Annotated in this window: 81 protein-coding genes and 3 tRNA genes; 42 read left to right on the plus strand and 42 right to left on the minus strand. The window is 69.0% G+C overall.

Annotated features, from left to right (window positions below; all coding sequences use genetic code 11):
- Positions 1 to 524: 524 nt before the first annotated feature.
- The 7 genes from WFM69_RS17210 to galU all read right to left on the minus strand — a co-directional run bounded on the left by WFM69_RS17210 (position 525) and on the right by galU (position 8,571).
- Positions 525 to 1,880: a HupE/UreJ family protein gene (locus tag WFM69_RS17210; RefSeq protein ID WP_337006822.1), complete on the minus strand. Its 1,356-nt coding sequence runs from the start codon at positions 1,878 to 1,880 to the stop codon at positions 525 to 527.
- A 38-nt stretch (positions 1,881 to 1,918) separates the two neighbouring features.
- On the minus strand, positions 1,919 to 5,014 hold the full coding sequence (locus tag WFM69_RS17215) for a LamG-like jellyroll fold domain-containing protein (protein ID WP_337006823.1): 3,096 nt from the start codon (positions 5,012 to 5,014) through the stop codon (positions 1,919 to 1,921).
- 160 nt (positions 5,015 to 5,174) lie between these two features.
- The gene (locus WFM69_RS17220; protein WP_337006824.1) at positions 5,175 to 5,888 is read right to left on the minus strand and encodes a GntR family transcriptional regulator; all 714 of its coding nucleotides are present in this window, start codon (positions 5,886 to 5,888) and stop codon (positions 5,175 to 5,177) included.
- 78 nt (positions 5,889 to 5,966) lie between these two features.
- A tRNA-Ala gene (locus WFM69_RS17225) sits at positions 5,967 to 6,039 on the minus strand.
- A gap of 50 nt (positions 6,040 to 6,089) precedes the next feature.
- Positions 6,090 to 6,935: a hypothetical protein gene (locus WFM69_RS17230; RefSeq protein ID WP_337006825.1), complete on the minus strand. Its 846-nt coding sequence runs from the start codon at positions 6,933 to 6,935 to the stop codon at positions 6,090 to 6,092.
- 93 nt (positions 6,936 to 7,028) lie between these two features.
- Positions 7,029 to 7,640 carry a GNAT family N-acetyltransferase gene (locus tag WFM69_RS17235; RefSeq protein ID WP_337006826.1) on the minus strand — a complete coding sequence of 204 codons (612 nt, stop codon included), beginning with the start codon at positions 7,638 to 7,640 and terminating at the stop codon, positions 7,029 to 7,031.
- Between the two features lie 43 nt (positions 7,641 to 7,683).
- Complete coding sequence (galU, locus tag WFM69_RS17240) at positions 7,684 to 8,571, minus strand: UTP--glucose-1-phosphate uridylyltransferase GalU (protein WP_337006828.1); 888 nt, start codon at positions 8,569 to 8,571, stop codon at positions 7,684 to 7,686.
- A gap of 41 nt (positions 8,572 to 8,612) precedes the next feature.
- Between galU and WFM69_RS17245 the strand changes: the two genes are divergently transcribed.
- Genes WFM69_RS17245 through mscL form a run of 3 tightly spaced genes read left to right on the plus strand, consistent with a single transcriptional unit; the run spans position 8,613 to position 9,943 of the window.
- Entirely contained in the window at positions 8,613 to 9,209 is a 597-nt protein-coding gene (locus WFM69_RS17245; protein WP_337006830.1) for a 5-formyltetrahydrofolate cyclo-ligase, read from the plus strand.
- Positions 9,210 to 9,223: 14 nt separating this feature from the next.
- Positions 9,224 to 9,496 carry an FmdB family zinc ribbon protein gene (locus WFM69_RS17250; protein WP_337006832.1) on the plus strand — a complete coding sequence of 91 codons (273 nt, stop codon included), beginning with the start codon at positions 9,224 to 9,226 and terminating at the stop codon, positions 9,494 to 9,496.
- A gap of 24 nt (positions 9,497 to 9,520) precedes the next feature.
- Positions 9,521 to 9,943 carry a large conductance mechanosensitive channel protein MscL gene (gene mscL, locus WFM69_RS17255; RefSeq protein ID WP_337006834.1) on the plus strand — a complete coding sequence of 141 codons (423 nt, stop codon included), beginning with the start codon at positions 9,521 to 9,523 and terminating at the stop codon, positions 9,941 to 9,943.
- Between the two features lie 74 nt (positions 9,944 to 10,017).
- Here the strand turns inward: mscL and WFM69_RS17260 are convergent, their stop codons facing one another.
- On the minus strand, positions 10,018 to 10,224 hold the full coding sequence (locus WFM69_RS17260; protein ID WP_337006836.1) for a hypothetical protein: 207 nt from the start codon (positions 10,222 to 10,224) through the stop codon (positions 10,018 to 10,020).
- Positions 10,217 to 13,900 (minus strand): AAA family ATPase, encoded by a 3,684-nt coding sequence (locus WFM69_RS17265; protein ID WP_337006838.1) that lies wholly within the window; start codon positions 13,898 to 13,900, stop codon positions 10,217 to 10,219. Before WFM69_RS17265 ends, WFM69_RS17260 begins: the two co-directional genes overlap by 8 nt.
- A gap of 214 nt (positions 13,901 to 14,114) precedes the next feature.
- Between WFM69_RS17265 and WFM69_RS17270 the strand changes: the two genes are divergently transcribed.
- The 3 genes from WFM69_RS17270 to WFM69_RS17280 all read left to right on the plus strand — a co-directional run bounded on the left by WFM69_RS17270 (position 14,115) and on the right by WFM69_RS17280 (position 16,062).
- Positions 14,115 to 14,627, plus strand: coding sequence for a methylated-DNA--[protein]-cysteine S-methyltransferase (locus tag WFM69_RS17270; protein ID WP_337006840.1), 513 nt, complete (start codon positions 14,115 to 14,117; stop codon positions 14,625 to 14,627).
- 154 nt (positions 14,628 to 14,781) lie between these two features.
- A complete protein-coding gene (locus WFM69_RS17275) occupies positions 14,782 to 15,639 on the plus strand; it encodes a LuxR C-terminal-related transcriptional regulator (RefSeq protein ID WP_337006842.1) in 858 nt (285 codons plus the stop codon).
- Positions 15,640 to 15,681: 42 nt separating this feature from the next.
- Positions 15,682 to 16,062 (plus strand): histone-like nucleoid-structuring protein Lsr2, encoded by a 381-nt coding sequence (locus WFM69_RS17280; protein ID WP_337006844.1) that lies wholly within the window; start codon positions 15,682 to 15,684, stop codon positions 16,060 to 16,062.
- Positions 16,063 to 16,095: 33 nt separating this feature from the next.
- On the opposite strand, the gene WFM69_RS17285 is transcribed toward WFM69_RS17280, so the two are convergent.
- Positions 16,096 to 16,746 carry a MarR family winged helix-turn-helix transcriptional regulator gene (locus WFM69_RS17285; protein WP_337006846.1) on the minus strand — a complete coding sequence of 217 codons (651 nt, stop codon included), beginning with the start codon at positions 16,744 to 16,746 and terminating at the stop codon, positions 16,096 to 16,098.
- A gap of 75 nt (positions 16,747 to 16,821) precedes the next feature.
- Between WFM69_RS17285 and idi the strand changes: the two genes are divergently transcribed.
- From idi to WFM69_RS17325, 8 genes are read left to right on the plus strand one after another with little or no spacing between them, the layout of a single operon-like run.
- Positions 16,822 to 17,343 carry an isopentenyl-diphosphate Delta-isomerase gene (gene idi / locus WFM69_RS17290; RefSeq protein ID WP_337006848.1) on the plus strand — a complete coding sequence of 174 codons (522 nt, stop codon included), beginning with the start codon at positions 16,822 to 16,824 and terminating at the stop codon, positions 17,341 to 17,343.
- Between the two features lie 3 nt (positions 17,344 to 17,346).
- A complete protein-coding gene (locus WFM69_RS17295) occupies positions 17,347 to 18,429 on the plus strand; it encodes a polyprenyl synthetase family protein (RefSeq protein ID WP_337006850.1) in 1,083 nt (360 codons plus the stop codon).
- The gene (locus WFM69_RS17300) at positions 18,426 to 19,331 is read left to right on the plus strand and encodes a phytoene/squalene synthase family protein (protein WP_337006852.1); all 906 of its coding nucleotides are present in this window, start codon (positions 18,426 to 18,428) and stop codon (positions 19,329 to 19,331) included. Before WFM69_RS17295 ends, WFM69_RS17300 begins: the two co-directional genes overlap by 4 nt.
- Positions 19,328 to 20,926, plus strand: coding sequence for a phytoene desaturase family protein (gene crtI, locus WFM69_RS17305; RefSeq protein WP_337006854.1), 1,599 nt, complete (start codon positions 19,328 to 19,330; stop codon positions 20,924 to 20,926). The genes WFM69_RS17300 and crtI overlap by 4 nt, the downstream gene beginning before the upstream one ends.
- On the plus strand, positions 20,926 to 21,273 hold the full coding sequence (locus WFM69_RS17310) for a lycopene cyclase domain-containing protein (protein ID WP_337006856.1): 348 nt from the start codon (positions 20,926 to 20,928) through the stop codon (positions 21,271 to 21,273). Before crtI ends, WFM69_RS17310 begins: the two co-directional genes overlap by 1 nt.
- Positions 21,270 to 21,614 carry a lycopene cyclase domain-containing protein gene (locus WFM69_RS17315; RefSeq protein WP_337006858.1) on the plus strand — a complete coding sequence of 115 codons (345 nt, stop codon included), beginning with the start codon at positions 21,270 to 21,272 and terminating at the stop codon, positions 21,612 to 21,614. Before WFM69_RS17310 ends, WFM69_RS17315 begins: the two co-directional genes overlap by 4 nt.
- Positions 21,611 to 22,501 (plus strand): prenyltransferase, encoded by an 891-nt coding sequence (locus tag WFM69_RS17320; RefSeq protein WP_337006860.1) that lies wholly within the window; start codon positions 21,611 to 21,613, stop codon positions 22,499 to 22,501. The genes WFM69_RS17315 and WFM69_RS17320 overlap by 4 nt, the downstream gene beginning before the upstream one ends.
- Positions 22,502 to 22,536: 35 nt before the next feature.
- Entirely contained in the window at positions 22,537 to 24,723 is a 2,187-nt protein-coding gene (locus tag WFM69_RS17325; protein ID WP_337006862.1) for an MMPL family transporter, read from the plus strand.
- A 14-nt stretch (positions 24,724 to 24,737) separates the two neighbouring features.
- Here the strand turns inward: WFM69_RS17325 and WFM69_RS17330 are convergent.
- The 4 genes from WFM69_RS17330 to WFM69_RS17345 form a co-directional block, all read right to left on the minus strand.
- Positions 24,738 to 24,811: transfer RNA gene (locus tag WFM69_RS17330), tRNA-Arg, on the minus strand.
- A 48-nt stretch (positions 24,812 to 24,859) separates the two neighbouring features.
- Positions 24,860 to 25,357, minus strand: a complete 498-nt coding sequence (locus WFM69_RS17335; RefSeq protein ID WP_337006864.1) for an HNH endonuclease — start codon at positions 25,355 to 25,357, stop codon at positions 24,860 to 24,862.
- Positions 25,358 to 25,666: 309 nt separating this feature from the next.
- Positions 25,667 to 26,419 (minus strand): M23 family metallopeptidase, encoded by a 753-nt coding sequence (locus WFM69_RS17340; RefSeq protein ID WP_337006866.1) that lies wholly within the window; start codon positions 26,417 to 26,419, stop codon positions 25,667 to 25,669.
- 351 nt (positions 26,420 to 26,770) lie between these two features.
- Entirely contained in the window at positions 26,771 to 27,472 is a 702-nt protein-coding gene (locus WFM69_RS17345; protein ID WP_337006868.1) for a metal-dependent transcriptional regulator, read from the minus strand.
- A 101-nt stretch (positions 27,473 to 27,573) separates the two neighbouring features.
- Here WFM69_RS17345 and serC point away from each other — a divergent pair, with 101 nt between their 5' ends.
- Positions 27,574 to 28,686 (plus strand): phosphoserine transaminase, encoded by a 1,113-nt coding sequence (gene serC, locus WFM69_RS17350; protein WP_337006870.1) that lies wholly within the window; start codon positions 27,574 to 27,576, stop codon positions 28,684 to 28,686.
- A gap of 10 nt (positions 28,687 to 28,696) precedes the next feature.
- Here the strand turns inward: serC and WFM69_RS17355 are convergent, their stop codons facing one another.
- Positions 28,697 to 29,338, minus strand: coding sequence for a DUF3027 domain-containing protein (locus tag WFM69_RS17355; protein WP_337006872.1), 642 nt, complete (start codon positions 29,336 to 29,338; stop codon positions 28,697 to 28,699).
- Positions 29,322 to 29,702 (minus strand): cold-shock protein, encoded by a 381-nt coding sequence (locus WFM69_RS17360; RefSeq protein WP_050722660.1) that lies wholly within the window; start codon positions 29,700 to 29,702, stop codon positions 29,322 to 29,324. The genes WFM69_RS17355 and WFM69_RS17360 overlap by 17 nt, the downstream gene beginning before the upstream one ends.
- 118 nt (positions 29,703 to 29,820) lie before the next feature.
- Here WFM69_RS17360 and WFM69_RS17365 point away from each other — a divergent pair, with 118 nt between their 5' ends.
- From WFM69_RS17365 to WFM69_RS17375, 3 genes are read left to right on the plus strand one after another with little or no spacing between them, the layout of a single operon-like run.
- On the plus strand, positions 29,821 to 30,096 hold the full coding sequence (locus tag WFM69_RS17365) for a multidrug ABC transporter ATPase (RefSeq protein ID WP_337006874.1): 276 nt from the start codon (positions 29,821 to 29,823) through the stop codon (positions 30,094 to 30,096).
- A 10-nt stretch (positions 30,097 to 30,106) separates the two neighbouring features.
- On the plus strand, positions 30,107 to 31,816 hold the full coding sequence (locus tag WFM69_RS17370; RefSeq protein WP_337006876.1) for a helicase-associated domain-containing protein: 1,710 nt from the start codon (positions 30,107 to 30,109) through the stop codon (positions 31,814 to 31,816).
- Positions 31,817 to 31,852: 36 nt separating this feature from the next.
- Positions 31,853 to 33,493 (plus strand): DNA repair helicase XPB, encoded by a 1,641-nt coding sequence (locus WFM69_RS17375; RefSeq protein WP_337006878.1) that lies wholly within the window; start codon positions 31,853 to 31,855, stop codon positions 33,491 to 33,493.
- Between the two features lie 27 nt (positions 33,494 to 33,520).
- Here WFM69_RS17375 and WFM69_RS17380 read toward each other — a convergent pair whose 3' ends face one another.
- On the minus strand, positions 33,521 to 34,510 hold the full coding sequence (locus WFM69_RS17380; protein WP_337006880.1) for a CPBP family intramembrane glutamic endopeptidase: 990 nt from the start codon (positions 34,508 to 34,510) through the stop codon (positions 33,521 to 33,523).
- Positions 34,511 to 34,664: 154 nt separating this feature from the next.
- Here WFM69_RS17380 and WFM69_RS17385 point away from each other — a divergent pair, with 154 nt between their 5' ends.
- From WFM69_RS17385 to WFM69_RS17395, 3 genes are all read left to right on the plus strand, one after another.
- Positions 34,665 to 35,357, plus strand: coding sequence for a response regulator transcription factor (locus WFM69_RS17385; protein ID WP_337006882.1), 693 nt, complete (start codon positions 34,665 to 34,667; stop codon positions 35,355 to 35,357).
- Between the two features lie 57 nt (positions 35,358 to 35,414).
- Positions 35,415 to 37,106, plus strand: coding sequence for a sensor histidine kinase (locus WFM69_RS17390; protein ID WP_337006884.1), 1,692 nt, complete (start codon positions 35,415 to 35,417; stop codon positions 37,104 to 37,106).
- Positions 37,107 to 37,254: 148 nt separating this feature from the next.
- Positions 37,255 to 37,542 (plus strand): WXG100 family type VII secretion target, encoded by a 288-nt coding sequence (locus WFM69_RS17395; protein WP_337006886.1) that lies wholly within the window; start codon positions 37,255 to 37,257, stop codon positions 37,540 to 37,542.
- An 89-nt stretch (positions 37,543 to 37,631) separates the two neighbouring features.
- Here WFM69_RS17395 and groL read toward each other — a convergent pair whose 3' ends face one another.
- The 4 genes from groL to WFM69_RS17415 form a co-directional block, all read right to left on the minus strand.
- Entirely contained in the window at positions 37,632 to 39,251 is a 1,620-nt protein-coding gene (gene groL / locus WFM69_RS17400) for a chaperonin GroEL (RefSeq protein WP_337006888.1), read from the minus strand.
- A 124-nt stretch (positions 39,252 to 39,375) separates the two neighbouring features.
- The gene (locus tag WFM69_RS17405; protein WP_337006890.1) at positions 39,376 to 39,870 is read right to left on the minus strand and encodes a LytR C-terminal domain-containing protein; all 495 of its coding nucleotides are present in this window, start codon (positions 39,868 to 39,870) and stop codon (positions 39,376 to 39,378) included.
- 166 nt (positions 39,871 to 40,036) lie between these two features.
- Positions 40,037 to 40,294, minus strand: coding sequence for a DUF3263 domain-containing protein (locus WFM69_RS17410; protein ID WP_337006892.1), 258 nt, complete (start codon positions 40,292 to 40,294; stop codon positions 40,037 to 40,039).
- Positions 40,295 to 40,303: 9 nt separating this feature from the next.
- On the minus strand, positions 40,304 to 41,296 hold the full coding sequence (locus tag WFM69_RS17415; protein ID WP_337006894.1) for a DUF2332 domain-containing protein: 993 nt from the start codon (positions 41,294 to 41,296) through the stop codon (positions 40,304 to 40,306).
- 71 nt (positions 41,297 to 41,367) lie between these two features.
- Between WFM69_RS17415 and msrB the strand changes: the two genes are divergently transcribed.
- Positions 41,368 to 41,772, plus strand: coding sequence for a peptide-methionine (R)-S-oxide reductase MsrB (msrB, locus tag WFM69_RS17420; RefSeq protein WP_337006896.1), 405 nt, complete (start codon positions 41,368 to 41,370; stop codon positions 41,770 to 41,772).
- Positions 41,769 to 42,332: a nitroreductase family protein gene (locus WFM69_RS17425; protein WP_337006898.1), complete on the plus strand. Its 564-nt coding sequence runs from the start codon at positions 41,769 to 41,771 to the stop codon at positions 42,330 to 42,332. The genes msrB and WFM69_RS17425 overlap by 4 nt, the downstream gene beginning before the upstream one ends.
- A 3-nt stretch (positions 42,333 to 42,335) precedes the next feature.
- On the opposite strand, the gene WFM69_RS17430 is transcribed toward WFM69_RS17425, so the two are convergent.
- Positions 42,336 to 43,277: a DMT family transporter gene (locus WFM69_RS17430; protein ID WP_337006900.1), complete on the minus strand. Its 942-nt coding sequence runs from the start codon at positions 43,275 to 43,277 to the stop codon at positions 42,336 to 42,338.
- Positions 43,278 to 43,349: 72 nt separating this feature from the next.
- Between WFM69_RS17430 and WFM69_RS17435 the strand changes: the two genes are divergently transcribed.
- From WFM69_RS17435 to WFM69_RS17460, 6 genes are all read left to right on the plus strand, one after another.
- Positions 43,350 to 44,003 carry an SOS response-associated peptidase family protein gene (locus WFM69_RS17435; RefSeq protein ID WP_337006902.1) on the plus strand — a complete coding sequence of 218 codons (654 nt, stop codon included), beginning with the start codon at positions 43,350 to 43,352 and terminating at the stop codon, positions 44,001 to 44,003.
- 111 nt (positions 44,004 to 44,114) lie between these two features.
- Complete coding sequence (locus WFM69_RS17440; RefSeq protein WP_337006904.1) at positions 44,115 to 45,758, plus strand: fibronectin type III domain-containing protein; 1,644 nt, start codon at positions 44,115 to 44,117, stop codon at positions 45,756 to 45,758.
- Positions 45,759 to 45,868: 110 nt separating this feature from the next.
- The gene (locus WFM69_RS17445; protein WP_337006906.1) at positions 45,869 to 46,780 is read left to right on the plus strand and encodes an ABC transporter ATP-binding protein; all 912 of its coding nucleotides are present in this window, start codon (positions 45,869 to 45,871) and stop codon (positions 46,778 to 46,780) included.
- On the plus strand, positions 46,777 to 47,592 hold the full coding sequence (locus WFM69_RS17450; RefSeq protein ID WP_337006907.1) for an ABC transporter permease: 816 nt from the start codon (positions 46,777 to 46,779) through the stop codon (positions 47,590 to 47,592). Before WFM69_RS17445 ends, WFM69_RS17450 begins: the two co-directional genes overlap by 4 nt.
- A gap of 10 nt (positions 47,593 to 47,602) precedes the next feature.
- Entirely contained in the window at positions 47,603 to 48,880 is a 1,278-nt protein-coding gene (locus tag WFM69_RS17455; RefSeq protein WP_337006909.1) for a sensor histidine kinase, read from the plus strand.
- Positions 48,877 to 49,551: a response regulator transcription factor gene (locus tag WFM69_RS17460; RefSeq protein WP_337006911.1), complete on the plus strand. Its 675-nt coding sequence runs from the start codon at positions 48,877 to 48,879 to the stop codon at positions 49,549 to 49,551. The genes WFM69_RS17455 and WFM69_RS17460 overlap by 4 nt, the downstream gene beginning before the upstream one ends.
- A gap of 36 nt (positions 49,552 to 49,587) precedes the next feature.
- On the opposite strand, the gene WFM69_RS17465 is transcribed toward WFM69_RS17460, so the two are convergent.
- From WFM69_RS17465 to WFM69_RS17480, 4 genes are all read right to left on the minus strand, one after another.
- Positions 49,588 to 50,541, minus strand: a complete 954-nt coding sequence (locus tag WFM69_RS17465; protein WP_337006913.1) for an aldo/keto reductase — start codon at positions 50,539 to 50,541, stop codon at positions 49,588 to 49,590.
- Positions 50,542 to 50,612: 71 nt separating this feature from the next.
- The gene (ppk2, locus tag WFM69_RS17470) at positions 50,613 to 51,440 is read right to left on the minus strand and encodes a polyphosphate kinase 2 (RefSeq protein WP_442928396.1); all 828 of its coding nucleotides are present in this window, start codon (positions 51,438 to 51,440) and stop codon (positions 50,613 to 50,615) included.
- 268 nt (positions 51,441 to 51,708) lie between these two features.
- Positions 51,709 to 51,781, minus strand: a tRNA-Thr gene (locus WFM69_RS17475).
- Between the two features lie 41 nt (positions 51,782 to 51,822).
- Entirely contained in the window at positions 51,823 to 52,767 is a 945-nt protein-coding gene (locus tag WFM69_RS17480; RefSeq protein WP_337006915.1) for a DsbA family protein, read from the minus strand.
- Between the two features lie 231 nt (positions 52,768 to 52,998).
- Here WFM69_RS17480 and WFM69_RS17485 point away from each other — a divergent pair, with 231 nt between their 5' ends.
- A complete protein-coding gene (locus WFM69_RS17485) occupies positions 52,999 to 54,102 on the plus strand; it encodes an ABC transporter ATP-binding protein (RefSeq protein WP_337006916.1) in 1,104 nt (367 codons plus the stop codon).
- Between the two features lie 86 nt (positions 54,103 to 54,188).
- Positions 54,189 to 55,493 (plus strand): DUF4032 domain-containing protein, encoded by a 1,305-nt coding sequence (locus WFM69_RS17490; RefSeq protein ID WP_337006918.1) that lies wholly within the window; start codon positions 54,189 to 54,191, stop codon positions 55,491 to 55,493.
- Positions 55,494 to 55,505: 12 nt separating this feature from the next.
- On the opposite strand, the gene WFM69_RS17495 is transcribed toward WFM69_RS17490, so the two are convergent.
- From WFM69_RS17495 to WFM69_RS17515, 5 genes are all read right to left on the minus strand, one after another.
- Positions 55,506 to 56,147, minus strand: coding sequence for an NAD(P)-dependent oxidoreductase (locus tag WFM69_RS17495; RefSeq protein WP_337006920.1), 642 nt, complete (start codon positions 56,145 to 56,147; stop codon positions 55,506 to 55,508).
- 19 nt (positions 56,148 to 56,166) lie between these two features.
- A complete protein-coding gene (gene rlmB, locus WFM69_RS17500; RefSeq protein ID WP_337006922.1) occupies positions 56,167 to 57,174 on the minus strand; it encodes a 23S rRNA (guanosine(2251)-2'-O)-methyltransferase RlmB in 1,008 nt (335 codons plus the stop codon).
- Entirely contained in the window at positions 57,167 to 58,567 is a 1,401-nt protein-coding gene (cysS, locus tag WFM69_RS17505; protein WP_337006924.1) for a cysteine--tRNA ligase, read from the minus strand. The genes rlmB and cysS overlap by 8 nt, the downstream gene beginning before the upstream one ends.
- Positions 58,568 to 58,612: 45 nt before the next feature.
- The gene (ispD, locus tag WFM69_RS17510; RefSeq protein WP_337006926.1) at positions 58,613 to 59,809 is read right to left on the minus strand and encodes a 2-C-methyl-D-erythritol 4-phosphate cytidylyltransferase; all 1,197 of its coding nucleotides are present in this window, start codon (positions 59,807 to 59,809) and stop codon (positions 58,613 to 58,615) included.
- A gap of 67 nt (positions 59,810 to 59,876) precedes the next feature.
- Positions 59,877 to 60,359, minus strand: coding sequence for a CarD family transcriptional regulator (locus WFM69_RS17515; protein WP_136056290.1), 483 nt, complete (start codon positions 60,357 to 60,359; stop codon positions 59,877 to 59,879).
- A 136-nt stretch (positions 60,360 to 60,495) separates the two neighbouring features.
- On the opposite strand from WFM69_RS17515, the gene WFM69_RS17520 reads away from it, so the two are divergent.
- Positions 60,496 to 60,999, plus strand: coding sequence for a DNA modification methylase (locus WFM69_RS17520; RefSeq protein ID WP_337006929.1), 504 nt, complete (start codon positions 60,496 to 60,498; stop codon positions 60,997 to 60,999).
- 71 nt (positions 61,000 to 61,070) lie between these two features.
- Here the strand turns inward: WFM69_RS17520 and WFM69_RS17525 are convergent, their stop codons facing one another.
- Both WFM69_RS17525 and WFM69_RS17530 read right to left on the minus strand, forming a co-directional pair.
- Positions 61,071 to 61,754 carry a response regulator transcription factor gene (locus WFM69_RS17525; protein WP_337006931.1) on the minus strand — a complete coding sequence of 228 codons (684 nt, stop codon included), beginning with the start codon at positions 61,752 to 61,754 and terminating at the stop codon, positions 61,071 to 61,073.
- Entirely contained in the window at positions 61,751 to 62,974 is a 1,224-nt protein-coding gene (locus WFM69_RS17530; protein ID WP_337006933.1) for a sensor histidine kinase, read from the minus strand. Before WFM69_RS17530 ends, WFM69_RS17525 begins: the two co-directional genes overlap by 4 nt.
- Before the next feature lie 218 nt (positions 62,975 to 63,192).
- Here WFM69_RS17530 and phoU point away from each other — a divergent pair, with 218 nt between their 5' ends.
- Positions 63,193 to 63,903 carry a phosphate signaling complex protein PhoU gene (phoU, locus tag WFM69_RS17535; RefSeq protein ID WP_337006935.1) on the plus strand — a complete coding sequence of 237 codons (711 nt, stop codon included), beginning with the start codon at positions 63,193 to 63,195 and terminating at the stop codon, positions 63,901 to 63,903.
- 87 nt (positions 63,904 to 63,990) lie between these two features.
- On the opposite strand, the gene WFM69_RS17540 is transcribed toward phoU, so the two are convergent.
- Positions 63,991 to 64,740, minus strand: a complete 750-nt coding sequence (locus WFM69_RS17540; RefSeq protein WP_337006937.1) for a phosphoglyceromutase — start codon at positions 64,738 to 64,740, stop codon at positions 63,991 to 63,993.
- 58 nt (positions 64,741 to 64,798) lie between these two features.
- Here WFM69_RS17540 and WFM69_RS17545 point away from each other — a divergent pair, with 58 nt between their 5' ends.
- Positions 64,799 to 65,626: a class I SAM-dependent methyltransferase gene (locus WFM69_RS17545; RefSeq protein WP_337006939.1), complete on the plus strand. Its 828-nt coding sequence runs from the start codon at positions 64,799 to 64,801 to the stop codon at positions 65,624 to 65,626.
- Between the two features lie 3 nt (positions 65,627 to 65,629).
- Here WFM69_RS17545 and ygfZ read toward each other — a convergent pair whose 3' ends face one another.
- From ygfZ to WFM69_RS17560, 3 genes are all read right to left on the minus strand, one after another.
- The gene (ygfZ, locus tag WFM69_RS17550) at positions 65,630 to 66,787 is read right to left on the minus strand and encodes a CAF17-like 4Fe-4S cluster assembly/insertion protein YgfZ (protein ID WP_442928397.1); all 1,158 of its coding nucleotides are present in this window, start codon (positions 66,785 to 66,787) and stop codon (positions 65,630 to 65,632) included.
- Positions 66,759 to 67,361: an FABP family protein gene (locus WFM69_RS17555; protein ID WP_337006943.1), complete on the minus strand. Its 603-nt coding sequence runs from the start codon at positions 67,359 to 67,361 to the stop codon at positions 66,759 to 66,761. Before WFM69_RS17555 ends, ygfZ begins: the two co-directional genes overlap by 29 nt.
- A gap of 150 nt (positions 67,362 to 67,511) precedes the next feature.
- The gene (locus WFM69_RS17560; RefSeq protein WP_337006945.1) at positions 67,512 to 67,802 is read right to left on the minus strand and encodes a hypothetical protein; all 291 of its coding nucleotides are present in this window, start codon (positions 67,800 to 67,802) and stop codon (positions 67,512 to 67,514) included.
- Between the two features lie 74 nt (positions 67,803 to 67,876).
- Between WFM69_RS17560 and WFM69_RS17565 the strand changes: the two genes are divergently transcribed.
- The 7 genes from WFM69_RS17565 to pstB all read left to right on the plus strand — a co-directional run bounded on the left by WFM69_RS17565 (position 67,877) and on the right by pstB (position 75,977).
- Positions 67,877 to 68,560: a winged helix-turn-helix transcriptional regulator gene (locus tag WFM69_RS17565; protein WP_337006947.1), complete on the plus strand. Its 684-nt coding sequence runs from the start codon at positions 67,877 to 67,879 to the stop codon at positions 68,558 to 68,560.
- 52 nt (positions 68,561 to 68,612) lie between these two features.
- Entirely contained in the window at positions 68,613 to 70,778 is a 2,166-nt protein-coding gene (locus WFM69_RS17570; RefSeq protein ID WP_337006949.1) for an RNA degradosome polyphosphate kinase, read from the plus strand.
- Positions 70,775 to 71,764, plus strand: coding sequence for an NUDIX hydrolase (locus WFM69_RS17575; RefSeq protein WP_337006951.1), 990 nt, complete (start codon positions 70,775 to 70,777; stop codon positions 71,762 to 71,764). Before WFM69_RS17570 ends, WFM69_RS17575 begins: the two co-directional genes overlap by 4 nt.
- A 150-nt stretch (positions 71,765 to 71,914) precedes the next feature.
- Positions 71,915 to 73,021 (plus strand): phosphate ABC transporter substrate-binding protein PstS, encoded by a 1,107-nt coding sequence (gene pstS, locus WFM69_RS17580; protein ID WP_337006953.1) that lies wholly within the window; start codon positions 71,915 to 71,917, stop codon positions 73,019 to 73,021.
- Between the two features lie 92 nt (positions 73,022 to 73,113).
- Positions 73,114 to 74,064: a phosphate ABC transporter permease subunit PstC gene (pstC, locus tag WFM69_RS17585; RefSeq protein WP_337006955.1), complete on the plus strand. Its 951-nt coding sequence runs from the start codon at positions 73,114 to 73,116 to the stop codon at positions 74,062 to 74,064.
- 1 nt (position 74,065) lies between these two features.
- Positions 74,066 to 75,169 carry a phosphate ABC transporter permease PstA gene (gene pstA, locus WFM69_RS17590; protein WP_337006957.1) on the plus strand — a complete coding sequence of 368 codons (1,104 nt, stop codon included), beginning with the start codon at positions 74,066 to 74,068 and terminating at the stop codon, positions 75,167 to 75,169.
- Between the two features lie 28 nt (positions 75,170 to 75,197).
- Entirely contained in the window at positions 75,198 to 75,977 is a 780-nt protein-coding gene (gene pstB, locus WFM69_RS17595; RefSeq protein ID WP_337006959.1) for a phosphate ABC transporter ATP-binding protein PstB, read from the plus strand.
- Positions 75,978 to 76,061: 84 nt separating this feature from the next.
- Here the strand turns inward: pstB and WFM69_RS17600 are convergent, their stop codons facing one another.
- The 5 genes from WFM69_RS17600 to WFM69_RS17620 form a co-directional block, all read right to left on the minus strand.
- A complete protein-coding gene (locus WFM69_RS17600; RefSeq protein ID WP_337006962.1) occupies positions 76,062 to 76,946 on the minus strand; it encodes an aminodeoxychorismate lyase in 885 nt (294 codons plus the stop codon).
- A gap of 171 nt (positions 76,947 to 77,117) precedes the next feature.
- The gene (locus WFM69_RS17605) at positions 77,118 to 77,747 is read right to left on the minus strand and encodes a DNA-directed RNA polymerase subunit beta (protein WP_337006964.1); all 630 of its coding nucleotides are present in this window, start codon (positions 77,745 to 77,747) and stop codon (positions 77,118 to 77,120) included.
- Between the two features lie 29 nt (positions 77,748 to 77,776).
- Positions 77,777 to 78,547 carry an anti-sigma factor gene (locus WFM69_RS17610; RefSeq protein ID WP_337006966.1) on the minus strand — a complete coding sequence of 257 codons (771 nt, stop codon included), beginning with the start codon at positions 78,545 to 78,547 and terminating at the stop codon, positions 77,777 to 77,779.
- Positions 78,544 to 79,143 carry an ECF RNA polymerase sigma factor SigK gene (sigK, locus tag WFM69_RS17615; RefSeq protein ID WP_337006968.1) on the minus strand — a complete coding sequence of 200 codons (600 nt, stop codon included), beginning with the start codon at positions 79,141 to 79,143 and terminating at the stop codon, positions 78,544 to 78,546. The genes WFM69_RS17610 and sigK overlap by 4 nt, the downstream gene beginning before the upstream one ends.
- A 31-nt stretch (positions 79,144 to 79,174) precedes the next feature.
- Positions 79,175 to 80,887 carry a cytochrome c biogenesis protein DipZ gene (locus WFM69_RS17620; protein ID WP_337006969.1) on the minus strand — a complete coding sequence of 571 codons (1,713 nt, stop codon included), beginning with the start codon at positions 80,885 to 80,887 and terminating at the stop codon, positions 79,175 to 79,177.
- A gap of 164 nt (positions 80,888 to 81,051) precedes the next feature.
- On the opposite strand from WFM69_RS17620, the gene WFM69_RS17625 reads away from it, so the two are divergent.
- On the plus strand, positions 81,052 to 81,708 hold the full coding sequence (locus WFM69_RS17625; RefSeq protein ID WP_337006971.1) for a fasciclin domain-containing protein: 657 nt from the start codon (positions 81,052 to 81,054) through the stop codon (positions 81,706 to 81,708).
- The last annotated feature ends 272 nt before the right edge of the window (positions 81,709 to 81,980 follow it).

Genomic DNA, 81,980 nt, shown 5'->3' on the forward strand with positions numbered 1-81,980 from the left:
ACCAACACCGGGAAAACGGTGAAAGCAGCGAGTTTGATGCTGACCAAAGAGACAAATTCATTGCTGACTTCATCCATTGCCAACCCCACAAAGGAGGCTGGTCTTTGATCCAAAGGAATTCTCACCCCCACCGAAGTGGAGACGAGGATAATTTGGCATTTGACAAGTGCACGCTGTTGAGTTCTCAAGGATCGGATGCTCCCACGACCCAGTCATCACAACCAGGCCCGCAGGGCAACTTCTCTATTTTACCGATCTCATTTCCTTTGTCAAATCGCCTTCCGGCGACCTGTTCGAGGGAACGAGTCGATTCCTTCGTCCTGTTCACTCTGAGAGTGTTTCGGATTCGGGAGGTGTTCGATGCTTGACGGGAGCCGGTCCGAGGACCTCCGCTCAACCGTTTGGGGCGAACAAGTAATAAGTTACGCGGATCCCGGGGATCCAGCAAATCCAGCCCGACCGCCGGGCGTGTCGCACCGCGGCGGCATGCCCCGGCGTCGATCCGACCGCCGGGGCCCACGCTGTCAGCCGGCGCCGATCAGCCGTTCGACGAACCAGAACAGGCCGACCGCGGCGACCACGGCCGCCGTCCAGAACCCCGCGCTCACCACGCGGCGTCGCACCAGCACGAACACGGGGAACACCAGCGCGATCACGAGCAGCTGCGCGAGCTCGATGCCCACGTTGAACACCAGGAGGGCGCCCAGGAGATCCCACGAGAACGGCTCGTCGATGCCCAGCGCGCCGGCGAAGCCCACGCCATGCATGAGTCCGAACGCGAACACGACGGCGATGCGGACGAGGTCGGCGCGCGTGAAAGCACCCTCCTGCACGGTCATCGCCGCGCTCCCGGTACTGACGACCACCGCCCGCTCCTTGACCGCCGTGCCGCCGGTGCCACCCGACGCCGTGGTATCCCGGTGAAGCGGTCCATCGACATCCACGGTCGTGAGTGTCTCCGGCACACCGCGGCGCGCATGCCGGAACCGGCGCATCTCCCACAGGGCGACAACGGCGATCGAGAGCGCGATGGCGGGCTCGACGATCCAGGCGGGAATGCTCACCACTCCCAGCGCGGCGAGGATGAACGTCGCCGAGTGCGCCACCGTGAACGCCGTCGCCGCGAGCACGATGTCGCGCAGCCTGCGGGATCCGACGATGAGTGCGAGCAGGAAGAGCAGGTGATCGGGCCCGAGGAGCAGATGCTCCGCCCCCAGCACCAGGAACTCCCCCATCCGGGAACCCCAGTCGGTCGTGGTCACCACCGAGGGATTCGTGTCGGTGTCCAGGCTCGCCACACCCGAGCCCGACCGCACGTCGTAGTCGATGATGGTCGTGGTCATCCCACCGGGGGCCGTGCCGGGGAAGAGCTCCGTGGTGATCCGATAGGGGACCGGCATCGCCTCGACACGATCCGTGCAGTCCGCCTCGATCACCAGACGCGCGTGCGGGACGCCGTCGCGGATGACGATCTCGTACGGCGCCACCACGCGGTTCGCGCACGGCGCCGCATCCACAGCTCCCTCCTCCCCCGCGGGCGCGATGGAGAAGCGAGGCAGCACGTAGCCGTCGACCGTCTCGGCGTGCGCCTCCAGCACCTCGGTGGTCAGGAGCTCGGGATCACGCCCGGACGCCTGCACATCGGCATAGGCCTCCTGCTCGAAGGCCTGGTCGCCCATGGCACGGGCACCATCCGTCGCGAGCAGCACGTACTCGATGTCGAGCACCGTCCGCACCAGACCGCGTTCCGGCTCGGAGACGTCGGCGTAGACCGTCGCCGAATAGCTGTGCGCCGCGGCCGGGGCCGCCGCCAGCACGGTGCTGGCGGCGACTCCGGCGAGCGCGAGCGCGGTGGCGACGAGGGCGCGGACGCCCGGCATCCGTCGTCGGTGAATGTGCACTGCGGTCGCGCCCGGCATCATGCCCCGGTCTCGGACCGACGCTGCCGGCGCCACACCAGGAATCCACCCGCGATGAGCAGCACGAGCGCACCGAGCGCGGCCAGCGTCGGAACCGTCCCGCCCGTCGCGGCGAGCGGGTCACCGGCGCCGGGGTTCGCCGAACCGGGAGCTCCACCGGGAGTCGAGCCGCCGCCACCAGGGGTGGTCCCGCCGCCGGGGATCTCTCCCCCACCGGGCGCCGCGGCCACCGCGACCGTGAAGGTCACCTGGTTCTGACGTGCCGCGGCATCGGTCGCCGTGTACGTCAGCGTGTACACGCCTGGCGTGCTCGGTGTGAAGGCATACCCGCCATCGGCCGCGGCCTCGGCGAAGGCGCGCGCGCTCGCCCGGGTGACGTCCACCGGCGCACCGGCGGGGTCGGACACCTCGAGGGCTGCGGTGACGCGGCCGGAGTTGTCCACTGCCTCCGGGATCGGTGCGGTGTAGGGCTGCCCGACCACGCCGTCCGCCGCCGGCGCAGGATCGACGCGCACCATCGGCGGCATCGTGTCGAGCATCGTCAGCTCACGCGTCGCCACGCGGTACACATCCTTGTCCGACAGCGGAGCACTGTAGATCTCCACTCCCGCGATGCGACCGTTCAGCGTCGAATCGTCCAGGCTGCCCGACGGGTTGGCGTCGCCGCCGATCACCATGTAGCGCGCGGCCGCCGAACTCGGCTTGACCTGGAACGACACGTCCTCGGTCTCGGCCTTCTTCACACCGTCGACGTACAGTCGCGCGTCCTGTCCGTCGTACCACGCGCTCACGTGATACCACTGGCCGTACTTCAGCGCGACGGTCGGTCGCGGCGAGGCGTACCAGAACTGCAACTCGTACGTCGTGGCGCTCGTGCCCACGGCCTCGAGCCCGATGCCACCGCTCTGCATTCCTCCGAAGACGTCCACGTACCCGCCCTCGATCGAGTCGAGGCGGAACGTCGCATCGAGCGTGAAGCCGTCCTGCAGGGCGGCGTACTCCGCATCGGTCCAGGCAGGCGTGCGCACTCCGGTGGCGGCCCCCTCACGTCCGATCACGACCTCGGTGCCGACGGCGGCATCCGCGGCGATCTGGACGTCGGCTCCCGCCGTGAGCGGACGAGCGACCGGAGACGAGTCGGTCGCGACTCCGCCGGCGAACCCGACATCGAGGAGGTCGGCGGTCGGCACGGGATCGCGCAGATCCTCGAAGGTCAGCGAACCCGGATCGAACGGCAGCTCGCCGCCGCCCGCGTCACCGCTGGTGAACCGGGTCGTCAGAGCCGCGCCCTCCTTGCCCCAGGCGTTGATGGGCGTGATCCGCACCTCGTACTCGCGCGACGGCAGCAGGTTCCACACCTCGTGGCTGCGGTCGGCGGGCATGGGCAGGTTGTAGAAGCCCGACCACTGCAGGAACGAGTTCACCTCTTCGCCGGTGGCGACGTCGACCGTCGAGTAGCGGTACTTGTGCACGATGTCGCCCACCGTGTTCGGTGCCGGTACTGCCTGCGGGAACGACACCATCGCCTTGGTGCCCGCGATGTCGCCGACACTGACCTGCGATCCGCTCGGCCACACGGGTCCGGCCGACTCCGCGGAACGGAGGGTGTTGTTGAACGGGAACCGCTCGTCGTAGCTCTTCGTGACATCCACGGAGTCGGCGACGTCCCACGACCAGGTCTGGTCGATCCACTGGTCGGCGAGCAGGTCGTAGTTCTTGATCGTGACCTGCGTGCCGGTGATCTCCACGATCGCCGTCTGGCGGTTGTTACCCGCGTCATCCGGCGTGGTGTCGTTGCTGCGGCTCGTCGGGCTGGAGTTGATCACGCCGGACTCGAACTCGTAGTACGCCAGCGGTGGTGCGTTCACCGTCGTGAAGCCCTTCGTCGCCTTGTCGCCCGGGCGGTCCTCCTGGCCCTGCCAGATCGAGGTGGGGATGTTCTGCGGCGTGTGGATGTGGCCGCCCCAGACGACCGCCTGCGGGAAGTCGTCGAACACCGACTGGAATCCGTCGCCGCATCCGCTGGAGAGTCCGGTGCCGTACCACTCGTTCGACACGTAGTGGGTGCACTGGAGCGGGTGGTGCACGAGCACCATCACGGGCTTGGTCGGGTCGTCGGCGGTCGCCGCGGTGAGCCGCTGCTGGAGCCAGGTCTGCGCGTACGCGTAGTTGCCGCTGCTCGCGCCCGACGGCTTGCCGGTGACCGGGTCGATCGTGCCGCTTCCGGGAGACACCGTGATCACGCGGTAGCCGTTCACGGTGTACTCGGCGTTCGGCTTCTGTCCACCGGTGGCCTGGGTGAACAGGTCGTAGGACGCGATGCCGGAGACGTCGTGGTTGCCGAGGGAGGCGATCGTCTGGATGCCGAGATCGGCCTTGGAGTCGATGGTCTCCTTCAGCCCCTGGAACTCCGCCGGGGTGGCGCTGTTGGTGAGGTCGCCGACGAACAGTGCGGTCTGCACATCCTGTTCGGCCCAGAAGTCGTAGGCCTCCGCGAGCTCATCCCAGTTGTCGTGGATGTCGCCGATCGCGGCGAAACGGACGTCGGGATCGCCGGGTGCCGCCAACGGTGCGACGGCAGCCGCCGCAGTGGTGACGTCCGCGACGGGAGCGCCGGCCACGCTCACGGTGCGGGTCTCCTGACTCAGGCCGCCCGAGGCGTCGGTCACCGTGTAGTTCACGACGTAGTCACCGGGGACGCCGGGGAGGAAGCGGAAGACACCCGCGTCGTCGGCGGTGATCATCGTGATGACGCCGGTCGGGTCGGCCACGGTCACGACGACCTCGGCGGCTGTGCCGTCGGCGTCGACCGCGGCGGCGGCCGGGAGCACGACGGGCACGTCGACATCGCCCTGCGTCGGAACGTCGCCGTCGATCCGGATGACGATGCCGTCCGTGGTCGTGGAGGTGTCGTCGGAGACAGCGGCGACGACGGGAGCGGTCGCCGCGGAGGGTGCGGCCTCCGCGGCGCTGGCAGCCACGAGCGGAGTCGCAAGGCAGGCAGCGACCGCGACGACGGATGCCTGGAAGGCGAGGGCCTTGCGGGCGCGGCGGGGGTATCGGGAGAAGGGATTGGGGGGTTCGTGACGGGACACGGAGCATCCTCTGGGCGAGACGGGAAAAGCGGACAGGCCCAATCGACCGTCGGAAGATGACCGTGAGGTGAACGCGGTCCGACATCGGCATGTCATCCGCGCGCGTTCGCGCCATCCGGGTGGCCCGGTGCGCACAGTGGGCGGGACCGACGTGTTCCGGTCAGTCCTCGCCGGGGAGTGCGGCGGATCCGAATGCCTGCGCCTCGAACGAGATCGTGTGCGGGATGTAGCGATCCTCTGCGCACTCGACCGGTCGGCCGTTCGCGGCGAAGGTCTCGCGTCGCACCTGCAGCAGAGGGCTCGATCGACGCACGGACAGGAGTCGCGCATCCTCCGTCGCCGCTGCGACCGCCTCGATCCGGTGGTTGCCGGAGGACACGACGATGCCCTCATCCGCGAGGACCTTCGTGGTCGAGACCACATCGTCCGGCACGACGCTCATGTGGGGGACGACCCACGGCGCCCAGGTCGAGCGCTCCACCATCACGGCCCGCTGATCGAGCGTGCGGACGCGCGTGAAGACGAGCACTTCGGCGTCGGTGCCGATCGACAGCAGTCGCGCCTCCCTGGCCGTGGCACGACGCCGAGTGCGTGCGACGATCAGTCCCCCGGGTGTCCTCCCCCGGCTGCGCGCCCACTGGGTGAACGACCGCATCCGGTCGAACCCCTGAGGCTGACTCGGCTGCACGAACCAGCCCGAGCCCCGGTGCGACTCGACCAGCCCCTGCCGGGCGAGGGTCGCGAGCGCCGTGCGGACCACGCGCCGCGAGACGCCGTGGATCGCCGCGAGCTCGAGCTCACTCGGGAGCGCCGCTCCCCCGACGTACGCACCCCCGATGATCTGAGCCCGCAGCTCCGTGACGACCTCGCTCACACGCCCATTATCCAGCGCGCGGATGACCCGGAAGATGCCAGAAGCCCCCGGGCTTGCGCCAGGGGGCTTCTCTCACGGTGGACCTAAGGGGATTCGAACCCCTGACCTCCTCGATGCGAACGAGGCGCGCTACCAACTGCGCCATAGGCCCGTGAACAACGTCTACGCTATCACGGCCGCAGAGCTGTTCGTGTCGGTCCGTCAGCCGGCGGCACGACGCGAGAGCAGGTCGCGAACATGCGCCTCGATCTCGGCATCGTCCACGAAGCCCATAGTGGCGTACGGCGACGCGGACGCAGCCGGAAGGGCGACGGGAGCCTCGGGCGCCATCTGCTCGGCGCGTTCCCGCAGAGCCGCGACCCGGGCGGCCTTGCGCCTTTGCTCCTGCGCGTCGATCTGCGCCTGCGCGGCCTGCGCGCGCGATCCGTTGACCGACACCAGCGGCTCCGGTAGCGGACGCGGCGTCCAGGTCGCTCGGCCCTGGTCGTGCAGTTCGGGGGCGACACGCGGCTTCGCCGGCACGACCGCGTGGGTGGCTCGCGCGACTCGGCCTGCGACCGAGGCCATCCGCTGCAGCACCAGTCCAGCGACCACGGCCACAGCTCCGCCGATCCAGAGGAGCACGGAGCTCCCCGCGGCGAGGAGCTGCCATACGCCGAGACCGGCGGTGGCGAGTCCCAGCAGGATCATCGTGGTGGCCGTCGCCCGCACGCGCCGACGGGCGCGAGCGCGGCGGATGACCGGATCGGCCCTGGTCGCAGCGAGTTCTTCACGCAATGTCTCGAGCTCCGCAGCCTCGCGTTCGGATTGCACGCGCTTGGCGAGCTTCTGCTGCGCGAGTGCGGTGCGGGCGTTCAGTTCGACGCGCACCTCGCCCGGCGTCTCGCTCGTCTCGGCGAGCACGCGCAGCGCCTGGTTCAACCGCACGGCATTGCGTTCGGCGGCGTTGTACTGAAAACGGCCCCGCCACGACGGCAGGAGGTAGAGCATCCAGAGCAGCACGGCGACGAGCACGATCACTCCCCCGCTCAGCACCGGCCCGTCCATACCGACAACGCTAAGGGGTGCGGGGGGACAGCGCCGTAGAGAAAGGCGCGTGTCGCGGCGAGTCGGCCCGGATCGAGGTCTGCGAGGCTTCGCTCAGAACGAGATGCGGTCCGACGGCGGGACCGTCGCGGCATCCGGCGGGACCTGCCCGCTGAGCCAGCGCGCGAGCACCCCCTGGGGGACGTCCTCCCGCGTCAACGCGAACGCGTAGTGATCGCGCCAATCGCCGTCGATGTGGATGTAGCGCCGACGCAGTCCCTCGTAGCGGAAGCCGAGCTTCTGCACGACGCGCAGGCTCGCGGCGTTCTCCGGGCGGATGCAGATCTCCATGCGGTGGAGGCCGTACTCGGTGAAGCACGCATCGGTGGCCATCGCCACCGCGGTCGGAGTGATCCCCCTGCCCGCGAAGCGCTCGCTCACCCAGTAGCCGATCGTCGCCGAGCACAGGGACCCGCGGGCGACTCCCCACACGTTCAGCTGCCCAGCGACCTCACCGTCGTACTCCATGACGAACGGATAGCCCGAGCCGTCGCGGTACTGCTGAAGCAGCCGCCGGATGCTGAGCCGCATGTCGAACGACACCGACCCATACGGGACCGTCGCTTCCCAGCGCTGCAACCAGGAACGGTTCGCCAGCAGCTCGTGCTGCAGCGGACGGGCGTCCTTCGCTCGCACGAGGCGCAGTTCGATGGGTCCGTGTCGCATCCCCGCCGCCAGATCCATGCCGCACCGACGCCCGCAGAGTCGCCTAGAGGCGTTCCGCGAACTCCTTGAGCCAGGGACGCAGCTCGGGGCCGAGGTCGTCACGATCCGCGGCGAGCTGCACGATCGCCTTGATGTAGTCGACGCGATCGCCCGTGTCGTACCGGCGTCCTCCGAAGATGACGCCGACGACGCCGGGACCGTTCGGATCGGTCGCGAGCTCCTGCAGCGCATCCGTCAACTGGATCTCGCCGCCCTTGCCGGGTTCGGTGCGCTCGAGGATCTCGAACACCGAGGCCGGGAGCACATAACGGCCGATGATGGCCAGGTTGGAGGGCGCATCCTCCGGGGCGGGCTTCTCGACGAGCCCCGTCACCCGCACGTGTTCGGACCCCTCGATCGATTCGACCGCCGCGGCACCGTACATGTGGATGCTGCTCGGCTCGACTTCCATCAACGCGATCACCGCAGCGCCGGAACGCTCGTGCTCCGCGATCATCTCGGTCAGGAGCGGGTCGCGGTCGTCGATGAGGTCGTCGCCGAGGAGCACCGCGAACGAGCTGTCGCCCACGTGGGTGCGAGCGCGCAGCACCGCGTGCCCGAGCCCCTTCGGCTCGCCCTGGCGGACGAAGTGGATGTCGGCGAGATCGCTCGACTTCATGACACGTTCGAGGCGACCGGTGTCACCCTTCTCCATGAGCCGCACCTCGAGCTCGGGGACCGAGTCGAAGTGGTTGGAGATCGCGTTCTTGTTGCGACCGATGATGACGAGAATGTCATCGATGCCGGCGTTCGCGGCCTCCTCGACGACGTACTGGATCGCCGGCTTGTCGACGACGGGGAGCATCTCCTTCGGCATCGCCTTCGTGGCGGGAAGGAATCGCGTCCCCAGTCCTGCCGCGGGAATGACGGCTTTGATCTTGTGGTCAGCCATCTTGCCAGCCTAGTGGTGAGCGTCGCCTTAGACTCGGAGCCATGTCGAACGACGTCGAACATGCGAAACGCGCGCTCCGCGCCGAACTCCGCGAACGACGCCAGCTCCTCTCCGATCCGCAACGCGAAGCCGCGGCCACCGCGATCGGCGAGCGGCTCGATGCTCTGATCGACGAGCTCGGCGCACAGTCGATCTCCTGCTTCCTCTCCACCACGACCGAGCCGGGCACTCGGGAGTTCGTGACCAGGGCGGTGCGCCGCGGTATCCGCGTGCTCCTTCCCGTGACCCGTGCGGATGGGTTGCTGGACTGGGCCGTCGCGAACGACGACGACGAGGTCGCCGAAGGACTCTTCGGCCTTCCCGAGCCCACCGGCGAGGTGCTCGGCCCCATCGCCGTCAACGACGTCGACCTGATGATCATCCCCGCGGCCGCCGTCGACCGTACCGGCATGCGCATGGGCTGGGGCCGCGGCTACTTCGACAAGACGATCGGCTCCATGGAGAAATGCCCTCCTGTCTATGCCGTCATCTATGATTCCGAGGTACTCGACGAACTCCCGCGTGAGGTGCACGACCAGCCGGTGAACGGCGTCGTGACCCCGTCGCAGACCCTCACCCTGTCGCCGCGGCGACGCTGATCGCAAGGACCGCAATGCCCACCTACGCCTATGCCTGCACGTCGTGCGGACACACCTTCGACGCCGTGCAGACCTTCTCCGACGACGCGCTCACCGTGTGCCCGGAGTGCGGCGGTGCGCTGCGGAAGCAGTACGGCTCGATCGGCGTGACCTTCAACGGCTCCGGCTTCTATCGCACGGACTCGCGTGCCAAATCCGGGGGATCGAAGGATGCTTCGGCATCATCGAAGTCGGAATCGACGACGAGCGCCAAACCGGCGGCTGCGTCGACGCCGACCTCGAACTGAGGTCCTGATCGACTGGGGGTACCCATGCTCAAGGGGTTCAAAGACTTCATCCTGCGCGGCAACGTCATCGATCTCGCGGTGGCGGTCGTCATCGGGGCGGCTTTCACCGCGATCGTCAACGCCGTGGTGTCCAGCATCATCACCCCGCTCATCTCGCTGTTCTTCAAGGCGGACTCGATGGGCGGCTTCGGTCCGCAGGTGCCGAACCTGTACGGCGACATGGTCACGTTCCCGATCGGCGACCTGATCTCGGCGATCATCAGCTTCCTCGCCGTCGCCGTGGTCGTGTACTTCGTGTTCGTGCTGCCGATGAACACCTTCAAGGCGCACGTCGAAGCACGCAAGGGCACGCCTGCCGAGGAGCCCGAGGAGGAGCCGGCCGCCGCGACCGAGGCCGAGCTGCTCGTCGAGATCCGCGACCTGCTCAAGGCTCAGCGCGACGCCTGACCGCGACCCGCACGGCACGACGCACGGTCCCTCTTCGGAGGGGCCGTGCGTCTTTTCGTCGAGGTCCGCCGCGCTCAGTAGTGCGGCGGGACGTCCTGCATGAGCTGATCGTCGTTCGGTCCCTTGGCGCCCTTCGGCCGAGCGGGCCTCGGGGTCGGCTCGCCTGTCCCGGACTCCGGCTCGGGATCGCTGCCCGGCACCGGCGTCAGGCGCGCGCGGCGAGAACCGGAGACCCGCACCACGCGTTGGCGCGGTGCCGAGGCATCCGACTCGTCAGTCATTCTGGGTGTCGACGATGTCGATCGGCTGCGTGTCGTTCTCGGCCCGCGGGGCGGTGTCCGAGATCCCGAGCACCGCGGCGATCCTCGTCGCGGCCGTCACGGGGTCGCTGTACAGATCGAACGCGTGCACACGCACGTAGTGCCACCCGAGCCGGCGGAGCACGTGCGGTCGCAGTCGCAGCGTCTCGCGCAGCGACTCTCCCCGAGACTCCGGATCCGACTCGATGACGACCGCCTTGCCGCCATGCTGCGCGACCAGCGGGAGGAGCCCGCGGTAGTCGACGTCGACGGAGGCGCCGAGGCGACGCAGCTCCCGCGCGAGAGCCAGGGTCAGCGGGTCGGCGAGGTCCTCCAGACGCGCATCGCGGCTGCGCGCCGCGAGCCCGCCGAGGATCGACATGAGCGTGGCCGCACCGTGTTCGAGGCGTCCGTCATCGAACGACGACGGACGGATCGACGAGACCAGGACCATCGAGCGGCGCGCCCGCGTCATTCCGACCGTGAGCAGCCGCTCGCCGTCGGGGGTGGAGAGGTCGCCGAAGTCGCTGAGCACGCGGCCGTGCTTGGTGAGGCCGAAGCCGAGCGAGAAGATCACGCGGTCGCGGCTCTCGGCGACCGACTCCTCGAGCGTGAGCACCGCGAACGGCTCCGCGGTGTCGCGGCCGACGAAGTCCGCCACGTCGGAGCGTCCGGCGAAGGCGGAGGTCACCGCGGCGCGGACGCGCTCGGCGTGACGGGCGCTCGCGGTCACGACCATGAGCGATTCGGACGGACGGTGCACCGCGTGCTCGACGACGAGCGTGACGACCCTGGCCACCTCGGCGTCCGGGCTCTCCACCGCACCGGAGATCGGGTCGGGGGCTCCCGTGCCGCCCTCGACGTAGTCGACCAGGAGGCTGCCGCGACCGAGGTATGAGCCCGCCCACGGGAGAGAGACGATCTCGCCGCCGTAGAACGCATCGTTGATCAGCTCGGCCAGATCCTCGCCACCGGCGCGGTAGCTGCGCGTCAGGGTCATCACCGGCAGCAGCTCGGAGAGGCGCTCGAACGCGGAGACGTCGTCGAACGGCACCTCCGCCTCCCACGACTCATCCGGATCGACCGCGATGCGGAACGGCGTCGGCCGCTGCGTCACCGGATCGCCGAACGCCACGATCTGGCGGGCGCGACGGATCGACGGGGCGGCCTCGGCGAGGTTGATCGCAGCGGCATCAACCAGGAGCACGGTGTCGAACTCGACCGAGTCCGGAATCTCCGGCACCAGATACGGCGACGAGATCCAGACGGGGGCGAGCACGTCGACGAGCGTGGGCGCCGCGCTGACGACCTGCGCCGTCGTCGTCGCGGGCTGGGTCAGCGCGCGGCGGAGATGCTGCGACTGCTGCGGTTCATCGACGATCGCGATCCGCCACTGGTTCGCCAACTGCCAGGCCAGCAGCGGTCCCGCCATCGCGGCATGCGCCTCGTCCACCAGCCGGAAGTCGCGTTCCAGGCGGTCGACGACGGCCGTGTTCGCGCCGAGGAGGGCGCGGTTGTCCTGCAGCGCCCGCTCGAGCAGCGACTGCCACCAGGCGAACTCGAGCTCCTCGCCGACCTGCGATTCGGAGACATGGCGCACCGAGAGCTCGGTGAGAAGCGGCTCGAGGCCGAGGAGCGCGAGCCGGTCCCGCAACTGCGCGCGTTCGACGAGGTTCTCGAAGACATCGGACTTCGCGGCCAGCCCGGCGAGCGTGCGCACGAGTCGAGCCACGGGAAGAGAGGACAGCGGCTCGCGACGCCCCAGTGCCACATCGAGTTCGGCGAGCTCGGCCTCGACCCGCTGCCAGGCGACGTAGACGTCGGCGAGTCCCAGCGGGATCTCGGGCGCGACGCCGGCCTCGACGAAGCGCTGCCACTGCGTGCGCTGGGTCTGAATCCGCAGGAGCGCCTCGTGCATCTCGGTGATGTGCACGCCGGGGCGCACGTACTCCTTCGCGAGACGCCGCAGCCGCCGCCTGTTCGCTCCCGAGAGGCCGGGCGCGTCGCGACGCGAACCGTGAGCCTGGATGAGCTCGCCGAGCGGACGCTCGAAGACCGTCGGGCTGAACCGATCGAGCGAGTCGCGGATCCCCTGCAGCAGTCGGAGGTACTCGCCGAGTTCGTCGATCGTCGCGAACGGACGCATGTGCGTCTGCGCGATCAGTTCGTAGCCGCGCTCGAGCAGGGCCGGAACGCTCTGGGAGTGCAGCCGGCCTGCCAGCTCATGGGCGGCGCGCGCGGCTTCGGTGCTCGCGAAGGTCACTCCGTACCAGGGCGAGTCGTCGGGACCGAACCGGAACTCGCCGAGGCGGGCGGCCTGCGCGAGCGCTTCCGCAGCCTCCGAGCGGTCGGCGGCGAGACGACGCAGCGCATCCGTTCCCAGACGCGCCGTCGTGGAGGGCGGGATCGGCAGAGAAGCGAGCCTGGTGAGCTGGCGTGTGGCGTCGAGGACCGAGGCCTGCATGCCGGCGACCGGTGCGGACAGCGCCTGGCGGTAGTCGCGCAGCACGGTGCGCAGGCGCACGAGCGCGTCGTCGACCTCGCTGACCTTGGGCGCTGCCGCCTTCTCGTTCCGTCCGATGGCCCTGACCAGATCACGGCGCACGCTCGCCGGCGAGATCGCGAGGCTGTCCAGGCCGATCCCCGCGAGACGGTGGCGCACCCCGTCCAGGGTGGAACGGCGAGCGGACACCACGAGCACCCGCTTGCCTCCGCGCACCAGCTCGCCGAGGGCGTTGATCACGGTCTGCGTGCCGCCGGTGCCCGGCAGGGTCGCGACGGTGAGCGAATGACCGGCGGCGATGCGCGCGAGCACCGCCTCCTGCTCGGCATCCGCATCCAGGAGGAGGTTGTCGGACGCCGGTGCGCGATCGTCGGGTCCGATGTGGTGCGGGGCGGCGCGGGGCGCCGTGACGCGCTCTCGGTCTCCCACGTGGCCGCCGAGGGCGTTCAACACCTGGTGGTCGAGGCTGCCGCCGTCGCGGGACATCACGCCCGAGACATCGGCGAACGTCGACACCACCAGTCGCGGCTCGACCGAGAAGGTGTCGATCGAGCGCGTCATCGCACGCAGGTTGTCGATCACCGGCTGCGGCTTGAAGATGCCTCCGTCGTACGCGAGAGCGGCCAGGGCGGCGGCATCGATCGTGAGGCCGAAGTGGTCGCGCGCGATCCGGACGAGTTCGGGGTTGACCTCGAAGGAGCCCTGTAGCTTGAGCTCGAAGTCGGAGTGGTGACGGCGGATGGCCAGTGGACGCAGCAGCACGGGTGCGGCGAACCCCGCTCCCCCGATGCGCCACCCGGCGACACCGACCGCGAGATGCACGGCCTCGATGCCGCGGACCGTACGGAGCTCGGTGTTCTTCGCGGTGATCCGCTCCGCGGCGAGTCTCGCCGTGCGCAGCCCCACCTCGTCGCGGAACAGATTCGACAGGAGAGTCGACTTCCCGGTGATGAACTGCGGCAGGCTCCCCGGATGCGCCTTGGAGATGTCGATGCCCGATTCCGGGCTATCACGGAAACTCGTCAGCGGCGAGGGGCCGCCGAGATCGGCCGCCTCCGCACGCAACCGGGTGCGCTCGGCCTCGGCCGCGTGCGCGATGCCGATACCGGTCGTGGTCTCGTGCAGATCGCCGAGCGACACAGCAGCGTCCGCCACTGTGTCATCCGCAGACTTGTCCTCACGTCGCCACACACTGACACCCTAGGCGCGCGACCCGGTCGGAACGGGTATCCCGGGCGGGTTTCCGCCGAATTCCCGCCTTCGGAGGACGATCCGCACTCCTCCTGCCGCATGTGCGCTCCACTCGCGTTCTCCACCAGGCGTGGAGCAGCGTTGGCCGACCGTCGGTCCGGACGGCCAGGATGGTGCCATGACCTTCCGCTACGACTTCGCCCCGACGCCATTCGGCGATGCTCTCGCGGTGTTCTCCGATGAGGGCATCGTGCGATTCGACCTCTCCGAGTCGGAGGATCCTCACGTCCCCTGGCTGCTCGAGGGCGTCTCTCATCGACTGCACGCCGCTCCCGAACCCGACCCTGGCGCCGCCGACGAGCTCGCGCACCTCCTCGCCGACTACTTCGACGGTGCCCCGATCCGCTTCTCCGACTATGTCCGGCTCGACTGGCGGCTCGCGGAAGGATTCACACGCACCGCACTGCAGACCATCAGCACGATCGAGTGGGGCGAGACCATGAGCTACGGCGAAGTCGCCGTCCTCGCCGGGCACCCCGGCGCGGCACGCGCGGTCGGCACCGCATGCCGCGTCACCCCGTTCTCGATCATCGTGCCGGTGCACCGCGTCGTGCGTTCGGACGGAAGCGCCGGACACTACGGCGCCCATCCCGAGCGCAAGCGATTCCTGCTCGATCTCGAAGCGGGCTGAGCGTCCTGCGGGACGATGTGGACCCGGCGAGTAGGCCGCCGGGTCCACACCTGTCCGCGCAGAAGCGAGAGCGACCGATCCGCGGGAACCGTCGAGTGATAAAGTCGACGCGACATATCGGGGAACGCCGTCGTCGCCCCGGAAGCAGGTAGTCGTGAGCTCATCGGTCGCCCTCGAATCCGAGGCGGAACTCGTCGCCAATGCGGTGCGCGAACTCGCGAGACGAACGCGCTTCCCCGTGGCGTTCGGAGGCCTCATCGAAGAAGGCGTCGTGAGCGTCACCAGCATCGTCGGCGCACGCACCCGCTCGTTGGATGGCCTGCGCGTTCGTCCGGAGCGCGGACTGGGCGGCAGGGCCATGATGGAGCTCCGCCCCCGCATGACGAGCGACTACGGCTCATCCCAACAGATCACCCACGACTATGACGTCTTCGTGCTCGGCGAAGGACTGCGCACTCTCCTGGCGCTGCCCATCATCGTGCAGGGCCGCTCACGAGGAGTTCTGTACGCGGGAGCCTGGGATGAGGAGCAGGTGGGCGGCGTCACCACGGCTCCCGCGATGCAGGTCGCGCAATCCGTGGCAGACGAACTGCGCATCCGCGACGAGGTGAAGCGTCGGCTGCAGGCGATGCCTCACGAGGATGGCACCGTCGCCCCCGCCCACCGCGAGGAGTTGCGGGAGAGCTTCGCCGAGCTGCGCAGCATCGCCGCAGCGGTCGACGACGCGGAGGTCCGTGCACGGATCGCTCAGGTCGAGTCTCGTCTGGTCGCCCTGGCCGGCGGCACGGTTCCCGCGACCACGGGTTCCGTCCCCACCGTCCACCTCTCCCGTCGCGAGACGGATGTCCTCGCCTGCGCGGCACTCGGATCGACCAATGCCGAGATCGCCGCCCAGCTGAACCTGCGCGAAGGCACCGTGAAGGCGTACCTCGGCGCAGCCATGTCGAAACTCGACGCGTCCACTCGGCATTCCGCCGTCACGCGCGCGCGCCGAGCGGGCCTCCTCCCCTGAGCGCATTCGTCGCCGAATTGTCCGGCAACGCAATTGGCTTCCTTGTCGCAATTCGCCACGGGAGGTAAAGTCGCATTCATGGCGAGACGAATTGTGCATCAGCTAGTCGACGATATCGATGGCAGCGTCCTGGAGGTCGGCGAAGGAGAGACGGTTCACTTCTCTCTCAATGGCACCTCTTACGAGATCGACCTGAATGCGGCGCACGCAGAGGAATTGCGCAAGGCATTCGAGCCGTACATCTCCGCGGGCCGGAGAGCCGGATCCTCGGGAGCGGTGCGGTCGTCCGCACCACGCAAGAGGCCGGCACGCAATCCTGAGGTCGCGGCCATCCGCGCCTGGGCGAACGCCAACGGGCATTCGCTCTCTGAGCGCGGTCGTATTCCCGCCCCGATCCTCGAGGCATACAACGCGGCACACTGAACTGTGGCCGCCTTCACTGGCCGATGAGTTCGATCAGGCGTCCGATTTCGGAAGCCAGGGCTCATCCCGAAGTGTGATCTCTTCCGTCATATCGGTCAGGAATCGGATGACGATATCGCGCTCGGCGGGCGTCAATCGTGCGGCGGCATAGAAGCGCTTCGCCTGCTGCCGCCCGACGGTCTCCATGGCGGCATGCCTGGTCTCGGTCGTGATGGTGATCGCGAGCGCCCGCCGATCGGTCGGGTGCGGAGCTCTGCGGATATGCCCTCCGCGCTCCAGACGGTCGAGCAGCTTCGTCGTCGCGGCCGTCGACACCCCGAGGTGGTGCGCGATGCCGCTGGGGGTGGCGACCAGGTCACGGTTGGCGCACACGATCAGGTAGTGCAGCGCCCGCATGTCGGTCTCGTTGAGCTGCATGTATCGACGCGATGCCAGCGACAGGCGCTGCTCGGCTTCACGGAGACTCCCGAGCGCCCCCATCAGCACGGCGATCTGCCGGAGGTCCTCGGGCGGCACACCCGTTCTGTCGATCAGAGCGCTCCGCGGATCGCTGGCCTCGACGTCGTAGATCGCGGAATGGCTCAGCCCGTCGGGCTCCTCTTTCGAGACGAGATCGGCTCGCTCCCCGCCGGGGTGCGTCTCGTGCACGCCCGGGAGCGGGGTGGTGCCGCGCACGGTGTCCATGCGATCATGTTACACACGAACAGTTTCATGCTAAGTTAATTACTCACCAAGTTAGCTAAAGGTCGAGAGGATGCCATGGATCACGTGACACTCCTCGCCGAGGACGGGACAGCCGTCGGCATCCTGCCGAAGAGCGAGGTTCACACCACCGACACCCCGCTCCATCTCGCCTTCTCCTGCTACGTGCTCGACTCTCGGGGGCGACTGCTGGTCACCAGGCGAGCGCTGTCGAAGCGCACCTGGCCCGGTGTATGGACGAACAGCTTCTGCGGCCACCCGCGTCCGGGTGAGGACATGACCGACGCCGTACGGAGACGTGGGCTCGACGAACTCGGCATCCGACTCGACGGCATCCGTCTCGCACTCCCCGACTACCGCTACCGCGCGGTGGATGCCAGCGGCATCGTCGAGAACGAGATCTGCCCGGTCCATGTCGCGTTCGTCGACGGTGAGCCCGCCGCGGACCCGGATGAGGTGGCCGAATGGACGTGGACCGAGGTGTCTCCCCTCATCGAAGCCGTCTCCCGCGCACCCTTCGCGTTCAGCCCCTGGCTCGTCGAGCAGCTTCCCCAGCTGCGTCGCCTCGGAGAGATCTGACCGATGAGCGCGACGGCGACCCGGGAAGACCTCGCGACACGGATCGAGGAGGTGCTGCGCCTGCGTTTCGCCGAGCGCACCACGGCCGCTGCCCGCTACGGAACCGAGTTCGTCGCGCTCTGGCAGGCTGCCTCCGAACACGCCCTCGGCGGCAAGCTCATCCGTCCACGCCTGCTGCTCGACCTGCTGACGGCACTGTCCTCCTCCGCGCTCGACGACGACGAGATGCGGCGTGCGGTCGAGGTCGCCGTCGACGTGGAGATGCTCCACTTCGCGTTCCTGTTGCACGACGACGTGATCGACGGCGATCTGATCCGGCGCCGCCGACCGAACCTGATCGGCTCCCTCGCAGCTCGACACGGGGCCGAACCGAGCGAGCCCGTGCTGCACTGGGCCCGCTCGAGCGCGATCCTGCTCGGCGACCTGCTGCTGGCGTCGGCGACGATCGGCTTCGCGCGCACGGAGGCCGACGCGGAGACACGTGAGCGTCTGCTCGCTCTCCTCGAGCAGACGATCTTCGAGACTGTGGCGGGCGAGCATGCCGACATCGCCCTGAGCGACGGGATCGTCACCCCGGACCTGCGGACGATCCTGTCGACGAGTGCCTACAAGACCGCGACCTATTCCTTCGCGCTGCCGCTGCGCGCGGCGGCCGTCCTCGCGGGTGCGACGCCGGCCGTCGAGTCCCAGCTGGCAGCGCTCGGGCAGCATCTCGGCCTCGCCTATCAGCTGCAGGACGATCTGCTGTCGGTGTTCGGCGATCCCTCCGCGCATGGCAAGGATGCCTTCTCGGACCTGCGCGAGGGCAAGGAGACCGCGATCATCGCCTACGCCCGGATGACCGGCCACTGGCCGAGCATCGAGCTGCGGTTCGGCACGGCCGAGCTGAGCGTGGCGGACGCCGCCGACATGCGCGACCGGTTGCGCGAATGCGGTGCGGAGCAGTTCGTGCGCGGGCTCGTGCAGGAACAGCTCACGGCGGCAGCGACCCTCGTCGCCGAGGCCGAGGAGTCGGATGCGCTTCCGTCCACCGCGGCACGGACCATCCTCGCACTGGCCGACCGTATCGAGGGCCGACAAGGATGAGTGCCCACCCCTCCGATCGCTCCGACCGAGGCGCACTCACCCGCTTCAACCGCACCGCGGAGATCGCTACCACCGATGTCATCCGCACGTACTCCACATCGTTCGGACTCGCGACCCGCCTGCTCGGCGCCCGTCACCGCCAGCATGTGCACAACATCTATGCGATGGTGCGCATCGCCGACGAGATCGTCGACGGGGTGGCGGCGGAAGCCGGCCTCGACGTCGCCGCTCAGTCCGCCGCACTGGACTCCTACGTCGCCGAGACGCACCGTTCGATGCGCAGCGGCTACAGCAGCGATCTGATCCTGCACGCCTTCGCGCAGACGGCTCGCGAGTGCGGGATCGGTGAGGAGCTGACCGTTCCCTTCTTCGACTCGATGCGCGCCGACATCGCCGGCGACGCCTTCACGGCATACGACGCGGATGCGCACGCCGCCTATGTGTACGGCTCGGCCGAGGTGGTCGGCCTGATGTGCCTGCAAGTGTTCCTGAGGGGTGCGGAGCGCTCCCCCGGCGAGCTCGAGACCCTCCACCGCGGTGCCCGTCAGCTCGGCGCCGCCTTCCAGAACGTCAACTTCCTGCGCGACCTCGCCGACGACACGGATCGCCTGCAGCGCGGGTATCTCGGCGGGGATGCCCGCCTGACCGATGCTGATCGGGATGCGTGGGTCGACACCGTGTTCCGGCAGCTGGACGACGCGCGCGCCGCCATCCCGCTGCTTCCGAAGGACGCCAGGGCGGCGGTGCGCAGTGCGCTCTCCCTCTTCGCGGCCCTCACCCGACGCGTCGCGAAGACCCCCGCCGCGGTGCTGTATCAGCGACGCGTGCGCGTTCCGGATCCGATCAAGGCCGTGCTCGCCGCACGCGCCGTCGTCGTCACCGCGATGGAGCGCGACCGATGAGCCGGGTGGTGGTGATCGGTGCCGGCATCGCGGGGCTCGCGACCGCGGGCCTGCTCGCCCGGGACGGACACGATGTGGTCGTGCTCGAGAAGAACGACCGCGTGGGCGGACGCGCGGGCACGATCGAGCGCGATGGCTTCCGTTTCGACTCCGGTCCCTCCTGGTACCTCATGCCCGAGGTGTTCGACCACTTCTTCGAGATGATGGGGACCACCACGGCGGAGCAGCTCGAACTGATCCGCCTCGACCCCGGCTACCGCGTGTTCCGCACGCCGGGTGCGACGGATGACACCACTCCGGTCACGGTCCCCGCCGGTCGCGATGCCGTCACCGCGCTCTTCGAGGAGCTCGAACCCGGGTCCTCGCCGGCGCTGGACTCGTACCTCGACTCCGCGCGCGATGCGGGAGTCATGGCGCAGAAGTATTTCCTCTACAACCCGTTCACCCGTCTGCGCACTCTCACCGCCCCGGAAGTGGTGCGTGCCCTGCCGCGTCTGTTCACGCTGCTCGGCACCCGGCTGCAGTCGTTCGCCGCCCGGCGATTCCGGCATCCGGTCGTGCGGCAGATCCTCGGATACCCGGCGGTCTTCCTCGGGACCGATCCGCGAACCGCGCCGGCCATGTACCACCTGATGAGCGCGCTCGATCTCGACCAGGGCGTGAGCTACCCACAGGGTGGCTTCTGGCGTGTGGTCGAGAGGATCGAGGCGCTCGCGATCGGCGCGGGAGCACGCATCGTGACCGGGGCGGACGTCACGGGCATCCAGACGAGGGACACCCCCGAGGGAACGGTGGTGACCGGCGTCGGGTGGGTCGACGGCGCGGGAACAACGTTTCGCGAGACCGCCGACATCGTGGTCTCCGCCGCAGACCTGCACCATACCGAGACCGCGTTGCTGCCCGTATCGCTGCAGTCGTACCCCGAACCGTGGTGGGCGCGACGCACCAGCGGCCCGGGCGGGGTGCTCGTGATGCTCGGAGTGCGCGGCGCTCTCCCCGAACTCCCGCACCACTCCTTGTTCTTCACCGAAGACTGGGACGCGAACTTCGACGCGATCTTCGGACGCACGCCGGAGATCCCCTCCCCTGCGTCGACCTACGTGTGTCGACCGAGCGCGACCGACCCCGACGTCGCGCCCGCGGGCCACGAGAACCTGTTCGTGCTGGTCCCGGTGCCCGCCGACGTCGATCTCGGACACGGGGGCACGGACGGCGCGGGCTCAGCCGATGTCGAGCGAGCCGCCGACGCGGCGATCGATCAGATCTCGGACTGGGCGGGGATCCCGGACCTCCGCGAGCGCATCGTCGTGCGCGAGACGAAGGGTCCTGCGGACTTCCGCGACGACTACCGCTCGTGGCGGGGCGGGATGCTGGGCCCCGCGCACATCCTGTCGCAGAGCGCCATGTTCCGGGCGCAGAACGCCTCGCGGCGGGTGCAGAACCTGTTCTACGCCGGCGCCACGACCGCGCCCGGCGTCGGCGTGCCGATGTGCCTGATCAGTGCCGAGATCGTGCTCAAGCGCATCCGCGGCGACCACTCTCCCGGCCCCCTTCCCGTCCCCGATCACGCGCGGCTCTCCACGGAGCACTCCTGATGGGCGCCGTGTACCTCATCGCCCTGCTGGTCTCCTTGGGCTGCATGCTGCTGTTGGACTGGCGGTTCCGGCTGTTCTTCTGGCGCGATGCGCTCTCGGCGGGGGTCGTCACGGCGGTGGGGTTCGTCTTCTTCCTCGTGTGGGACGTGGCCGGCATCGCCAACGGCATCTTCCTGCGCGGTGAGGGAGCGATCGCCACCGGTCTGGTGCTCGCTCCGGAGCTGCCGATCGAGGAGCCGGTGTTCCTACTGTTCCTGGCGGTGTGCACGATGGTGATCTACACGGGTGCGGTGCGTATCCTCTCCCGCCTCCGCCGACGGCCCCGCGGCACGGGGGGACGACCGTGACCTACGTCCAGCTCTCCGCCTGCTTCCTGCTCGTCGCACTGTCGGGCGGCATCGCCCTGACGTTCGCATCGCGCCGCCGCGGCCCGGTCCCCGGTGCCGTGCTGCTGACCATCCTGGTCCTGTTCGTGCTCACCGCCGTGTTCGACACGGTGATGATCGCAGCCGGCCTCTTCCACTACGCAGAGGATCCGCTGCTCGGGGTGCACATCGGTCTCGCGCCAATCGAGGACTTCGCGTATCCGCTCGCGGGCGCACTGCTGCTTCCTGCGGTGTGGACAGCGATGCGGGCGCGACGACGTGTGCGTGTCCGCACCGCTGACGACAGCGAGGAGCGCGCATGAGCGGCCCGGCTCCGTCGTCGACCCTCGGGCGGGATCTCGCCCAGATCGTGCTGTCGTCGCGCCCGATCAGCTGGATCAACACGGCGTTCCCGTTCGCGGCCGCCTACCTGCTCACGACCCGCGAGCTCGATCTGACGTTCGTGATCGGCACCCTGTACTTCCTCATCCCGTACAACCTGGCGATGTACGGCATCAACGACGTGTTCGACTATGCGTCGGACCTGGCCAATCCGCGCAAGGGCGGGATCGAGGGAGCACTGCTGGCCCCACGCATCCATCGCGCGACGCTGTGGGCCGCAGCCCTGACGAACATCCCGTTCCTCGTCTACCTCGTGCTCGTCGGCAACCCCGCGTCGTGGTGCTGGCTCGCTGTGAGCGTTTTCGCCGTGATCGCGTACTCGGCGCCCGTGCTCCGTTTCAAGGAACGACCTTTCCTGGATTCGATCACCTCGAGCACGCATTTCGTCAGCCCGGCGATCGTCGGACTCGCGCTGGCCGAGGTACCGGTGACCGAGATCGCCGTCGTGACGCTCCTGGCCTTCTTCCTCTGGGGCATGGCGGCGCATGCCTTCGGTGCCGTGCAGGACATCGGTCCCGACCGGGAAGCCGGGATCGCGTCGATCGCGACGGTGATCGGGGCGCGGGCCACCGTGCGGCTGGCACTCGCCCTGTGGGTGGTCGCGGGGCTCGCGATGCTGCTCACCCCCTGGCCGGGGCCGCTGGCCGCGGTGCTCGCCGTGCCGTACGTCGTGAATGCGGCGCCGTGGTGGAACGTGACCGATGCGGCATCGGCATCCACCAACCGCGCCTGGCGCCGCTTCATCGCCCTCAACTACTTCGCCGGATTCCTCGCGACGATGATCCTCATCCTCGCGTGGGTGTCCTGATCCCCTCGAACGACCGTCCCCCCGGAAGGAACCCGATGTCCCGCCCCGACACCACGCCGACGCCACCCACCAGGGAGCGCTCACGCCGCCACTCCTGGGTGCGTGTCTTCCTCCCCGTGGCGCTGATCCTCGTGTGGCTGGTCGGTGCGTCGCTGGGCGGGCCGCTGTTCGGCAAGGTCGACGAGGTCTCCTCCAACGACCAGACGACCTATCTGCCCGCGTCGGCGGATGCGACGAAGGTGCAGCAGCTGCTGGGCGAGTTCAACGACAGCGACGCGATTCCGGCGATCGCGGTCTTCGTCTCCGACGACGAGCTCACCCAGACAGAGTTGGATGCCATCTCGAAGGCCGTCGCCGCGGCCCCGGATGTGGAGGGCGTCGGCTCCGATGTGTCTCCCGCGCTCCCCTCCGACGACGGTCGCGCCGTCCAGGCGTTCATCCCGATCGACGGGGACGCGGAACTCGCCGACGCCACGGCCGCGCTCGGGGATGAGCTGCGGGCGGCCGTTCCCGACGGGATCGAGGTGTACATCACCGGGCCCGCGGGTTTCAGCGCCGACCTGGTGGCCGGATTCGCCGGCATCGACGGCCTGCTGCTGGGTGTCGCCCTCCTCGCCGTGCTGGTGATCCTCGTGCTCGTCTATCGCTCGTTCCTGCTGCCGCTCGTGGTGCTGTCGACGAGCCTCTTCGCACTCTGCGTCGCCCTCCTCGTGGTGTGGTGGCTCGCGAAGTTCGGCGTGCTGCTGCTCAGCGGACAGACCCAGGGCATCCTGTTCATCCTCGTGATCGGTGCCGCGACCGACTACGCCCTGCTGTTCGTGTCGCGCTTCCGGGAAGAGCTGCGAGTGGCGCAGGACAAGGGCGCCGCGGTGATCGCCGCGTGGAAGGGCTCCGTCGAACCGATCGCCGCATCGGGGGGAACGGTGATCGCAGGACTCCTGTGCCTGCTGCTCAGCGACCTGAAGTCGAACAGCACGCTGGGCCCGGTCGCCGCGATCGGCATCGTGTTCGCGATGCTCTCCGCGTTGACGCTGCTCCCCTCGCTGCTGCTGCTGTTCGGCCGTGCGGTGTTCTGGCCGCGTCGTCCGCGTTTCGAGCCGGAGGTGGTCGCGGCGGAGCACGGCATGCGCACCACCGGGCTGTGGGCGCGTCTGGCCGGCCTCATCAAGAGACGCCCGCGCGTGATCTGGATCGTGACGACGCTCGTGCTGCTCGCGGGAGCGGCGGGGGTCACCCAGCTCGACGCGAACGGCGTGCCACAGTCGGACCTGGTGCTCGGGGCCTCGGAGGCTCGTGACGGTCAGACCGTGCTCGGCGAGCACTTCCCCGGCGGCTCCGGAAGCCCCGTGTACGTGGTCGTGAAGGAGGACCGACTCCAGGACGCCGCCGACATCCTGCTCGCGAACGACGGCATCGACAGCGTCTCGGTCACCGCGTCCGACTCGCCCAGCGGCTCCGCGCCCGTGACGGCGGACGGCATCACGGCGATCGGCGCACCGGGAACACCCGCGCCGGAGCCCACCACGGTGGATGGCGACGTGCTCCTCCAGGGCACGCTGACCGATGCCGCCGATTCGGAAGCGGCCGCCGCGACCGTGCGCGAACTCCGCTCCGACCTCGACGGAGTGGGTGCCCTCGTCGGCGGCGTCACCGCGACGTCGATCGACACGAACGATGCGTCGATCCACGACCGGAACCTCATCATCCCGGTCATCCTCGTCGTGATCATGTTCATCCTGATGCTGCTGCTGCGGTCGATCATCGCGCCGGTGCTGCTGATCCTCACGACGGTGCTGTCGTTCGGCACGGCGATGGGCGTCTCGGCACTCGTCTTCAACGGGATCTTCGCGTTCCCCGGTGCCGACCCCGCCGTCCCGCTCTTCGGCTTCGTGTTCCTCGTGGCGCTCGGCATCGACTACAACATCTTCCTGATGACGCGGGTGCGTGAGGAATCGAAGGCGCACGGCACGCGCGAGGGCATCCTGCGGGGGCTGTCGATCACGGGTGGCGTGATCACGTCGGCAGGGCTGGTCTTGGCGGCGACGTTCGCGGCGCTGTCGGTGATCCCGATCCTGTTCCTGGTGCAGCTCGCCTTCATCGTCGCGTTCGGCGTGCTGCTCGACACGTTCGTGGTGCGGTCGCTGCTGGTTCCGGCGCTCACCTACGACATCGGCAAGGCGATCTGGTGGCCGTCGAAGCTGTGGCGGCGCGGAGAGCCCTGATCACGTTCTCTGGGTGCCCTCGACAGGATTCGAACCTGCGACCTGCCCTTTAGGAGAGGGCTGCTCTATCCTGCTGAGCTACGAGGGCGTGCCCTCAAGTCTAAGGGAACGCACCGCGCTCCCTCGGCCCGGAGCTCTATGCCGCGAGGGCGAGGTACGGCTCCCACCGTGGATCGCTGCGTTCGGTTCCGCGCACCGTCCAGGCGGTTCCGTGCGGCGGGCGCGGTGTGAACCGCAGCTGCCAGCGCATCTCCTGCGGGGTGCGGTTGCTCTTGACGTTGTTGCAGCGCAGGCAGCAGGCGACGAGGTTCTCCCAGGAGTCCGCTCCCCCGCGCGACCGCGGAAGCACGTGATCGATCGTGGATGCCGCCTTGCCGCAGTATCCGCAGCGGTGGTTGTCACGGCGAAGGACACCGCGCCGCGTCACCGGCACCCGTCTGCTCGTCGGCACCCGGACGTACCGGGCGAGGATGATGACGGCCGGTCGTTCGTACACGCCGTGGGTGCCCCAGACGGGGTCGTCTTCCACGCGTTCGATCACGGTCGCCTTGTCGTTCATCACGAGCACCAGGGCTCGCTTGAACGACACGATCGCCAGCGGCTCGTATCCGGCATTCAGGACAAGTGTGCGCATTCGTCATCCTCTCGATCCGCCGGGACGGCTTCCCGGCACTCTCGACTCACACGAGGTCGCGCAGGTGGCAGAGCGATCGCAGGGACGAAAAAAGGCGCCGTCTACAGACAGCGCCTTTCGCGCACGGCAACGCCGTGACTTCCCCGCGGGCTATGCAGAAGGACGTGACGACCGAGGGCATCCATGGTTCGGATGCTCGATGTTCGCTCCATCTGCCTCTCCCGCCCGTACGACAACGGGTTCAGGCTAACCCATGCCGATGTGTGCGAGGCGAAACGGCAGGTGAATGGAGGAAGGCGTGTCCGGGAATCAGCCGGCGTTAACCGACAGCCACGACATGGGCTCGACGAGACCGCCGTTGATCCAGACCTCGAAGTGGAGGTGGTTGGCGGTGGATCGCCCGGTGCTGCCGACGTACCCGATCAACTGTCCGGCGGCGACGGTCTGACCCGCCTGCACCTGGCGCGAGCCGTAGATCATGTGACCGTAGGTGGTCTGCACGCGCTGTCCGCCGATGACGCTGTCGATCATGATGCAGACGCCGTAGCCGCCGATGCTCTCGGCGGAGGCTCGGACGACACCAGCCGCGGCGGCGTAGATCGGAGTGCCAGCAGGTGCGAGCATGTCGGCGCCGTTGTGTCCGCCGCCCACGGTGCGGCTCACGTTCCAGGAGCCCAGGGGCAGCGGATAGCGGACCTCACCGGATCCCGGTGCGGTGAGTGCGTATCCGGCGGTGTTGAATCGTCCGCTCGACCCGGTCGACGCGGTGGATGCGGCCGCCGCGGCGGCACGCGCGGCCGCGGCCTCTTCGGCCTTCTTCTTCGCGACCTCTTCCGGAGTGGTCGCGCTGAAGGATCCGCTGACGAGGGGTGCGGAAGTCGCCTGCGACGCGACCACGAGGGACTGTGCGTCGACGGCGGCAAGCTGCTGCACGGTCGTGGTGGCGGCTTCCGTGGGCTTCGACGAGGCGAAGGCGGGGAGCGCGACACCGGCGACGAGAGCACCGACGGCCCCGAAGATGGCGATCGACCGGAGAGGCTTGACGGCCTTCCGCGCGTTCACCCGTACGCCGGTGCGGCGGGCGGGTACTCGGTCTTCAACTGTTTTCTTCGCGGGCGGTTCGATGTCTGCGGCCAAAACGTGGTCCTCCTGGGCCTTCGCGCTGATTCGGGTAGCGCTGGCTCGTCGGCACTCTGCTCTCGTGGCACGAATGTAGCTCGGGTACTTTGTGCGTTCCTGCCGCGAAGACGACGAGCCTGAAAGGCGAATCTCCGCGGGTTCATCATCAGCGGGCTTCTTCGCTGACGACCTGACCGAGGTTACCGGAAGATAACGAACATGTCACCCTAGGAAACTGGCAATCGTCGGAGAACGCCGCGACGACGCGCTCGCACCCCCGGAATCCGCCCCGGATCAGGCCGGTTCGCCGACCAGGAAGATGTGCGATGCCAGCTCGACCGGAAGCTCGAGCCCCTCGTCCTTGCCATCCATCTGGATGAGGACGTAGCCCTCGCTGAAGCGGAAGTCACCACGCGCGCCGGGCACGACACCCGCATCGCGCAGCTGCTCCAGCAGTTCGGGATCGACCTGCGCAGGCTCGGCGAGGCGGCGGACCGTGCCCTCGACGGGTTCCCCTGCCGCGTTCAGTCGCTGGACGAGTCCGACGACGCCCTCATCGAAGGTGCGGGCGGGGACGTCGCCGAGCTGGTCGAGCCCGGGGATCGGGTTGCCGTACGGCGACTCCGTCGGGTGGCCGAGCAGTTCGACGAGACGGCGCTCGACCTGCTCGCTCATGACGTGCTCCCAGCGGCAGGCCTCTTCATGAACGAACGCCCAGTCGAGACCGATGACGTCGGAGAGCAGACGCTCGGCGAGACGGTGCTTGCGCATCACGTCGACCGCCTTGCGACGGCCGGCGTCGGTGAGCTCGAGCGTGCGGTCTTCCGAGACGATCACGAGACCGTCGCGCTCCATACGGCCGACGGTCTGCGAGACGGTGGGACCGGAGTGCCCGAGGCGCTCCGAGATGCGCGCGCGCAGCGGCACGATGTTCTCCTCCTCGAGTTCGAGGATGGTGCGGAGATACATCTCCGTGGTGTCGATCAGATCGGTCATGTGCGGGCCCTCCGAGGTTCTTAGGCAAGCCTACATTCCCGGACGGACATCGGATCCGACGCCCGTCCGGCGACGCGCCGAGCGCCCCCTAGAATCGACGCATGGCGATCGAGATTCCCCGTGACCTCCTGCCCGCTGACGGCCGCTTCGGCTGCGGTCCCTCGAAGGTGCGCCCGGCGCAGCTCGAGGCACTGGTCGCGTCGGGAGCGTCGATCCTGGGCACCTCGCACCGCCAGGCGCCCGTGAAGAACCTCGTCGGCAGCGTGCGCGAGCAGTTCGCCGCCCTGTTCCGTCTGCCGGAGGGATACGAGATCCTCCTCGGCAACGGCGGCTCCACGGCCTTCTGGGACTCGGCCGCGTTCGGACTGATCGAGCGCCGCAGCCAGAACCTCGTGTTCGGCGAGTTCGGCGGCAAGTTCGCCGCCGCAGCCGGGGCTCCCTGGCTCGAGGCGCCGGACGTGCGCAAGGCGGAGCCGGGATCCCTCACCTCCGCCGAGGTCGTACCGGGCGTCGACGTCTACGCCTGGCCGCACAACGAGACCTCGACGGGCGTCGCGGCGCCGGTCCGCCGCATCGAGGCCGACGGCGCACTGACCGTCATCGACGCGACGAGCGCAGCCGGTGGCATCGACTTCGACGCCGCTGAGGCCGACGTCTACTACTTCGCGCCGCAGAAGAACCTCGGCTCCGACGGCGGGCTGTGGTTCGCCGCGGTGTCCCCCGCCGCGATCGAGCGCATCGAGCGCATCGCAGCCTCCGGTCGTTACATCCCCGAGTTCCTGAGCCTGAAGAACGCCGTCGACAACTCCCGCCTGAACCAGACGCTCAACACCCCGGCGCTCACCACGCTGCACCTGCTCGACAGCCAGCTGCGCTGGATCCTCGACAACGGCGGTCTCTCCTGGGCTGCGGCACGCACGTCCGAGTCCTCCTCGGTGCTGTACGACTGGGCGGAGGCGTCCTCCGTCGCGACGCCGTTCGTGACCGACGCCGCGCACCGTTCACCGGTCGTCGCGACGATCGACTTCGACGACTCCATCGACGCCGCGGCGATCGCTAAGACCCTGCGCGCCAACGGCATCGTCGACACGGAGCCGTACCGCAAGCTCGGCCGCAACCAGTTGCGCGTCGCGACGTTCGTCTCGATCGAGCCCGACGACGTGCGCCAACTGACCCGCTCGCTCGACTACGTGCTGGAGAACCTGGGCGCCTGAGCCCCCGAGGTCACTCCTCTTCGTCGATGTCGCCGGCGTCCTCATCGAGGGCGTCGGCGTCTTCGTCGTCGGCGTCTTCTTCTTCGTCGGGGTCTTCAGCGGCCTCGTCGAGCTCGTCGATGTCGACCCCGTCGACGTCACCCGCATGCAGGATGTCCGACGGCAGCTCATCGTCATCGTCATCGTCTTCGTCGAGCTCGTCGATGTCGACGCCGTGCACATCGCCGGAGCGCATGATGCCCGCGTCGTGGTCGCCAAGATCGTCGTCGTCGAGATCGTCGTCCGAGGCGTCCGGGTCATCGTCCGCAGCCGCGGCGGCTTCCGCCAGCTCGGCCTGGTGCGCACGGTACTCCGCCAGTCGTTCGGCCCAGGGCACCCACTCAGGAGCGAGGAGGGCGCCTTCACCGGGAAGCAGCTCGACCTCGAGCACGGTCGGCTCGGCGTCGTCGACCCGTGCGACCGTCACCGTCCAGTACCACCCCGGATATCCGGCGAGCCGGTTCTCGAACCGCAGGGAGACGGAGCCGTCCTCCTCGGGAAGATACCCCGCGGCAGGACCGATCGTGGACGCCGGAGTGATCTCGCGCAGAGCAGCGAGCGCGAGATCGTGCGCGTCGATGAGACGCGCGTCGGCGTCAGGCTTCGAGGTCATCGGCGACCTTGCGTAGGACGGCCGCGATCTTGCGGCCGTGTCCGGAGGAGGGGTAGCGCCCGCGGCGGAGGTCTCCCCCGATGCCGTCGAGGAGCTTCACGAGGTCTTCGACGATGATGGCCATGTCGTCGGCCGGCTTGCGCTTGGCCTTGGACAGGCTGGGCGGAGCCTCGAGCACACGCACCGACAGCGCCTGCAGCCCGCGCTTGCCGTCGGCCACGCCGAACTCCACGCGTGCACCGGCCTTCACCGCGGTGCCCGCAGGCATCGCAGAGGCGTGCAGGAAGACATCCTGGCCGTCATCGCTGGCGATGAAGCCGAAACCCTTGTCTTCGTCGTAGAACCTGACCTTGCCGGTGGGCATGGGAGAACCTCGCTGGGATCGATGTGCGGAACCGTGGACGCGCGGATGCGCGTCCCCCCAGCCTACCGGTCGCGGGGCGCGCGGACCCGAAGGCCGCAGTACGAGTAGGCTGAGACGGATGAGCACGCAGAACTCCGGACCGGAGGTCCCCATCCGCCGGGTGGATCGTATCCTCGCCTTCACAGCGCTCGGGATCGCCGCCGCATCCGTCATCTGCTTCTTCGCCATCATCATCGGCACCTGGGTCGGCATGGATCAGGCCGCGTTCGGTCACGGCGCCTGGCCGATCATCGCCGCCATCCCCTACTGGGGTCTCCCCGTCGCATTCCTCATGATCATCGCGCTGCTCACGATGAGCTTCATCCGAAAGGGCCGCGCGTCTTCGCGTTCCTGAGGCAACGGCCATGAGCACTCACGCACGACCGCTGGCGGACTGGCTGGCGGCTGCGAGCGATGACGAGCTCCGCGATCTCCTCGCCGCACGCGGCGTGCGACCGGATGCTCCGTGGCAGGACTTCTTCGATGCCGCAGAAGCACTGCTCGACCCGGCCTCGATCGGCCGTGTCCTCCCCACCCTGACCGCCGCCGAGGCGACCGCGCTGCTCGCGGCCACAGCGGGGCAGGAGGCCGGGCCCGCGCAGCAGCGGCTCGCAGCCCTCGCCCTCCTCCGCCCGGACGGCTCCCCCTATCCGCCGGTGGCCGCGGCGATCGCCGGGCGCGACACCCCCGCTCCCGCACAGGTCGACACCGTGACCACGTCATCGCCGACCACGTCCGCGCACGTGGCCGAACGTGCTTTCACGACCGTGGCCGTCCTCGCAGACTTGCTGCTCATCGCCAGGGAGAGCCCGTTCGCGCTGCTCACCGGCGGCGGGATCAGCGCGGGTGAGAAGCGTCAGCTCGCCGAATCCGGCGTGCCGGTGGAGATCGTCGACACCCTCGCCGGAATCGCCCTGCAGGCCGGACTCGCCGTCGCGATCGACCGGCGGCTCCGGACGAGCCTCTCAGCGGAGGAATGGCTGCGCGCCTCCGCGGCGGAGCGCTGGACGACGTTGGCCACCGCGTTCCGGGACACGCTGCCCCGCGGCATCCGCTCGGAGGCCGGTGGGTGGATCCCCTCGGGTGATTGGTCCCGCGCGCATCCGTGGGATCCGGCGTGGCCCGAACGGTCGCGCACCCTGCAGGATGCCGCGCGGCTCCTCGGCCTGGTCGCGGAAGACGGCACCGAACCCGCCTGGGCGACGGGGCTGCGCCTCGGCGGCACGGCCGACACGACGGAGCTCGTGCGACTGCTGCCGAGCGAGGTCGACCGCATCTTCCTGCAGAACGATCTCACCGCGATCGCCCCCGGCCCGCTGGAGCCCGCCCTCGATGTGCGGCTGCGCACGATCGCCGCACGCGAATCCGCGGCCCAGGCCTCGTCGTATCGATTCACCGCCGAGTCCGTGGCGCACGCGTTCGTGGCCGGCGAGACCGAGCAGTCGATTCTGGACTTCCTCGGTGCGATCTCCCTCACCGGGATCCCGCAACCGCTCAGCTATCTCATCGCGCAGACCGCACAACGCCACGGGCTCGTGCGCGTGTTCACGGACGACGAGACCGGTCGCACCCGGATCGAGAGCGCCGACGACCACCTCATCCAGGCGATGGGCGTCGACCAATCGCTGCGCCCCCTCGCCCTCACCGCACATGTCGGGTCCCTGACGACACGCGTCGGCCGCGACACCGTGTACTGGGCGCTCACCGATGCCCGGTACCCGGCGACGCTCGTGGGGGCGAATGGCGCCCTCCTCGTACGCGAGCGGCACCCGGCGCCTCTGCTGCCGACGTCGCCCACCGATGCCGCGGATCTGACCCCTCTGATCGAGCGTCTCCGCTCGCACCAGGGGCCGGATGCCGACGCCGCCTGGCTCGACCGCGAGCTCGAAGCCGCCGTTCGCGCGAAATCCGTCCTGCAGGTCACGGTCGGCATGCCGGACGGGTCGACCAGAGAGCTTCTGCTGGAAGCGACCGGCATCGGTGGCGGACGGCTCCGCGGGCGGGATCGCGCCGCCGACGTGGAGCGCACGCTCCCGGTGTCGAGCATCCTCACGGCGACGGTCGTCGCGCCGTAGGCCCCGTGCGTCTCGCGACCGGTAAACTGGACAGCTATGTCTGATGGCCCCCTGATCGTCCAGAGCGATCGCACCGTGCTGCTGGAAGTCGCCCACGCCGACGCCGAGAGCGCCCGCCATGAACTCGCGATCTTCGCCGAGCTGGAACGCGCGCCCGAGCACATCCACACCTACCGGATCACCCGTCTCGGACTGTGGAACGCCCGAGCAGCGGGGCACACGGCCGACGACATGCTCGAAACGCTCGATCGCTGGTCGCGCTTCCCCGTCCCGCCCTCGGTCGCCGTCGACCTGCGGGAGACGGTGAACCGCTATGGACGGCTCGTCATCGAGCGCGACGAGGAGGGAACGCTCATCCTGCGCTCCTCCGATCCCGCCGTGCTCGCGCAGGTGGCGAACAACAAGCGCATCCAGCCTCTGCTGATCGGGCACCCGACCCCGGAGACCTTCGTCGTCGATGCGTGGGCACGGGGGCAGATCAAGCAGGAGCTGCTGAAGATCGGCTGGCCCGCCGAAGACCTGGCCGGATACACCCCGGGCACCCCGCACGAGATCGACCTCGCCGAGGACGGCTGGCACATCCGCCCCTACCAGCAGGATGCCGTCGACGCCTTCGCGAAGGACGGCTCCGGCGTGGTTGTGCTCCCCTGCGGTGCCGGCAAGACGATCGTGGGCGCGGGGGCGATGGCCGCCACCAAGACCACCACGCTGATCCTCGTGACGAACACGGTGTCGGCCAGGCAGTGGCGCGACGAGCTGCTCAAGCGCACCAGCCTGACCCCCGAAGAGATCGGCGAGTACTCCGGTCAGGCGAAGGAGGTCAAACCGGTCACGATCGCGACCTACCAGATCCTCACCGCCAAGCGGAAGGGCGAATACGCTCACCTGGCGCTCCTGGACGCGCTCGACTGGGGTCTCATCGTCTATGACGAGGTGCACCTGCTGCCGGCGCCGGTGTTCAAGCTCACCGCCGATCTGCAGGCCCGCCGTCGCATCGGACTCACCGCGACGTTGGTGCGCGAGGACGGACGCGAGGGCGACGTGTTCAGCCTGATCGGCCCGAAGCGCTTCGACGCCCCGTGGAAGCAGATCGAGGCCCAGGGCTTCATCTCCCCCGCCGCCTGCTACGAGGTGCGCGTCGACCTGCCGCCGAGCGACCGGCTCGAATACGCGGCAGCGACCGACGACGAACGCTACCGGCTTGCGGCATCCGCCCCCGCGAAGGTCGAGGCCGTGCGCGAGCTCATCGCGAAGCACGAGGGTGAGCGCATCCTGGTGATCGGCCAGTACCTCGATCAGCTCGAGTCGCTCTCCGAGGCGCTGAACGCGCCGCAGATCACCGGGGCGACGCCCGTGGACGAGCGCGAGGAGCTGTACCGCGCATTCCGCGAGGGCGACATCTCGCTGCTCGTGGTGTCGAAGGTCGCGAACTTCTCGATCGACCTGCCGGAGGCGTCCGTCGCCATCCAGGTATCCGGATCCTTCGGATCGCGGCAGGAAGAGGCCCAGCGTCTCGGCCGCCTCCTGCGTCCGAAGCAGTCGGGGCACACCGCGAGCTTCTACACGCTCGTCGCGCGCGACACGATCGACCAGGACTACGCCCAGAACCGGCAGCGGTTCCTCGCCGAGCAGGGGTACAGCTACACGATCATGGACGCCGACGCGATCGCGGCCTGAGCACACCCGCGGCAGCCGTCGCAGGTATCAGCCGTGCAGCACGGGAGCCAGGTGATGGGTCCCGAGAAGTACGGGCGCGGGGCGGATCACACGGGCCGTCCGCACGACACCGAGCCGCTGCGCCCATCGATCGGCGAGCAGGGCGTACACGACCATCGCGAGCGTCGAGGCGAGCAGGTCGACGGGTGCCCCCGAGGTGGCGTTCGCGTCCACGAGGTCGACGGATCCGAGCAGGAAGATCAGCACGTTGTTGACGATGTGCAGCGAGATCGCGGCCTCGAGTCCTCCCGTGCGCCAGGTCAGCCATGCGGCGACCACCGCGAAGACGCCGACGCTCGCCGCACCCCACACGTCGTATCCGTGCCCGAGTACGAACAGCGGCACCGGCAGCAGGATGGCGAAGGCGGGATGCCGCAGCCACCCGCCGACCAGTTGCATCAGGTACCCGCGGAACACGTACTCCTCCGCGGCGGCCTGGAACGGGATCAGCAGCACCACGAGAAGCACCATCACCCACAGGCGAGGATGCGAGAGGTCCGGAGCCACCGGGTCGCCGGATGCCGCGGACCAGCCCACGAGCACGGCGAAGTAGACGACGAACACGCCGAGCGCCAGGATCAGGCTCTTCCCCAGCCACCCCATCCGCAGCCGTCCCGTGACCGACGACAGCAGTCCGACCCCGCGCCCTTCCACGATGCGCGACGCCAGCAGCAGGGCGGGGATCATGAGGATCAGCGGGAGCACCAGCGCGACGAGGAGCCACGGACGATCGAGATCGAAGTACTGCGTCGTGGTGAGGAGCGTCTGGAATTCGGCCGCCCATCCCGGAACGAGCATCGTCACGATCACGAGCGGCACGATCACCAGCAGCAGGATCGCGAGGTAGAGCCCGATCCCGACCACCCCGGTCAGCAGCACCCGCCACCACCGATAGCGCGGGCGCAGGTGCGCCAGACGGTGGAATGCGACCTCTTCGGCAGGGGCGGGGGCGACGGCGGCGTCCTCGTTCGAGCTCATGCATCGATCCTCTCGTGTGCGGCTATGCGTCGCATCCGACGGCGGGATGATGCCGCCTTCCCGCCGGTCGCGAGAGTGCTCGGGCGAGAGGCGACTCCGCGCCGTTCCGGACAATAGTCAGCATCCACAGGGTCGGAGTCACCATAATGGGGTCATGACTGCTCCGCGCATCCTGGTCGTCGACGACGAACCCAACATCCGCGACCTGCTCTCCACGGGTCTCAGCTTCGCTGGATTCCAGGTGAAGACGGTCGCCAACGGCGCCGCGACGATCTCGGCCGTCCTCGAAGAGGAGCCGGACCTGATCATCCTGGACGTCATGCTCCCCGACATGAACGGGTTCAGCGTGACCAAGCGCCTCCGCGGCGCGGGCTTCACTGCTCCGATCCTGTTCCTGACGGCGAAGGACGGCACCGAGGACAAGATCGAGGGGCTCAACGCCGGCGGCGACGACTACGTCACCAAGCCGTTCAGCCTCGACGAGATCGTCGCGCGGGCCCAGGCGATCCTCCGCCGCACGATGCAGGCCGACGAGGAGTCGATCATCCGCGCCGGCGAGCTGTCGATGGATCAGGACACGCACGACGTCCACGTGGGCAAGGAGCCGATCGAGCTCAGCCCGACCGAGTTCAAGCTGCTGCGCTACCTCATGCTCAACCCGAACCGGGTGCTGTCGAAGGCGCAGATCCTCGACCACGTGTGGGAGTACGACTTCAACGGCGACGCGGGCATCGTGGAGAGCTACATCTCCTACCTCCGCCGCAAGATCGACCCGTACACCGAGGAATCGCTGATCCAGACCAAGCGCGGTTTCGGCTACATGCTCAAGGTCGGCAAGTCCGCCTGACGACCGGGCCACCATCCGCGCCGCCTCGCGGCGTGTTCGCCGTACAGGGAGGACCGCATGGCGCATAAGCCGGATGCGGTCACCACCTGGTGGCGACGCATCAGCCTGCGGGCGAAGGTCACGGGCGTCACCGTCGCCGTGCTCGCGCTCGGCCTGCTCGTCGCGGGCATCGGCACCGTGCCCATCCTGCGGTCCGCGCTGGTGGAGAACATCGACGCGCAGCTGCCGGCGCTGGTGTCGACCGACCTGGCCGAGCGCTACTTCGACGTCTCCACGGTGGATGGCGTGACCACCTACTCCGCGCGAGATGAGCAGCCCCGGGACTTCTCGTTCGCGATCTACGACGCCGGCGGCACTCTCCAGGCGACCGCGAGGGGCACCTCGAGCCAGGCGCCGCTGTTCCCCTCCCAATACTCGCTCGCGGACGCGAACGCCCACGCCGAATCGATCATCGAGCTCCCGGGAGCGGACGGCGAGGTGTTCCACGCAGCGGTCGCCGTGGTCAACTCCGACGGCGGAGTCCTGCGGGTGCAGATGGTGGCGCTCCCCCTCGCGCCCGCGGACCGCATCATCAGCCAGTACTTCGGCATCTACATCACGATCGCGCTGATCACCATCTTCATCGCCGCGCTCCTGACCCGCGGCCTCGTCACGCTGACGTTCCGTCGCCTGGGCCAGGTCGAGGCCACGGCCATGTCGATCGCTGCCGGCGACTTCCGCCAGCGTCTGACCGATCTGGAGCCGACCACCGAGGTCGGCCGGCTCAACACCGCCATCAACACGATGCTCGACCGCGTGGATCGATCTCTCGCGCAACGCGACCGCACCGTGCAGCACATGCGACGGTTCATCGGCGACGCGAGCCACGAGCTGCGCACTCCGCTCGTCAGTGTCCGCGGTTATGCGGAGTTGTACCGGATGGGCGCGATCAAGGGCGAGGAGGACACCGCCCGCGCGATGGAGCGCATCGAGAAGGAGGCCATCCGGATGGGTGTCCTGGTCGAGGACCTTCTCGCGCTGGCCCGCCTGGATGAGGAACGCGAACCCGAGATCGTGCCCCTCGACCTGCGCCCGATCGCCCGCGACGCTGCACTCGACCTGCGCGCCGCCGCTCCCGGACGGACCGTGACGGTGATCGACCGCACGGCGGAGAAGGCGACTTTCGCACCGCTGCCCGAGACGGCACCGCTGCAGCAGCCGGCACCACCGAGCCCGCGGGGGCTGTCGCGCGCCACGCTCTCGCGGCTCCGTCGTCGCCCGCGGCAGCCCGAGCAGGCGCCGGCCATCGACTTCACCGAGGTCACCGATCTCCCCGTGCGGACACCCCCGATCGTGCTCGGCGAGGAGAACAAGGTTCGTCAGGTCGTCACCAACCTGTTGGGCAACGCCCGCCGCTTCTCGCCGGAGGACGGCCCCATCGAGATCGTCGTCGACTCCGACCGCGTGCGCGGTACGGGCAGCATCGCGATCGTCGACCACGGCGAAGGGATTCCGCCGCAGATCCGCGAGCAGATCTTCGAGCGGTTCTGGCGCGCCGACACCTCGCGCGCGCGAGAGACCGGCGGTTCCGGTCTGGGCCTCGCCATCGTCGCGTCGATCCTGAAGGCCCTGCACGGCGGTGTCGATGTCACGGAGACGCCCGGCGGTGGCGCGACGTTCACCGTGACCCTCCCACTCGCACCGGCCCAGGCCACCCCCGCGCACCTCCTCGAGGACACGCAGCCACTGGATCGTCTCGACCTTCCCTGACCGGCGTCCGACGCGTTTCGGCCTTTATCTGCACGGTCGGTGCGGAGAGCACGTTTCCCACAGCCACTGGCGCGATCCCGGAACGCGCCGGATCTCCTCGCTCTCGCGCGCCTAGCCTCGGAAGCCCATCAACAAGAAGGAGTTCCGTATGTCTGTCTTCACCGTCGACACCGACGCCGTCCATGCCGCCCATGGCGCCACCCGCGCCACGATCGAACGGCTCCAGAGCGAGTCCGCGACACTCATGGCACAGCTGCGGGAGCTGCAGTCCTCCTGGGTCGGCACGGCGTCGAACGCCTTCCAGGGGTGCGCGGAGCAGTGGCAGGGCGCCCAGCTTCATGTCGAGCAGGTGCTCGACTCCATCGGCACCTCGCTCGGCTCGGTCGCCACGCAGTATGCCGACGCCGACCAGTACTCGGCCAGCCTGTTCCACTGACCTCGCGGGTGCGCGTGCCGACCTGATTCCGGCACGCAACGCAGAACGCCCCCGGCCGGAGCCGGGGGCGTTCTGTCATGCGGAGTGGATCAGAAGTCCATGCCGCCCGAGGGGTCGCCCACGGGAGCAGCAGCCTTCTCCGGCTTGTCGGCCACGACCGCCTCGGTGGTGAGGAACAGAGCCGCGATCGAGGCTGCGTTCTGCAGCGCCGAGCGGGTCACCTTCGCCGGGTCGATGATGCCGGCCGCGAACAGGTCGACGTACTCACCCGTGGCAGCGTTGAGGCCCTGGCCCGCGGGGAGCTCGGAGACCTTGTTCGCCACGACGCCCGGCTCGAGGCCCGCGTTGAGAGCGATCTGCTTGAGCGGAGCCTCGATCGCGACGCGCACGATGTTCGCACCGGTCGCCTCGTCGCCCGAGAGCGAGAGACCGTCGAGAGCCTTGCTGCCCGACTGGATCAGCGCGACGCCACCACCGGGGACGATGCCCTCCTCGACGGCTGCCTTCGCGTTGCGGACGGCGTCCTCGATGCGGTGCTTGCGCTCCTTGAGCTCGACCTCGGTCGCAGCACCGGCCTTGATGACCGCGACGCCACCGGCGAGCTTCGCCAGGCGCTCCTGCAGCTTCTCGCGGTCGTAGTCGCTGTCGGTGTTCTCGATCTCGCGACGGATCTGCGTCACGCGACCCTCGATCTGGTCTGCCTCACCGGCACCCTCGACGATCGTGGTCTCATCCTTGGTGACGATGACCTTGCGCGCGCGGCCCAGCAGGTCGAGCGTGGCGTTCTCCAGCTTGAGGCCGACCTCTTCGGTGATGACCTGACCACCGGTGAGGATCGCGATGTCCTGCAGCTGCGCCTTGCGGCGGTCGCCGAAGCCGGGAGCCTTGACGGCGACCGACTTGAAGATGCCCTTGAGCTTGTTCAGCACGAGCGTCGCGAGAGCCTCGCCCTCGACGTCCTCGGCGATGATGACGAGCTCCTTGCCGTCCTGGATCACCTTGTCGACGATGGGCAGGAGGTCCTTGATGTTGGAGACCTTCTGGTTGGCGATGAGGATGTACGGGTCCTCGAAGACCGCCTCCTGGCGCTCAGGGTCCGTGACGAAGTACGGGTTCAGGTAGCCCTTGTCGAAGCGCATGCCCTCGGTGAGCTCGAGCTCAGTGCCGAACGTCTGCGACTCCTCGACGGTGACGACGCCTTCCTTGCCGACCTTGTCGATCGCCTCGGCGATGAGCTCGCCGATCGCGGGGTCAGCAGCGGAGATGGAAGCCGTGGCGGCGATCTGCTCCTTCGAGTCGATCTCCTTGGCGCTCGCGAGGAGCTCCTCGGTGATCGCGGCGACGGCCTTCTCGATGCCGCGCTTCAGCGAGATCGGGTCGGCGCCGGCTGCGACGTTGCGCAGACCCTCGCGGACCAGAGCCTGAGCGAGGACCGTGGCGGTGGTGGTGCCGTCACCCGCGACGTCGTCGGTCTTCTTGGCGACCTCCTTGACGAGCTCCGCACCGATCTTCTCGTACGGGTCGTCGAGCTCGATCTCCTTGGCGATGGAGACACCGTCGTTCGTGATCGTGGGCGCGCCCCACTTCTTCTCGAGGACGACGTTGCGACCGCGCGGGCCGAGGGTCACCTTGACCGCGTCGGCGAGGATGTTGAGGCCGCGCTCGAGGCCGCGGCGGGCCTCCTCATCGAAAGCAATGATCTTTGCCATGAGTTTTTTCGTCCCTCCTGGACGTAGACGTTGGGTTTAGCACTCAGAGTGAGAGAGTGCTAACGCCATTCTGGCACTCGACACCTTCGAGTGCAAGCCGTCGGAAACGCTCCGACGCGTCGACTCAGGGGGCAGGAGTCCCGGTGCTCGTCGAGGGTGCCGAGGTGGAGCGATCGAGGCCGATCACGACCGTGAGCTCCTTCGCACCGTCGGCCGTCTCGCCGGCGTAGTAGTCACTCTGCTGCACTCCCGCACCGCCGATGAGGTTCGCGAGTCCGATCGCCGCGAGCTCGTCCTCGGGGTTGACGTAGAAGACCGTCGTCTTCTCGAAGTCCTGGCTGGAGCTGTCGCCCGCGTTGACGCTCTCCGCCGCCCAGCCGTTGTTGATGAGCAGGTCGCGCATCTGGGCGTCGAGGCCCTCGTCGGGCGTGCCGTTCAGGATCATGACCGCGTAGGTCGTGTCGACCACACCGGTCTCCACGGGCGTCGGCGTGGCGCTCGGCGTCGACTCCGGGAAGAGCGAGACGCGCCCCATCACCACGAGGGAGCCGAAGATGCCGGCGATGATGAGCACGAGAGCGGCGACGAAGGACCACAGCAGGACGATCCAGCCGTTCATTCCCGGAGCTTCAGCGCGATGCGCTCCTACGCGTCCGGAGGAACGGGGAACGTCATCGAAGCGATCGCGGGAGGGCTTGGACACCCCTCGATGCTAGCGGCACGTTCCTGGCAATCCGTTCCACGGCACGGGGAGACGCGGCGCCACTCCGCCCGTCGGCCCACTTTCAGCCGACGAAACCGGGTGTGCGCGTCGAGCGTCGACGCGCACGCGAGTCGCGGATCCGTCGCAGTCTGCGCACCAGCATCGGGTCGTACTCGAGTGCGGCGTCGGACTCGATCAGCCGCCCGAGGAGCTGGTAGTACCGCGCGGCACTCATTCCGAGCTGCGCGCGGATGACCTCTTCCTTCGCTCCGCCGTGCTGCGGCCACGCGGTCTCCAGCGCGAGGATCGCGCGATCGCGCTCCGTGAGGTCTCCGAGCATGCGTCCAGGTTAGGACGCATCCGAGTCCGGAGCCGCGCGCCACTCCCACCAGCTCCCCAGCGGATCCGCGGCGGCCCTCACCCGGCCGTCGAGCGCGACGACGAAGCCCGGCCAGCCATCGGGATCGACGGGCGGCTCCCAGACATCGAGCGACGACGGCGGATCGATCGTGATCCAGCGCGCGTCCAGCCGTGTGATGCGCTCGACCAGCGCGTGACGGTCCGCTCTCGGGATGTGCACCAGCACACCAGGGGTCGTGACGACGAGGGTCGCGTCGCGCGGCGCGGCTGCGGAGAGCGTATCGATGCGGGCCCGCGCGTCTCCCGCCACCAGCAGCGGAGGGTCGGATGCCGCGATGTCCAGCGCCGCCTCGATGCGCTGCTCACGCCCCGTCTCCCCGGGCCACACCAGCCCCCGCAGCCAGCGTCGGTCGGCCTCGTCGGCGGCGTCGAGCGGCATCAGGTCGATCCCCGCGCGCCAGACGATCTCCGGCATCCGCAGCCGCGGCAGGCGGCCGGTCACCCGGCTCTCCAGCACGACGCTCGACGGCCCCTCCCCCGGGTCCAGCGCCAGGCGCACCCCGCCCTCCGCATCCAGGAATCGATAGGAGTAGCGGTCGGGATAGAGGCAGAGTCCCGCGGATGCGCCGACCTCGAGCAGAGCGATCGGGCCGTCGATCTCGGACAGCACCGGAAGAAGCGCCGCGAGCCGAAGCGGCTCGTTCGTCTGGAGCGAGCGCCGCGTGCACTCGGCTACGACCTCGTCCGCCCGCCGCAGCACGAAGCGCCGCCACTGGCGGTATCCGACGAGTCCGACGCCGAGCATCCGCGTCACGGCGAACACGAGCGGCGGCTGCCTACGGGTCTCCGGGATCCGCGCGAGCACCCGGCGCACCTCGTCATCGTCCGCGACTCCGGCGGCCCACTCCGCGTAGAGGACGCTTCGGCCGGGTGCCTCGACGCGGGCGAATCGCGCATAGCGCTCCTGCACGGCATCCGTCATCCGTCCATTCTGACTCGGAGCACCCCGGACCGCGCCGCACGGGAGAGAATGGAGACGACTCAGGAGGACACATGTCGTACAGCGTGGACAAGACCGAAGACGAATGGCGCAGCGAGCTCGGCGAAGAGCAGTACGCCGTGCTGCGCCAGGCCGCGACCGAACGGGCCTGGACCGGGGAACTGCTCGATGAGGAGCGCGCCGGCCTCTACACCTGCGGAGCGTGCAACGCCGAGCTGTTCAAGAGCGGCACGAAGTTCGACTCCGGCTGCGGCTGGCCGAGCTTCTACGAGTCGATCCGCCCCGACGCGGTCGAGCTCATCGAGGACGACAGCCTCGGCATGGTGCGCACCGAGGTGCGCTGCGCGAACTGCGGCTCGCACCTGGGCCACGTCTTCCCCGACGGGTTCGGCACGCCCACCGGCGACCGCTACTGCATGAACTCGATCGCGCTGAACTTCACCCCCGACGCCTCGTGAGCGCCCTCGACGCCGTCCGCGCACGGCAGTCCTGGTCGAAGGTCGAAGACACCGCCCCTACGCGCGATGAGCTGCTCCCGCTGGTCGCGGCCGCTGGGCGCGTCGCCGACCACTCCTCCCTCCGCCCGTGGCGGCTGATCGAGCTGCGCGGAGCGGACCGTGAGGTGCTGGGTGCCGCGATCGCGAAGGCGCAGGGAGACTCGTCGCCCTCGTCGAAGCCGCTGCGCGCTCCGCTGCTGATCGCCGTCGTCGCCAGCTACCGCAAGAGCGACAAGGTTCCGCGGTGGGAGCAGGAGGCTGTCGCGTCCGGAGTCGCCCATACGCTGAGCCTGCTCCTCGATGAAGCCGGTTGGGGCGTGATCTGGCGCACAGGACATTACACGCGCGCCAAGGCCGTCGCGAAGGCGCACGGGCTCGACAAGAACGAGGAGCTCCTCGGCTGGCTGTACGTGGGCGGCAAGCCCGAGGGCAAGAAGCCCGGTCGGCGCAAGGCCGTGGACGCCCGCAAGCTCGTGACCCGCATGCCGAAGGCCGGCACGAAGAAGACGAAGAAGAAGTAGGTCTCAGCGGCGGCGCCGCCACGGCACGGCCACCACGACCGATGAGACCGCGACGACCACCATCCCGATGACCTGCCACAGTGCCGGGCCGGATGCCGCGGGCCAGATCAGGTCGATGACGACCGACGTCACCAGCTGCCCGAGTACCGACCCCAGCCCCATCAGCAGCACACCCGTCTGCGCCACGATGAACGCGCCGAGCAGGATGTAGGACGCCCCGAGGAATCCGCCGAGGTACAGCCAGGGCTCGGTGGGAAGCGCTGCCGGTGCGCCCCGGAACGCCATGCTCGCACCGGCGGCGACCGCGAGGACGAGAGTGCCCGCGATGAAGCTCATCAGCGTCGCAGCCAGAGGCGAGCGCACGCGCTGCGCGAGACGCCCGTTGGTCGCCGCCTGCCACGCGATCCCGACACCCGCGGCGAACGGGAGCAGCAGCATCCACAGGGGCGCCGAGGCGAGAACATCGCCCGAGAGCGAGATGCCGACCGCGGCGAGCGCGAGCAGCCCGCCGAGGAGGCGACCGGGGGTGACCGCGACGACGCCGGCCGGACCGAACCCGATCCGGTCGAGCACCAGACCATGCAGGGTCTGCCCCGCCACCACGCCGACCGTGAACAGCGAGACCCCGAGCACACCGGCGGTGAGACCTTGAGTGGAGACGGTGAGGGCGCCGCACGCACCGCCGAGCAGCATCCAGAAAGGGATGGTGCGCTGACGGATCCCCGTCCACAGGCGGGCGACCCCGCTGCGCGCCGATGGCAGGAAGGAGATCACCACGGCGAGCGCGAGGAGCCCGACCGAGAAGGAGAGGAAGCCGGCGACGATGCCGTCGTCGAGGCAGACTCCCAGCACTCCGTTGATCCGCGCCTGGATCGCCGTCATGACGCCGATCGCGACCGCTCCGCCGAGGGCGACGGGGGCAGGCAGTCGGCGGACGTCGTTCACCTGTCGACCCTATCCGAGCGGCCGCGCACCGACGGCGAGACGGATGTCGGCGGCCGGGGCTACGCTGGCCGCATGTGCGCGAGCTATGGTCTCGATCCCCGGTTCACTGACGACGACTATCAGACGGTCGTCGACTCTGCCGTGCTCGATGGGCTCCGCGAGTGGGCGGCCCGCAATGACGGCGAGATCCTCCGACCGACCGGGAAGAACCTTCGCAACCTGAACCCGATCGTCACCGACCCGTCGACCCTCGAACTCGGCTGGTGGGGGTATCTGGTCAACGGCGCCCCGGCGAGCTTCGCGTCGATCAACACGCGCTCCGAGCGGCTCGCCCAGACGAAGGGCGCTCTCCCCGCGCGCGCGATCGTTCCGGTGTCGTTCTGGCGCGAGATGGCCAAGCCCTCGCGGGTCTGGCAGCATTTCTCCGCTCCAGGGCGTGAGCTCCTGGGCCTGGCCGCCGTGACGCGTCCGGGGCGCACGGCCGACGGCATCGAGTACACCTGCTACAGCATCGTCATGCAGCCTGCCGCCCCGCACCTGGCGCACATCCACGACAGGATGCCGCTGCTCATCAACCCGGGCTTCGCCGAGGAGTGGCTGACGACGAAGGCTGCGGGCGGCGAGCTCTTGGACGCCGCAGTCTCGGCGTCCGCTCCGATCAACGAATCGATCCGGGTCGGTCCCGACGATGACGCGTCGGTCGCGGGGCCCGCACAGCTGTTCTAGCCCGCACCGGCACGCTTCGGTCGTGGTTCCTATGAGGTGGTCATGAGCCACCTGGGAACCATGCCAGGATGTGAATCGCGCGAAGTAGTCGCGATTTCGCAAGGGAGCACAGTGATCACCGACCGTCGACCGACCTGGCGTGGAATCAGCCTCGCCGCCGCTGCGCTCCTGATGGCCGGGAGCACCACTCTCCTCGGGGCCACCAGCGCTTCCGCCGCATCCGCAGCGTGCACGGACGGCTCGGCACCCGCTGCGAACAGCTCGGTCGCGTGCACCACTCCGGGCAGCTACACGCTGGCCGTGCCGGCCGGGGTGACGACGGTCGACCTCGCCGCGATCGGCGCCGGAGGCGGTGCGGGCTACCCTGCCCGCGCGCACATCGGCGGCAACGCCGCACAGGTCACGGGCGCACTCACCCTGCCGGCGGACACGGCGTTCGTCTACGTGATCGTGGGCGCAGGCGGTGGCGGGAACAACTCCGGCACAGGTTACGGCGGTGGCGGCTCCGGCGTGTTCGCGCTGGACAGCGGACACCAGCTGATCGCCAAGCTGGCGATCGCCGGTGCCGGCGGTGGCGGCTCGTACAACGGTGACGGCGGCAATGCCGGATCGGCGGGGACGTCTGAGAACCCCGGCTTCGCGCAGGCCGGCCTCGCGGCGACAGCAGCCGTGGGCGGTGCAGGTGGCGCCGGCAACTACAACGCGGGCGTCGCCGGCGCGAGCGACAACCCGGGCGCTGCCACGATCGCCACCGGCGGCGCGGGAGGGGCCTACCCGAACGGTTCCGCCGGCGGATCCGGCGGCGGCGGCTATGGCGGCGGCGGCGGCGGGGCCTCCGGCAGCCAGGGAATCCTCAACGTCTACACCGGCGGAGGAGGCGGCGGATCCTCTCTCGCCTCCGCCTACCTGGGGACCCCGTCGATCACGATCGCGGCCAACACGGGCGGCGTGCAGCTGCCAGGCCTCGTCGCCGGCGACGGAGCGCACGGATCGGTGACGCTGACCTTCAACGCCGCCGCCGCACCCGGCGCACCGACCGGTGTGGGCGCGACAGCGGGCAATGCGCAGGCATCCGTGTCATTCACGGCGCCGGCCGACGACGGCGGCAGCGCCATCACCTCGTACACGGTCACCAGCCGCCCCGGCGGGCTGACCGGCACCTGCGCGTCGAGCCCGTGCGTCGTGACCGGGCTCACGAACGGCACGGCATACGAGTTCTCGGTGACGGCGACCAACGCCGCAGGCACCTCCACCCCGTCGGCGTACAGCACATCCGTCACTCCGGCGACCACACCCGGAGCCCCGCGAAACCCCACGGTGGTCTACGGCGATGCGAGTGCTGTCGTCTCGTTCGACCCGCCCACCAGCGACGGAGGAAGCCCGATCCTCGGCTTCACCGTGGTCAACGACACCGACCGCACCACCACCGCCTGCAGCGCCAGCCCCTGCGCCGTGACGGGACTGACCAACGGCACGCCGTACTCCTTCCACATCATCGCCAGGAACGCGGTCGGCGCTTCGCCGATCTCGGTGTCGTCGACGCTCGGCGTCCCGCAGGCTGTCGTGGTCGCTCCGGTCGATCCGGTCGATCCGACTCCGGCAGCACCTCAGCCCGAGGCGCAGCCGGCCGGCAACGCCTTGGCCAGCACCGGATCCGAGGACGGATCCTTCGGCGCCGCCGCGGGAGCGCTTCTCCTCGGCGCGGGCGTCCTCGCCCTCCTCGTTGCGCGCAGAAGGAGCAGAAGCCGCATCTGACGCCGGCGGCATGGAGCGCGCTCTCTCCGCCTGGAGGGGGACGATCGTCGGGTCGGGAAAGGTACCTGAGGAGGACGCGCCGCCAGGCGGCACTCCGTAACGTTGTCCTCATGATCACAGCTGAAGGCCTCACGAAGAGGTTCGGAGACAAGACGGCCGTCGACGACGTGTCGTTCACGGTGAAGCCGGGCAGCGTCACCGGCTTCCTCGGTCCGAACGGCGCAGGCAAGTCGACCACGATGCGGATGATCGTGGGCCTCGACCGGCCGACCGCCGGCCGCGCTGCCGTCGCCGGTCGCGAGTACCGCAAGCTGCGGGCGCCGCTCACCGAGGTCGGCGTGCTGTTGGATGCGAAGGCGGTGCACACCGGTCGGACCGCGCGCAACCACCTCCGCGCGATGGCCGCGACGCACGGCATCCCGGCGTCCCGGGTCGACGAGGTCATCGATCTCGCCGGCATCGGCTCGGTCGCGCGCAAGCGTGCCGGGAAGTTCTCGCTCGGCATGGGCCAGCGCCTGGGGATCGCCTCGGCGCTGCTCGGCGATCCCCACACGCTGATCCTCGACGAGCCGGTCAACGGGCTCGACCCCGAGGGCGTCCGCTGGGTGCGACAGTTCGTGCGGTACGCGGCCTCCGAGGGACGCACGGTGCTCCTGTCCAGTCACCTCATGAGCGAGATGGCGCAGACGGCCGACCACGTCATCGTGATGGGTCGCGGCCGGGTGCTGGCGGATGCCCCGCTCCCCGAGCTGGTGCGCGCCTGGACGCGGAACACCGTGCGCGTGCGCACGCCGCGGCCTGCCGACCTCGCCGCCATGGTCGCCGGCCCGGACGTCGAGATCGTGAGCGCGGCTCCCGACCTCCTCGACATCGTCGGCCTGCCTGCGGCCCGCATCGGTGATCTCGCCGCTGAGCGCGGCATCCCACTGCACGAACTCACCCCCACGACCGGTTCGCTCGAGGACGCGTACCTCGCCCTCACCGGCGACTCCGTCGAGTACCGCACCAAGGAGCTCTCATGACCACGACCCAGGCTCCCGCTCCCACGCGGCAGCGCGTCGACACCGGTCGACGACTCACCTTCGTGCGCGCACTGCGTGGCGAATGGATCAAACTGGCGACCCTGCGCTCCACATGGTGGTCGATCGGCATCGCCGCAGTGCTCACCATCGGCATCGCCGTGCTCATCGCCCAGGCGATCGACGCCCCCGGCTTCGACCCGATTCAGGCCGTCGTCATGCCGTTGCAGTTCACGATGCTGCTGGCGGGCATCCTCGGGGCGATCTCGGTCACGGGCGAGTACTCGACGGGCATGATCCGCTCGACGCTCACGGCGAACCCGGTCCGCGGGTCGGTGCTGGCGGCGAAGTCGCTCATGCTCGCGGCATTCCTGTTCGTGTCGTCGCTGGTGATCTTCACGGTCGCGGCGCTCGCCGTCTCGCTGGTGGTCGCCCCGCGTGATCAGAGCATCGACTGGTCGGACCCGTCGTCGTCCGTGCTGCCGATCGTCGTGTCGTCGCTCGCGATGGCCGTCTTCACGCTGATCGGCGTCTCATTCGGATTCATCCTCCGCTCGGGCGCGGGAGCGATCGCCGCTACCGTCGGCGTGCTGTTCGTGCTGCCGATCGTGGCGAACTTCTTCGCTCTCGCCGGCGAGGCATGGGCGTGGGTCGTGGAGGCGTCGGCGTACCTGCCGGTCGCCGCCGCACAGAGCGCGATCCTGCCCGGCGAGAACGCGGCACTCGACGCGCCGGTGGCCTTCCTGACGCTGGCCTGCTGGGTTGTCAGCGGGGCCCTCGTGGCGTGGGGCGTGCTGCGCACTCGCGACGCGTAGAGTCCGCCCTGTGAGCAGAACGCGAAGCCGCAGCGAATCGATCCGCATGGACGAGGAGCTGCGGCTTCCGCGTGCACCGGGACTCTTCCGACGGTTCTGGGCACGGCACCCGGTCCTCGCCGACGTGCTGCTCGCGCTGTTCTGCTTCTTCCTGTCGCTGGCGCCGGCCGGGCGCCCCTATGACTCATCGATGCCGGAGTCCACCTACATCGCACTCAGTGTCGGGACCCTGACGCTCGTAGCCGTCGCGTGTGCCACACTCATCTGGCGCAGAAGAGCGCCCCTCGGACCGTTCATCGCCGCCATGGTGCTCGGAACACTCGGGCTCTACACGGGCTTGTCCGGCGGCATCGTGCTCCTGCTCGTCGCGTGCTACGGGCTCGCGGTCTATCGCTCGTCGCGCCTCGCCTGGATCTGCTACGGCATCGGCGCCGCGTGGTTCATGGCGCTCGGCGGACTGTCCATGCTCACCGGCGCGATCTCGTTGCAGGGCGGTCTCGACATCGCGCTCGGGTACATCCTGCTCGGCATGATCGGCACGCTCGTCGGTGTCAACGTCGGCGGGCGCAAGCGCTATCTCTCCGCTCTCATCGATCGTTCGCGCCAGTTGCTGATCGAGCGCGACCAGCAGGCGCAACTCGCGGCCGCCGCCGAGCGGGCCCGCATCGCCCGGGAGATGCACGACATCGTCTCCCATTCGCTCACCGTCATCGTCGCGCTGTCGGAGGGTGCGGCGGCGACACCGGATCGCGAACAGGCGCGCAAGGCGGCGGCGTCCGCAGCAGACACCGCGCGGACCGCGCTCACCGAGATGCGGTCGATGCTCGGGGTGCTCCGCGATGACAGCTCCCCCGCGCCGCTCACGCCCATGCCGCCCGCGCCGCCGCGGGACACGGTCGAAGCCGCGCAGCGAGCCGGGTATCCGGCCACTCTCACCGTCGTCGGACAAGCGGAGGTGTCACCGGGGGTCGCACACGCGATCGGGCGGATCGTGCAGGAAGGCCTCACGAACGCGATGCGTCACGCACCGACCGCGAGCACGATCGCAGTGCGGGTGGAGTACACGTCCGATACGGTGACCATCGACATCGTGAACGACGGCGTCACCGCGCGGATGGGCACCGACGGATTCGGCCTGCGCGGCCTGGCCGAGCGAGCCGCCCATGTGCACGGCACAGTACGTTCCGCGCCGGGTGAGCCCGGGCGATGGGTGCTGCGCGCGGTGCTTCCGACGGCAGGAAACCCCCGCCCCGCCGCACCAGCCGACACGAGAGAGGACGAAGGATGACGCTGCCGATCAGGGTGCTTCTGGTGGACGACCAGGAGCTGATCCGTGTGGGCTTCCGGATGGTCCTGGAATCCGAGGACGACATCGTCGTCATCGGTGAGGCCGGCGACGGCAAGGCCGCGATCAGACAGAGCGCGATGCTCGTCCCCGACCTGGTACTGATGGACATCCGCATGCCGGAGCTGGACGGCATCGCCGCGACGGAGACGATCGTGCGCGAGCATCCGCAGACCAAGGTGCTCGTGTTGACCACGTTCGACCTCGACGAGTACGCGTTCGGCGCCATCCGCGCGGGAGCGAGCGGCTTCCTGCTGAAGGACGCGCAGCGCCACGAGATGATCTCCGCCGTGCGCGCGGTGCACCGCGGGGATGCGGCGCTCTCGCCACGGGTCACCCGGATGCTGTTGGAGCACGTGTCACCGCAGCTCGGCTCCGCGCCGCAGGGTCCGGAGGCCGCGGAGAGCATCGCCCTCGCGTCACTGACCGACCGGGAGCGCGACGTGTTCCTGGCGATCGGGCGCGGCCTCACCAATGCCGAGATCGCGCAGACGCTTTACGTGGGCGAGTCGACGGTCAAGACTCATGTGGGTCGCGTGCTGGCGAAGCTCGGTGCACGCGACCGCATCCACGCGGTCATCCTCGCGCACCGGCACGGACTCGTCGGAGAGTAGCCGCAGCGACGGGCCGCTCTCCGACGAGCCGGAGTGTCATGCGCGCGACGGCGTCCACTCCGAGACGCGGTCGAGCAGCTGCACCTCGTCGCTCGAGAGCTCCAGGCGTGCTCCGGCGAGGAGGTCGGGCACCTGCTCGGGTGTGCGGGCGCTCGCGATCGGTGCGACCACCGTCGGCTGTGCGCGCAACCAGGCGAGCGAGGTCGCCGCGATCGACGCGCCGTGTGCGGTGCCGATCTCTTCGAGGGTGTCGATGATGCGAAGCCCCGCCTCGGTGGCGTACTTCGCCGCCCCCTGGGCGCGCGGGGAGGTCTGACCATCGGTGTCGGTGGACCGGTACTTCCCGGTCAGGAATCCGCTCGCCAGTGAGTAGTACGGCACGAGGCCGAGTTCGAACTCCTCCGCCACCGGGATGATCGTCTCCTCGACGTCGTTGCGGTGCACGAGGTTGTAGTGCGGCTGCACGGCGACGGGCAGTGCCACTCCGAGGCGCCGTGCGATCTCGATCCACTCCCGGATGCGGGTTGCCGAGTAGTTCGAGACGCCGATGTGGCGCACGAGACCGTCGGCGACGAGCTGGCCGAACGCGGCCACCGTCTCTTCCAGCGGAACGGTCGCGTCGTCGAAGTGCGCGTAGTACAGGTCGATCTCGTCGACGCCCAGCCGCTGCAGCGAAGCCTCGGCAGCCCTGCGCACGTTCGTGCCGGCAAGCCCGGAGAACTGCGGGTGCTGGCTCACCTTGGTCGCGACGACGACTCCGGCAGGCTTCCGGGAGGCGAGCCATTCGCCGATGATGGTCTCACTCTCGCCGCCCTCGTTGCCCGGCACCCAGGCGCTGTAGGAGTCGGCGGTGTCGATGAAGTCACCGCCTCCTTCCACGAAGGCGTCGAGCACGGCGAAGGAGGTGTCGCGGTCGGCCGTCCAGCCGAATACATTGCCGCCGAGGGAGAGCGGGAGAACGTCGAGGTCACTGGTGCCGATACGTGTCATGTCCGTGACAACCGCGCACCCTCCCCCCGTCATTCCCGGATGACGACATGTTGCGCGAGGACCTCCGGGGATCAGGTGGGCGTCTCGCCCTCGTCGTAGATCTGCGAGGGGCGTCCGACGAGTCGGGCATCAGGAGCGTGCGCGACCAGCGGATCTTTGCCGGGATAGTCGAAGCGCGCGAGCACGACCCGCATCGCCTCGAGCCGGGCACGCTTCTTGTCGTTCGACTTGATGACGATCCACGGCAGGGCGGGTGTGTCCGTGTGGAAGAACATCGCCTCCTTCGCCGTCGTGTAGTCCTCCCACCGGTCGACGCTGGCGAGGTCGGTCGGGCTGAGCTTCCACTGCTTGACGGGGTCCTCGCTGCGGCGCGTGAACCGGCGCCGTTGCTCCGCCTCCCCCACCGAGAACCACAGCTTGATCAGGCGGATGCCGGAACCGACGAGCATCCGCTCGAACTCGGGCACGGTCTGCATGAACTCGTCGTACTCGGCCGACGAGCAGTACCCCATGACACGCTCGACGCCGGCCCGGTTGTACCACGAGCGGTCCATGAGCACGATCTCCCCACCGGACGGGAGGTGCGCGACGTATCGCTGGAAATACCACTGCGTGCGCTCGGCGTCCGTGGGCTTGTCGAGCGCGACGACACGCGCACCGCGGGGATTCAGATGCTCCATGAAGCGCTTGATCGCCCCGCCCTTGCCCGCGGCGTCCCGCCCCTCGAAGACGATCAGCACCCGCTCGGCGGATCTCTTGATGTGCGCCTGCAGCTTCAGGAGCTCGATCTGCAGCAGTCGCTTCTCCTGCTCGTACTCCCGCCGCGAGAGCTTCGTGGCATACGGGTAGTCGTGCTGCCATTCGGGCGCGGTGGTCTCGGGCTCGGGCGCGCTGCTCATGATGTGTCCCTTCGGGTGCAGGAGGTACCGCCTCTCGACCGGGGAGCGCAGGTGGCCTCGGCGGGGAGCGGGCCACCTGCGCCGTCATCGGCCTGGCGCGGAGATCGTCCGATCACCAGGAAGACGGAGTCTCAGTAACATATCACCATCTAACGCGCTACGGCGAACCCTCGCCTGCGGTGCGCCGCGGAGCCATCCGTGAACGACGAATCGCCCCGATCCCGGAAAGAGATCGGGGCGATTCGCCCGGCTCTGATCGAGCCTCTTGAGCCGACTACGGGACTCGAACCCGTAACCCCCGTATTACAAGTACGGTGCGCTACCAATTGCGCCAAGTCGGCGGATGCCACCAGCTTAGCGATGGCATCGACCCCGCCTCGACCTACGAGGCAGGCGTGGCTGTCGGGGTGGGCGTCGGCGACTCGGTCGCACGCGACGCGTCGCTCGCGACACTGAGCACGAACTGCGAGAACTCGGCGGGGTCGTCGGGAGCACCGACATAGGCCTCGCCGTTGGCGACGATCATCGGCGCTGCCGTGAGCACCAGGTCGTCGGAACCTGCGAGCGGCCCGTCGAGGGCACGAGTGGTCGCTTCCTTCGCCCAGCTGATGAAGTCGCCGTTCTGAATGCAGGACTTGATGTCCTTGGAGTTGTCGACACCGACCGCACCGGCGAGGTTCGCCAGCTCATCGTCGGAGAGACCGTCGCTGCCGACCTCGGGCTGCTTGTCGAGCAGGTCGTGGTTGAAGGCGTAGAACTTGGACGGCGAGTAGGTCGCGACGCAGGCTGCCGCCGCGGCCGAGCGCAGCGAGTACTTGGTGCCGTTCGAACTGGCGGTCAGCAACGCGACCGGGTGGTAGCTGACCGAGACGGCGCCTTCGCCGATCCAGCGGGCCAGCTGACGCGCATTCGCACGCTCGAACTTTCCGGCATCCGGCGAGAGGTAGTCGACGTAGACGTGGATGTCGACCTTCTCCGACGCGGTCGGCTTCGGAGTCGGCGCCTCGGAGGTGGCGGCATCGCTCGGGTCGGGCGCAGCGGTGGCCGGGAGCGAGTCCGACGACGCGACCGCACTGATGTCGGTGACGACGACGCCGTCCGCTTCCATGCCGGTCGGCGTGAGCCGCGGCTTCGAGACCTGAGCGGACACGGCAAGAGTCACCGCGGTGCCGATCGCGCCCACGGCGACGATCGCGACCGCGCCGATGATGATTCGTCGCATAAGGCGCGCCCTCGACTGCTGGGCGTGCACCTGCTGAGCCTTCTCCCGCACAGCCTCGCGAGAATTGCGAGGCGTGGGGACGTTCGGCGTTTCGTCGCTCGACATCGTTCCTCTTGTGAGTCTCTGGGGGTCCGGGTTGGCCCCGACCGCCGCCCGGCGACGATCGCCGCAGCGCGCGGCCGAGTTCGATGCTAGCCAGTGAGGCTGAGAAATACCCAGGTGCCGCCGTTCATGCCATACTGAAATCGACCCGATGGCGGGTCACGGCGGGTCGTCCCCGCCGCTTCATCACTACGGATCGTCCGGCACGTACCTGCCGGTGAAGGAGAAACCACAATGGCATCTGTGACTTTCGACGAGGCCACCCGCCTGTACCCCGGCGGAACCCGTCCGGCCGTCGACAAGCTCAACCTCGAGGTCGGAGACGGCGAGTTCCTCGTCCTCGTCGGCCCTTCCGGTTGCGGTAAGTCCACGTCCCTCCGCATGCTCGCCGGCCTCGAAGAGGTCAACGCCGGCCGCATCCTCATCGGCGACCGCGACGTGACCGACGTCCCGCCGAAGGACCGCGACATCGCGATGGTCTTCCAGAACTACGCGCTGTACCCGCACATGACCGTCGCCGAGAACATGGGCTTCGCGCTCAAGATCGCCGGTGTCGGCAAGGAAGAGCGCGCCGCCCGCGTGCTCGAGGCCGCCAAGCTGCTCGACCTCGAGCCCTACCTGACCCGCAAGCCGAAGGCCCTCTCGGGTGGTCAGCGTCAGCGCGTCGCGATGGGCCGCGCGATCGTCCGTCAGCCGCAGGTGTTCCTCATGGACGAGCCGCTGTCGAACCTCGACGCCAAGCTGCGCGTCCAGACGCGTACGCAGATCGCGTCGCTGCAGCGTCGTCTCGGCGTCACCACGGTCTACGTCACGCACGACCAGACCGAGGCGCTCACCATGGGTGACCGCATCGCCGTGCTCAAGGACGGCCTGCTCCAGCAGGTCGGCTCGCCGCGCGACCTGTACGAGAAGCCGAACAACGTCTTCGTCGCCGGCTTCATCGGCTCCCCCGCCATGAACCTGTTCTCGGCAGACCTCGCCGACGGCGGCGTGCAGTTCGGCTCGGAGGTCGTGCCGCTGGACCGCGACACGGTCGGCCGCGCGAACGGCAGCCAGGTCACCGTCGGTGTCCGCCCCGAGGACATCGTGGTCGGCCCGGCAGACGGCAAGGGCCTCTCGGTCGTCGTCGACCTGGTCGAGGAGCTCGGCGCCGACGGCTACCTCTACGGCCACACCGAGATCAACGGCAAGCGCACCGACCTCGTCGCACGCGTCGACGGCCGCAACCACCCGAACGCGGGCGAGACGGTCACGCTGGCCGCGACCGCCGGCCACGTGCACGCGTTCGACATCGAGTCGGGCGACCGCCTGAACGAGAAGCCGGTCGTCTCCGCCTGATCGGATTCACCAGACGCGGCGCGGGTCGACTTCGGTCACCCGCGCCGCGTCTCTCTTTTCCACCGCCCACCTCACCCGGGAGCACCATGCAGGATTCGCTGCGGATCACCGCCAGCAAGATCGATCCGGGACTGCTCTCCCTCCCCTGGTCCACGACGCTCGCGAAGTGGCCATCCGAGCACATCGTCTCGCTCCCGAAGGGCCTCTCCCGCCACCTCGTGCGGTTCGCCGACCTCTCCGGCCGCGTCGTCGCCGTGAAGGAGACCACGGCGGAGATGGCGCAGCGCGAGTACGACATGCTCGGCAACCTCGCCCGCCTCGATGTGCCGTGCGTCGACCGCGTGGCCGTGATCGCCGAACGCACTGATGCCCACGGCGATCCCCTCCCCGCCGCCCTCGTGACCTCGCACCTGCGCTTCTCGATGCCGTATCGCGCCCTGTTCACCCGCGTGCTGCGGCCGGACACGGCCAACCGCCTCGTCGACGCGCTGGCACTGCTGCTGGTGCGCCTGCACAACGTCGGCTTCTACTGGGGTGACGTCTCGCTGTCGAACACCCTGTTCCGTCGTGATGCCGGAGCTTTCGCCGCCTACCTGGTGGACGCCGAGACCGGAGAGCTGCATGAAGAAGGCCTGACGGACGGCCAGCGCGCCTACGACCTCGACCTCGCCCGGACCAACATCGCCGGCGAGATCATGGACCTCGCCGCGGGCGGGCGACTCGAACACGGCGTCGACGCGGTCGCCATCGCCGACGGCATCGTGTCGTCCTACCGGTCTCTGTGGGCGGAGCTCACCGCGCAGGAGTCCTTCTCCGCATCCGAGACGTGGCGCATCACCGAGCGGGTCGAACGGCTCAATGCCCTCGGTTTCGACATCGACGAGATGTCCATGTCGACCACCGCCGACGGCACCGTCGTGGAGATCCAGCCGAAGGTCGTCGACGCCGGGCACCACCAGCGTCGCCTCATCCGCCTCACCGGCCTCGACGTGGAGGAGAACCAGGCACGGCGCCTGCTGAACGACCTCGACGAGTTCCGCGCCCGCTCCACCAAGCAGTGGGCGGACGAGGAGATGTACGCGCACGAGTGGCTCACCCGCGTGTTCGAACCCGTCGTCCGTGCGATCCCCTACGAGTTGCGCGCCAAGCTCGAACCGGCCGAGGTCTTCCACCAGGTGCTGGAGCACCGGTGGTACCTGTCACAGGCGGAGGGGCGATCGATCCCCCTCGCCGAGGTGCTGACGAGCTACATCAACGAGGTGCTGCGCCACCGGCGCGATGAGGCCACGATCATGGGTCCGCCGACCGAGACCATGAGCCTCCCGGTGATCACCGGGGTGACCCCGGTCGCCGACGACGACGAGGACGTCGACTGGCGCGACCTCGTCTGATCGCCGGGTCGGTCAGTAGCCGACCGTGAACCGCTCGCGATGGTGGTTGCCCTGCTCGATCTCGTCGACCACGGCGACGGCGAAGTCCGCACCCGAGATGTACGACTTCCCGTCCGCATCACGGACGATCACGTCGCCGCCGTCGCGGTAGTGGCCGGTACGCTCGCCTTCCGCCCACGGCCCGAAGACCTCGGCGGGGTGGATGAAGAACCAGTCGAGTCCGGCATCCGTCGCCTCGAGGAGAGCGAGGGATTCGATGCCGACCTGCGCCTCGTGCTTGTACTCCTCGGGGAAGCCCTGATCGAACAGGCGCGGACCACCGGGGGCCACCAGGCTGCCGCCCGCACCGCCCACGACGCCGAGCCGCGTGGCCGTGCCGGCGAGCTGTGCGACGACGTTCGACAGCGCGTCGAGGGCACGGTCGGCCATGTCCCCGCGCGGGGAGAGCGCCGACACCACGGCATCGGCTCCGGCGAAGGCATCGGCGAGGGAAGCGATCTCGAGAGCGGATCCCTGCACGTAGGCCGCGCCGGCCACCGGGTCCGTCGGCGCGGAACGGGAGATCGCGATCACGGCATGACCACGGCTCACCGCCTCCGAGACGATGTGACGACCGGCATAGCCGGTCCCTCCCAGAACGACGATGCGAGCCATGGTCTGCCTTCCCCCGGTGCTACTTCTTCGCGGCGCGAACCGTCGACACCTGGTACAGGGCGACGGAGGTGGCGATCCCGGCGTTCAGCGACTCGGTCGCCGCGGAGATCGGGATCGAGACGATCTGGTCACAGGTCTCGGTGACCAGGCGCGACAGCCCCTTGCCCTCGGAACCGACGACGATCACGACCGGGCGGTCGGCGAGCTGCAGCTCGGGGAGCGACACATCGCCGCCCCCGTCGAGACCGAGCACGAACACGCCCTGCTTCTTGAACTCCTTGAGCTGGGTCGTGAGGTTGGTCGCGAGAGCGACGGGGATGCGTGCGGCAGCCCCCGCGCTCGTCTTCCAGGCGGCCGAGTTCACACCCGCGGAACGACGCTGCGGGAGGATGATGCCGTGCCCGCCGAACGCAGCGGCGGAGCGGATGATCGCGCCGAGGTTGCGCGGGTCGGTGATGCCGTCCAGTGCGACGAACAGCGGCACCTCCCCCTTGTCGATGACCTGCTCCAGAAGGTCCTGGGGGTGTGCGTACTCGTAGGGCGGGACCTTGACGGCCACGCCCTGGTGCACGCCGTCGAACCCGGCCATGCGGTCGAGCTCCTGACGGGTCACCTCGAGTACCGGGATGCCCCGGTGGGTCGCGATCGACAGCATCTCCTTGACACGGTCGTCCATCTCCACCCGCTGGGCGATGTAGAACGCCGTCGCCGGGATCTTCGCCCGCAGCGCCTCGAGCACCGAGTTGCGCCCGGTGACGATCTCGATGTCGGTCGTGTTGTCCTTCGCCCTGGCCGCACGGTTCGGGTTGCTGCCGGAAGACGGACGCTGCCCGGGCTTGCCCTTGCCGCCCGATGCCGCATAGCGCTCGGCGGCAGCCTTGCGCTTGCCTGCGGGGTGCCAGGCGCGATCCTCCGCCTTCGGCGTCGGCCCGCGGCCCTCGAGCGCCTTGCGTCCGAGTCCGCCGGTGCCCTTGGTCGGGCCCTTCTTGTTTCCCTTGCTCGCGCCGGGGCGCCCTGGCTTAGCCATCGATACTCCAATGAGTTCCGGCCGGAGTGTCCTCCAGCGTGATTCCTGCGGCGGCGATCGCATCTCGGATGCGATCCGCCGCCGCCCAGTCCTTGTCAGCGCGCGCCTGGGCGCGCTGCGTGATCATCGTCTGGACGAGGGTGTCCAGAGCGGTCTCCGACGCGTGGTTCTTCGCATCGGATGCGGGCGTGAGGCCGAGGACGGACGTCATCGCCATGACGGCCCGCAGCGCTTCGAGCGCCGTGTCGGTCTCCCCCGCGTCGAGGGCCGAGTTCCCCGCACGCACCGTCTCGTGCAGAACGGCGAGAGCCTGCGGCACACCGAGGTCATCGTCCATCGCCGCCGCGAACGCATCGGGCAGGCTCTGCGACGCGAACCACCCGAACCCGCCTCCGGCCGCGCGCGCGGCACGCTGCCGGAATGCGGCGATGCGTCCGAGCGCCGCCTCCGCCTCGGCCCACGACGAGTGCGTGAGGTCGAGGCTCGACCGGTAGTGCGCCGACGCCAGTGCGTAGCGCACGACCAGAGGATCGTGGGCCGACAGCACATCGGCCGCGAGCGTGAAGTTGCCCAGCGACTTCGACATCTTCTGCCCGTCGACGGTCACGAGGCCGTTGTGCACCCAGTACCGCGCGAAACCGTCACCGGCCGCGGTCGACTGGGCGAGCTCGTTCTCGTGGTGCGGGAAGCGCAGGTCCAATCCTCCACCGTGGATGTCGAACTCCGCACCGAGATAGCGCTTCGACATCGCCGAGCATTCGATGTGCCACCCCGGACGGCCCTGGCCCCACGGCGACGCCCAGGTCGCGTCCGCGGGCTCTTCCGGCTTGGCGCCCTTCCAGAGGGCGAAGTCCTGCGGGTTGCGCTTGCCGCGCGGGTCCGCGTCCTCCGCAGCCTCCATGGCATCGACGGACTGATGCGTGAGGGATCCGTAGTCGGCCCACGAACGCACGTCGAAGTACACGTCGCCGGAGCCGTCGGGCGCGGGGTAGGCGTGTCCGCGTTCGATCAGCAGCGCGATCAGCTCCTGCATCTGCGGGACGGACGCCGTGGCGCGGGGCTCGTAGGTCGGAGGCAGGATGCCCACTCCGGCATATGCGGCGGTGAACTCCTGCTCCATGCGATACGCCAGCGCCCACCACGGCTCGGCGTCGGTCGCGTTGGCGAGCACCTTGTCGTCGATGTCGGTGACGTTGCGCACGAAGGTGACCCGCCCGTGACGGAGCTCGAGCCAGCGACGCAACAGGTCGAAGCTCAGGGCGGCTCGGACATGCCCGATATGGGGTCCGGACTGCACCGTGGGTCCGCACACGTACATCGTGATGTTCTCGGGATCGAGAGGCACGAAGTCACGCAGTCGGGCTGCGCGGGTGTCGTAGAGGCGGAGAGTCACCGCTCAAGCCTACTCGGGGAGCGCTGAGCGTCCGCCTCCGCGTCGTCACCGATCGTGCGGATCGCTCCCGAGCACCGACGCGACGGCCGTCACCGCGATGCCTTCGCCTCGTCCGGGGAAGCCGAGCCGGTCAGTCGTCGTGGCCGTCACCGAGACGGGAGCACCGAGCACGGCCGACAGCACCGCCTCCGCTTCGAGACGCCGCGCACTGAACCGCGGCTTGTTCCCCTGCAGCTGCACCGACACGTTGCCGATCCGGAATCCGGCGTCGGAGAGGAGCTCGCGCGTGCGGGCGAGGAAGACATCGGCATGCGCCCCCGCGTACTCGGGGTGCGACGTGCCGAAGTGCTCACCGATGTCGCCGAGTCCCGCCGCCCCGAGGAGCGCGTCCACGATCGCATGCGCGACCGCGTCGCCGTCGGAGTGTCCCGACAACGGCTGCTCCCCCGGCCACTCCAGGCCCGCGAGCCAGAGGTTCCCCTCGCCGCCGAACGCGTGCACGTCGGTGCCGACGCCGACCCGCGGAATACCCACCGCGGCGACAGAGGGAGCGAGCAGATGCCGGGCTCGATCGAGGTCGGCGGGCGTCGTGATCTTGAACGCCCGCGCCGAGCCGTCGATGTGCCGCACCGGGTGTCCGTCCGCGGCGAACAGCGCCGCGTCATCGGTGTAGTCGATGCCGGCGTCGGCAGCGGCGGCGTATGCGGTCTCCAGCAGCGCACGAGGGAAACCCTGCGGCGTCTGCGCCGCAGCCAGCTCGGAGCGGTCGACCGCGGCGACCACGGTCCCGTCCGCCACCTTCTTGAGCGTGTCGACGACCGGGAGCGCCGGGATGACGCCGACCTCCGCCGTGACCGCCGCGGCGACGGCATCGATCTGCGCGGGAGGCGTGAGAGCACGGGCCGCGTCGTGTACGAGCACCGTCTCGACGTCACCCCAGAGCGCCGCGAGGCCCGCGGCCACCGACTGCTGCCGGGTAGCTCCTCCGGTCACGACTCGACCCAGATCGGCACGGTCGCCGGCCGCCGCGCGCAGCTCCGTCTCGGCGTCGCCCTCGAGACCGGCCGGAGCCACGACGATCACCTGAGCCGGGGCCGCAGCGAACACACCGTCGAGTGCATGACGGAGCACGGAATGCGCATCGATGCCGACGAACGCCTTCGGGGCGCCGGCGGCCAGACGCGTGCCGGAGCCGGCGGCCACGACGATGACGGCGGTGTGCGGGACGGGAAGGATGGTCACGGCTTCACGTTACCGGCGAAGACGACGAAAGGCGGATGCCGAAGCATCCGCCTTTCGTGGAACGGGTTCAGGACGCGAGGACCTCGTCGAGCAGCGCGCCCGCCTTGTCTTCGTCGGTCTTCTCCGCGAGCGCGAGCTCGGAGATGAGGATCTGCCGAGCCTTCGCCAGCATCCGCTTCTCTCCCGCGGAGAGTCCGCGGTCCTGGTCGCGACGCCACAGGTCGCGGACGACCTCGCTCACCTTGATCACGTCGCCGGAGGCGAGCTTCTCGAGGTTCGCCTTGTACCGGCGCGACCAGTTGGTGGGCTCTTCAGTGAAGGGTGCTCGCAGCACCTCGAATACGTGATCGAGGCCTTCCTTGCCGATGACGTCGCGAACGCCGACCAGGTCGACATTCTCCGCCGGCACCTCGATGATGAGGTCTCCCTGCGTGACGTTGAGCTTCAGGTATTTCTTCGTCTCACCCTTGATGATGCGCTCCTTGACCTCGATGATGGTCGCAGCGCCATGGTGGGGATAGACGACGGTCTCGCCAACCTCAAAAAGCATAAAAACGTGTCCTTTCGGCAACCTCAAGGATACCACAGGGGACATGCGCTAAGGTTCGCGCTCCCTGTGCCACAGGGCCGTCACGACTTACCCATAGAATGGATCACGGATATCCCGCCGGACCTCAGGAGGACCCGTGAAATCGCGCCTTGTTGCGTCTGCAGCCCTCAGCGCCCTCGTTCTGCTCGGTGCGACCGGGTGCACCTTCATCACGCCGCAGTCGACGAAGATCGAGTACGCGGCTTCCGACGGCGTCAACGTCTCCGATGCCGACGGTCCGATCGACGTCCGCAACGCACTGGTCATCGCGACGGAGGACGGCTCGATCGGCAACTTCATCGGCGCGATCGTGAACCCCACGCAGGAGAGCGCGACGCTCACCATCACGGTCGAGGACCTCGACCCGTTCACCATCACCGTCCCCGCGGGCGACACCGTGAGCCTGGGCTCCGACGAGGAGCCGCTGCGCATCGTCGGTCTCGACACGAAGCCCGGTGCGACCGTGCAGATCCACTTCCAGTCGGGCGACTCCGCCGGAGTGAAGACCCAGGTGCCGGTGCTCGACGGGTCCCTCCCCTACTACGCCGACCTCGTCCCGTCGGAGCGGGTGGGCACCCCCTCCCCGGCGCCGACGAACTGACGCCGCACGAACCATCGAGAAGAGGCCGGTACCCCCGCGGGGCACCGGCCTCTTCCGTATCCAGAGGATGCTCAGCCTTCGAAGCGGTACCCCAGCCCGCGCACGGTGACCAGCATCACCGGCTCGCTCGGGTTCTCCTCGATGCGCGAGCGGATGCGCTTGATGTGCACGTCGAGCGTCTTGGTGTCGCCGAAGTAGTCGCTGCCCCACACCCGATCGATGAGCTGGCCGCGGGTGAGGACGCGCCCCGAGTTGCGCATCAGCACCTCGAGCAGCTCGAACTCCTTGAGAGGCATGTTGATCTGCACACCCGCCACGGCGACCGTGTGCCGGTCGATGTCGAGCGAGACGCGTCCGCCGTCGAGCACGCGCTCGTCGAGTTCGCTGTCGGCCTGCACCACACGGCGCAGCACCGCCCGCATCCGTGCGAGCAGTTCGCGCGAGGAGTACGGCTTCGTGATGTAGTCGTCGGCCCCCAGCTCGAGACCGACCACGATGTCCACCTCGGAGTCCTTGGCGGTCAGCATGATGATCGGCACGGCCGACGTCGAGCGGATCTGCCGGCACACCTCGGTGCCGGGCATCCCCGGCAGCATGAGGTCGAGCAGCACGATGTCGGCACCGCGCTCCCGGAACGCCGCGAGTGCACCGGGGCCGTCCTCCGCGATCTCCACCTCGTAGCCCTCGCGGCGCAGCAGATAGGCGAGAGGATCGGCGAGGTCGGGCTCGTCTTCGACGAGAAGGATACGGGTCATGCTCTCTCTCCGTTTCGAGCGCGCGCGGATGCCGCAGCCTTGGCCGCCTTGCGAGCACGCTTCTTCTTGCTCTTCTTGTCCGCGTCGACGTTGTCGGGTGCGTCGATGCGCGGGAGTCTGATCGTGAACGTGGAACCGCGACCGGGGCGGGACCACAGTCGCACCTCGCCGCCGTGCCTCTGCGTGGCGTGCTTGACGATGGAGAGACCCAGCCCCGTGCCGCCCGTACGACGCGAGCGCGCCTCATCGGCGCGGTAGAAGCGCTCGAAGATGCGCTCCCGGTCGGCTTCCGCGATGCCGATGCCCTGGTCAGAGACCGCGATCTCGACCACGCCGTCGTCGGCCTTCACCCCGACACCCACGCGCGAGCCGCGCGGCGAGTACAGGATCGCGTTCGCGATGAGGTTGCCCACCGCCTCGATCAGGATCTGCGCGTCGCCGCGCACCCAGACGCCCCGGTCGCCCCCGCGCGTGAGGTCGACTCCTGCGGAGTCCGCCTGCACCACGTGCGCTTCGATGGAGGAGGCGATCACCTCGTCGATCGAGACGCGTCCGACCTTGGTGAGCCCGTCTTCGGCCTGGAGCCGGGAGAGGCTCATGATGCGGCCCGTGAGCTGCCCCAGCCGGCCGGCCTCTGCGGAGATGCGAGCGGCGAAGATCCGCACCTGGGCGGGGTCGTCTGCCGCGGACTCGATCGCCTCGGCGAGCAGACTCACCGCACCCACCGGGGTCTTCAGCTCGTGGCTGGTGTTCGCGACGAAGTCCCGGCGCATCTGATCGAGGCGCTCCTGCTCGGTGACGTCACGGATGATCATCAGCACCAAGCGGGCGCCGATCACACTGGCTCGCGCCGACACGAGTCGCGGGTCGAGGCTCAATCCGCCCCGGGTGAGCCGCATCGACTCCGTGACCGACCCGCCGCTCGCCCGCACCGTACGCACGAGCTGGCGCAGCTCGGGGTTGTCGAGGGTGGCACCGACGTCGATGCCGAACCGGCTCGCGGCCTGCGATGCCGCCAGGACCAGCCCGGACGAGTCCACGACCGCGGCGGCGTCGTCCATGCTGCGCAGGACATCGGTCATGCCTGCCGGGATCGCCACCGACGTCTCCTCCTGCACGCGTGCCCTCGCGCGGTACGCCCACACCACGAGCAGGGAGAGGCCGACGCCGATCACCAGCCCGATGGCGAGCGAAGACAGCGCGAGCTGCGGCAAGGTCATGCCCTAAGCGTAGAGTGCGTTCACCGCGACCTCGGCGGGTTTCCGCGCCCTGGCCACAACGCGAGAAGTACTATTCACGTGCTGGGCACCGTTCGTTAACCTTCGAGGCAGACAATCGCTTCGGGCCTGTGCGGGAGCGCAGACCCGCTCTCTCGTGCGGACGACCCGCCGTCTCACGCTGATCATCAGCCGAGATCCGAATGAAAGGTTGCGCCCCCATGCGCGAAGTCTTCCACCAGTCCCTCGAGGACCTCCAGTCGCGCCTCGTCGAGATCGCGGACCTCGTCACGGTCTCGATCGACAAGGCCACCAGGGCGTTCGCGACGAGCGACGTCGCCTTGGCCGAGGAGGTCATCGCCGACGACGCGAAGATCGACGAGCTCGCCGTCGCCCTCGACGAGCAGGCGATCGAGATCCTCGCCCGCCAGCAGCCGGTCGCCCGCGATCTGCGCATCGTCGTCACCGCACTGCGCGTGAGCGCTTCGCTCGAGCGCATGGGCGACATGTCCGAGCACATCGCCCAGCTCGCCCGCCTCCGCTTCCCCGAGCGCGCCATCCCGAAGGGCCTCAAGGGCACGTTCGTGAAGATGGGCGAGCTCGACGTCGAGGTCGCGCGCACGCTCGCCGAACTGCTCCGCACGCAGGACCTCCGCTTCGCCGACGCGATCCGCAACGCGGACGACGACGTCGACGAGCTGCACGCCACCGTGTTCGAGAAGGTGCTCAGCGACAACTGGAAGGGTGAGGCCACCGCGACCGTCGACGCCACTCTCGCCAGCCGCTACCACGAGCGCTTCGCCGACCACGCCGTCGCCGTCGCGAAGAAGGTCGTCTACCTCGCCACCGGCGACTGGGCGGTCGAGGAGGACGACATCCCCCTCGCTGCAGAGCAGCAGGAGCTCGAGCAGCAGGAGCTCGGGCACGCCTGACCCGGGCGTGACCCCGCCTTCACATCGAAACCCCCTGCTGCAGTCGACGGCAGCAGGGGGTTTCGTCGTTGTCGCGGGGTCTCGCGGTTACTTCTTGCCCTGGGCCGCGACGGCAGCGGCACCGGCGGCAGCGGCCTCCGGGTCGAGGTAGCGACCGGGACCCGTGGGAACGTTGTTCTCGTCGAGCTCGTAGACCAGCGGGATGCCGGTGGGGATGTTGAGCTCGGCGATGTCGTCGTCGCTGATGCCCTCGAGGTGCTTCACGAGGCCGCGCAGCGAGTTGCCGTGCGCGGTCACGAGCACGGTCTTACCGGCTTCGAGGTCGGGGACGATCGCGCTCTCCCAGTAGGGCAGCAGACGGTCGATGACGAGCTTGAGCGACTCGGTGCGCGGCACCTCGCCGTCGATGCCCGCGTAGCGGACGTCGCCGACCTGGCTGAACTCGCTCTCGTCGTCGAGCACGGGCGGCGGCACATCGAACGAACGGCGCCAGAGCTGGAACTGCTCGGGCCCGAACTCCTCCAGCGTCTGCGCCTTGTCCTTGCCCTGGAGCGCACCGTAGTGACGCTCGTTGAGGCGCCAGGAGCGGGTCACCGGGATCCACAGCCGGTCCGCGGCGTCGAGGGCGATGTTCGCGGTCTGGATCGCGCGGCTCAGCAGCGAGGTGTGCAGCACGTCGGGGAGGATGCCGGACTCGGCGAGCAGCTCGCCACCGCGACGGGCTTCCTTCTTGCCCTGCTCGTTGAGGCGGACGTCCACCCAACCGGTGAACAGGTTCAGTTCGTTCCACTCGCTCCGGCCGTGGCGGAGCAGGATGAGGGTGCGCGTCGCAGTCATGCCGTCAGTTTATCCGTCCGGCGGCGGCCGCCGAGTCGGATGCTGGGAGGATGGAGACATGGCGTCATCTCCCCTCGGTCGGCCGACCCGCGGCACGACGGGGACGAACCGACTGCGGCGCAACGACCGGTGGATCGCCGCGAGCGACGCCCTGCGCCGTGCGGCTGATCCTCTGGTCGTCGACCTCGGGTACGGCGCGAGCGGAGTGACCGCGTTCGAGCTCGCGGCGCGCCTCATGTCGGTACGTGCCGACGTCGAGGTGCGCGGCCTCGAGATCGACCCCGAGCGCGTCGCCACCGCCGATGCCCAGCTCGCCGAGGTGCGAGCAGGCCGCACCTCCTTCTCCCCTGCGCTCCCGGTCTCGTTCGCCCGCGGTGGCTTCGAGGTGCCGCTTCCCGACGGACGCCGAGCCGCCGTCATCCGTGCCATGAACGTGTTGCGCCAGTACGACGAACAGGATGTCCCCGACGCCTGGGGCCGCATGGCGTCGCGCCTGGCACCCGAGGGGCTGCTGATCGAGGGAACCTGCGACGAGATCGGCCGTGTCGCGAGCTGGGTCGACGTGGACGCCCGCGCGGTACCGCTCCGCTTCACGATCTCGCTCCGGCTCGCCGACCTCGAGCACCCGAGCATCGTCGCCGAGCGCCTGCCCAAAGCGCTGATCCATCGGAACGTGGCGGGCGAACGCGTCCACGCCCTGCTCCTCGACCTCGACCGGGAGTGGGACCGCGCCGCAGCCCTCACCACGTTCGGGGCCACGCAGCGATTCCTCGCCGCCGTGACGGCCCTTCGCGATCAGGGCTGGCCCGTGCAGGGTGGGCGCAGCCGATGGCGGCTGGGCGAACTCACCCTGCCCTGGGCCGCGGTGGCCCCTCGAGCCGACTGAGCCTCAGGCCTCGGAGGAATCGCGCGGATCCGGCGCGGACGGACGACGCGACAGGCGCGTGAGCCGCGGCACGTTCGCGGTGGCCCCGGCATCCGCCGGCACGATCACCTGCTGCGACGCCGCGATATCGATGCCGTCGGCGCGCACCACGAGGTCGCCGATTGGAGCGCGCCGCGAGAGGATGGCCAGCGCGATGGGTCCGTCTTCGTGGTGACGGGCCGCCGACGTGATGTGCCCGACCTCGTCGTCGCCTGCGAAGACCGGCGCACCGGGCTCGGGGAGGACGGCGTCGCTCCCGTCGAGGTGCAGCGCAGCGAGGCGACGCGGAGGATGCCCGAGGTTGTGCACCTTGGCGACCGTCTCCTGACCTCGGTAGCAGCCCTTGTTCAGGTGCACCGCGCTGCGGATCCAGTCGGACTCGTGCGGGAGCGAGCGCTCGTCGACCTCGGTGGCCCAACGCGGACGCCAGGCGGCGACGCGCAATGCCTCGGCAGCCAGCACTCCTGCGAACGCCTCGGGCCCGAGGGCTGCGGCGAGCGCGTCGGCGGACTCGTCCGTCAGGATCGCGACCCGCCACGCGTACTCGGCACCGGGATGGTCGACGACCTCGGCGTACTGGTGGCCTCCCGCACTGATCCGCTGCCATGGATCGGCCCAGACGAGAGGAACGCCGTTCGGCGCGAAGGCCGCCTCGGCCGCCGCAGCGGCGACCGTGCCGCCGTCGAGGTATCCGAGCAGCGCGAGATCGGCGCGGATGTCGACCGTCGCCTGTGTGCGGAACTTCATGCGGGTGAGCCAGGTGGCGAGCGCCTCGGCATCACCGGCATCCGCGATCAGCCACGTGGACGAACCGTCGTCCAGCACCCCGGCCGCGTGCTCGACGCGGCCCTGCGGATCGAGCACGAGCAACTCGGTGCTCTCCCCCGGCGCGAGGCGTCCCACGGACTGCGAGGTGATGGAGTCCAGCCACGTCAGACGCTCCGGTCCGGCGACCTCGATCACGGTGCGGTCTCCGAGCGGTGCGACCGCCGCGCCGTCGGCCAGACGCCGCTGCTCGCGGAACGCGTCGCCGAAGTGCGCGATCGTGTCGCCGTCGGTGACGGCACCGTGCACCGTCGAGAAGGCGGACACGTCAGACCTTGGCCAGCCGCGCCGACGCATGCGAGCGCAACGGTGTGCCCAGGGCGGCGATGTCCCATGCCCAGAGCAGGTGACCGTCGACGAGACCGTACATGCGCGAGGATGCGGTGTGCACCTTGGCACCCGCGCTGCGGACGACGGCATCCGTGCCGATGTCGATGCGTGGACCGTTGATCTCGCCGATGTAGAGCTCGAGGGCACCGTCGGCATGCGCGAGAGAGACCTCGATCGGGAATCCGCCGCTCGGGGCGCGCAGCTCTTCCACGTCGTCGACCGTGCGTGCGGCTGCCTTCTCCATCGGCGGGAGCAGTGCCGGACCGGCATCCGCCGCGGTGGCCGGTCGAGCGAGCCGCCAGAAACCGGTCTCCGCGAGGAGTGCCGCGGCGGGCGCCCCCTCTTCTGTGAGGAACGTCGCGGTGCCGGAGTAGTTGAGGAACGGGCCGCCGTCATGGCTGAAGCTAACCCGGTGAAGGAACTCGCCCTGCAGACGCTCGTCACCGACGGGATAGTCGATGACGCCGGTGCCCTCCCAGACGCCGATCAGCCACGAGAGCGGCGCGAGGTCGGCGGGAAGGTCGGTGGGCAGCTCGATCACGATCGCGTCAGCGCTGGCCGCGGAAGAGGTTACGCAGCACCACGGCCGAGACGAAGACGATCGCCAGGCTCGCGAGGCCCAGCAGGCCGATGAAGAAGATTTCGAGCGCCATGAGGTCCATGTGCACCACAATACCGCGCCGCGCCGGGGTCAGGCGGGGATGAGCGCCGCGAGGGCGAAACCGATCGACACCAGGCCCATCAGCAGAAGCGCGCCCATGACGCTGCCGGCCACCCGGAAGATGAAGCCCTGCGTGCGCCCGTACCAGAGCTGCACCGCGAACGACAGCAGGATTGCGCCCCCGAAGCCCACCAGCAGCCAGGGGATGCGCCACTCCTCCGGCACGAAGATGCCGATCGCGACGGTGGCGAGGAAGGCCGTCACCCACACGCCGACCACACCGGCGAACGCGTTGCGCGGTGCGAGTGCTGGATCCGTCATGACACCATTGTTGCGCATTCGGTCCCGGTATCATGGCGGCACGACGTCGATCCCCCGTCGGTTGAGGAGTGCGCGTGGCCCAGGTGCTGGTTCTGACCAACGCTCCGCTCTCGGAGCTGGTGCTTCCCGCCCTGGAGCTGCTGAGCCACCGTGCTCGCCAGATCCCCGCCGATCCCTCCCACCTGATCAACGCCCCGGAGTACGACGTCGTGATCGTCGACGGCCGTCACGATCTGGTCGCCGCGAAGTCGCTGTGCCGGCTGCTGCGTGCCACCGGACAGGAGGCACCGCTGCTGCTCGTGGTCACGGAGGGCGGCATGAGCGCGGTGTCCGGAGACTGGGGCATCGACGACGTCCTCCTCGTGACGGCCGGCCCCGCCGAGATCGACGCGCGCCTGCGGCTGGCGCTCGCCCGTCGGGACGAGGTCGCGGAACCCGCGCGCGTGCAGGCATCCGGCGTCACGATCGACGAGGCGTCCTATTCCGCCAAACTGCGTGGCCGCCCTCTGGATCTCACCTACAAGGAGTTCCAGCTGCTGCACTTCCTCGCCACCCACCCTTCCCGCGTCTTCACCCGCGAACAGCTGCTCAGCGAGGTCTGGGGCTACGACTACTTCGGCGGCACCCGCACGGTGGATGTGCACGTGCGGAGGCTGCGTGCGAAGCTCGGCGACCAGGAGCAGATCATCGGCACCGTGCGCAACGTCGGCTACCGGTTCAACGTCAACGAGGACGAGACCCTCGTCGGAGCCCGGTAACCGAACGCGCCCGTTCACACGCGCGTCACCTCGCGGTGCTTAGATGTACCCCATGATCGATCCCGCACTCGCCGACGCCGGACTGGGTGACGCCGAAGACGACGACTTCGACGCCATCGAGTCGCCGGACTCCCAGCTCCCCGACCACCGCTACCTGGACCGCGAGCTCAGCTGGCTCGCGTTCAACCAGCGCGTGCTGGAGCTCGCCGAGGATCCCACGCTCCCCGAGCTGGAGCGGGCGAACTTCCTGGCGATCTTCGCGAGCAACCTCGACGAGTTCTTCATGGTCCGCGTCGCCGGCCTCAAGCGCCGCATCATGACCGGTCTGGCGGTGCCGACGAACATCGGCCGCTCGCCCGTCGACGCCCTCGCCGACATCTCCCGCGAAGCGCACGCCCTGCAGCTGCGTCATGCCGAGGCCTGGACCTCGCTGGTGCGCCCCGCCCTGGCCGACTCCGGCATCGAGATCACCGACTGGTCCGAGCTGACCGACGACGAGCGGGCTGCGCTGTCCGAGTTCTTCCAGCTCCAGGTGTTCCCGGTGCTGATGCCGCTCGCGGTCGATCCCGCGCACCCGTTCCCCTATATCTCCGGACTCTCGCTGAACCTCGCGATCCGCATCCGCAACGCCCGCACCGGCCGCCAGGAGTTCGCGCGACTCAAGGTGCCGCCCATGCTCCCCCGCTTCGTGGAGGTACCGGGCAGCGGCGAGATCAAGCGGTTCCTGCGTCTGGAAGAGCTCATCGCGAACCACCTGGGCGACCTCTTCCCCGGCATGGAGGTGCTCGATCACCACGCCTTCCGACTGACCCGCAACGAGGACGTGGAGATCGAGGAGGACGAGAGCGAGAACCTCATCCAGGCGCTGGAAGCCGAGCTCCTGCGCCGTCGGTTCGGCCCGCCGATCCGACTGGAGATCACGGACGACATGGACGAGGTCACGATGGACCTGCTCGTGCGCGAGCTCGACATCACCGACCAGGAGGTCTACCGGCTCCCCGGTCCGCTCGACCTCCGCGGCCTGTTCGACCTGTCGCGCATCGACCGGCCCGACCTGCGCTACCCCCCGCACCTGCCGACCACCGCGGTCGCCTTCCAGCCGACCGGCTCGAACTCGCGGGCCGACATCTTCAAGGCCATCCGCAAATCCGACGTGCTCGTGCACCACCCCTACGAGTCGTTCACGACCAGCGTGCAGGCCTTCCTGGAGCAGGCGGCCCGCGACCCGCACGTGCTGGCCATCAAGCAGACCCTGTACCGCACCTCGGGCGACAGCCCCATCGTGCAGGCGCTGATCGACGCAGCCGAGGCGGGCAAGCAGGTGCTGGCCCTCGTCGAGGTCAAGGCCCGCTTCGACGAGGCCAACAACATCGTCTGGGCGCGCAAGCTCGAGAAAGCCGGGGTGCACGTCGTCTACGGCCTCGTCGGGCTCAAGACCCACTGCAAGCTCGCGCTCGTGATCCGCGAGGAAGACGGGATGCTGCGGCACTACTCCCATGTCGGCACCGGAAACTACAACCCGAAGACCAGTCGCATCTATGAGGACTTCGGGCTGTTCACCGCCGACGCGCAGGTCGGCAAGGACCTGACCCGGCTCTTCAACGAGCTCAGCGGCTACGCGATCGAGAAGAAGTTCAAGCGGCTGCTCGTGGCGCCGCTCCACCTGCGCAAGGGCCTCGTGCGGCAGATCGACGCCGAACGCCGGAACGCGGAGGCGGGCATCCCCGCGCACATCCGCATCAAGGTGAACTCCATGGTCGACGAGGAGATCATCGACGCGCTCTACCACGCCAGCGCCGCCGGCGTGAAGGTGGACGTCTGGGTGCGCGGCATCTGCAGCCTGCGCACCGACCTCGAGGGCATCAGCGACAACATCACGGTGCGCAGCATCCTGGGGCGCTACCTGGAGCACTCGCGTATCTTCGCGTTCGAGAACGGCGGCGACCCGCAGGTCTACATCGGCAGCGCCGACATGATGCATCGCAACCTCGACCGCCGCGTCGAAGCTCTCGTGCGCGTGACCGACCCCGCCCACCTCAAAGAGCTCGGGGCGTTCTTCGACCTGGCGATGGACGACGGCACCTCGTCGTGGCACCTCGGCGCCGACGGCGTCTGGAAGCGCCACGCCGTGGATGCCGACGGCAAGCCGCTGATCGACCTGCAGGATAAGACCATGGGGTTGATCCAGCGGCGGCGCCGCGCACGGGCGGTTCGATGACTTCGCGGCAGCTGCAGCTTCCCCCCGACGCGTCGACGCGCTCGAAGTGGACGGACAAGGCCGTGTACGCGGCCGGGGCCGTCGTGTGGCGCATGGTCGAGGGGAAGCTCCGGATCCTGCTGATCCACCGCACCAAGTACCGCGACATCACGCTGCCCAAGGGCAAGGTCGACCCCGGCGAGATGCTCGCCGAGACGGCCGTGCGCGAGGTGCACGAGGAGACCGGCATCCGCGTCTCCCTCGGCGTGCCCGTCGGGGTGAGCCGCTACCACCTCGCGTCGCGCAAGCAGAAGGTCGTGCACTACTGGGCGGCCGAGGCCACCGACGACGCGATCCGGGCATCGACGTTCGTGCCCAACCGCGAGATCGCCGCGATCGAATGGGTGAGCGTGAAGAAGGCGCGTGCGCGCCTCAGCTACCCGGTCGATCTGGAGATCCTCGACTTCTTCGCGGACCTCGTCGACGACGGCGTGCTGCGCACCTTCCCGGTCATCGCGTTGCGGCACGCGAAGGCGATGCCCCGCTCCGAGTGGGACCTGTCGGATGCGTCGCGCCCGCTCACCGAGCGCGGACGCACACAGGCGAAGTCGATCGTCGGCCCGCTGCGAGCCTTCGGCGTGCGCAAGATCGTGACGAGCGACGCTGTGCGCTGCGTCCAGACGATCACGCCGCTCGCCAAGGCCATCGACCGAAAGCCGGTCAAGACGGAGAAGATCAGCCAGGACGCCTGGGAGGACGGCGGTTCCGACCTTCGTGCGGTCGTCGGCCGACGCGTGCGTGCCGGGAAGCCCGCGGTGCTGTGCAGCCACGGCCCCGTGCTCCCCGGTCTGCTGTCCGAGATCGCCCTCGCCACCGGCACCGTCCACGGGTCGTATCTGGGCAGCGCCGCCGACCTGGAGCCGGCCGCCTTCTCGGTGGTGCATCTGTCGTCCACCAACCCCGGCTCCGGCATCATCGCGATCGAGACGCACATCCCCAAGGTCTGACGGGCCCCTGATTTCTCGCGGGAGCGCCCCAGAGAGTCGCCCGTCGTTCACCTGCCGTTCACCTGCACGGGAGAGTCTCGTTAACCGTCGCCCATAGCGTCACTGTGTGCCCTGCACCGGGCCCCACCCTCCAAGATCGAAGGATCCACAGTGAAGATCTCCCGAATCGCACGTATCGGCGCCATCGGCGCGGTCGCCGCTCTCGCTCTCGCCGGCTGTGCCGCGAACGAGGCCGGCTCCGGTTCCACCGACGCGCCCACCTCCAGCGCCGAGGCCCTCACCGGCTCGCTCGTCGGCGCCGGCGCCTCGTCGCAGCAGGTCGCCATCCAGGCGTGGACCGCCGAGTTCCAGAAGACCAACCCCGACGCCACGGTCGAGTACGACCCGCAGGGCTCCGGCGGTGGCCGCGAGTCGTTCCAGCAGGGCGCCGTGAACTTCGCCGGCTCCGACCGCGCGTTCAAGACCGATGAGATCTCGGCCGGCGGCTTCGGCGCCTGCGTCGACGGCTCCGACATCGTCGAGATCCCCGCCTACATCTCCCCCATCGCCATCGTCTTCTCGCTGGACGGCGTGGATGAGCTGAACCTCGACGCCGAGACCATCGCGTCGATCTTCGCCGGCAAGATCACCAACTGGAACGACGCGGCGATCGCGAAGGACAACCCCGACGCCAAGCTCCCCGACCTCGCCATCACGCCCGTCCACCGCTCCGACAAGTCGGGCACCACGGGCAACTTCACCGACTACCTCGCACAGACCGCGGGCGACGTCTGGACCGCGGGCAGCGTCGAGGAGTGGCCGGCCGACCTCGCCGGCGAGTCCGCCGAGAAGACCTCGGGTGTCGCCAACGCCGTCAAGGGCGGCCAGGGCCTCATCGGTTACATCGACTCCTCACAGGCCACCGACTTCTCGTCGGTGAACGTCAAGGTCGGCGACACCTTCGTCGCGCACTCGGCCGAGGGCGCCGCGAAGACGCTCGACGCCTCGAAGATCGAGGACGGCCGCACCGCCGGCGACCTCGCCTTCGCGATCGACCGCACCACGACCGCCGAGGGCGCGTACCCCGTGCTCCTGGTCAGCTACCTCATCGGCTGCGCCGAGTACGAGGACTCCAACGTCGCCGCCCTGACCAAGGCGTTCTTCACCACCGCGATCAGCGCCGAGGGCCAGGACGCCGCCGCGACCAACGCCGGCAGCGCCCCGATCTCGGACGACCTGCGCACGCAGGCCCAGGCTGCGATCGACCTCATCAAGTGAGTCAGTGACGGTCTCCGGGATGCCACACGGCATCCCGGAGACCGTCTGCTCGCGTCAGACACCCGATCTCCACTGAGCAGGAAGCAGCCCCCATGACAGCCACGACCTCGCCGGCGTCGACGCGCATCGTCGCGAAGAAGCGCGCCGGTGACCTCTGGTTCTCCGGCACGGCCGTCGCCGCCGGCTCGATGATCATGATCACGCTCGCCGCGGTCGCGATCTTCCTCGTCGTGCAGTCGATCCCGGCTTTCACCGCGACGTCCGAGGACGCCTCGCTCCTCAAGACGAACTTCTGGGACTACGTCGGACCGCTGCTGTTCGGCACGGTGTGGGCGGCCTTCCTGGCGCTCCTGCTCGCCGTGCCGCTCTCGCTCGGCGTCGCCCTCTTCATCACCCACTACGCACCGCGGCGCCTGGCGCAGGGCCTCGGCTACGTGGTCGACCTCCTGGCCGCCGTCCCCTCGGTCGTGTTCGGCCTCTGGGGCATCCTGGTCCTCGCACCCGCCGTCCAGCCGATCTACGTCTGGCTGAACGCGAACGCCAGCTGGATCCCGCTCTTCGGGGGCGTCGTCTCCCCCACCGGACGCACGATCCTCACCGCCGCCATGGTGCTCGCGGTCATGGTCGTCCCGATCATCACCGCCATCTGCCGCGAGATCTTCCTGCAGACCCCGCGCCTGCACGAGGAGGCCGCGCTCGCCCTCGGAGCCACCCGCTGGGAGATGGTCCGCATGGCCGTGCTTCCCTTCGGCCGCTCCGGCATCGTCTCCGCCTCCATGCTCGGTCTCGGCCGTGCACTCGGCGAGACCATGGCCGTCGCGATGGTGCTCTCGGTCAGCAAGGCCGTCACCTTCGAACTGCTCACCTCCACGAACCCCTCGACGATCGCGGCCAACATCGCGCTGACGTTCCCCGAGGCGTACCAGATCAACATCAATGTCCTCATCGCGACCGGTCTGATCCTGTTCGTCGTGACGTTCGCGGTGAACGCGCTCGCACGCTGGTTCGTGAACCGCCGCAAGGAATTCTCGGGAGCGAACTGACATGACCGTGACCGCCCCTGAAACGCCCCGCACGCTGGGTGCGACCCGCTCCACGGTCTCGCTCACCTCGGGTCACCTCCCCCGCTGGTCGCCGTGGGTGCTGCTCGCCATCTCGCTCCTCGTCGGTGCCACCCCATTCGCCATCGAAGCGCTCGCAACCGGTACCGCGCTCAACTACGCCGGCTCCATCATCTTCGGCGCCGTCATCTACCTGGTCCTCATCTACGTGATCTCGCGCATCATCGAGGGCCCGCGCAAGGCGATCGACCGCCTGATCACGGGCGTCGTCACCTCGGCGTTCGCGATCGCGATGGTGCCGCTGATCTCGGTCGCCGTGACCGTGGTCGCCAACGGCCTGGCGCGCTTCGACGGACTCTTCTTCTCCTCGTCGATGCGCGGTGTGCTCGGCGAGGGCGGCGGCGCCCTGCACGCCATCATCGGCACACTGCTGGTCACGCTCGCCGCCGCGGTCATCTCGATCCCGATCGGCCTGATGACGGCCGTCTACCTCGTCGAGTACGGCAAGGGCGGGCGCATGGCCCGCACCATCACCTTCCTCGTCGATGTGATGACGGGCATCCCGTCGATCGTCGCCGGTCTGTTCGCCTACGCCGTGTTCGCCCTCATCTTCGGACCGGGTGTGCGCATGGGCATCGCGGGCTCGGTTGCCCTGGCCGTGCTGATGATCCCCGTCGTCGTGCGCTCCAGCGAGGAGATGCTGCGCCTCGTGCCGAACGAGCTGCGCGAGGCGTCCTACGCACTGGGCGTGCCGAAGTGGCTGACCATCGTGAAGGTGGTCCTCCCCACCTCGATCGCCGGCATCACGACGGGCATCATGCTCGCGGTCTCCCGCGTGATCGGCGAGACCGCACCGCTGCTGCTCACCGCGGGCTTCACCGACGCGATGAACTACAACCTGTTCAGCGGTCGCATGCAGACCCTCCCGGTGTTCACGTACTCGCAGTACGCCTACCAGGGCATCCCCGCAGAGGCGTACGTGGAACGCGCCTGGGCCGCCGCCCTGACCCTCATCATCATCGTCATGGTGCTCAACCTGATCGCGCGCCTCGTCGCCAAGATCTTCGCACCCAAGACCGGCCGCTGAGCCTCGACCCGACAAGCAAGGAACTGCAGTGTCCAAGAGCATTGAAGTCAACGACCTGAACGTCTACTACGGCGATTTCCTCGCCGTCGAGGGCGTCTCGCTCGACATCGAACCCCGCAGCGTCACCGCGTTCATCGGCCCGTCCGGATGCGGCAAGTCGACGTTCCTGCGCACCCTGAACCGCATGCACGAGGTGATCCCCGGCGCACGCGTCGAGGGCCAGGTGCTGCTCGACGGAGACGACCTGTACGGTGCGACCGTCGACCCGGTGGCCGTGCGCCGCCAGGTGGGCATGGTCTTCCAGCGGCCGAACCCGTTCCCCACGATGTCGATCCGGGAGAACGTGCTCGCCGGGGTGAAACTGAACAACAAGCGCATCTCGAAGTCGGACGCGGACGCCCTCGTCGAGAAGTCCCTGCAGGGCGCGAACCTGTGGAACGAGGTGAAGGACCGCCTCGACAAGCCGGGCTCCGGTCTCTCCGGCGGCCAGCAGCAGCGTCTGTGCATCGCCCGCGCGATCGCCGTCTCCCCCGACGTGCTGCTGATGGACGAGCCGTGCTCGGCGCTCGACCCGATCTCGACCTACGCGATCGAGGAGCTGATCGGCGAGCTCAAGACCGAGTACACGATCGTGATCGTGACGCACAACATGCAGCAGGCGAGCCGCGTGTCGGACAAGACCGCGTTCTTCAACATCGCCGGCACCGGCAAGCCCGGCAAGCTCATCGAGTACGACGACACCACGAGCATCTTCACGACCCCGTCCGTGCAGGCCACCGAGGACTACGTCTCCGGACGCTTCGGATGAGCTGACGCGCACGGGAGGGTGCCCGCGGACTTCGGTCCGCGGGCCCTCTCCTTTCATCGGCTCGGGGTATCGGTCGGCGCGGCGTCAGTCGCGCGGAGACAGCAGGTAGCGGTTCAGGTCAGCGCTGAGGGCGTGATCGACCGGGAGCTCCACACCGTCGATCGCGGTGATCGGCGCGGCGAGTCGCACGCTCGACACCAGCCATGCGGCATCAGCACGCGGCAGATCCGACGCCGGGATGCGGTCGTACCCGACCTCGAAGCCCTGCGCCGCGAGGTGCTCGTACACGCTGAGCTGGGTCGTGCCGTGCAGGATGCCGCCGTTCGGTGCGGGTGTCACGAAGCGGTCGCCGAAGCGGAGGATCAGCGACGCGGTCGGTGCCTCCAGCACGAAGCCGTCGTTGGACAGGAAGATCGCGTCGTCCGCGCCGCGTCGGTGCGCCTCGCGGAGAGCGGCCATGTTCACCGCGTACGAGAGCGTCTTCGCGCCCAGCAGCAGCCACGGCGCGCGCTCGGCCGCACCCAGGTCGTATCCGCGGTCGAGGGTGACCACGCGCACGCCGTCCTGCCGGGCGGTGGTGAAGTCGGCGGCGGGGGCGGCCGTGACCCACGCGGTCGGCGTCGGCCCGTGCTCGACACCGCGGCTCAGGATGAGCTTGATGACGGACTCGCCGTTGTCGAGCTGCGCGGCCGCGTGGTCGATCGCCTGATGCCACTGGTCGAGGTTCGGCACCGGCAGGTCGCACAGGCGCGCGGAATGCGCGAGGCGCTCCAGATGCGGAACCACCTCCTGCGCATGGCCGTCGACCACGCCGATCGACTCGAACACGCCGTCACCGCGCTGCGTGCTGAGCTCGCCGACGCTGAGCGCCGGAGCCGCGGCATCCACCTGCGTGAACGTGTCGGCGTAGTCGGATCGCGGCTCGTCGGCGGCGACAGGATCGATCATCAGGGCAAAGCGCCGGGTCATGATCCGAGCCTAGAGGGCGGGGAATACCGGCGCCCGCATCGCGTTACAATTGAACGGCCGGGCCGCATAACCCCGGGCTCCATTTTTCGCCGCTACGAGCGGCCTTCCGCCGAGAGGCGTTCTTGCGGCCCGGTCTTCTCATCTCCGGCAACCGCACCCGGGCCTCGATGCTCAGGCCAGGGCGTCCATCCGCCACAGCACCGCCGCCGCCGCGAGATCCTGTCCGTAGCTGCTCAGCCGCAGCGCGCGCGTGGTCAGCTCGCTGGCCCGCGCGGGCTCGGTCGGCTCGTAGTCGTCGGCCGTGTGGGTCGCCCCGGACGCCTGCACCCGGCAGAACGCGGCCGCACGATCGAGCGCCACGGCGAAGTCACCGCGGAACGCGCCGCGCAGGATCGTGTCGATGAGCGCGACCAGCTCATCCGGGCTCGCGGGCACCGGCGCGCCCGCGATCAGCGCATCCGCCGAGGGCAGCTCGGTCCGGCCGCGGTCGTAGAGCAGCGCGGGCGTGCGGGGGTCCGCATGGATGGCCAGCTGCAGCACGTACAGACGCCAGAGCGAGCCGGGCAGAGTGCGCGAGGGGGCCTTGGACCAGAGCTCGGCGATCTCGTCGATCCCGTGCTCGGCGGTGAACGCCACGAGACGCTCCGCACTCGCACCGCTCTCGTCGGCACGCACCCGTGTCAGCAGCGCCGATGCCGTGGCATGCGCGATGCGTGTCTCCTCCGCGGGATCGTGCGCGCCGACGATGTTGTCGAAGGCACTCGTCGGGCGGCGCACAGGGCGGTTGTACTGCTCGGGCATCCCTCCAGGGTACGCGCGATCAGCAGCGCTCACGCCGTGGGGATCACGACCACCGGGTCGGTGGTGGGCTGACCGGTCGGCGAGCCGCCGGCCTGCTCCACGGTGACCGCGATGGCGTCTCCAGCCTGCATGTCACCGTCGAGCAGTGCGGTCGCATCACCGTCGTTCACGTCGAAGACGCCGGCCGAGACGGGCGCATCGCCGCGGACGAACCACAGCTCGTACGTCTGGCCCTCGCCCGGTGCCGGGATGCCGTCGGCGACCAGCACGGCCTTGCCGACCGAAGCCGACCAGTGCGCGGTCGCGGTGCCGCCGTCCAGTGCCACGGTCGACTGCTGGGCGTCTCCCGCCGCCTCGATCTCCTGCAGCGCCACGACGCTCGCGGGAGGAGGGTTCAGCTGCTGGTTCAGCGCGACCGCACCGATGCCCACTCCGACCAGCACGGCCAGGCATGCGGCCAGGGCGAACACGGTGCGCGCCCATCGACGCGGCTTCGGTGGAGCGGTCGCCGGCGTCTCCTCCACAGGCGGCGCGAGCCTCGACGCAGAAGGCGCATCGTCGATCCCGCCGTCCTGCGGCGTCACAGCGATCTGCGCGAGCAGTGCGGCGCGGATCGAGGCCGGAGCGGTCACGGGCTCGACCGGGTCGGAGAGCAGCGCGGCCGTGGCGGTGTCCGCCGCGACGATCGTCCGCCACTCCGGATGCTCGGCCAGAGCCGCACGGAAGCGTCGTTCCTCGTCTGCCGACAGCGAATGCAGCGCGGCACCTGCCGCGAGCTCCGCGAAGTCCTTCTCGTTCATGCCGTCACCCCCATCGCCGTGCGCAGACGGGTGAGCCCGTCTCGCATCCGTGTCTTGATCGTCCCCAGCGGCGCCCCGACGAGGGCCGCGATCTCGTTCTGACTGTAACCGCCGTAATACGCGAGGACGAGTGCTTCGCGCTGCGCCTCGGGAAGCCCCGAGAGCGCTTCGACGACCTTCCCTCCCTCGATCCCCAGTTCGACCTGCTCCGCGACACTGTCGTGCGCGACGCCGATGTCCTTGAATCCTGCTCGCACGTCCCGGTCGGCGCTCGATTGCGATGCTCGCACCCGATCGACGGCCCGACGATGAGCGATCGTCATGATCCACGCTCGTCCCTGACCCCTGTTCGGAGCGAAACGCGAAGCGGATTGCCAGATCTCCAGGAAGACCTCCTGCAGCACCTCCTCGCTCTGCGCGCGGTTGACCAGCACGCGGAGGATGAGTCCGAAGACGCGGGAGGAGAGGGTGTCGTAGAGGGCCGCGAAGGCAGCCTGATCACCGGAGGCGACGCGGACGAGGAGGTCGGCGACAGCATCCTGCGTCGCTCCGTCCTCGGGAACGTCGAACCCATCGATGACCATCTCCACAAGCATGCCGCATCTCCTCCCGCATCACGTGCAGACGTCACCCGAACGTGAAGGAATAGACCTCGATCCCGGATGGCACCTCGAGCGTCAGGGTGCCCGCGGCGATGTCCTTCTGCTTCACGAGCTCGTAGGAGCGCGGTGTGCCGTCGATCGTGATGGTCTCGGTCGAACCGTCGTCTCGGCGGACCTTGATGTCGCCCGACCCGGCGACCACGATCCGCACCTCGGCGGCGTGATAGTCGAGCTTGACCTCGCCCGCGTCTGCTGCGGGCGTCGCGAACTGCGTGTCGACCTTCCACTCGCCGTCGAGCGCGAAGCTGTCGGCCGGCTGCTTCTTCGGGAATGCGAAGGTGTCGGTGCCGGCGCGGTAGTCACCCTCTCCGCCGTAGTTCACGTCCTTCGACGCGCCGAGGAACGTCTCGCGGGTGGTCGACCCCACATCCGGGGTGTCGTCGGCGACCTCGGTCGCGGCGGGCAGCTTCACGGACGGATCCGCGTCCTTCAGCAGCTCCCGGATCATCGACTCGGTGGCGGCGTAGTTGCCCTCGCCGAACGAGATGTGCCGCACCGTGCCGGACGCGTCAATCAGGTAGTGGGCGGGCCAGTAGCGGTTGCGGTAGTTCGTCCACGTCGACAGGTTGTTGTCGAGCGCCACGGGATACTCGATGCCGAAGTCGCGCGCACCGGCGGCGACGTTGCCCGGATCCTTCTCGAAGGCGTACTCGGGCGAGTGGATGCCGATCACCTCGAGACCCGCGTCGCGATATGCCTTGTCCCACGCGACCACGTGCGGGATGGAGCGCTGGCAGTTGATGCAGGAGTACGCCCAGAAGTCGATCAGCACGACCTTGCCGCGCAGATCCTTCAGGTCGATGGCCTCGCCGTTCGGGGTGTTGAGCCACTCCTGGATGCCCTTGATCGACGGGGCGGTGCCGCACGATTCGAGCTGCTCCGCACCGTTGGTGCACTTGTCGAGGTCCTTGTTCTCGTCGTTGACGAGTCCGCCGAGGTCGAGGGCGTCCTGCACCTGCTGCGAGTCGGCGATCTGCTCCTGCAGCGGCGCCGTGTAGTCGGGGAGCAGCCGTTGCAGCATCTGCGGCACGTTGAACACGAGTCCCACGGCGAGCGCGATCATCGCCACACCCGCGGCGATGCGCAGCCCGCGCTCCTTCGAGCGGAAGGAACGGATGCGCTCGACCACGCTGCGTCCGGCGAGCGCGAAGATCAGCAGCGGCACGGCCACGCCGATCGCGAACGACACCGTCAGCAGGACGGTGCCGATGCCGATCTGCCCGGTCGATCCGGCGACGATGATCGCGGCCAGCACGGGACCGGCGCACGGCACGAACACCGCGCCGAGCGCGAGACCGACGCCGAAGCCGCTCCCCCGGTTCTTCACCTCGCGCTGCCCGAACCTCTGGAAGGGACGTTCGAGGATGTGCTGGAACCGCGGCACGATCAGGCCGATGCCGATGATGACGAGCACGGCGATGCCCACCCAGCGGACGATGTCCTGCGGCAGGTTCAGCAGGCCGAGGAGCAGCGAGCCGCCGAGCGTGACGAGCGTGAAGCTCAGTACCAGCCCGGCGATCACGAAGTAGGGCCGACTGCGCCGGGTGGGGACGACTTCATCCTCGTACTTCGCCGATTGCGCACCTCCCGTGAGGAAGATGACCGGGAGCACGGGCAGGATGCACGGCGAGATGCCGGTGATGAGCCCGCCGAGCAGGCCGATGATGATCAGGTCCATGAGGTCCCCACTTCTGTCAGGGACTGTTCGCTCCGGGGGCCTCATCGGATTGGAATCGATGGCTTTCGGAGATTTCTCGGATTCATCCCATCCGATCGTCCGGGGGCTCCGAACAGCACTCGACGCCACGGAGAGGCCGTGGCTCAGTTCTGAAGGAGCTCGACATGTTCAGCACCAAGAAGAAGGTCACCGCGGCACTCACCCTCGGCCTGGCGAGCGCGTTCCTGCTCTCCGCCTGTTCGATGGGCAGCACCACCGCAGAGGAGTCCTCCACCCCCAAGGCCCCGGAGACGTCGGCGTCGACGCCGATGGAGATGGATCCCGCTGCCAACCTCGTCGGACCCGGTTGCGCGGACTACGCCAAGGCCGTACCGGACGGTGCAGGTTCCGTCCAGGGCATGTCCCAGGACCCGGTCGCGGTCGCGGCATCGAACAACCCGCTGCTGAAGACCCTGGTCGCAGCGGTGAGCGGACAGCTCAACCCCGACGTCAACCTCGTCGACACGCTCAACGGCAGCGAGTTCACGGTGTTCGCACCGGTGGATGACGCCTTCGCGAAGATCGACCCGGCCACCATCGATGCTCTCAAGACCGACAGCGCGACGCTGACGTCGATCCTGACGTACCACGTGGTCCCCGGCCAGATCGAGCCGGCTGACATCGACGGCATGCACAAGACCGTGCAGGGCGCCGACCTCGAGGTGACCGGCAGCGGCGACGACCTCAAGGTCAACGGCGCGAGTGTCATCTGCGGTGGAGTGCAGACCGCGAACGCGACCGTGTACCTCATCGACACGGTTCTGATGCCCCCGGCTTCCTAAGCCCGGGATGGCCGGGAGGAGGACCCGGCACGCGCCCTTCTCGGGGCCGGGGGAGGTTCCCGGGGAGGGAAAGGGGCCGTCGGCGGTGCTGTGTCGCCGACGGCCCCTCGTCGTGCGCACTAGACTTCTTCGGAGGGGCCTCTAGCTCAGCCCTGATCCACCGTCGCGATTCGGTTGAGCCGCGTTTCGCTTTTCGTTGAGTTGTTTCGGCGGGCGGGCGTGCGTGTTCTGCCAGCCGGGGCTCTGGCTTATCCACGTCGATCTCCGGTTCG

The organism is Microbacterium sp. LB12 (assembly GCF_037150835.1).
Lineage (GTDB): Bacteria > Actinomycetota > Actinomycetes > Actinomycetales > Microbacteriaceae > Microbacterium.

Bases quoted from the DNA above. Each gene is read 5' to 3' on its own strand.
- WFM69_RS17210 (WP_337006822.1), bottom strand. From the start codon at position 1,880: ATGCCGGGCGTCCGCGCCCTCGTCGCCACCGCGCTCGCGCTCGCCGGA.
- WFM69_RS17230 (WP_337006825.1), bottom strand. From the start codon at position 6,935: ATGGACGGGCCGGTGCTGAGCGGGGGAGTGATCGTGCTCGTCGCCGTG.
- WFM69_RS17235 (WP_337006826.1), bottom strand. From the start codon at position 7,640: ATGCGACACGGACCCATCGAACTGCGCCTCGTGCGAGCGAAGGACGCC.
- galU (WP_337006828.1), bottom strand. From the start codon at position 8,571: ATGGCTGACCACAAGATCAAAGCCGTCATTCCCGCGGCAGGACTGGGG.
- WFM69_RS17245 (WP_337006830.1), top strand. From the start codon at position 8,613: ATGTCGAACGACGTCGAACATGCGAAACGCGCGCTCCGCGCCGAACTC.
- WFM69_RS17250 (WP_337006832.1), top strand. From the start codon at position 9,224: ATGCCCACCTACGCCTATGCCTGCACGTCGTGCGGACACACCTTCGAC.
- mscL (WP_337006834.1), top strand. From the start codon at position 9,521: ATGCTCAAGGGGTTCAAAGACTTCATCCTGCGCGGCAACGTCATCGAT.
- WFM69_RS17260 (WP_337006836.1), bottom strand. From the start codon at position 10,224: ATGACTGACGAGTCGGATGCCTCGGCACCGCGCCAACGCGTGGTGCGG.
- WFM69_RS17270 (WP_337006840.1), top strand. From the start codon at position 14,115: ATGACCTTCCGCTACGACTTCGCCCCGACGCCATTCGGCGATGCTCTC.
- WFM69_RS17285 (WP_337006846.1), bottom strand. From the start codon at position 16,746: ATGGACACCGTGCGCGGCACCACCCCGCTCCCGGGCGTGCACGAGACG.
- idi (WP_337006848.1), top strand. From the start codon at position 16,822: ATGGATCACGTGACACTCCTCGCCGAGGACGGGACAGCCGTCGGCATC.
- WFM69_RS17295 (WP_337006850.1), top strand. From the start codon at position 17,347: ATGAGCGCGACGGCGACCCGGGAAGACCTCGCGACACGGATCGAGGAG.
- WFM69_RS17300 (WP_337006852.1), top strand. From the start codon at position 18,426: ATGAGTGCCCACCCCTCCGATCGCTCCGACCGAGGCGCACTCACCCGC.
- crtI (WP_337006854.1), top strand. From the start codon at position 19,328: ATGAGCCGGGTGGTGGTGATCGGTGCCGGCATCGCGGGGCTCGCGACC.
- WFM69_RS17310 (WP_337006856.1), top strand. From the start codon at position 20,926: ATGGGCGCCGTGTACCTCATCGCCCTGCTGGTCTCCTTGGGCTGCATG.
- WFM69_RS17320 (WP_337006860.1), top strand. From the start codon at position 21,611: ATGAGCGGCCCGGCTCCGTCGTCGACCCTCGGGCGGGATCTCGCCCAG.
- WFM69_RS17325 (WP_337006862.1), top strand. From the start codon at position 22,537: ATGTCCCGCCCCGACACCACGCCGACGCCACCCACCAGGGAGCGCTCA.
- WFM69_RS17335 (WP_337006864.1), bottom strand. From the start codon at position 25,357: ATGCGCACACTTGTCCTGAATGCCGGATACGAGCCGCTGGCGATCGTG.
- WFM69_RS17345 (WP_337006868.1), bottom strand. From the start codon at position 27,472: ATGACCGATCTGATCGACACCACGGAGATGTATCTCCGCACCATCCTC.
- serC (WP_337006870.1), top strand. From the start codon at position 27,574: ATGGCGATCGAGATTCCCCGTGACCTCCTGCCCGCTGACGGCCGCTTC.
- WFM69_RS17355 (WP_337006872.1), bottom strand. From the start codon at position 29,338: ATGACCTCGAAGCCTGACGCCGACGCGCGTCTCATCGACGCGCACGAT.
- WFM69_RS17360 (WP_050722660.1), bottom strand. From the start codon at position 29,702: ATGCCCACCGGCAAGGTCAGGTTCTACGACGAAGACAAGGGTTTCGGC.
- WFM69_RS17365 (WP_337006874.1), top strand. From the start codon at position 29,821: ATGAGCACGCAGAACTCCGGACCGGAGGTCCCCATCCGCCGGGTGGAT.
- WFM69_RS17370 (WP_337006876.1), top strand. From the start codon at position 30,107: ATGAGCACTCACGCACGACCGCTGGCGGACTGGCTGGCGGCTGCGAGC.
- WFM69_RS17375 (WP_337006878.1), top strand. From the start codon at position 31,853: ATGTCTGATGGCCCCCTGATCGTCCAGAGCGATCGCACCGTGCTGCTG.
- WFM69_RS17380 (WP_337006880.1), bottom strand. From the start codon at position 34,510: ATGAGCTCGAACGAGGACGCCGCCGTCGCCCCCGCCCCTGCCGAAGAG.
- WFM69_RS17385 (WP_337006882.1), top strand. From the start codon at position 34,665: ATGACTGCTCCGCGCATCCTGGTCGTCGACGACGAACCCAACATCCGC.
- WFM69_RS17390 (WP_337006884.1), top strand. From the start codon at position 35,415: ATGGCGCATAAGCCGGATGCGGTCACCACCTGGTGGCGACGCATCAGC.
- WFM69_RS17395 (WP_337006886.1), top strand. From the start codon at position 37,255: ATGTCTGTCTTCACCGTCGACACCGACGCCGTCCATGCCGCCCATGGC.
- groL (WP_337006888.1), bottom strand. From the start codon at position 39,251: ATGGCAAAGATCATTGCTTTCGATGAGGAGGCCCGCCGCGGCCTCGAG.
- WFM69_RS17405 (WP_337006890.1), bottom strand. From the start codon at position 39,870: ATGAACGGCTGGATCGTCCTGCTGTGGTCCTTCGTCGCCGCTCTCGTG.
- WFM69_RS17410 (WP_337006892.1), bottom strand. From the start codon at position 40,294: ATGCTCGGAGACCTCACGGAGCGCGATCGCGCGATCCTCGCGCTGGAG.
- WFM69_RS17415 (WP_337006894.1), bottom strand. From the start codon at position 41,296: ATGACGGATGCCGTGCAGGAGCGCTATGCGCGATTCGCCCGCGTCGAG.
- msrB (WP_337006896.1), top strand. From the start codon at position 41,368: ATGTCGTACAGCGTGGACAAGACCGAAGACGAATGGCGCAGCGAGCTC.
- WFM69_RS17435 (WP_337006902.1), top strand. From the start codon at position 43,350: ATGTGCGCGAGCTATGGTCTCGATCCCCGGTTCACTGACGACGACTAT.
- WFM69_RS17445 (WP_337006906.1), top strand. From the start codon at position 45,869: ATGATCACAGCTGAAGGCCTCACGAAGAGGTTCGGAGACAAGACGGCC.
- WFM69_RS17450 (WP_337006907.1), top strand. From the start codon at position 46,777: ATGACCACGACCCAGGCTCCCGCTCCCACGCGGCAGCGCGTCGACACC.
- WFM69_RS17460 (WP_337006911.1), top strand. From the start codon at position 48,877: ATGACGCTGCCGATCAGGGTGCTTCTGGTGGACGACCAGGAGCTGATC.
- WFM69_RS17465 (WP_337006913.1), bottom strand. From the start codon at position 50,541: ATGACACGTATCGGCACCAGTGACCTCGACGTTCTCCCGCTCTCCCTC.
- ppk2 (WP_442928396.1), bottom strand. From the start codon at position 51,440: ATGAGCAGCGCGCCCGAGCCCGAGACCACCGCGCCCGAATGGCAGCAC.
- WFM69_RS17480 (WP_337006915.1), bottom strand. From the start codon at position 52,767: ATGTCGAGCGACGAAACGCCGAACGTCCCCACGCCTCGCAATTCTCGC.
- WFM69_RS17485 (WP_337006916.1), top strand. From the start codon at position 52,999: ATGGCATCTGTGACTTTCGACGAGGCCACCCGCCTGTACCCCGGCGGA.
- WFM69_RS17490 (WP_337006918.1), top strand. From the start codon at position 54,189: ATGCAGGATTCGCTGCGGATCACCGCCAGCAAGATCGATCCGGGACTG.
- WFM69_RS17495 (WP_337006920.1), bottom strand. From the start codon at position 56,147: ATGGCTCGCATCGTCGTTCTGGGAGGGACCGGCTATGCCGGTCGTCAC.
- rlmB (WP_337006922.1), bottom strand. From the start codon at position 57,174: ATGGCTAAGCCAGGGCGCCCCGGCGCGAGCAAGGGAAACAAGAAGGGC.
- WFM69_RS17515 (WP_136056290.1), bottom strand. From the start codon at position 60,359: ATGCTTTTTGAGGTTGGCGAGACCGTCGTCTATCCCCACCATGGCGCT.
- WFM69_RS17525 (WP_337006931.1), bottom strand. From the start codon at position 61,754: ATGACCCGTATCCTTCTCGTCGAAGACGAGCCCGACCTCGCCGATCCT.
- WFM69_RS17530 (WP_337006933.1), bottom strand. From the start codon at position 62,974: ATGACCTTGCCGCAGCTCGCGCTGTCTTCGCTCGCCATCGGGCTGGTG.
- phoU (WP_337006935.1), top strand. From the start codon at position 63,193: ATGCGCGAAGTCTTCCACCAGTCCCTCGAGGACCTCCAGTCGCGCCTC.
- WFM69_RS17540 (WP_337006937.1), bottom strand. From the start codon at position 64,740: ATGACTGCGACGCGCACCCTCATCCTGCTCCGCCACGGCCGGAGCGAG.
- WFM69_RS17545 (WP_337006939.1), top strand. From the start codon at position 64,799: ATGGCGTCATCTCCCCTCGGTCGGCCGACCCGCGGCACGACGGGGACG.
- ygfZ (WP_442928397.1), bottom strand. From the start codon at position 66,787: ATGCGTCGGCGCGGCTGGCCAAGGTCTGACGTGTCCGCCTTCTCGACG.
- WFM69_RS17560 (WP_337006945.1), bottom strand. From the start codon at position 67,802: ATGACGGATCCAGCACTCGCACCGCGCAACGCGTTCGCCGGTGTGGTC.
- WFM69_RS17570 (WP_337006949.1), top strand. From the start codon at position 68,613: ATGATCGATCCCGCACTCGCCGACGCCGGACTGGGTGACGCCGAAGAC.
- WFM69_RS17575 (WP_337006951.1), top strand. From the start codon at position 70,775: ATGACTTCGCGGCAGCTGCAGCTTCCCCCCGACGCGTCGACGCGCTCG.
- pstC (WP_337006955.1), top strand. From the start codon at position 73,114: ATGACAGCCACGACCTCGCCGGCGTCGACGCGCATCGTCGCGAAGAAG.
- pstA (WP_337006957.1), top strand. From the start codon at position 74,066: ATGACCGTGACCGCCCCTGAAACGCCCCGCACGCTGGGTGCGACCCGC.
- WFM69_RS17600 (WP_337006962.1), bottom strand. From the start codon at position 76,946: ATGACCCGGCGCTTTGCCCTGATGATCGATCCTGTCGCCGCCGACGAG.
- WFM69_RS17605 (WP_337006964.1), bottom strand. From the start codon at position 77,747: ATGCCCGAGCAGTACAACCGCCCTGTGCGCCGCCCGACGAGTGCCTTC.
- WFM69_RS17610 (WP_337006966.1), bottom strand. From the start codon at position 78,547: ATGAACGAGAAGGACTTCGCGGAGCTCGCGGCAGGTGCCGCGCTGCAT.
- sigK (WP_337006968.1), bottom strand. From the start codon at position 79,143: ATGCTTGTGGAGATGGTCATCGATGGGTTCGACGTTCCCGAGGACGGA.
- WFM69_RS17620 (WP_337006969.1), bottom strand. From the start codon at position 80,887: ATGGACCTGATCATCATCGGCCTGCTCGGCGGGCTCATCACCGGCATC.
- WFM69_RS17625 (WP_337006971.1), top strand. From the start codon at position 81,052: ATGTTCAGCACCAAGAAGAAGGTCACCGCGGCACTCACCCTCGGCCTG.